At 70.9% G+C, this 114051-nt stretch carries 102 protein-coding genes, 2 tRNA genes and 1 other RNA gene (2 of these 105 running past the window's edge); 42 read left to right on the forward strand and 63 right to left on the reverse strand.

The window, feature by feature from the left end:
- The 4 genes from FBY22_RS36425 to FBY22_RS36440 form a co-directional block, all read left to right on the forward strand.
- A protein-coding gene (locus tag FBY22_RS36425; RefSeq protein ID WP_142152223.1) for a hypothetical protein crosses the window boundary here: on the forward strand, positions 1-925 show its 3' portion. It extends 107 nt beyond the left edge of the window; the window shows 925 of its 1032 coding nt (coding positions 108-1032); its start codon lies beyond the left edge, outside the window; it ends in the stop codon at positions 923-925.
- A 120-nt stretch (positions 926-1045) separates the two neighbouring features.
- Entirely contained in the window at positions 1046-1393 is a 348-nt protein-coding gene (locus FBY22_RS36430; protein WP_142152224.1) for a DUF1330 domain-containing protein, read from the forward strand.
- A gap of 108 nt (positions 1394-1501) precedes the next feature.
- Entirely contained in the window at positions 1502-2779 is a 1278-nt protein-coding gene (locus FBY22_RS36435; protein ID WP_260845285.1) for a DNA gyrase subunit B, read from the forward strand.
- A 28-nt stretch (positions 2780-2807) separates the two neighbouring features.
- Positions 2808-3311, forward strand: coding sequence for a GNAT family N-acetyltransferase (locus FBY22_RS36440; protein WP_142152225.1), 504 nt, complete (start codon positions 2808-2810; stop codon positions 3309-3311).
- A gap of 12 nt (positions 3312-3323) precedes the next feature.
- Here the strand turns inward: FBY22_RS36440 and FBY22_RS36445 are convergent, their stop codons facing one another.
- Positions 3324-3752, reverse strand: a complete 429-nt coding sequence (locus tag FBY22_RS36445; RefSeq protein ID WP_399212450.1) for a MarR family winged helix-turn-helix transcriptional regulator — start codon at positions 3750-3752, stop codon at positions 3324-3326.
- Positions 3753-3814: 62 nt separating this feature from the next.
- On the opposite strand from FBY22_RS36445, the gene FBY22_RS36450 reads away from it, so the two are divergent.
- Positions 3815-4555 carry an alpha/beta fold hydrolase gene (locus tag FBY22_RS36450; RefSeq protein ID WP_142152226.1) on the forward strand — a complete coding sequence of 247 codons (741 nt, stop codon included), beginning with the start codon at positions 3815-3817 and terminating at the stop codon, positions 4553-4555.
- Here the strand turns inward: FBY22_RS36450 and FBY22_RS36455 are convergent.
- Positions 4552-5031: a DUF2267 domain-containing protein gene (locus tag FBY22_RS36455; protein WP_142152227.1), complete on the reverse strand. Its 480-nt coding sequence runs from the start codon at positions 5029-5031 to the stop codon at positions 4552-4554. The genes FBY22_RS36450 and FBY22_RS36455 overlap by 4 nt on opposite strands.
- Positions 5032-5152: 121 nt before the next feature.
- Complete coding sequence (locus FBY22_RS36460) at positions 5153-5581, reverse strand: Hsp20/alpha crystallin family protein (protein WP_174267393.1); 429 nt, start codon at positions 5579-5581, stop codon at positions 5153-5155.
- Positions 5582-5744: 163 nt separating this feature from the next.
- Here FBY22_RS36460 and FBY22_RS36465 point away from each other — a divergent pair, with 163 nt between their 5' ends.
- Positions 5745-6047, forward strand: coding sequence for a hypothetical protein (locus FBY22_RS36465; RefSeq protein ID WP_142152229.1), 303 nt, complete (start codon positions 5745-5747; stop codon positions 6045-6047).
- Positions 6048-6229: 182 nt separating this feature from the next.
- Here the strand turns inward: FBY22_RS36465 and FBY22_RS36470 are convergent, their stop codons facing one another.
- Together FBY22_RS36470 and FBY22_RS36475 are read right to left on the reverse strand one after the other, a co-directional pair.
- Positions 6230-7729, reverse strand: coding sequence for an MFS transporter (locus FBY22_RS36470; protein WP_142152230.1), 1500 nt, complete (start codon positions 7727-7729; stop codon positions 6230-6232).
- A gap of 78 nt (positions 7730-7807) precedes the next feature.
- Positions 7808-9220, reverse strand: a complete 1413-nt coding sequence (locus FBY22_RS36475; RefSeq protein ID WP_142152231.1) for a DUF445 domain-containing protein — start codon at positions 9218-9220, stop codon at positions 7808-7810.
- 231 nt (positions 9221-9451) lie between these two features.
- Here FBY22_RS36475 and FBY22_RS36480 point away from each other — a divergent pair, with 231 nt between their 5' ends.
- Positions 9452-10783 (forward strand): SGNH/GDSL hydrolase family protein, encoded by a 1332-nt coding sequence (locus tag FBY22_RS36480; RefSeq protein WP_142152232.1) that lies wholly within the window; start codon positions 9452-9454, stop codon positions 10781-10783.
- Between the two features lie 20 nt (positions 10784-10803).
- Here FBY22_RS36480 and FBY22_RS36485 read toward each other — a convergent pair whose 3' ends face one another.
- The 4 genes from FBY22_RS36485 to FBY22_RS36500 are packed head-to-tail and all read right to left on the reverse strand — an operon-like array spanning position 10804 to position 14346.
- Positions 10804-11628, reverse strand: a complete 825-nt coding sequence (locus FBY22_RS36485; protein ID WP_142152233.1) for a DUF1707 domain-containing protein — start codon at positions 11626-11628, stop codon at positions 10804-10806.
- A gap of 33 nt (positions 11629-11661) precedes the next feature.
- On the reverse strand, positions 11662-12648 hold the full coding sequence (locus FBY22_RS36490) for an ATP-binding cassette domain-containing protein (protein ID WP_174267347.1): 987 nt from the start codon (positions 12646-12648) through the stop codon (positions 11662-11664).
- Positions 12649-12683: 35 nt separating this feature from the next.
- On the reverse strand, positions 12684-13553 hold the full coding sequence (locus FBY22_RS36495) for an ABC transporter permease (RefSeq protein WP_399212455.1): 870 nt from the start codon (positions 13551-13553) through the stop codon (positions 12684-12686).
- Positions 13546-14346 (reverse strand): ABC-2 family transporter protein, encoded by an 801-nt coding sequence (locus FBY22_RS36500; protein ID WP_142152234.1) that lies wholly within the window; start codon positions 14344-14346, stop codon positions 13546-13548. Before FBY22_RS36500 ends, FBY22_RS36495 begins: the two co-directional genes overlap by 8 nt.
- Positions 14347-14618: 272 nt before the next feature.
- Here FBY22_RS36500 and FBY22_RS36505 point away from each other — a divergent pair, with 272 nt between their 5' ends.
- Positions 14619-17054 carry a transglycosylase domain-containing protein gene (locus FBY22_RS36505; RefSeq protein ID WP_142152235.1) on the forward strand — a complete coding sequence of 812 codons (2436 nt, stop codon included), beginning with the start codon at positions 14619-14621 and terminating at the stop codon, positions 17052-17054.
- 70 nt (positions 17055-17124) lie between these two features.
- Here FBY22_RS36505 and FBY22_RS36510 read toward each other — a convergent pair whose 3' ends face one another.
- Together FBY22_RS36510 and FBY22_RS36515 are read right to left on the reverse strand one after the other, a co-directional pair.
- The gene (locus FBY22_RS36510) at positions 17125-17427 is read right to left on the reverse strand and encodes a co-chaperone GroES (RefSeq protein ID WP_234490819.1); all 303 of its coding nucleotides are present in this window, start codon (positions 17425-17427) and stop codon (positions 17125-17127) included.
- 77 nt (positions 17428-17504) lie between these two features.
- Complete coding sequence (locus FBY22_RS36515) at positions 17505-17834, reverse strand: DUF3618 domain-containing protein (RefSeq protein WP_142152237.1); 330 nt, start codon at positions 17832-17834, stop codon at positions 17505-17507.
- 100 nt (positions 17835-17934) lie between these two features.
- On the opposite strand from FBY22_RS36515, the gene bcp reads away from it, so the two are divergent.
- From bcp to FBY22_RS36535, 4 genes are all read left to right on the forward strand, one after another.
- The gene (gene bcp, locus FBY22_RS36520; RefSeq protein ID WP_142152238.1) at positions 17935-18402 is read left to right on the forward strand and encodes a thioredoxin-dependent thiol peroxidase; all 468 of its coding nucleotides are present in this window, start codon (positions 17935-17937) and stop codon (positions 18400-18402) included.
- A 138-nt stretch (positions 18403-18540) separates the two neighbouring features.
- A complete protein-coding gene (locus FBY22_RS36525; RefSeq protein ID WP_142152239.1) occupies positions 18541-19191 on the forward strand; it encodes an HNH endonuclease signature motif containing protein in 651 nt (216 codons plus the stop codon).
- Positions 19188-19865, forward strand: coding sequence for an HNH endonuclease (locus FBY22_RS36530; RefSeq protein WP_260845287.1), 678 nt, complete (start codon positions 19188-19190; stop codon positions 19863-19865). The genes FBY22_RS36525 and FBY22_RS36530 overlap by 4 nt, the downstream gene beginning before the upstream one ends.
- A 9-nt stretch (positions 19866-19874) precedes the next feature.
- Positions 19875-19949: transfer RNA gene (locus FBY22_RS36535), tRNA-Leu, on the forward strand.
- A 46-nt stretch (positions 19950-19995) separates the two neighbouring features.
- On the opposite strand, the gene rdgB is transcribed toward FBY22_RS36535, so the two are convergent.
- The 4 genes from rdgB to FBY22_RS36555 form a co-directional block, all read right to left on the reverse strand.
- Positions 19996-20598, reverse strand: a complete 603-nt coding sequence (gene rdgB / locus FBY22_RS36540; RefSeq protein WP_142152240.1) for an RdgB/HAM1 family non-canonical purine NTP pyrophosphatase — start codon at positions 20596-20598, stop codon at positions 19996-19998.
- A 34-nt stretch (positions 20599-20632) separates the two neighbouring features.
- Positions 20633-21067, reverse strand: coding sequence for a hypothetical protein (locus tag FBY22_RS36545; protein ID WP_142152241.1), 435 nt, complete (start codon positions 21065-21067; stop codon positions 20633-20635).
- 144 nt (positions 21068-21211) lie between these two features.
- Complete coding sequence (rph, locus tag FBY22_RS36550; protein WP_142152242.1) at positions 21212-21949, reverse strand: ribonuclease PH; 738 nt, start codon at positions 21947-21949, stop codon at positions 21212-21214.
- 120 nt (positions 21950-22069) lie between these two features.
- The gene (locus FBY22_RS36555) at positions 22070-22303 is read right to left on the reverse strand and encodes a glucose PTS transporter subunit EIIB (RefSeq protein ID WP_058925056.1); all 234 of its coding nucleotides are present in this window, start codon (positions 22301-22303) and stop codon (positions 22070-22072) included.
- A 127-nt stretch (positions 22304-22430) separates the two neighbouring features.
- Here FBY22_RS36555 and FBY22_RS36560 point away from each other — a divergent pair, with 127 nt between their 5' ends.
- Both FBY22_RS36560 and FBY22_RS36565 read left to right on the forward strand, forming a co-directional pair.
- The gene (locus tag FBY22_RS36560; RefSeq protein WP_142152243.1) at positions 22431-23723 is read left to right on the forward strand and encodes a PTS transporter subunit EIIC; all 1293 of its coding nucleotides are present in this window, start codon (positions 22431-22433) and stop codon (positions 23721-23723) included.
- Positions 23724-23884: 161 nt separating this feature from the next.
- Positions 23885-25135 (forward strand): PTS transporter subunit EIIC, encoded by a 1251-nt coding sequence (locus FBY22_RS36565; RefSeq protein ID WP_142152244.1) that lies wholly within the window; start codon positions 23885-23887, stop codon positions 25133-25135.
- A gap of 60 nt (positions 25136-25195) precedes the next feature.
- On the opposite strand, the gene FBY22_RS36570 is transcribed toward FBY22_RS36565, so the two are convergent.
- A complete protein-coding gene (locus FBY22_RS36570; RefSeq protein ID WP_142152245.1) occupies positions 25196-25948 on the reverse strand; it encodes an MBL fold metallo-hydrolase in 753 nt (250 codons plus the stop codon).
- A 231-nt stretch (positions 25949-26179) separates the two neighbouring features.
- Here FBY22_RS36570 and FBY22_RS36575 point away from each other — a divergent pair, with 231 nt between their 5' ends.
- On the forward strand, positions 26180-26632 hold the full coding sequence (locus FBY22_RS36575) for a type II toxin-antitoxin system PemK/MazF family toxin (protein ID WP_142152246.1): 453 nt from the start codon (positions 26180-26182) through the stop codon (positions 26630-26632).
- Between the two features lie 7 nt (positions 26633-26639).
- Here FBY22_RS36575 and FBY22_RS36580 read toward each other — a convergent pair whose 3' ends face one another.
- From FBY22_RS36580 to clpS, 7 genes are all read right to left on the reverse strand, one after another.
- Positions 26640-27590, reverse strand: a complete 951-nt coding sequence (locus FBY22_RS36580) for a PLP-dependent cysteine synthase family protein (protein ID WP_142152247.1) — start codon at positions 27588-27590, stop codon at positions 26640-26642.
- A gap of 5 nt (positions 27591-27595) precedes the next feature.
- Entirely contained in the window at positions 27596-27874 is a 279-nt protein-coding gene (locus tag FBY22_RS36585; protein ID WP_142152248.1) for a MoaD/ThiS family protein, read from the reverse strand.
- A 111-nt stretch (positions 27875-27985) separates the two neighbouring features.
- Entirely contained in the window at positions 27986-28087 is a 102-nt protein-coding gene (locus FBY22_RS45815; RefSeq protein WP_313905473.1) for a putative leader peptide, read from the reverse strand.
- Positions 28088-28229: 142 nt separating this feature from the next.
- On the reverse strand, positions 28230-28652 hold the full coding sequence (locus FBY22_RS36595; protein ID WP_142152250.1) for a Mov34/MPN/PAD-1 family protein: 423 nt from the start codon (positions 28650-28652) through the stop codon (positions 28230-28232).
- A gap of 75 nt (positions 28653-28727) precedes the next feature.
- On the reverse strand, positions 28728-30158 hold the full coding sequence (locus tag FBY22_RS36600; RefSeq protein ID WP_142152251.1) for an amino acid permease: 1431 nt from the start codon (positions 30156-30158) through the stop codon (positions 28728-28730).
- A gap of 344 nt (positions 30159-30502) precedes the next feature.
- A complete protein-coding gene (locus FBY22_RS36610) occupies positions 30503-31105 on the reverse strand; it encodes a DUF2017 domain-containing protein (protein ID WP_142152252.1) in 603 nt (200 codons plus the stop codon).
- Between the two features lie 41 nt (positions 31106-31146).
- The gene (gene clpS / locus FBY22_RS36615; RefSeq protein WP_142152253.1) at positions 31147-31464 is read right to left on the reverse strand and encodes an ATP-dependent Clp protease adapter ClpS; all 318 of its coding nucleotides are present in this window, start codon (positions 31462-31464) and stop codon (positions 31147-31149) included.
- Between the two features lie 138 nt (positions 31465-31602).
- Between clpS and FBY22_RS36620 the strand changes: the two genes are divergently transcribed.
- Together FBY22_RS36620 and FBY22_RS36625 are read left to right on the forward strand one after the other, a co-directional pair.
- Entirely contained in the window at positions 31603-32952 is a 1350-nt protein-coding gene (locus FBY22_RS36620) for a nicotinate phosphoribosyltransferase (RefSeq protein WP_142152254.1), read from the forward strand.
- A gap of 142 nt (positions 32953-33094) precedes the next feature.
- Positions 33095-33685 (forward strand): isochorismatase family protein, encoded by a 591-nt coding sequence (locus tag FBY22_RS36625; protein ID WP_142152255.1) that lies wholly within the window; start codon positions 33095-33097, stop codon positions 33683-33685.
- Between the two features lie 680 nt (positions 33686-34365).
- Here the strand turns inward: FBY22_RS36625 and FBY22_RS36630 are convergent.
- Together FBY22_RS36630 and FBY22_RS36635 are read right to left on the reverse strand one after the other, a co-directional pair.
- Positions 34366-34710, reverse strand: a complete 345-nt coding sequence (locus FBY22_RS36630; protein WP_058928382.1) for a hypothetical protein — start codon at positions 34708-34710, stop codon at positions 34366-34368.
- Positions 34711-34844: 134 nt separating this feature from the next.
- Positions 34845-37199, reverse strand: coding sequence for an immune inhibitor A domain-containing protein (locus tag FBY22_RS36635; RefSeq protein WP_142152256.1), 2355 nt, complete (start codon positions 37197-37199; stop codon positions 34845-34847).
- A 334-nt stretch (positions 37200-37533) separates the two neighbouring features.
- Between FBY22_RS36635 and FBY22_RS36640 the strand changes: the two genes are divergently transcribed.
- Positions 37534-37794, forward strand: coding sequence for a hypothetical protein (locus FBY22_RS36640; RefSeq protein WP_142152257.1), 261 nt, complete (start codon positions 37534-37536; stop codon positions 37792-37794).
- 20 nt (positions 37795-37814) lie between these two features.
- On the opposite strand, the gene FBY22_RS36645 is transcribed toward FBY22_RS36640, so the two are convergent.
- Positions 37815-38444, reverse strand: a complete 630-nt coding sequence (locus tag FBY22_RS36645; RefSeq protein WP_142152258.1) for an RDD family protein — start codon at positions 38442-38444, stop codon at positions 37815-37817.
- Between the two features lie 89 nt (positions 38445-38533).
- Complete coding sequence (locus FBY22_RS36650; protein ID WP_142152259.1) at positions 38534-40126, reverse strand: RDD family protein; 1593 nt, start codon at positions 40124-40126, stop codon at positions 38534-38536.
- A gap of 242 nt (positions 40127-40368) precedes the next feature.
- Between FBY22_RS36650 and FBY22_RS36655 the strand changes: the two genes are divergently transcribed.
- Complete coding sequence (locus FBY22_RS36655; RefSeq protein ID WP_142152260.1) at positions 40369-40782, forward strand: SsgA family sporulation/cell division regulator; 414 nt, start codon at positions 40369-40371, stop codon at positions 40780-40782.
- 17 nt (positions 40783-40799) lie between these two features.
- On the opposite strand, the gene FBY22_RS36660 is transcribed toward FBY22_RS36655, so the two are convergent.
- Positions 40800-42206, reverse strand: coding sequence for an FAD-binding oxidoreductase (locus FBY22_RS36660; RefSeq protein WP_142152261.1), 1407 nt, complete (start codon positions 42204-42206; stop codon positions 40800-40802).
- A 91-nt stretch (positions 42207-42297) separates the two neighbouring features.
- Here FBY22_RS36660 and FBY22_RS36665 point away from each other — a divergent pair, with 91 nt between their 5' ends.
- On the forward strand, positions 42298-43743 hold the full coding sequence (locus tag FBY22_RS36665; protein WP_142152262.1) for a tetratricopeptide repeat protein: 1446 nt from the start codon (positions 42298-42300) through the stop codon (positions 43741-43743).
- A 1-nt stretch (position 43744) separates the two neighbouring features.
- On the opposite strand, the gene nthA is transcribed toward FBY22_RS36665, so the two are convergent.
- The 5 genes from nthA to hppD all read right to left on the reverse strand — a co-directional run bounded on the left by nthA (position 43745) and on the right by hppD (position 47003).
- Positions 43745-44326: a nitrile hydratase subunit alpha gene (nthA, locus tag FBY22_RS36670; RefSeq protein WP_142152263.1), complete on the reverse strand. Its 582-nt coding sequence runs from the start codon at positions 44324-44326 to the stop codon at positions 43745-43747.
- Positions 44316-44606, reverse strand: a complete 291-nt coding sequence (locus FBY22_RS46115; protein ID WP_142152264.1) for an SH3-like domain-containing protein — start codon at positions 44604-44606, stop codon at positions 44316-44318. The genes nthA and FBY22_RS46115 overlap by 11 nt, the downstream gene beginning before the upstream one ends.
- Positions 44596-44880, reverse strand: a complete 285-nt coding sequence (locus tag FBY22_RS46120; RefSeq protein WP_142152265.1) for an SH3-like domain-containing protein — start codon at positions 44878-44880, stop codon at positions 44596-44598. The genes FBY22_RS46115 and FBY22_RS46120 overlap by 11 nt, the downstream gene beginning before the upstream one ends.
- Positions 44881-44901: 21 nt before the next feature.
- Positions 44902-45768: a Teichoic acid biosynthesis protein C (Precursor) gene (locus FBY22_RS36685; protein WP_142152266.1), complete on the reverse strand. Its 867-nt coding sequence runs from the start codon at positions 45766-45768 to the stop codon at positions 44902-44904.
- Between the two features lie 89 nt (positions 45769-45857).
- Entirely contained in the window at positions 45858-47003 is a 1146-nt protein-coding gene (hppD, locus tag FBY22_RS36690; RefSeq protein ID WP_142152267.1) for a 4-hydroxyphenylpyruvate dioxygenase, read from the reverse strand.
- Positions 47004-47130: 127 nt separating this feature from the next.
- Between hppD and FBY22_RS36695 the strand changes: the two genes are divergently transcribed.
- From FBY22_RS36695 to FBY22_RS36705, 3 genes are all read left to right on the forward strand, one after another.
- Positions 47131-47610: an Lrp/AsnC family transcriptional regulator gene (locus tag FBY22_RS36695; protein ID WP_142152268.1), complete on the forward strand. Its 480-nt coding sequence runs from the start codon at positions 47131-47133 to the stop codon at positions 47608-47610.
- 75 nt (positions 47611-47685) lie between these two features.
- Positions 47686-48264 carry a transcriptional regulator gene (locus FBY22_RS36700; RefSeq protein WP_260845289.1) on the forward strand — a complete coding sequence of 193 codons (579 nt, stop codon included), beginning with the start codon at positions 47686-47688 and terminating at the stop codon, positions 48262-48264.
- Positions 48265-48280: 16 nt separating this feature from the next.
- A complete protein-coding gene (locus FBY22_RS36705) occupies positions 48281-48466 on the forward strand; it encodes a hypothetical protein (protein WP_142152642.1) in 186 nt (61 codons plus the stop codon).
- Positions 48467-48484: 18 nt separating this feature from the next.
- On the opposite strand, the gene FBY22_RS36710 is transcribed toward FBY22_RS36705, so the two are convergent.
- The 4 genes from FBY22_RS36710 to FBY22_RS36725 form a co-directional block, all read right to left on the reverse strand.
- Entirely contained in the window at positions 48485-49276 is a 792-nt protein-coding gene (locus FBY22_RS36710; protein WP_142152270.1) for a S16 family serine protease, read from the reverse strand.
- A gap of 105 nt (positions 49277-49381) precedes the next feature.
- Positions 49382-50023: an IclR family transcriptional regulator gene (locus tag FBY22_RS36715; RefSeq protein ID WP_142152271.1), complete on the reverse strand. Its 642-nt coding sequence runs from the start codon at positions 50021-50023 to the stop codon at positions 49382-49384.
- Between the two features lie 308 nt (positions 50024-50331).
- A complete protein-coding gene (locus FBY22_RS36720) occupies positions 50332-52137 on the reverse strand; it encodes a DEAD/DEAH box helicase (RefSeq protein ID WP_142152272.1) in 1806 nt (601 codons plus the stop codon).
- A 230-nt stretch (positions 52138-52367) separates the two neighbouring features.
- Positions 52368-53813, reverse strand: a complete 1446-nt coding sequence (locus FBY22_RS36725; RefSeq protein ID WP_142152273.1) for an MFS transporter — start codon at positions 53811-53813, stop codon at positions 52368-52370.
- Positions 53814-54025: 212 nt separating this feature from the next.
- Between FBY22_RS36725 and FBY22_RS36730 the strand changes: the two genes are divergently transcribed.
- Positions 54026-54097: transfer RNA gene (locus FBY22_RS36730), tRNA-Cys, on the forward strand.
- Positions 54098-54218: 121 nt separating this feature from the next.
- Entirely contained in the window at positions 54219-55430 is a 1212-nt protein-coding gene (locus FBY22_RS45820) for a hypothetical protein (protein ID WP_142152274.1), read from the forward strand.
- Positions 55431-55486: 56 nt separating this feature from the next.
- Here FBY22_RS45820 and FBY22_RS36740 read toward each other — a convergent pair whose 3' ends face one another.
- The 7 genes from FBY22_RS36740 to FBY22_RS36770 all read right to left on the reverse strand — a co-directional run bounded on the left by FBY22_RS36740 (position 55487) and on the right by FBY22_RS36770 (position 64877).
- Positions 55487-56644 carry an SUKH-4 family immunity protein gene (locus tag FBY22_RS36740; RefSeq protein WP_142152275.1) on the reverse strand — a complete coding sequence of 386 codons (1158 nt, stop codon included), beginning with the start codon at positions 56642-56644 and terminating at the stop codon, positions 55487-55489.
- A 272-nt stretch (positions 56645-56916) separates the two neighbouring features.
- On the reverse strand, positions 56917-59226 hold the full coding sequence (locus FBY22_RS36745; RefSeq protein ID WP_142152276.1) for a xanthine dehydrogenase family protein molybdopterin-binding subunit: 2310 nt from the start codon (positions 59224-59226) through the stop codon (positions 56917-56919).
- Positions 59223-61100, reverse strand: a complete 1878-nt coding sequence (locus FBY22_RS36750; RefSeq protein ID WP_142152277.1) for a 2Fe-2S iron-sulfur cluster-binding protein — start codon at positions 61098-61100, stop codon at positions 59223-59225. The genes FBY22_RS36745 and FBY22_RS36750 overlap by 4 nt, the downstream gene beginning before the upstream one ends.
- A complete protein-coding gene (locus FBY22_RS36755) occupies positions 61097-61990 on the reverse strand; it encodes a xanthine dehydrogenase family protein subunit M (protein WP_142152278.1) in 894 nt (297 codons plus the stop codon). Before FBY22_RS36755 ends, FBY22_RS36750 begins: the two co-directional genes overlap by 4 nt.
- Positions 61991-62198: 208 nt before the next feature.
- A complete protein-coding gene (locus FBY22_RS36760; RefSeq protein WP_260845290.1) occupies positions 62199-63902 on the reverse strand; it encodes a beta-N-acetylhexosaminidase in 1704 nt (567 codons plus the stop codon).
- 88 nt (positions 63903-63990) lie between these two features.
- Positions 63991-64275, reverse strand: a complete 285-nt coding sequence (locus tag FBY22_RS36765; RefSeq protein ID WP_058925017.1) for a DUF3039 domain-containing protein — start codon at positions 64273-64275, stop codon at positions 63991-63993.
- Positions 64276-64304: 29 nt separating this feature from the next.
- Positions 64305-64877 carry a YqgE/AlgH family protein gene (locus FBY22_RS36770; RefSeq protein ID WP_174267348.1) on the reverse strand — a complete coding sequence of 191 codons (573 nt, stop codon included), beginning with the start codon at positions 64875-64877 and terminating at the stop codon, positions 64305-64307.
- 254 nt (positions 64878-65131) lie between these two features.
- Here FBY22_RS36770 and murA point away from each other — a divergent pair, with 254 nt between their 5' ends.
- Complete coding sequence (gene murA, locus FBY22_RS36775) at positions 65132-66472, forward strand: UDP-N-acetylglucosamine 1-carboxyvinyltransferase (protein WP_142152280.1); 1341 nt, start codon at positions 65132-65134, stop codon at positions 66470-66472.
- Positions 66473-66779: 307 nt separating this feature from the next.
- Here murA and FBY22_RS36780 read toward each other — a convergent pair whose 3' ends face one another.
- From FBY22_RS36780 to FBY22_RS36805, 6 genes are all read right to left on the reverse strand, one after another.
- On the reverse strand, positions 66780-67061 hold the full coding sequence (locus FBY22_RS36780; RefSeq protein WP_004000874.1) for an HU family DNA-binding protein: 282 nt from the start codon (positions 67059-67061) through the stop codon (positions 66780-66782).
- Positions 67062-67386: 325 nt separating this feature from the next.
- Entirely contained in the window at positions 67387-68802 is a 1416-nt protein-coding gene (locus tag FBY22_RS36785) for an NAD-dependent malic enzyme (RefSeq protein WP_142152281.1), read from the reverse strand.
- A 356-nt stretch (positions 68803-69158) separates the two neighbouring features.
- Entirely contained in the window at positions 69159-71528 is a 2370-nt protein-coding gene (locus FBY22_RS36790) for a UvrD-helicase domain-containing protein (RefSeq protein WP_142152282.1), read from the reverse strand.
- Positions 71529-71610: 82 nt separating this feature from the next.
- Positions 71611-72432 carry a zf-HC2 domain-containing protein gene (locus FBY22_RS36795; RefSeq protein ID WP_142152283.1) on the reverse strand — a complete coding sequence of 274 codons (822 nt, stop codon included), beginning with the start codon at positions 72430-72432 and terminating at the stop codon, positions 71611-71613.
- Positions 72432-72953 carry a sigma-70 family RNA polymerase sigma factor gene (locus tag FBY22_RS36800; protein ID WP_010039908.1) on the reverse strand — a complete coding sequence of 174 codons (522 nt, stop codon included), beginning with the start codon at positions 72951-72953 and terminating at the stop codon, positions 72432-72434. The genes FBY22_RS36795 and FBY22_RS36800 overlap by 1 nt, the downstream gene beginning before the upstream one ends.
- A gap of 329 nt (positions 72954-73282) precedes the next feature.
- The gene (locus tag FBY22_RS36805) at positions 73283-73888 is read right to left on the reverse strand and encodes an ABATE domain-containing protein (RefSeq protein ID WP_142152284.1); all 606 of its coding nucleotides are present in this window, start codon (positions 73886-73888) and stop codon (positions 73283-73285) included.
- Between the two features lie 161 nt (positions 73889-74049).
- Here FBY22_RS36805 and FBY22_RS36810 point away from each other — a divergent pair, with 161 nt between their 5' ends.
- The gene (locus tag FBY22_RS36810) at positions 74050-74553 is read left to right on the forward strand and encodes a DUF1772 domain-containing protein (protein ID WP_174267349.1); all 504 of its coding nucleotides are present in this window, start codon (positions 74050-74052) and stop codon (positions 74551-74553) included.
- A gap of 80 nt (positions 74554-74633) precedes the next feature.
- On the opposite strand, the gene FBY22_RS36815 is transcribed toward FBY22_RS36810, so the two are convergent.
- The 3 genes from FBY22_RS36815 to FBY22_RS36825 all read right to left on the reverse strand — a co-directional run bounded on the left by FBY22_RS36815 (position 74634) and on the right by FBY22_RS36825 (position 78650).
- On the reverse strand, positions 74634-75794 hold the full coding sequence (locus tag FBY22_RS36815) for a uroporphyrinogen-III synthase (RefSeq protein WP_142152285.1): 1161 nt from the start codon (positions 75792-75794) through the stop codon (positions 74634-74636).
- Between the two features lie 116 nt (positions 75795-75910).
- A complete protein-coding gene (locus FBY22_RS36820) occupies positions 75911-77290 on the reverse strand; it encodes a NarK/NasA family nitrate transporter (protein ID WP_142152286.1) in 1380 nt (459 codons plus the stop codon).
- Between the two features lie 409 nt (positions 77291-77699).
- Positions 77700-78650: a LysR family transcriptional regulator gene (locus tag FBY22_RS36825; protein WP_142152287.1), complete on the reverse strand. Its 951-nt coding sequence runs from the start codon at positions 78648-78650 to the stop codon at positions 77700-77702.
- A gap of 97 nt (positions 78651-78747) precedes the next feature.
- On the opposite strand from FBY22_RS36825, the gene FBY22_RS36830 reads away from it, so the two are divergent.
- The 7 genes from FBY22_RS36830 (at position 78748) to FBY22_RS36860 (ending at position 89487) form a co-directional block, all read left to right on the forward strand.
- A complete protein-coding gene (locus FBY22_RS36830; RefSeq protein WP_142152288.1) occupies positions 78748-80043 on the forward strand; it encodes an MFS transporter in 1296 nt (431 codons plus the stop codon).
- Positions 80044-80171: 128 nt separating this feature from the next.
- Entirely contained in the window at positions 80172-81470 is a 1299-nt protein-coding gene (locus FBY22_RS36835; RefSeq protein WP_142152289.1) for an ABC transporter substrate-binding protein, read from the forward strand.
- Positions 81467-82426 (forward strand): carbohydrate ABC transporter permease, encoded by a 960-nt coding sequence (locus tag FBY22_RS36840; RefSeq protein WP_142152290.1) that lies wholly within the window; start codon positions 81467-81469, stop codon positions 82424-82426. The genes FBY22_RS36835 and FBY22_RS36840 overlap by 4 nt, the downstream gene beginning before the upstream one ends.
- Complete coding sequence (locus FBY22_RS36845) at positions 82423-83247, forward strand: carbohydrate ABC transporter permease (RefSeq protein WP_142152291.1); 825 nt, start codon at positions 82423-82425, stop codon at positions 83245-83247. Before FBY22_RS36840 ends, FBY22_RS36845 begins: the two co-directional genes overlap by 4 nt.
- 12 nt (positions 83248-83259) lie before the next feature.
- Positions 83260-85512 (forward strand): alpha-xylosidase, encoded by a 2253-nt coding sequence (gene yicI, locus FBY22_RS36850; RefSeq protein ID WP_142152292.1) that lies wholly within the window; start codon positions 83260-83262, stop codon positions 85510-85512.
- Positions 85512-86519, forward strand: coding sequence for a LacI family DNA-binding transcriptional regulator (locus FBY22_RS36855; protein ID WP_142152293.1), 1008 nt, complete (start codon positions 85512-85514; stop codon positions 86517-86519). The genes yicI and FBY22_RS36855 overlap by 1 nt, the downstream gene beginning before the upstream one ends.
- Positions 86520-86577: 58 nt before the next feature.
- The gene (locus FBY22_RS36860) at positions 86578-89487 is read left to right on the forward strand and encodes a glycoside hydrolase family 3 protein (protein WP_142152294.1); all 2910 of its coding nucleotides are present in this window, start codon (positions 86578-86580) and stop codon (positions 89485-89487) included.
- Here FBY22_RS36860 and FBY22_RS36865 read toward each other — a convergent pair.
- The 6 genes from FBY22_RS36865 to ftsE all read right to left on the reverse strand — a co-directional run bounded on the left by FBY22_RS36865 (position 89474) and on the right by ftsE (position 94555).
- Positions 89474-90466 carry a PHB depolymerase family esterase gene (locus FBY22_RS36865; RefSeq protein ID WP_142152295.1) on the reverse strand — a complete coding sequence of 331 codons (993 nt, stop codon included), beginning with the start codon at positions 90464-90466 and terminating at the stop codon, positions 89474-89476. The two genes, FBY22_RS36860 and FBY22_RS36865, sit on opposite strands and share 14 nt — an antisense overlap.
- 102 nt (positions 90467-90568) lie before the next feature.
- Positions 90569-90963: a transfer-messenger RNA gene (ssrA, locus tag FBY22_RS36870) on the reverse strand.
- 93 nt (positions 90964-91056) lie between these two features.
- A complete protein-coding gene (smpB, locus tag FBY22_RS36875; RefSeq protein WP_142152296.1) occupies positions 91057-91611 on the reverse strand; it encodes an SsrA-binding protein SmpB in 555 nt (184 codons plus the stop codon).
- Positions 91612-91656: 45 nt separating this feature from the next.
- Positions 91657-92838, reverse strand: coding sequence for a S41 family peptidase (locus FBY22_RS36880; protein ID WP_174267350.1), 1182 nt, complete (start codon positions 92836-92838; stop codon positions 91657-91659).
- Between the two features lie 67 nt (positions 92839-92905).
- Complete coding sequence (ftsX, locus tag FBY22_RS36885) at positions 92906-93823, reverse strand: permease-like cell division protein FtsX (protein ID WP_142152297.1); 918 nt, start codon at positions 93821-93823, stop codon at positions 92906-92908.
- 42 nt (positions 93824-93865) lie between these two features.
- Positions 93866-94555: a cell division ATP-binding protein FtsE gene (gene ftsE / locus FBY22_RS36890; protein ID WP_030943440.1), complete on the reverse strand. Its 690-nt coding sequence runs from the start codon at positions 94553-94555 to the stop codon at positions 93866-93868.
- Between the two features lie 251 nt (positions 94556-94806).
- Here ftsE and FBY22_RS36895 point away from each other — a divergent pair, with 251 nt between their 5' ends.
- Positions 94807-94998, forward strand: coding sequence for a hypothetical protein (locus tag FBY22_RS36895; RefSeq protein WP_058928376.1), 192 nt, complete (start codon positions 94807-94809; stop codon positions 94996-94998).
- Positions 94999-95102: 104 nt separating this feature from the next.
- Here FBY22_RS36895 and FBY22_RS36900 read toward each other — a convergent pair whose 3' ends face one another.
- The 4 genes from FBY22_RS36900 to FBY22_RS36915 all read right to left on the reverse strand — a co-directional run bounded on the left by FBY22_RS36900 (position 95103) and on the right by FBY22_RS36915 (position 100714).
- Positions 95103-95960 (reverse strand): hypothetical protein, encoded by an 858-nt coding sequence (locus FBY22_RS36900; RefSeq protein WP_142152298.1) that lies wholly within the window; start codon positions 95958-95960, stop codon positions 95103-95105.
- A gap of 287 nt (positions 95961-96247) precedes the next feature.
- Complete coding sequence (gene prfB, locus FBY22_RS36905; RefSeq protein WP_142152299.1) at positions 96248-97354, reverse strand: peptide chain release factor 2; 1107 nt, start codon at positions 97352-97354, stop codon at positions 96248-96250.
- A gap of 348 nt (positions 97355-97702) precedes the next feature.
- The gene (locus tag FBY22_RS36910; RefSeq protein WP_142152300.1) at positions 97703-98941 is read right to left on the reverse strand and encodes a serine/threonine-protein kinase; all 1239 of its coding nucleotides are present in this window, start codon (positions 98939-98941) and stop codon (positions 97703-97705) included.
- Between the two features lie 120 nt (positions 98942-99061).
- Positions 99062-100714, reverse strand: coding sequence for a serine/threonine-protein kinase (locus FBY22_RS36915; protein WP_142152301.1), 1653 nt, complete (start codon positions 100712-100714; stop codon positions 99062-99064).
- Positions 100715-101139: 425 nt separating this feature from the next.
- Between FBY22_RS36915 and FBY22_RS36920 the strand changes: the two genes are divergently transcribed.
- From FBY22_RS36920 to FBY22_RS36950, 7 genes are all read left to right on the forward strand, one after another.
- Complete coding sequence (locus FBY22_RS36920) at positions 101140-105027, forward strand: FHA domain-containing protein (protein WP_142152302.1); 3888 nt, start codon at positions 101140-101142, stop codon at positions 105025-105027.
- Positions 105028-105283: 256 nt separating this feature from the next.
- On the forward strand, positions 105284-106657 hold the full coding sequence (locus FBY22_RS36925; protein WP_142152303.1) for an ABC transporter substrate-binding protein: 1374 nt from the start codon (positions 105284-105286) through the stop codon (positions 106655-106657).
- Between the two features lie 10 nt (positions 106658-106667).
- Positions 106668-108020: a carbohydrate ABC transporter permease gene (locus tag FBY22_RS36930; protein WP_142152304.1), complete on the forward strand. Its 1353-nt coding sequence runs from the start codon at positions 106668-106670 to the stop codon at positions 108018-108020.
- Positions 108017-108898 carry a carbohydrate ABC transporter permease gene (locus FBY22_RS36935; RefSeq protein WP_142152305.1) on the forward strand — a complete coding sequence of 294 codons (882 nt, stop codon included), beginning with the start codon at positions 108017-108019 and terminating at the stop codon, positions 108896-108898. The genes FBY22_RS36930 and FBY22_RS36935 overlap by 4 nt, the downstream gene beginning before the upstream one ends.
- 135 nt (positions 108899-109033) lie before the next feature.
- Positions 109034-111235 carry a bifunctional glycosyltransferase family 2 protein/CDP-glycerol:glycerophosphate glycerophosphotransferase gene (locus tag FBY22_RS36940; RefSeq protein ID WP_142152306.1) on the forward strand — a complete coding sequence of 734 codons (2202 nt, stop codon included), beginning with the start codon at positions 109034-109036 and terminating at the stop codon, positions 111233-111235.
- A gap of 151 nt (positions 111236-111386) precedes the next feature.
- Entirely contained in the window at positions 111387-113588 is a 2202-nt protein-coding gene (locus tag FBY22_RS36945; RefSeq protein ID WP_142152307.1) for a bifunctional glycosyltransferase family 2 protein/CDP-glycerol:glycerophosphate glycerophosphotransferase, read from the forward strand.
- Position 113589: 1 nt separating this feature from the next.
- On the forward strand, positions 113590-114051 hold the start of the coding sequence (locus FBY22_RS36950) for a bifunctional glycosyltransferase family 2 protein/CDP-glycerol:glycerophosphate glycerophosphotransferase (protein ID WP_142152308.1). It continues 1779 nt past the right edge of the window; the window shows 462 of its 2241 coding nt (coding positions 1-462); the start codon lies at positions 113590-113592; its stop codon lies beyond the right edge, outside the window.

The following is a 114051-nucleotide window of genomic DNA, read 5'->3' on the forward strand; positions in this document are numbered from 1 at the left end:
GAAGCGAAACGTACTCTTATTCTCGGACAGCAAGGTTGGCGAGCGGTACGGATATCGGGACGGATGGCTTGCAGAGGACGACGAACTGGGCCCCATCTTCACCTACACCGGAGCCGGTAAACGAGGCGACCAAACTCCTACCGGCGGAAACGCTGCAATACTAGGGCACGCCAGTAAGGGTCGGACGCTGCATCTCTTCATAGCCGTCGGCAAGGTGGCCGGCACCGACACGCGAACACATAAGTACATAGGCAGATTCAAGCTCGATGAGCAGAGGTCCTTTGAGATACGGGAAGCCAAAGACGAACTAGGCCAGAATCGCAACGTCATCGTCTTCAGGCTCCGCCCTATTGACCCATACATCAGGGAAGCAGCCGACACCCTCCCACCCGCGCCCCGTTCCAGACTGCGTCTCCAACAGACTGCCGGCCGACTGGCCCGTGCCTACCGGCGCCAAAGACGCCAACTGCAGCAGGCAACCCAGGCTGACCTCATAGACGCAGCCCGCGACGACCTGGCCGATGCCTTCGAGCAGCACGCGCTTTTATCTGGAGAGAGCATCACCCAAATGGAACTGTCGATGCGGAACTCAACAACTCAACTTGCGTTCGATCTCTACAACCAGACGAACAACACACTGTACGAGCCGACGGCCAGTACAGCGAGAGACTCAATCACGCAAGCTCTCGCTCAGCTTCTCGACGCACGTCGCTACTTACGAGAAGTGATCACCGACCAGCCCTTCCACCTTATGGTGCTCACCCCGTCACTTCCACGCGAAGATCTCCGCGACCTACTCGCCGAATACAGCATTGGCATCGTGTACCGAAACGAAGAGGGAGGCTTCTCCGAGTTCGAAACCAACGCCACGCCGATTAGCACCCCACGAGCCTTCCGCTGTGCGGATTGCCCAGTAGGAAGCTAGGTAGCCGCCCGCTACCTGCCAGGTAATGGCCTCCGCCCGGACCAGCCGCCAGGATCGTCAACGCAAGACGGACACAGCTTGTTGAACCCTTCAGGACCAGGACCGACCCGGGAGGACCCCATGCCCGCCTACGCCATAGCCCACCTCCAAGAAGCCGCCCCCCACCCCGAGATCGCCGAGTACATCGAGCGGATCAGCGGCACCTTCGAGCCGTTCGGTGGGCGGTTTCTGGTGCATGCGGCGCAGCATGAGGTGAAGGAGGGGAGTTGGCCCGGGCATGTGGTGGTGATCGGGTTTCCGGGGATGGAGGAGGCCCGGGCCTGGTGGGACTCGGCGGCGTATCAGGAGATCGCGCCGTTGCGGTCGCGGCACATCGTCGGAGACATCGTCCTGGTTCCGGGCGTGCCCGAGGAGTACGACCCTGCGACAACCGCGAAGGCGATGCGGGAGGGCATGGCCGAGCGGTAGCTCCTCAGAGGACCGGTCCTCGACGGGCCTGCGGATGAGAGAAATTGGGGCCCTCAGGGGTCCCCGGGATGGGGGCCTGTGGGGCTTCCGCAAGGCCCCCGGCGAGTGATGGCCCGTGTCTGCGGGCTCTCCGCCGACCGCCTCCTCCTGGACGCGCTGACGTCCGCCCACACCTTCGCCAAACCAACTCTGACCTGGCGTTTTACCGGATTCCCCATAGGCTGGGGACATCTGCTGGGCGCCCAGGGGAGGGCTTTCGTGAATGCGGACGGTGTGGAGTACAGCATTGCTGACATCGAGGTGTTGGAGGGGCCGGAGGCCATTCGTAAGCGGCCGGGGATGTGGGTCGGTTCGGTCGGGGAACGTGGGCTGCATCGGGCGGTGTTCGAGGTCGTCGGTCGGGCCGTGAACGCCGTTCTGGCCAGGGGCGCCGGCTCCGTCGATGTCACGCTCACGCCCGACGGCGGCGTGCGGGTCGTCGACGATGGCGCGGCGGTGCCGTTCGAGGCAGACAACTCCCCCGGCCTCGACGCCCAACTGACCTCGTTGCAGCCCGCGTCCGGGCCGTGCGGCCGGGGCCTCGCCCTCTTGGGTCCCTTCGCACTGGGCCCCTTCGTCACCAACGCCCTGTCGAGCCGACTGACGGCGGAGGTGCGGTACGGCGGCCGCCGGCATGTCCGGGAGTACGTGCGAGGGGTCCCTGTCGGCGCGCCGGTGACGGTGGGGCCTGCGGCCCACGACGGCACGACCATCGTCTTCCGGCCCGACGCCGGGATTTTCGAGACGACGGCGTGTTCGTTCGCGGTGCTCGCGGAGCGTTTCCGGCAGGTGGCCTTCCTCAACCGGGAGCTGGTCATCTCCCTGACCGACGAGCGCCCGGCCGACGGCCCCCGAGTCGTGCGGTTCCGTTTTCCGGACGGCGTGCGGGACTTCGTAGCGGCTCTGGAGGTGGAGGCGGGTGCGGGGCTCGGCCCGGACGTCATCGGCTTCGAACGTGAGGACCCGCGGATGGCGGGGGCGATGGAAGTCGCCCTGGCGTGGGGCGGCTTGAGCGGGGTTCGGGTGCGGGGCTTCGTCAACAGCCGGCGCACTCCGGAGGGCGGCACCCACGTGGACGGCTTCCGTGATGGCGTGACGGCCGCGATCATCTCGTACGCCCCCGGTCTCGCCCCCTCTCGGGTCGACGAGTCGCTGACGGCGGTCGTGTCCGTGAAGCTTGCACAACCCGAATTCCTTGGCGCCACGAGGGGGTTGCTCGGTAACACGGAGGTGCGCGTCTGTGTCGCGGAGGCCGTCCGCGAGCACCTCTGCGCCTGGTTCGAGGCGCACCCGGAGCGGGCCGCGGAGGTCATCCGTCGGATCGGCCGGGGCGGCGAACCCGACTGACGCGACGGGCCCTCCGTAACCTGGCCCCATGCCCGGACCCGACAGCCCGATCACCGTCCTGCGCCCCGCGGTCCCCGCTGACGTGCCGGCCGTGGCCGCCATCTGGCGCTCCGGCTGGTGCGACGGCCACCGGGGGCACGTACCGGATGAGCTGGTCGCCGTCCGGACGCCCGCGTCCTTCGCGGCCCGTGCCGCCGCGCGGGTCGGAGACACCGTCGTTGCGACAAGGGACGGTGCCGTGGCGGGCTTCGTCGTGGTCGTCGGTGACGAGGTCGAGCAGCTCTATGTGGCGGCCGAGCACCGGGGCGCCGGCGTGGCGGGCGCGCTTCTGGCGCGAGCCGAGGAGGTCGTACGGCGACGGGGGCACCGTCGGGCGTGGCTCGCCGTCGTCGCCGGGAACGCCCGCGCGCGGCGGTTCTACGAGCGTCAGGGCTGGGCCGACGAGGGGCCGTTCGAGTATGCGGCGGAGGGGCCGGGCGGGCCGGTGCCCGTGCCGTGCCACCGGTACGTGAAGCAGTTCCTCGTCCCCTGACCCCTCGCCCTCTCAGGCCGTCGGCTCGTTCAGGCGCTGGAGCAGCTTCAGCAGCGTCCCCCGCTCTCCCTCGTCCAGCCCGGCGAAGCACTCCTCCAGCACCGCGTCCGCCACCGTGTGGCCGGCCTCCAGCACACGCTCCCCCGCCTGCGTCAGGTGGTGCTCGATACGGCGACCCCGTCCCGGACGCCGGTCGACCAGCCCCTGTGCCGTCAGCCGGCCCGCCAGGGTGCCGAAGGCCTGTTCGGTCTGGAAGGTGGCGGCGGCCAGCTCGCGGGCCGACGCTCCCGGCGTACGGCCGATCGCGCGGAGTGCGTCCCACTGGGCGAGCGTGGTCCCGACCTCGGCCAACGCGCCGTCGAGCGCCCGATGTTGGCGGTACTGGGCCTGCTTCACCGACCGGCCGAGGAGTTGCAGCTGAACGTGCAGGTCATCGCGCATGAGCCAAGCCTACCCTGTTGACTAAGCTAGCTTATATAAAGATGTTTAGTTACAGTGGTGCCATGACTACCCACATCAAGACCTCAACCACCGCCCGCCCCGTCCTCGTCCTGCACGGCGGCGGGGGTCCTGCCACCGTCGCGGGACTGGCCCAGCACTTCTCCTCGACCGGCGCGCCGACCATCGCCCCCGTCCACCCCGGCTGGGACGGCACCCCGCGCCCCGACTGGTGCACCGGCATCGACGACCTGGCCCTCGGCTACCTGCACCTCCTCGAGGACAACGACCTGACCGACGTGGTGGTCGTCGGCTCCTCCCTCGGGGGATGGATCGCCGCCGAGATGGCCGTACGGGACAACGCCGGACGCGTCGGCGGGCTCGTGCTGATCGACGCCGTCGGGATACACGTCGAGTCCGAGCCGATCACCGACTTCTTCGCCCTCGACCCGCGCGCCGCCGCCGAGCACTCCTGGCACGAGCCGGGCCGCTTCTACGCCGACCCGGCCACCCTTCCCGCCGAGGAACTCGCGCGCCGCCAGGGGAACATGGCCACCATGCGGCTGCTCGCCGGCGACCCCTACATGCACGACCCCAAGCTGATGCGACGCCTGGGGCGGGTACGGCAGCCCGCGCTGCTCGTCTGGGGAGAGAGCGACCGGATCGTCACGCCGGAGTACGGGGCGGCGTACGCGAAGGCATTCGGGAACGGACGCCTGGAGGTCGTTCCCGAGGCCGGTCACCTTCCGCACATCGAGCAGCCGGACGCCACCTTCGCCCTCATCGACGCCTGGCTCCGCGCCTAGACCGACGACTCAGCCTCTCCGCGCGAGCTTCGTGCGAGCTCCGCGCGGCCGAACAACAGGGCGTATCCGGTCGGCAGTTGAGCCAGTACGCGGTCGATCAGCCCGGCGTCGGACTCCTCGATCAGCTCGCCCAGCACACTCAGGACCGAGCTGACGTCCCAGCGGGCGGTGGCCGGGGTGGCCCCTGGAATGCGGGCGACCACCGAGTCCACGAACTCCGCGGCGGTCAGCGGGCGGGTGGCCGGTATCTGCCCGGCGACCACGCGGGCCGCCTCCTCCGGCAGGGCACGGGCGAGGTCGACGCGCTCGTCTCCGACGACGTGTCCGCCGAGCGCCGACAGGACGACACGGGTGACGCGTTCCGCCTCGGCGCGGGTGGGGTACTGCCCCGACTCCCGGACTCCGTCGATCAGTTGACTCCACCGGGCCGCCGAGGTGGTCGTCGGGTTCGCGTCCAGGGTCGTCGCCGCACTCATCTGGTGGCTCCTCCTCCGGTGTGCTGGGGTGCGCCGCGTCCCGCCGACGGTGCGCGTCGGCGGGACGCCTCTGGCTGGATGGGGGATGTGTGGATGTGGGATGTGTGAACTGCTCGGCGGACTAGTGGCCGATCTCCTTGCGTCCGCCGCCGCCCCCGCTGATCTGGATGCGGCGCGGCTTGGCCTGTTCGGCCACGGGGATGCGCAGCGTCAGGACCCCGGCCTCGTACGAGGCGTCGATACGTTCCGTGTCGAGGGTGTCGCCGAGGAAGAGCTGGCGGGTGAAGGCGCCCGTGGGACGCTCGGCGACGATCATCTCCGCGCCCTCGGGGGCGGGGTTGCGGCGCTCGGCGCGGACGTTGAGGACGTTGCGCTCGACGTCGAGGTCGATCGTCTCGGGGTCGATGCCGGGGAGGTCGAAGTGGACGATGAAGTCGTCCCCGGACCGGTAGGCGTCCATCGCCATCGCGGCGGGACGGGCGGCGGTGGAGCCGAGGACCTGCTGCGCGAGACGGTCGAACTCGCGGAACGGGTCGGTACGCATGAGCATCACGGGTCACTCCTCTCATCAGGTGCTGAGGTGCGATGCCCTACGACTTCTTATATAGCTCCATGGAGGAAACTTGACAAGCCTGGACTCAGGTACGAGTCCTCGCGCGGCGCGGATTAGCCTCGGGGCGGATCGATCGCCTGCGCATCGCGAGGAGGCAGACATGGCCAGGGTTCCCAGTGCGGCGGTGGCCGCGACCGGGCTCGTCGGCGGGTACGGAGTGGCCCGCTGGACGAAGAAGCGGCAGCTGGGCGGGGCCGTGCTGGCCGTCGCCGGGGCCGCGGCCGCGCAGCAGTGGCGGCAGCGGGCGGGCGGGAAGGCGGCCGGGGCGCTGACGGCCGCGTACGTCGCCGCGTTCGCCGGCTCGCATCCGCTGGCCAAGAAGGTGGGCGCCTGGCCGGCCGTGTTCGCAGTGGCGGGAGCGGTGGCGCTGGCGTCCTGGGCTGTGGCCGACCGCAACGCCTGAAGCGGACCGCCCCTGCGGTGACTTGGGGGTGGGAAGCGCGGCCCGGCGCGACGGGGTGCCGCCGCGCCCACCCGTGCCGCCCCAGGCGGCACGACTGCCCGCGACGGCGGCGAGCCGAGCGCATCGCGGGCTCGCCGCACCCCCCGCGCCCCCGCACCCTCCAACGGGCCCTCGGCGTCCGCCTACGCCGTCGCCGGCCGCTCCTCTCCCCGCTTCCGCGTCACCGCGGACGCCGCCGCCGTCAGCGGCCGGGCCACGTCCTCCAGGGAGCGGCGTTCCGCTCGTACCGCGAGAGCCGCCGCCACCAGCCCCGCCGCGCACATCAGCCCCGCGCCGATCTGGAAGGCCAGGACCGTGTCGGCGACCTTGCCCGTCGCCGTCAGGTCGGCGAACAGCAGCGGACCGCTGATGCCGCCCGCGGCCGTACCGAGGGCGTAGAAGAAGGCGATCGACATCGCCCGGGTCTCCATCGGGAAGATCTCGGACACCGTCAGGTAGGCGCTGGACGCCCCGGCGGACGCGAAGAACAGCACTCCGCACCAGCAGGCCGTCAGCGTGCCGGCGCTCAGCGACCCCTGGCTGAACAGCCAGGCCGTGAGGAACAGCAGCAGCCCGGAGATGATGTACGTCGACGAGATCATCACCCGTCGCCCGACCGTGTCGAACAGCTTGCCGAGCAGCAGCGGCCCGCAGAAGTTGCCGATCGCGATGACGGCGAAGTAGTAGCCGGTGTCCCCGGTCGGCACGTCGAAGAACTTCGTCAGGATCGCCCCGAACCCGAACGTGATCGCGTTGTACAGGAACGCCTGGCCGATGAAGAGCGAGAACCCGAGCACCGACCGCCGGCGGTAGTCGGAGAACAGGGTGCGGGCGATCTCGGTGAACTTCACGTTGCGCCGCTGGTGGATGGTGATCTCACCTTCGGGCCGCTTCAGCGGCTGCCCCTTCTCCGCCTCCACCTGCTCCTCGATGGAGGAGACGATCTCCTCGGCCTCCCGGTCCCTGCCGTGGATCAGCAGCCATCGTGGACTCTCCGGAACGTGCCGTCGTACGAGAAGGATGACCAGCGCGAGCACGGCCCCCAGCGCGAACGTCAGCCGCCAGCCGACGTCCTTGGGCAGGTAGGCGGTGTTCAGGGCGACGATCGACAGCAGCGAACCGCCCACCGCGCCCAGCCAGAAGCTGCCGTTGATGATCAGGTCCACACGCCCCCGGTACAGCGCGGGGATCAGCTCGTCGATCGCGGAGTTGATGGCCGCGTACTCGCCGCCGATACCGAAACCGGTCAGGAACCGGAAGGCGAAGAACCACCAGTTGGAGAACGACACCGCGGTCAGCGCGGTCGCCGCCAGGTACACGCCCAGCGTGATCATGAACAGTTTCTTGCGACCCCAGATGTCCGTCAACCGCCCCCAGAACAGGGCTCCGGCACACGCACCCGCCACATACAGTGCGGCCGCCATGCCGGTGACCTCTCCGGAGGAGATCGGCAGTCCGCTGCCCGACTCGGACAGACGGCTCGCGATGTTGCCGACGACCGTGACCTCCAGGCCGTCGAGGATCCATACGGTGCCGAGTCCGATGACGATCGTCCAGTGCCAGCGCGACCAGGGCAACTGGTCGAGCCTTGCAGGGATGTTGGTCGTCACGGTGTGGCCGCTCGCGGTCTCCGCGGTGGTCATGGGCTCCCTCCTCAGCGTCCTCTCGCCCTCGAGAGACACTGAGCACGTGTGCCCGCACTCCGCCGCCCTAAGCTCGCCTCACGCCCCCAGCGCCCGCGACACGGTGTAGATCAGCAGCCCCACCAGGGAACCGACCACCGTGCCGTTGATCCGGATGAACTGCAGGTCACGCCCGATGTGGGCCTCGATCTTGCGAGTGGTGTGCTCGGCGTCCCAGCCCGCCACGGTGTCGGTGATCAGGGAGGTGATCTCCTTGCGGTACGTCGTGACGACGTACACGGCCGCCCCCTCCACCCACCCGTCGACCTTTCCTTGCAGCTTCTCGTCGACGGCCATCCGCGCGCCGAGGGACAGCAGCGAGGCCCGTACCCGCAGCCGCAGTTCGCTGCGTTCGTCCTCGGCGGCGGACACGATCATCGACCGTACGGCGGTCCAGGCGGAGGCGATGAGGTCCTGCACCTCGCCCCGCCCGAGCACCTCGCCCTTCAGCCGTTCGACACGCGCGCGCGTGTCCGTGTCGGACTGCAGGTCGGAGGCGAAATCGGTGAGGAACCGGTCCAGCGCTCCGCGCGCCGGGTGGGAGGGCATGTCCCGCATCTCGGTGACGAACCGCAGGAGTTCCTTGTAGACGCGTTCGCCGACCTTCTTGTCGACGAACCGCGGGGTCCAGCCGGGCGCCCCGCCCTGCACGGCGTCCATGATCTCGGTGTCGTGCCACACCAGCCAGTCGTGGGCACGGGTGACGATGAGGTCGACGACCCTCTTGTGCCCGCCGTCGGCGACGACCTTCTCCAGCATCTTCCCGATGCCGGGCGCGATCTCCTGCGCGTCGGCCCGCCGGGTGATGGCCTCCCCGACCACGGCCTGGACGTCGGAGTCCCGCAGGACGGTCATCGCGCCACGCAGGGCGGCCGACAGTTCGGCGGTCACCCGGTCCGCGTGCTCGGGCTCGGCCAGCCACGCGCCGAGCCGGCTTCCGATGCCGACGGCCCGCAGCCGCTGCCGTACGACGTCCTGGGAGAGGAAATTCTCCCCGACGAACTCCCCCAGCGAGACGCCCAGCTGGTCCTTCTTCGTCGGGATGATCGCGGTGTGCGGGATGGGCAGCCCGAGTGGCCGGCGGAACAGGGCGGTGACCGCGAACCAGTCGGCCATGGCGCCGACCATCCCGGCCTCGGACGCGGCGGCGACATAGCCCGCCCACGCGCCGGCGCCGGAGTTGTGGGCCCATGTGGCGAGGACGTAGACCAGGGCCACGAACAGCAGCAGCCCGAGGGCGGTGAGCTTCATACGGCGCACCCCGCGCTGCTTCTCCAGGTCGGCCGCGCTGAAGGTGGTCATCGCGCGGGCGGCGGAGGCGGGGACGCCCCGTGGACCAGCCGCCGCGGGTCGGGCATGCCCGGCCCCCGCGCCCAGGGCCGCCCTGTCCTCCCCGGCTTCCACCCCGCGCCTCGCCCCATCTCCCGCTTTGTCCGGGTCTGTACGTTCCATTCACTCCACCCGTTCGTGATCCCGTGCACATATTGTCCCTTCCTGACCGACTCCTGGAACGAATCGAGAGTTCCCGGCGTCTGTGAGGAGGGGGAGTTCGTCGTGAACTCCAGTGGCCCAATGGGGGGTCCTGCCGAGCACCCTCGTCCCAGGCCGCATCGTCCATGCCGCATCATTGGGATGATCACTACGGAGCCTCGGGGCTCCACTGCCCGAGGAGACACCCACCGCATGACCAAGCGTCACGGTTATGCCCTGCTTTCCGCGATCGTGGCCCTGATAGTGGGCCTGTCGACCGCGATATATGTCGGCGTCACCGCCGACGACGGCACCACCACCAACGCCCTCGCGGGCGGCGGCCTCCCGCACAACCCGGCCGCCCCCGCCTCGACCGGCACCTGGGTCGGCGCCTGGTCCGCCTCCCCGGGGGGAGCCGAGCCCGGCACCGAGGTCGAGGGCATGGCGGGCCGCTCGGTCCGCAACGTCGTCCACGCGAGCGTCGGCGGTACGAGTGCCCGCATCACGCTCTCCAACCTCTACGGCCAGTCGGCGCTGACCATCACGCACGCCTCCATAGCCGTGGCCGCCGCCTCCGACACCGCCGCGGCGAACGCGGAGACGATGCGCAGGCTGACCTTCAACGGCGGCACCGCGGTCGTCATACCGGCCGGCGGCCAGGTCCTGAGCGACGCCGTCCGCATCGTCGTCCCGCAGGGGGGCGACATCCTGGTCACCACGTACTCCCCGACCGCGTCCGGCCCGGTCACGTTCCACCAGCACGCGCGCCAGATCTCCTACGTCGGCCAGGGCGACCTCACCGAGGACGTGACCGGCACCGGATACACCGAGCAGACGCCGTACTGGCGTTACCTCACCGCCCTCGACGTGCTGAGCAACGACGCCGGCGGCACCGTGGTCGCCTTCGGCGACTCGCTCACCGACGGCATCACCTCCACGCAGGGCGCCGACCACCGCTGGCCCGACGTCCTCTCCGACCGGCTGCGCTCGGCGGTCGCCTCCGGCCAGGACGTGCCCCGCTACAGCGTCATCAACCAGGGCATCAGCGGCAACCAGGTCCTCGCCAACGGTCTGGGCCGGCCGGCCGACAACCAGAGCGGTCTGCTGCGCTACTCCCGTGACGTGCTCTCGCGTACGAACGTCAAGGTCGTCGTGATCGACCTGGGCGTCAACGACATCCTGCGCAACCCCCGGCTCGCCGACCCGGACAAGATCCTCACCGGCCTGCGCACCCTGGTCCGCCAGGCCCACGCCCGGGGCATCAAGGTCATCGGCGCGACCCTCATGCCCTTCCAGGGCCACCGGGGCTACACGCCGGCGCGGGAGGCGGTACGGGAACAGGTCAACGCCGAGATCCGCGCGGGCCGGGTCTACGACGCGGTCGTCGACTTCGACCAGGCCCTCAGGGACCCGTACAACCCGCGCAGGCTGCGCTCCGACTACGACTCGGGCGACCACCTTCACCCCAGCGACAAGGGCTATGCGCGCATGGCCCAGGCCGTCGACCTGGACGAGCTCAAGGGCGCAGCCCCGGCAGAGCTGTAGACGGCCGCCCGGCGGCGACTTCAGTACTCGTCGCGGCGGCGCCTCTCGCGACGCTCCTCGTGCCGCTCGCGCTGGCGTTCGCGGCGCTCGTCCCTGAGGTCGCGCCGCCACTCGCGGTGCTCCTCGAGCATCCGCGTGTGGTCGCCGAGGCCCTCGTCGAGTGCCCGGCCGGACCTGCGCTCCAGGCGTTCCTGGCGGCGCTCCTCCTTCAGCCGGCGCCGCTCCTCGCGGGTCAGCTTGCGCTCGACGCCGACGCCGCCCATCAGGGCGAAGCCGGTCACGACCACCCGGGGGGCGCCCGGCGCTGGGGGCACGCCCTCCTCGGTGTGGTCGAAGCCGCCCATGATCCCGATGCCGCGCACCACGACCTCGACGCCGGGCGGCACGATGACGTTCACCCCGCCCATGATCGTCACGCAGTTGATCTCCACCTGGTGGTCGGCGAAGTTCGCGTCCCGCAGGTCGAGTTCGCCGCCGCCCATCAGGGCGAAGCAGTTGAACCGCCTGGGCACGGTCCAGCGGCCCTTGCGCTCGAAGCCCGACATGACGGCGACGGCCCAGCTCGACGAGCCCTCGCCGCCGACGATCCGCCCGCCCCAATCCCCGCTTTCCTGTGGGTCCTTGACCAGGGACACGGCGGGATGGGTGACCTGCCCGACGGGCAGGTCACGGGTGATCGGCGCCAGCTCGCCGTACGTCCGCGCCTGGTACGTGGCCTCCAGCCGCTCCTCGAACTCCGCCATGTCCAGGCGCCCCTCCGCGAGGGCGTCCCGCAGGACCTCGGCGACTCGCTCACGGTCGGCGTCGGATGCGCGGAGTTCCGGGACTGCGGCGTCATCGGTCATGGACAGCAGCCTACGAGCTCCCCCGGCGGGAGGCTACGACACCGCTTTCTCCGCCTCGTCCGCCGTCCCGCCCGCGTACATCCGGGCGATCACCGCCTCGATGTCGGGCTCCCGCACCGAAAGGTCCACCAGCGGGTACCGCGCCGCCATCCGCGCCACCAAGTCCGCCGCCGACTGCGCCGCCGGGAACGCCAGCCACTGCCGCGGGCCCTCCACCCTGACGACCCGCGCGGGCGGGGCCTCGATCGGCGGCAGCTCCCGCTCCAGGTCGACCACCAGGGTCCGCTCGCTCTCGCCCACCTCGTGCAGTCCGGCGAGCGCACCGTCGTACATCAGCCGCCCGTGGTCGATGACCATCACCCGCGAGCACAGCTGCTCGATGTCCTGCAGGTCGTGCGTGGTCAGCAGCACCGTCGTGCCGCGCTCGGCGTTCAACTCCCGCAGGAAACCGCGCACCTTGGACTTGGAGATCACATCCAGCCCGATCGTCGGCTCGTCCAGGTAGAGCACCTCGGGTTCGTGCAGGAGCGCCGCCGCGATGTCGCCCCGCATCCGCTGCCCCAGCGACAGCTGCCGTACCGGGACGTCCAACAACTCGCCCAGCTCCAGCAGTTCGACGCAGCGCTCCAGATTCTCGCGGTAACGGGCGTCCGGGATGCGGTACATGCGGTGCGCCAGCCGGTAGGAGTCGATCAGGGGCAGGTCCCACCACAGCGTCGTACGCTGCCCGAACACCACCCCGATCCGGCGCGCGAGCCGCGTCCGCTCACGGGAAGGGTCGATGCCCGCGACCCGCAGCCGGCCGCCGGACGGGGTCAGGATGCCGGTGAGCATCTTGATCGTCGTCGACTTGCCCGCGCCGTTCGGCCCGATGTACCCGACCATCTCGCCGCGCGCGACGGTGAAGGACAGGGAGTCGACGGCGCGCACCGACCGCCGCTCCCGGCGCAGGAACCCGGTCTTCCTGCGCACGTCGAAGACCTTCTCGACCCGGTCGAGTTCGATGAAGCCGTCGTCCATCAGTCCTCCGCAGCCCTTTAGGTTCTCGCCGGCCCTCAACTGCCCGTGCTCCGGTACGACCTGAGCCCCGCCCGCCACGCCAGCCCAGCCAGCCCCACGCACACCGCGGCCACCAGCGGCGACAGGAACGCCGCCCACTCCGGCAGCCCCAACGGGTAGGGCAGCCCCAACACGTAGGTCGCCGGCAGCCAGTTGACGAACGCCAGCGGCAGCACGTACGTCACCCCGCGCAGCAGCTCCGTCGCGAACACCGTCGGCGGGTACTGCAGCAGCGTCGTACCGCCGTAGGTGAACGCGTTCTGCACCTCGGCGGCGTCCTGCGCCACGAACTGGAAGGCCGCGCCCGCGATGAACACCGCGCAGAAGATGGCGCAGCCGCTCACCAGCATCACCGGCATCAGCAGCACCTTCAGCGGCGTCCAGTCGATGTCGAGCCGCAGCAGCGCCCACCCCAGCACCAGCGCGCCCTGGCTGGTACGGCCCAGCCGCCGCAGCGCGAACTGGTCGGCGGCCATCTGCGCCAGCACCGGCGCCGGCCGCACCAGCAGGGTGTCCAGTGTGCCGTCGCGCACCCGCCGCCCCAGCCGCTCCATGGAGCCGATCACCATGTCGGCGAGCCCGAACGTGGTGCTGGAGACCCCGTAGAGGAAGGCGACCTGCTGCAGCGAGTAGCCGCCGAGCGCGTCGACGCGGGAGAACATCAGCAGGATCGCGACGAAGTCGAGCGCGGTCGTCGCGAAGTTCGTCAGCGTCATGAGGGCGAACGACGTGCGGTAGGCCATCGTGGAGCGGATCCACATGCACGCGATCAGGAAGTACGCCCGCACCCCCTCCCGGACGCGGCCGCCCGGAACCTCCTCGGCCCTCCGGTGCACCCCGGCGTCCAGCCGGCAGCTCTCAGCCACCCTGCACCACCACCCTGCGCGTCGCCGCCGACTGCACCATCCGCCCGGCCGCCAGCAGCACCACCGCCCACACCGCCTGGAAGGCGTACGTGCCCAGCGGATCGGCCTGCCCGAGGAACACGTCGGCGGGCGCCTGCAGCAGCGACGACCAGGGCAGCGCCCGTACGACCTCGCCCAGCGCGCCCGGGAAGACGTTGAGCGGCAGCAGCATGCCCGAGCAGAACCAGCCCAGCAGCCACGCCATCTGGATCACACCGGTGCCGTCCATCAGCCAGAACGCGCTCAGCGCCACCAGATACCGGATCGCGAAACTGACCAGCATCGCAAGCGCCACGGAGACCAGGAAGGCCAGCCAGGTGGTCACATCCGCGGGCAGCGCCATGTCGAAGAACAGCGCGCCGAACACGAAGGGCACCACCCCGCGCCCCAGGAACTCGAACCCGGCCCGCCCCAGGTCCGTGGCCAGCCACCACAACTGCAGGTCGGCCGGCCGGTACAGGTCCACGGCGACGTCCCCGGTGCGGATCCGCTCCATCAGCTCCGTCTCGACGCCCCCGCCGCCGTTGGCCAGCGTCTTGAACAGCGACTGCCCGATCCACACGTACGTGATCGCCTGCGGAAGGTCATAGCCCCCGAGGTGCGGCCGCTCGTCCCACAGCGCCATGTACGTGTAGACGAGGATCAGCCCGAACGCGGTGTTGGTGAACACCCCCGCAACCGTCGCCGCCCGATACGTCGCGTATCTTCTGAATCCCCCCGCCGCGACGGCGACGTACAACCGCCCAGCGCCCACACCACAGCCCTCCTCGGCCCGCCGACACCGAAGCGCAGGAGCCTAGCGGCGGGCCGACGGGCCGGGCCACCGATTTTCCGGGCGCCGCCGACCCGGCGGCTTTCGGCCACGGGGATGCGTGCCGCGGTTCGGGGAACTGATCGACGGATGGGACAGTCTTCATCAAAGGAGGCGTGAGTAGCCTCCTCTCACGAAGGCGCCCAAAGCGCGCCAGAGACGTACGGGCCCTTCGGATCGTACGAGGTACCGCAAAACAGGAGTCTCCGCACACCATGAGCGACGAGCCGCAGCCGCAGCAGCCGGCCCAGGGACCGGCCACCAAAGAGCCGCAGGCGGCCCAGGCGGTGGCCGAGGTCCCCGCCGGACCGGCGGACCCCGGGGGCAAGAAGCCCAAGCGGCCCAAGCGGACCGGCTGGCGCCGGCTGCTCCCCACCTGGCGCATGGTCCTGGGCGGCTTCGTCATCGGCGTCCTGCTGCTGGTCGGCCTGTTCTTCCTCGGCTACTCCATGGTGCAGATCCCCACCGCCAACGACCTCGCGACCAAGCAGGCCAACGTCTACCTGTACGCCGACGGCACCCAACTCGCCCGCGACGGCGAGGTCAACCGGGAGAACGTCACCCTCGCCCAGGTCTCCAAGGAGGCCCAGCACGCCGTCCTCGCCGCCGAGGACCGCGACTTCTACACCGAGTCCGCCGTCGACCCCAAGGCGATGCTGCGCGCCGCCTGGAACACCGCCACCGGCAAGGGCAAGCAGTCCGGCTCCACCATCACCCAGCAGTACGTGAAGAACTACTACCTGGAGCAGGAGCAGACCGTCACCCGCAAGGTGAAGGAGTTCTTCATCGCGATCAAGCTCGACCGCGAGAAGTCCAAGGACGAGATCCTCGAGGGCTACCTCAACACCAGCTACTTCGGCCGCAACGCCTACGGCATCCAGGCCGCCGCCCAGGCCTACTACGGCCAGGACGCCACCGACCTCGACGCCGCCCACGCCGCCTACCTCGCCGCCCTGGTCAACGCGCCCAGCGAGTACGACGTCGTCGCCCACCCCGAGAACAAGGCCGCGGCCGTCGCCCGCTGGAACTACGTCCTGGACGGCATGGTCAAGAAGGGCTGGCTGACCGAGTCGCAGCGGGCCGGCCTGAAGTTCCCCGCGCCCAAGCAGCAGACCGCCTCCACCGGCATGTCCGGGCAGCGCGGCTACATCGTCCGCGCCATCAAGGAGTACCTGGACAAGCACCACATCGTCGACGAGGACACCCTCGCCCGCGGCGGCTACCGCATCACCACCACCCTGCAGAAGAGCAAGCAGGACGCCTTCGTCAAGGCGGTGAACGACAAGCTGATGTCCAAGCTCGACAAGAAGGGCCGCAAGGTCGACAACTACGTCCGGGCCGGCGGCGCCTCCGTCGACCCGAAGACCGGCAAGATCGTCGCCATGTACGGCGGCATCGACTACGTCAAGCAGTACACCAACGGCGCGACCCGCGAGGACTTCCAGGTCGGCTCCACCTTCAAGCCCTTCGTGTTCGCCTCCGCCGTCCAGAACCACTCCCAGACGCAGGACGGCGACACCATCACCCCCAACACCTACTACGACGGCACCAACAAGCGCCCCGTCCAGGGCTGGAACGGCACCTACGCCCCCGCCAACGAGGACGACGTCTCCTACGGCGACATCACCGTGCGCACCGCCACCGACAAGTCCGTCAACGCCGTGTACGCCCAGATGGCGGTGGACGTCGGCCCCTCCAAGGTGAAGCAGACGGCCGTCGACCTCGGCCTCCCCTCCGACACCCCCGAGCTGTCCGCCTACCCGTCCATCGCGCTCGGCGTGGCCAGGGCCAGCGTCCTCGACATGGCTCAGGCCTACGCGACCCTCGCCAACCACGGCGAGCACGGCACGTACACGATGATCGAGTCGATGACCAAGGACGGCCGGCCCGTCACACTGCCGAAGGGCGCGACCACGCAGGCCGTCAACCGCGAGGCCGCCGACACCACGACCTCGGTGCTGCAGAGCGTCGTCGACAACGGCACCGCGACCGCCGCCCAGGCCGCCGGCCGCCCCGCCGCCGGCAAGACCGGCACCGCGGAGAAGGACACCGCCGCCTGGTTCGCCGGCTACACCCCCGACCTCGCCACGGTCGTCGCGGTGATGGGCCAGGACCCGGTGACCGCGGCCCACCAGCCGCTCTACGGCGCCCTCGGCCTGCAGCGCGTCAACGGCGGCGGCCCGCCCACCGAGATCTGGGCGCAGTACACCCGGGATGCCCTGAAGGGGAAGCCGGCCACCGACTTCGACCTCCAGCTGCAGCCGGGCGCCGACCAGATCCCGGCCCCGCCGACCGACGTGGTCACGCCCGGCACCGGCGGCCAGGACAACGGCGGCACCCCGGGCACCGGCGGCCAGGACAACCAGGGCCAGACCCAGGGCCAGACCACCGGCGGCACGCCCACGAACGGCACGACGGGCACCACCACCGGCGGTGACACCACCAACGGCGGCACCACCACGGGCGGCACCACGAACGGCGGCACCACGACGGGTGGCACCACGGGCGGCACGGACACCGGAGGGACGACCGGCGGCACCACGGGCGGCACGGACACCGGAGGGACGACCGGCGGAACGACGGGCGGCACGGACACCGGGGGCACGACCGGCACAACGGCGGGCCCACAGATCACGGGCCGCCGGCAGTAGCCCGGCAGGGAGTACGCGAAAAGGGCTGGTGACCGCGGTCACCAGCCCTTTTCGACGCCGCTGCCACGGCTTACAGATACAGCCCCGTCGTGTCCTCGGACCCCTCGAAGCGGTCGGCGGCCACGGCGTGCAGATCGCGCTCGCGCATCAGTACGTAGGCCACGCCCCGCACCTCGACCTCGGCCCGGTCCTCCGGGTCGAACAGGACACGGTCACCGGGCTCCACGGTGCGCACGTTCTGGCCGACGGCCACGACCTCGGCCCACGCCAGCCGACGCCCGACCGCCGCGGTGGCGGGAATCAGGATGCCCCCGCCGGAACGACGCTCGCCCTCACCGGTCTCCTGCTTGACCAGGACCCGGTCGTGCAGCATCCGGATGGGCAGCTTGTCGTGACTGGTGCTCTGGTCGTTTCTGTTGGCGCTCACGTCCTCGAACCTACAGCTCTCGCTCAGCCCCTGCGCCGCCGGGTACCGAGGGCCAGCAGGCCCACCAGGCCGACGGCGACGAGCGCGACGGGCACGATCCGCTCCAGACGGGGCGCGCCGTCCTGGTCCACGAAGCCGGCCCGTACGTCGCTGACGGCCTTGTTGACGCCGACGTAGGCCCGCCCGAGCGTGTGGTCGATATTGGACACGACCTTGGCCTTGGCGTCGCCGACGATCGTCTTGGGGTGTACCCGCACCCCGATCTCGTCGAGGGTCTCGGCCAGCACATCGCGCCGGCGCTTGATGTCCGCCTCGATCTGCGCCGGGGTTCTGGTGTCCGACGTGTCCGCCACGGTTGGGCCTCCGAAGTCAGCCGATGCCTGTTGCTGTTCTGGACAGTCTGTCAGTTCCGCCGTCCACCGCACTGTCAGGACCCCCGGTTACGCTGGTCCGATGAGCGAGCGACTCCAGCCGGGGGACGTGGCCCCCGACTTCACCCTCCCCGACGCCGACGGCAACGACGTGTCCCTGTCGTCCCACAAGGGCCGCAAGGTCATCGTCTACTTCTACCCGGCGGCCCTCACTCCAGGCTGCACCAAGCAGGCGTGCGACTTCACGGACAACCTCGACCTCCTGGCCGGCGCCGGCTACGACGTCATCGGCATCTCCCCCGACAAGCCGGAGAAGCTGGCGAAGTTCCGCGAGAAGGAGTCCCTGAAGGTCACCCTCCTCGCGGACCCGGAGAAGACGGTCACCGAGGCCTACGGCGCCTACGGCGAGAAGAAGAACTACGGCAAGACCTACATGGGCGTCATCCGCTCCACGATCGTCGTGGACGAGGAGGGCAAGGTCGACCGAGCCCTCTACAACGTCCGAGCGACAGGCCACGTAGCCAAGATCATCAAGGACCTGGACATCTGAGCCCCGTCCCCCCTGCATGAACGGCCCGCCCCGGGGCGACCCGGCGCGGGCCGCTTCACATGTGCGGCGTGACTGTCGGACGGCCTGTTCGTTGATCCGTTTGAGATGCGAACACGCGGCCGGGACGGAGGGGGCTCAATGGGGACCAGTGCATACACCAAGGAGCGGCTGGAGGCGGCGGCCCGAGGGGCGCGGACGCTGTCGGAGGCGTTGGAAAGACTAGGCGTGGATGCGCAGAGTCCGACGCGGCGCTATGTGCTGGAACGGATGCGGAGACTCGGAGTGGACACGTCTCACTTCGAGCGTGAGGTCAAGTGGACCAGGGAGATCCTTCAGGAGGCGGTGTCGGCCTCCATGACCATGTGCGAGGTGCTGCGTCGGCTGGGTCTGGAGGTCGTCGGCGGACACCACACGCACATCAGCCGCCGGATCAAGGCGTACGGCATCGATACCTCGCACTTCCAGGTCTCGCCCCGGCGCAGCGGGACCCGACACCGCCGGACGCCGGAACGTCTGCTCGTCGAGCAGCCCCTCGGCCGGGCCCGACGCGTTCCGAGCGACCGCCTCAGGTGGGCGATGACGGAGTCGGGGGTTCCGGAGCAGTGCGCACTGTGCGGTACGGAGGCGGTCTGGCGAGGTCGACCGCTCCCGCTGGAGGTCGACCACATCGACGGCAACTGGCGGGACAACCGGATCTCGAACCTGAGGCTGCTGTGCCCCAACTGTCATTCGACGACCGATAGTTACCGGGGGCGTGGCAAGGGGATGGGCAGGAGCCGAGCGTCTTGAAGAAGGGCGTGCACTACACCCGTGAACGCCTGGCCGAGGCGGCGGCGCTCTGCGCGGACATCGATGAGGTCATCGCCTTCTTCGGCACCCGGCCGTACGGCAATCTCCGCCGCCATCTCTTCCAGCGCTTTGACCACTTCGGGATCGATGTCTCCCACATGCCACGCCAGAGACGGCGCGGGACGCCAAGCAGGCCGCCCGCTGAGGAACTCCGGCGGGCGGTTGACAATGCGATCTCCGTGGCCGGTGCGCTGCGCGAACTGGGTCTGACCCCCTACAGCCGACGGCTGCGCGCCGAGTTCCGCACGTGGGTGGCCGAGGACGGTCTCGACACCTCCCACTTCCTGGGACAAGCGCATCAGCGCGGCCGGCCGGGCACCGTGCCGCTTCGCAGTGCTGAGGCAATCCTGGTACAGCACGACGGGGAACGCCGGACGAGAAGCCATCTGCTGCGGCGGGCGCTTGTGGAGGTGGGTGAACCAGAGCAGTGCGCCGAGTGCGGGATCGGTCCCGAGTGGCTCGGCAGGCCCATGACGCTGGAAGTCGACCACATCAACGGGGACTGGAGCGACGACCGGCGCGAGAACTTGCGGCTGCTGTGTCCCAACTGCCACGCGGTCACCAGTACGTGGTGCAGAGGAGGTATCCGGCGACCGCTCGCCCGGTACCAGTAAGGTGTACGCGGGGCCGTAGCCCAACTGGCAGGAGGCACCACTTTTAGGTAGTGGACAGTGCGAGTTCGAGTCTCGTCGGCCCCACTTTTCAGAGCGCGGCTCCCTACAGGGCGCCGCGCTCTTCCCTTCCTCAGCCCAGCAGCTCCCGCACCACCGGCACCAGTGCCCGGAACGCCTTCCCGCGGTGGCTGATCGCGTTCTTTTCCTCCGGGGTGAGTTCCGCGCAGGTCCGGGACTCGCCGGTCGGCTGGAGGATGGGGTCGTAGCCGAAGCCGTTGGTGCCGGTCGGGGTGTGGCGCAGGGTTCCCGGGAGGCGGCCCTCGACCACGCGCTCGGTGCCGTCGGGCAGGGCGAGCGCGGCCGCGCAGGCGAAGTGGGCGCCCCGGTGGGCCTCGTCGATGTCCGAGAGCTGGGCGAGGAGGAGGTCCAGGTTGGCCTTGTCGTCGCCGTGCTTGCCGGCCCAGCGGGCGGAGAAGATGCCGGGCGCGCCGCCCAGGACGTCCACGCACAGGCCCGAGTCGTCGGCGACGGCGGGCAGGCCGGTGGCCCGGGCGAGGGCGTGGGCCTTGAGGAGGGCGTTCTCGGCGAACGTGACGCCGGTCTCCTTGACGTCTGGGATGTCGGGGTAGGCGTCCGCGCCGACGAGGTCGTGGGGGAGGCCGGCGTCGGCGAGGATCGCCCGGAGTTCGGTGATCTTCCCGGCGTTGCGGGTGGCGAGGATCAGGCGGGTCATGGCGACCAGTATCGCGGGCCGCCCGCCGGCTCCGTCAGGAGGTGCAGACCTTGGTCAGTTCGCCCGCGGCGTCGGTGACCGGGCTGACGTCGGGGGTGTTGTCGCCGTTCCTGATGGCGGTGCGGACGTTGTCGACGGCCTTGCCGAGGTCGTCGACCGCCTTGTTGACGTCGGCGTTGTCGGTCTTGTCGCCGATCTTGTCGAGGTTCTTGTCGATGGAGGCGAGGGAGTCGTCGAGCTGGGTGGGGTCGTTGGAGGCGTTCTCCACGGCCTGCTGGAGGTCGGTGACGCTGTCGGCGATGGTGTCGGCGGTCTGGACGCAGTCCAGGGCCTTGTCGACGGCGTCGCAGCCGGTGGTGAGGCCGGTCGTGAGGGCGACGGCCGCCACGGCCGCGAGGGCGGTGGCGATGCCGCGGCTGCGGGCACTCCGGTCACGTCGAAGACTGCGGCGGCCTCGGCTGACGGCCATGGCTGTGGTCCCTCCCTCTGCGTCGGGCCCCGGTGGCCCCGCACTGGTCGGGCGCACGGCGGTGTGCCGTGCGCCCGCATACACAGGGACGCCGGGGTGGGCGCCGGAGGTTGCTTCAGCGGCCGTCTTGCCTTGGGCTTCCCTTTACTTTTCGAGGACCGTATCAAGTGCCTTGCGCTGCAGGGCGGCGAGTTCGGTGCAGCCGGTGACGGCCAGGTCGAGGAGGGCGTTGAGTTCGTCGCGGGCGAAGGGCTCGGCCTCGGCGGTGCCCTGGACCTCGACGAAGCGGCCGTCGCCGGTGCAGACGACGTTCATGTCGGTGTCGGCCCGTACGTCCTCCTCGTAGCGGAGGTCGAGGAGGGGGACGCCGCCGACGATGCCGACGGAGACGGCGGAGACCGTGCCGGTCAGCGGCTGGCGGCCGGCCTTGATCAGCTTCTTGCGCTGGGCCCAGGCGACGGCGTCGGCGAGGGCGACGTAGGCGCCGGTGATGGCGGCGGTGCGGGTGCCGCCGTCGGCCTGGAGGACGTCGCAGTCGAGGACGATGGTGTTCTCGCCGAGCGCCTTGTAGTCGATGACGGCGCGCAGGGAGCGGCCGATGAGCCGGGAGATCTCGTGGGTGCGGCCGCCGATCTTGCCGCGGACGGACTCGCGGTCGCCGCGGGTGTTGGTGGCGCGGGGCAGCATGGCGTACTCCGCGGTGACCCAGCCCTCGCCGCTGCCCTTGCGCCAGCGGGGGACGCCTTCGGTGACGGAGGCGGTGCAGAAGACCTTGGTGTCGCCGAAGGAGACGAGGACGGAGCCCTCGGCGTGCTTGCTCCAGCCGCGTTCGATGGTGATGGGGCGGAGCTGTTCGGGGGTGCGGCCGTCGATTCGTGACATGCCGCTGAGCCTAGCCGCAGGAGCGGAAGCGGAAAGGGGCCCTCCCGTAGGGACAAGGGTTCCGGGTATGGCGAAGGCCCCCGCCGGGGCAGGGGCCTTCGGGGGTGAACCGGCCGGGGTTCACATCATGTCTTCGATCTCCGCGGCGATCGGGTCGGCGTCGGTGCCGATGACGACCTGGATGGCGGTGCCCATCTTGACGACCCCGTGCGCGCCGGCGGCCTTGAGGGCGGCGTCGTCGACCTTGGCCGCGTCGACGACCTCGGTGCGCAGGCGGGTGATGCAGCCCTCGACCTCTTCGATGTTGTCGATGCCGCCGAGCCCGGCGACGATCTTCTCTGCCTTGCTGGCCATTTCGGTCTCCTCACGCACAGGTGGCCCAACTTCGCGAGCGATTGTGCCGTGTGTACCGAAGGATGACGTCACAGCAACCCACTCGTCCACGACTGGTCTACACCACACGACAGGCGGTCGCCAACCGATGACCACGGAAGCCGAGGTGAGCCCGGGCCGCGCCCGCTGGAACAGAGCGTTTCAGGGGCTGCAGAAGATGGGTCGCAGTCTGCAGCTGCCGATCGCCGTGCTGCCGGCCGCCGGCATCCTCAACCGCCTTGGCCAGCCGGACGTGTTCGGGGCGGACGGGCTGGGTTGGGACAACGTCTCGAAGGTGATGGCGGGTGCGGGCGGGGCGCTGCTCGACGGCTCGCTGGGTCTTCCGCTGTTGTTCTGTGTGGGTGTCGCGATCGGCATGGCGAAGAAGGCGGACGGTTCGACGGCGCTCGCGGCGGTCGCCGGGTTCCTCGTCTACCACAACGTGCTGCTGCAGTTCCCGAAGGACTGCCCGCCCGGTTCGAAGGCCCTGCCCGGTATCGGCTGCCAGGCGACGGTCGACAACTCCGTGGCGGGGTTCACGTACCAGAACCCGGGGGTCTTCGGCGGCATCGTGATGGGGCTGGTGACGGCGTTCTTCTGGCAGCGCTATCACCGCACGAAGCTGGTGGACTGGCTGGGCTTCTTCAACGGCCGGCGGCTGGTGCCGATCATCATGGCGTTCGTGGCGATCGCGTTCGCGGCGCTGAGTCTGTGGGTGTGGCCACCGATCGGCGACGGTCTGGAGAGTTTCTCCAACTGGCTGAAGGACCTGGGCTCCTGGGGTGCGGGCGTGTTCGGGGTGGCCAACCGGGCGCTGCTGGTGGTGGGGCTGCACCAGTTCCTGAACGTGCCCATCTGGTTCCAGTTCGGCAGTTACACCAAGCCGGACGGCACGGTGGTGCACGGTGACATCAACATGTTCCTGGCGGGCGATCCGAACGCGGGCCAGTTCACGTCCGGGTTCTTCCCGATCATGATGTTCGCGCTGCCGGCCGCCGCGTTGGCGATCACGCACTGCGCCCGTCCGGAACGGCGCAAGGAGGTCGGCGGCCTGATGCTGTCGGTCGCCCTGACGTCGTTCGTCACCGGGATCACCGAGCCGATCGAGTACTCGTTCCTGTTCATCGCGCCCGTGCTGTACGCGATCCACGCGCTGTTGACGGGTGTGTCGATGGCGGTGACGTGGGGGCTCGGGGTGCACGACGGGTTCAGCTTCTCGGCCGGGCTGATCGACTACATCATCAACTGGAACCTGGCGACGAGACCTTGGGCGATCGTCCCGATCGGGCTCGGGTTCGCCGTCGTCTACTACGCGATCTTCCGTTTCGCGATCACGAAGTTCGACCTCAGGACTCCGGGCAGGGAGCCGGAGGAGGAGCGCGAGGACGTCACCAAGGCGTAGGAGCGGGACGCCGTCGAGGCGTGCTCCTCAGGGGTCCTCGGGACGTAGCCGAACGTAGTACCACAGTCACGGGAATCGCGGGTTCCTTATGCCACCTTCATCGTGCTACAACAGGTCTACACCACTGAGTGGTGTAGACCACCACCCGATGGAGGAAGTCTATGAGCACCGCCACCGCGCCCACGGCGGCCCCCACGAAGAAGTGGGGATCAGGCCTGTTCCAGGGCCTGCAGAAGATTGGTCGCAGTCTGCAGCTCCCGATCGCCGTACTGCCGGCGGCCGGCATCCTGCTGCGCTTCGGCCAGCAGGACATCCACGACAAGCTGCACCTGCCCGACAAGGTCACGGCGGTCTTCGCAACGGCGGGTGGCGCGATCTTCGACAACCTGCCGCTGCTGTTCTGCATCGGTGTGGCGATCGGCTTCGCGAAGAAGTCCGACGGCTCGACGGCCCTCGCGGCGCTCGTCGGCTTCCTGGTCTACAGCAACGTCCTCAAGGCGTTCCCGGTCACCGAGGCGAAGGTCCTCAAGGGCGCGGACATAGCCGCGACCTACAACAACCCCGGTGTGCTCGGCGGCATCATCATGGGCCTGCTGTCCGCCGTGCTCTGGCAGCGCTTCCACCGCACCAAGCTGGTGGACTGGCTCGGCTTCTTCAACGGCCGCCGGCTGGTGCCGATCATCATGGCCTTCGTCGGTCTGGTCATGGGTGTCTTCTTCGGCCTGGTCTGGAAGCCGATCGGTGAGGGCATCTCCAACCTGGGCGAGCAGATCACGGGCCTGGGGGCCTTCGGTGCCGGTCTGTTCGGTCTGATCAACCGCGGTCTGATCCCGATCGGCATGCACCAGTTCGTCAACTCCGTGGCCTGGTTCCAGATCGGTGACTTCAAGAACGCCGCCGGCACCGTCGTGCACGGCGACCTGACCCGCTTCTTCGCCGGTGACCCGACCGCCGGTCAGTTCATGTCCGGCTTCTTCCCGATCATGATGTTCGGTCTGCCGGCCGCCGCGATCGCCATCGCGCACTCCGCCCGCCCCGAGCGCCGCAAGGCCGTGATGGGCATGATGATCTCGCTGGCGCTGACCTCCTTCATGACCGGTGTGACCGAGCCGATCGAGTTCTCGTTCATGTTCATCGCCCCGGTGCTCTACGGCATCCACGCGGTGCTCACCGCCCTGTCCATGGCCATCACCTGGGCCCTGGGCGTGCACGCGGGCTTCACCTTCTCCGCGGGCGCCATCGACTACGGCCTCAACTGGAACCTCGCCACCAAGCCCTGGCTGATCATCCCGATCGGTCTCGTCTTCGGCGCGATCTACTACGTCGTCTTCCGCTTCGCCATCACGAAGTTCAACCTCCCCACCCCGGGCCGCGAGCCCGAGGAGGAGGTCGAGGACCTCACCAAGGCGTGAGCCCACGACAGCACGAAGGGCCCGGAGCCGCACGGCTCCGGGCCCTTCGTCGTCGTGGCGTCAGATCTCGTACGTCACCCTCGGCGTCGCCAGCTCCACCGGGCCCGCGTACGCGGCACGCGCGTCGGCCAGGTTGATCTGCGGGTCGGTCCACGGCGGGATGTGGGTGAGGACCAGGCGCCGGGCGCCCGCCCGGGCCGCCGACTCCCCCGCCTCGCGGCCGTTGAGGTGCAGGTCGGGGATGTTCTCCTTGCCGTGCGTGAAGGCCGCCTCGCAGAGGAACAGGTCGGTGTCGCGGGCGAGTTCGTCCAGCACGGAGGTCACGCCCGTGTCACCGGAGTACGTCAGGGACCTGCCGCCGTGCTCGATCCGGATGCCGTACGCCTCCACCGGATGGGCCACGCGTTCCGTGTGCACCGTGAACGGGCCGATCTCGAACGTGGACGGCTTGACGGTGTGGAAGTCGAAGACCTCGCTCATCGAGGAGGCGGTGGGGGTGTCCGCGTAGGCGGTGGTCAGGCGGTGTTCGGTGCCTTCGGGGCCGTAGACGGGGATCGGGTCGCAGCGGCCGCCGTCGTGGCGGTAGTAGCGCGCGACGAAGTACGCGCACATGTCGATGCAGTGGTCGGCGTGCAGATGGCTGAGGAAGATCGCGTCGAGGTCGTAGAGACCGCAGTGGCGCTGCAGCTCGCCGAGGGCGCCGTTGCCCATGTCGAGGAGCAGCCGGAAGCCGTCGGCCTCGACGAGGTAGCTCGAGCAGGCCGATTCCGCGGACGGGAACGACCCCGAGCAGCCGACGACGGTGAGCTTCATGAAACAGAAACCTCCGCTGGCTGGAAATCCAGAGAATCCAGAAGATCGGGGATGGGGCGTCGGGGGTCGTGCGGTCCGTCGAGCGTAAGGCGCAAAACTCCTCGTCGCTCCTCCGCCAAGGGCTGTTGTGGGCGAACTCACCTGTGGTGTCACCGGTTCGGCTGGAAGTGGGGCGCGTGAGGCGTGAGAGAGGGCGCGCGCTGGGCGGTGCGCCCCGGTAACGTCGTCCCCATGGACACGTCCTGGTGGCTTGCGCTCGCGGCCGTGGTACTGCTGGCGCTGGTCGCCACGCTCGTCGACGGGTGGGGGCGCGGGAGGCGGCCCGGGGGGCGGCGGACGCGGCCGCCGGGGCGGCCGGGCGAGCGGGGACGGCAACGGCCCAGGCCCGCCGAGATCTGGTGGGCCGACGTCCCCATCGAGGACGGGCCCGGCGGAAAGGACCGGCCCTGCCTGGTGCTCGTGGTGCACGGGGAGCGGGCGACGGTCGCGAAGATCACCAGCAAGTACCACGGCGAGCGGCCCGGGGTGATCCCGCTGCCGCCGGGAGCGGTGGGCGACCGTCAGGGCCGGGCGAGCTTTTTGGAGACGGACGAGTTGCGCGAGGTGCCGGTGTGGCATTTCCGGCGGCGGGCCGGTGTGGTGGACCCGGTCCTGTGGGACCAGGTCCGTCACCTGGCGACGTGAGGCGCGCCTACGCCCAGAGTTGCCCCTGGAGGGCCTCGATGGCTTCCTCTGTCGTGGCCGCCGTGTAGACGCCCGTCGACAGGTACTTCCAGCCGCCGTCGGCCACGACGAACACGATGTCGGCGGACTCCCCCGCCTTCAGCGCCTTGTTGCCGACGCCGATGGCGGCGTGCAGGGCCGCGCCCGTGGAGACGCCCGCGAAGATGCCCTCCTGCTGGAGGAGTTCACGGGTGCGGGTGACGGCGTCCGCGGAGCCGACCGAGAAGCGGGTGGTGAGAACGGAGGCGTCGTACAGCTCGGGTACGAAGCCCTCGTCGAGGTTGCGCAGGCCGTACACCAGGTCGTCGTAGCGCGGTTCGGCGGCGACGACCTTGACGTCCGGCTTGTTCTCGCGGAGGTAGCGGCCGACGCCCATCAGGGTGCCGGTCGTGCCGAGGCCGGCCACGAAGTGGGTGATGGAGGGCAGGTCGGCGAGGATCTCCGGGCCGGTCGTGGCGTAGTGCGCGCCGGCGTTGTCGGGGTTGCCGTACTGGTAGAGCATCACCCAGTCCGGGTGCTCGGCGGAGAGCTCCTTGGCGACCCGTACGGCGGTGTTGGAGCCGCCCGCGGCCGGGGAGGGGATGATCTCGGCGCCCCACATGCCGAGCAGGTCCCGGCGCTCCTGCGAGGTGTTCTCGGGCATCACGCACACCATGCGGTAGCCCTTGAGCTTGGCGGCCATGGCGAGGGAGATGCCGGTGTTGCCGGAGGTCGGCTCCAGGATCGTGCAGCCCGGAGTCAGCCGGCCCTCCTTCTCCGCCTGCTCGATCATGTGCAGGGCGGGGCGGTCCTTGATCGAGCCGGTGGGGTTGCGGTCCTCCAGCTTGGCCCAGATCCGGACGTCCTCGGACGGCGACAGCCGCGGCAGGCACACCAGGGGGGTGTTGCCGACCGCGGCGATCGGGGAGTCGTAGCGCATGGGGATCAGGCCATACCGCCGGCCACGGCCGGCAGGATCGTGACGTTGTCGCCGTCGCCGAGCTTGGTGTTGATGCCGTCGAGGAAGCGGACGTCCTCGTCGTTCAGGTAGACGTTCACGAACCGGCGCAGCTCGCCGCCATCCACGATGCGGGCCTGGATGCCCGCATGCCGGGTCTCGAGGTCGGCGAAGAGCTCGGCGAGAGTGTCCCCGGTGCCCTCCACCGCCTTCTGACCGTCGGTGTAGGTGCGGAGGATGGTGGGGATGCGGACCTCGATGGCCATGGCTCAGGGCTCCTGTCGGAAGTTTTCGGCTGGTCGGTGCGCGCGCGGCAGCGCAGTCGTGCGGGGGTGGTGCGTGAGGCGCCGCGGCTCACGGCCGTACGGCGGCAGGGGTCAGCTCGGACAGAGGGCGCTGTTCAGCCTGCACAGGTCGACGTGCAGCCGCGCCACGAGCAGGGTGCCCGGCGTCTTTTCGCTCACGTCGTTGGAAACCATGCGGTCATCGTATCGATTCCCGGTCCCCGACCCGGAGTGTGATCTCACACTACGGACGCATTCCGACCGGCTGCTGAGACCGCACAGCTCAGGCGGACGCCCGGGTCACCGGCCGGGCCGGGCGCAGGGGCTCGGTACGGGCTCAGTATGCCTCGACGACGGCGACCTCCTCCTCGGTCACCTCGCCGTCCACGATCCGGAACGAGCGGAACTGGAACTCGCCGAGGCCGTCGGTGTCGGCGGTGGAGACCAGGACGTAGTGGGCGCCGGGCTCGTTCGCGTAGGAGATGTCGGTGCGGGAGGGGCGGGCCTCGGTGGCCGTGTGGGAGTGGTAGATGACCACCGGCTCCTCGTCGCGGTCGTCCATCTCGCGGTAGAGCTTGAGCAGGTCGCCGGAGTCGAACTCGTAGAAGGTCGGCGACATGGCCGCGTTGAGCATGGGGATGAAGCGCTCGGGGCGGTCCGAACCGGCCGGCCCGGCGATGACGCCGCACGCCTCGTCGGGGTGGTCCTTGCGCGCGTGGGCGACGATCTGGTCGACGAGGGCCTGGGTGATGGTCAGCATGCCGGCAAGGATAAGCAGAGGGGCCGCCCCGTACCGAAGGGTGGTACGGGGCGGCCCACATGCTGAACCGGGAGGTCAGCCGACCTTCTCGAGCTCCGGCTCGCGCCGCTCCGCGACCTGCGGGTGGCGGGCCTTCAGCACGGCCCAGCCGACGCCCAGTGCGGCGGCCCAGCCCGCCATCACGTAGAGGCAGATCCGCGAGTCGGCGTCGTAGGCGATGAGCCCCGTGACGAAGAGCAGGAAGACGATGGCGATCCAGCTGCACACCGCGCCGCCCGGCGCCGGGAAGGCGGAGGCGGGCAGCCGTCCGGCGACGACGGCACGTCGGTAGAGCACGTGGCTGACGAGGATCATCAGCCAGGTCCAGATGCCGGCCGCGGTGGCCACCGAGGTGACGTAGCCGAAGGCCTTCTCCGGGACGACGTAGTTCAGGACGACGCCGATGCCCATGAAGAGGACCGAGACGGTGATGCCGAAGGCCGGCGTCTTGGTCGAGGACAGCTTGCGGAAGACCGCCGGGGCCTCGCCGTTGTCGGCGAGGGTGCGCAGCATGCGGCCCGTGGAGTACATGCCGGAGTTGCAGGAGGACAGGGCCGCGGTCAGCACGACGAAGTTGACGATGCCCGCGCCGGCCGGGATGCCGATCACCGCGAACGCCTTCACGAAGGGGCTGACACCGGCCGCGAAGTCGGTCCACTTCACCACGCACAGGATGACGGTGAGGGCGCCGACGTAGAAGAGCGCGATGCGCCAGGGCAGGGTGTTGATCGCCTTGGGCAGCGTCTTCTCGGGGTTCTCGGACTCGCCCGCGGTGACGCCGACCAGCTCGACCGCGAGGTAGGCGAACATGACGCCCTGCAGGGTCATCAGGGAGGAGCCGATGCCCTTGGGGAAGAAGCCGTCGAACTGCCAGAGGTTGGCGACCGCGGCGGTGTCACCGGCGTTGCTGAAGCCGAGGGTGAGCACGCCGAGGCCGATCACGATCATGCCGATCAGGGCGGTGACCTTGACCATGGAGAACCAGAACTCGAGCTCGCCGAAGAGCTTCACCGAGATCAGGTTGACCCCGAAGAGGATCACCAGGAAGACCAGCGCGGTCACCCACTGCGGGACGTGCGGGAACCAGTAGTGGACGTAGATCGCGGCGGCCGTGAGCTCGGCCATGCCGGTGACGACCCACATCAGCCAGTACGTCCAGCCGGTGAAGTAGCCGAAGAACGGGCCGAGGAACTCGCGGGAGTACTCCGCGAAGGAGCCCGAGACCGGGCGGTACAGGAGCAGTTCGCCGAGCGCCCGCATGATGAAGAAGACGATGGCGCCGGCGAGGGCGTACATCAGGATGAGGCTGGGACCGGCCTTGGCGATGTTCGCCCCGGCCCCGAGGAAGAGGCCGACGCCGATGGCGCCGCCGATCGCGATCATCTGGACCTGGCGGCTGCCGAGTCCGCGCTCGTACCCCTCTTCGGAGGTCTGCTCCGAGCCTGTGTCGACCTGAGCGGAGGTCATGTGTGTGGTGCGCCTTTCTCCATGCCGACCCGGGCCTCTCGTCGGCCTCGGATCGGGTCTCGATCCCCCCGGATTGAATGGAGCTGAGCGGGCTGCGGGCCCGCTCGTGCCAGGCCGACGGTCGTCGGCGCTGTGGCGCACCCGGCCGAACATTCGGGTGGTGTTCGCCGGGCGGTCGTGAAGATTTATCACGGCCGCAACGCTGATCACGGGGCGCGGATGTGGCGCATCACACAAGGAGAAGGGACCAAACAGCGCAGAAAACGGACACACCCGGCCGGACCGGTGACTCGATCGTTATCCGGATTTGAGCGTCCTCTGAGCGAACACGGAACCTGCACATTTCAGGGCAGGAGGGTGTTCACCAGCGTCTCCTGGAGCCCGCCCAGCCAGAGATAGGCCATCACCATGGGCTTACGGGGGTCGTCGTCGGGGAGCCGGTAGAGGACGTCGGTGTCGTCCTCGTCGGTGATCTCCAGCCGGGAGCCGATCGCCAGACGCAGGTCGTTGAGGGAGCCCAGCCACTGCCGGGACTGCTCCGGGGACAGTTCGAGGACCGCTCCGCCGTCGGGGGCCGGGGTGAGCGCGTCGAGGGTGCGGACGACCGTGAGCGCGTTCTCCCGCTTGCCGGCGCGCAGGTCGTTCTCGGTGTAGCGGCGGAACTCGGCGGAGTGGGCCTGCTGTTCCTGCGCCTGCCGGGGGCCGGGGGTGCCCTCCGGGTCGCAGTAGGCGTCTGGGAAAAGCCGCTTGAGCACGGGGTCCCCGGGGGGCTCGCTCGGGCCCTCGGCGAAGAGCTCCGCGAGCGGGTCGTCGGAGGCGTCCGCGCCGGGTCCGGGGCCGATGAGTTCCAGCAACTGGACGGCGAGCGACCGGATGATGGAGATCTCGACGTCGTCGAGGGCGACGGCCGCACCGCCGCCGGGGAGCGGTTCGAAGTGTCCTGGCATGGAGGAGGTTCGCTACTTCCGGTCCTGCGCGCGGGAGGGGGTCATTTCCGGTCCTGCTGGAGGGTGGCCCACAGGCCGTAGCCGTGCATCGCCTGCACGTCGCGTTCCATCTCCTCGCGGCTACCGCTGGAGACGACCGCCCGGCCCTTGTGGTGGACATCGAGCATGAGTTTGGTGGCCTTGTCCTTCGAGTACCCGAAGTACGTCTGGAAGACGTAGGTCACGTAGCTCATGAGGTTGACCGGGTCGTTGTGAACGATCGTGACCCAGGGGACGTCCGGCTCGGGTACGGCGAAGACCTCCTCCGCCGACTCGGTGCGTTCGATCTCTACGGGAGCGGGTGACGTCACATGGCCCATGCTGCCACGGCCCCGATAAATCGTCACACTGACGCAAAGGGGTGTAGCATCATTGCCATGCTGCTCACGCCGGGGGACAACCCCCGGACCCCCGGCCGACCCTGGGGCACCCGGAGAAATGTGGCAAGGAGAGTTTTCGTGGATGTAGCGGACCTTGGGCTGCCGGTGGACGTTCCCTCTACGGCGCTCTTCACGGACCAGTACGAGCTCACGATGCTTCAGGCCGCCTTGAAGGCCGGTACCGCCGAACGGAGGTCGGTCTTCGAGGTCTTCACCCGGCGGCTGCCCGAGGGGCGCCGCTACGGCGTCGTGGCCGGCACCGGGCGGGTCCTGGACGCCGTGGAGAACTTCCGCTTCGACGCCGGCGTCCTGGGCTTCCTGCGCGAGAAGGGCATCGTCGACGAGCCGACCCTGGAATGGCTCGCCGGCTACCGGTTCAGCGGCGACGTATGGGGCTACCCCGAGGGCGAGGTGTACTTCCCGGGCTCGCCGATCATGCGGGTCGAGGGGTCGTTCGCCGAGTGCGTGCTGCTGGAGACCGTGATCCTCTCCATCCTCAACCACGACTCCGCCATCGCCGCGGCCGCCTCCCGCATGTCCTCGGCCGCCGGTGTGCGCCCGCTGATCGAGATGGGCGCCCGCCGCACCCACGAGCTCGCGGCCGTCGCCGCCTCCCGCGCGGCCTACGTCGGCGGTTTCTCCTCCACCTCCGACCTCGCGGCCGGCTTCCGCTACAACATCCCGACCGTCGGCACCTCGGCCCACGCCTTCACCCTGCTCCACGACCACGAAAGGGACGCCTTCCGCGCCCAGGTGGACTCCCTCGGCCGGGGCACGACCCTGCTCGTGGACACCTACGACGTCACCGAGGCCGTCCGGATGGCCGTCGAGGTCGCCGGGACCGAGCTGGGTGCCGTGCGCATCGACTCCGGCGACCTGCTGCTGGTCGCGCATCGGGTGCGCCAGCAGCTGGACGAGCTGGGCGCGACCGGCACGAAGATCATCGTGACCTCGGACCTGGACGAGTACGCCATCGCCTCGCTGGCGGCGGCGCCCGTGGACGCGTACGGCGTCGGCACCCAGCTGGTCACCGGGTCCGGGCACCCGACGGCGTCCATGGTCTACAAGCTGGTCGCCCGCGCGGAGTCCGACGACCCCAAGGCGCCCCTGGTGCCGGTGGCGAAGAAGTCCAGCGGCGGCAAGACGTCCGTCGGCGGCCGTAAGTGGGCGGCGCGGCGCCTCGACGCCGACGGGGTCGCGGAGGCCGAGGTCGTCGGCACGGGCCCCGTCCCGGCCGAGCTCGCCGACCGGCAGTTGCTGGTGGAGCTGATCAAGGGCGGCGACGTGATCGCCCGCGAGCCGCTGGACGCCGTACGCGACCGGCACACGGCCGCGCGGGCCGGCCTGCCGCTGTCGGCCACCCAGCTGTCGCGCGGGGAACCCGTCATTCCGACGGAGTACGTACAGGCTCGCTCGGGTAGCCAGTAGCGGGTGCTCACCGCACGCCCCCGCGGATACGCCCTCTCGTGCCCCCTCCCCTGCGCCCCCCGAACTCAATAGGCTCGGAAGTTCACCGGCCGGGCCCGCACCCCCCTTCTCCCCCCGACCCCATAGTCGAAGGACACCGACCATGCGCCGCGCCTTGATCGTCGTAGACGTGCAGAACGACTTCTGCGAGGGGGGCAGCCTCGCCGTGGCCGGGGGTGCCGACGTGGCCGCCGCCGTCACCGAACTGATCGGGCAGGCGGCCGGCTCCGGCTACCAGCACGTGGTGGCCACCCGCGACCACCACATCGCGCCCGGCGGTCACTTCGCCGACAACCCCGACTTCGTCCACTCCTGGCCCGCGCACTGCGTCGCCGGCACCGAGGGCGTCGGCTTCCACCCGAACTTCGCCCCCGCCGTCGCCTCCGGCGCCATCGACGCCGTCTTCGACAAGGGGGCGTATGCGGCGGCCTACAGCGGCTTCGAGGGCGCCGACGAGAACGGCGTCCCGCTGGCCGAGTGGCTGCGCGCCCGGGACGTCGTCGAGGTCGACGTGGTCGGTATTGCCACGGACCACTGCGTGCGGGCCACCGCGCTGGACGCGGCACGCGAGGGCTTCCGCACCCAGGTGCTGCTCGACCTGACCGCCGGCGTCGCCCAGGAGACCACCGACCGCGCGCTCGAGGAGATGCGCGGGGCAGGAGTGGAACTGACCGGCAAGCCGGTGGTCGCGTAGCCCGACCCGGCACCACCGCCTCCCACCCGAAACGGCACCGCCGGACGGCGACGCCGTGGCCGGTCGCCGTCCGGCGGACAAACGACGCGTACCGGCGTATGCGGCGTGGGCCGCAGTGCGATGCCGCCAGCGCGGCCCGACCGCCCCCGGAACGGCACCGCCGGACGGCGACGTCGTGGTTGATCGCCGTCGCGGCGGAGAGAAGGGCACCGGCCTGAGGCACCCGACCGGCTGCCTCGGCCCCCGAAGCGGCCGGCCGACCGCCCCCGCGCCCCGCCGGTCACCACAACGACACGACCGACCCCGAGACGGCACCGCCGGACGGCGACGTCGTGGTTGATCGCCGTCGCGGCGGAGAGAAGTGCGCCTGCGGGGAGAACCGGCCTGAGACGCCCGGTCAGGCGCCCCTGCCCCGAGACGGCCGGCCGACCGGCCCCGCGCCGCCGGTCACCACAATGACGCGACCGACCCGGACCGGCAGCGCCGGACGGCGACGTTGTGGCTGGTCGCCGTCGCGGCGGACAAACAACGCGTACCGGCGTGGTCGGACCGGAGCGGACTGACGCCGCCGGCCGGTACTTCCCCGCGTAAGCGGCGCGGCCGGGCCGCCCCGGACGGCACCGCCGGATCGCGGCGTCGTGGTTGATCGCCGTCGCGGCGGGGAGAGGTGCCCGGGGCCGTTATGCCGGAGCCGCCGGGCGGCGGAGTAGGGCCTTGATCGGGTGCCACAGTTCCTGGACCAGGTCCGGGGCGGGCAGGACACCGTTGTCAGGGGCCGTGCGCCATATCAGGCCGTCGGGATGGTGCAGGACGGCCGTGATCTCGTCCGGGGTCGGCGGGGCCGCGTTGCCCCGCAGGTAGACGGCCCGCATGCCCAGGTTGCGCAGCCTGGTCAGGGCGCGCGCCCGGTTGCGGGCGTGGACGAGGACACGGACGCAGTCCGTGCCGTCGGCGGTGGGGCTGGGCAGGTTCAGCGCCACCACCACGCTGCCGCTCGGCAGCTTGCAGAAACCTCCTGCGGCCATGCAGGTCACACCCCCGTGCGAGTCGGTGTCGAAGGGACTGTCAATAAGAACGGCACAGCACGCACCTAAACACGATCGGCGGCGACCCGCCAAGGGGTCACCGCCGATACGTCTCTGACCTGCGAAAACTCGGACTACTTCAGTGCGGGTCCCACCTCGAGCGAGATCCTCGACCCGTCGAGGGCCTCCCGGACGATCTTGATCTTGGTGTTGGTGTCAGTGACCTTGACACCCGCGGCCGGGTTCGAGGTGTCGTAGTAGGTGCTCGCGTGGTCGTTGAAGACCGGCACCCCCCACGACCACTTGATCTTGGTCGCGACGTCCGCCTTGTGCAGCGTGATGCCGTCCGTCGGGTAGAGGCTGAACGGCGAGTCGTAGGCCTGGATGCGGCCCCGCATCAGCGTGCCGTCGGACCACTTCATCGGCACCGGGTGCGAGTCGATCGGCAGGATCTGACCCGTGCCCGGGTGGTCACCGGTGTTGTTGTCCGGCTGAGAGGTGTCCCACTTCCAGATCAACAGGCCGTTCTGGTACGGGTAGTGCTCCACCCAGTCCGGACGGGTCGTCGAGAAGCCGAAGTTGTACGGGCCGACCTTCAGGGTCTTGTCGTACGACACGTACTGGCGGTTCTCGGCGATGTAGTACTGCTTGTAGTCCTTGGTGAAGGACGCGCCGATGCGGGAGAAGCCGCTCGCGGTCCAACCGGCGTCCGCGGACTCGGCGTTGTCGGAGAAGACCGCCGCACCGTCGGCCGTCACGGTGATCTCGTCGGCCGCGAAGCCCTTGAGCGCCACACCGCCGTCCGTCTGGTAGCGGAAGCGCAGGTCGATCTTCTTGCCCGCGTAGGCGTCGAGCGAGTACGACAGCTTCTTGTAGCCGTCGATCGTGCCCGTCAGCGCCGGCTTGTCGCTGCCGTCGCGCGGGATGGCCTGGCCGTCCACCGTGCCGTCCAGGGCGGTCCAGTTGGCGCCGCCGTCGGTCGAGACCTCGGCGTAGAGGAAGTCGTAGTTCGCCTCGATGTCGTAGTAGCCGTCGAGGGCCAGCGTCGCCGCGGACTTGCCGGTGAGGTCCACCGACCGGGTCAGCGTGTTCTTCAGGTCGTTGCCGCTGCCGCTCCACCACTGGGTCGAGCCCTGCGCCGGGGTGACCACCTCGGTGGTGACCGCCTTGTCGGGCAGCGTGACCACGAGGGCCTGCTTGTTCTTGGTGTTGTACTCGGCGACGCCCAGCTTGTGCTTCGACTTCGTCGCGGCCTTCGCCGTGTCGTAGTTCAGCCAGCCCAGCTGGAGCTTGTCCCAGGCGTTCATGTCGCCCGGCAGGTCGCCGATGGCGTTCTTGCCGGTGCCGAGCCAGGAACCGGAGGACATCAGGGTCCAGAACCCGGTGGAGTTCTCGCCGCCGTTGGTGTCGTACTCGTCCGGCAGGCCGAGGTCGTGGCCGTACTCGTGGGCGTAGACGCCGAGTCCGCCGTTCTCCGGCTGCATCGTGTAGTCGCCGACCCAGACGCCGGTGTCGCCGACCTGGGTGCCGCCGAGCTTGTTGTTCGCGGGGCCGGTGGCGCCGGCGTCGGAGCCGAACGCGTACCAGCGGTGCGCCCAGATCGCGTCGGTGCCCTGCGCGCCGCCGCCGGCGGACTCGTCCTCGCCGGCGTGCACGATCTGGAAGTGGTCGACGTAGCCGTCGGGCTCGTTGAAGTCGCCGTCGCCGTCGAAGTCGTAGCGGTCCCACTGGTCGTACTGGGCGAGGTCCGCCTTGATGTCGGCGTCCGACTCGCCCGCCGCCTTCTGGCCGGCGACCCAGGAGGTCAGGCCGTCGCGCACCAGGTTCCAGACGCTGGAGCAGGTGGTGGAGCCGCAGGCGTTGTTGCCGTAACGGGCCTCGTTGTAGGGCACCTTGACCCAGTCGGTGACCTCGCCGTCGACCGAGTAGCGGCCCGAGGACTGCTTCTCGTAGTACTTCTTCAGCGACTCGGTGTTCTTGCCGGTGCCGAAGTACAGGTCCTGGAAGTGCTGCTGGTCGTAGTCCGCCTGCCAGGCCGTGGAGTTGTCCTTGGCCCGGTCCGGCTCGGCTATCCGGTTGTGCAGCGGGCCGGCGGTGCCGCCGTAGCGGCTGTCGGCCTGGTCGCCGAACTCGACCAGGATCGTGAAGATCTTGTCCGTCTTCTCGCGACCCAGTTCTACGTACTTGGAGTCGCCCTTCTTGCTCTTGAGCTGGACGACCCGCGAACCGTCGCGGTCCTTCACCGAGGTCTTTCCGGAGATGACCTGCTTCAGGGCCTCCTGGCGCTGCGCCTCCTGGGTCTTGGAGAGCGGACCGTCGAGGTCGTGCTCCTTGGTGCTCTGGGCCGCGGCCGGGTCACGGCGGTCCACGGTGGCGGACTTGGCGCTGTCGGCGGCCTGCGCCACGCCGAACGTCGAGAACGTGGCTGTCGCCGCCGCGAGTGCGACACCGACCGCGCCGGTTCTGAACGTCCAATGTTTAAGAGTCACTTGAGTTCCTCGTGGTCACGTTGGTAAGTCAAGTGACGCAATTTGACTAGAGGTCGGTAAGAAAAGACAGACCTTGACTTGAGCAGGACAAGTGCACTATGCGGAGCCGGGGTTCGCTTTGCGGACACCCCGACCGGCGCGTTCGAACGTCCACTTGATGGACGCCATGACTCCGTGCGCCCCCTGTGCACCGGCACTGTTGGTTAGGTCACGCTTACTGTTCGTTCCAGTCGGGCACACACGCGATTAGAGTCGGATGGCGGCACGCCCCGAAACAGGCGGAAAGCCAGGCCGACGCCCCCCGTGGACCCCCACTTCCGAGGACACGATTGCCATGCCTCGTCCGACTGCCGCACAGCTGACCTACGGCTCCTGCACCGTCATCTTCTCGACGCTCGCCATGCTGCTGCTGTCCCAGACGAGTTCGGGCGTGGGGATCGCGGTCATCGCCGTCTCGGCGCTCGCCCTGGGCCTCCTGGTCGCCATGACGGTGCCGCTGCCGAGGACGAAGGTCGTCGCGGTGTCCCGGCCCGCGCCGGAGCAGGCCGAGGAGCCCGTGCCCGCCGTGGCCTCGGGTTCGTCGAAGGCCGCCTGAGACGGTCCCGCCGGTGCCGGTCAGTCGGTGCTGACCACCACCGTCTTCGCCGCCTTGTCGTGCAGGCCCTGCTTGTAGGGCCGGTCGAAGTAGCTCCAGCCGCCCGAGATCGCGGTCCAGATGCAGGCGCAGCAGAACGCGAACGGGATCCACAGCACCGCCGCCCGCGCCAGCGAGGTCTGCACCGAGGGCGTGGAGCCGTTGTCGAGGTTCGCCACCCGCATCCTCAGCCACTTCTTGCCGAGCGTCTGCCCGGAGTTGCTGATCATGAAGGTGTCGTAGGCGACGTAGAGCACGGCGGCGATGACGGACTGCGCGAAGGACTTGCCGACCGCCACGTTGTTGCCGTTGACGGTGTACTCGTGCACGCCGATCGGCCAGGTGACCAGCCAGACGACGATGCCGACGAGGATCAGGTCGATGATCCGGGCCAGTGTGCGCCTGCCGCTGTCGGCGAGCGGGGGCATCCCGGCGAGCGGATCGCCGGGGTGGGGCCCGCCGCCGTAGGGGCCACCGCCGTAGGGCGGCGGCTGCTGACCGTATGGCGGCTGCTGACCGCCTGAGGGCGGTTGCTGGCCGGGTGGAGGCTGTTTCCTGAACGGGTCGTCTTCCGGCGGCTGCTGTCCCGAGCCGGGCGGTTCGGTCGTCATGGCCCGAGTGGACCGCGAACGCCCCGGCTCCGCATCCGGCGGACGGCCGTCCGGAGTACCGATTCGAGTACGCCGTACGGCCGACCCGCTCAGCCCGCGACGAACGTACGCGCCGCCTTGTCGTGCCAGCACTGGCGCCACGGCCGGTCGAACAGGCACCACGCCACGCCGACGACACCGATGCCGAGCAGGCCGGGCACGCAGTAGACGAGCCAGCGGCGCAGGGCCCCGCCGAAGGACGGCGGCTCGTGCGCCTCGATGTCCCGCACCTCCAGGCCGAGCAGCTTCTTGCCGAGCGTGCGGCCCCACCTGGCGGTGGGCATCGCCTCGTAGAGCACACCGACCACGAGCAGGACGGCCAGGATGATGCCGAAGTACACCGAGGTGGTGCCGTCCAGCAGCCAGACGGTGACGGTCCGTCCGCTGAGCCTGGCCTCGTCGATCTTGCCGTTGATGTGGTCGACCGCCTTGGTGCCGAGCGGGACGGCGGCCACGGCGGTGACGCCCGCGACGACGATCGTGTCCAGCAGCCGGGCGGCGAACCGCTTGCCCAGGCTTGCCGGGCGGGCGGCGGCCGCGTTCATGGCGGCCTGCTGGAAGATGTCCGCCACCGGGGGCTTCCAGGGCGCGACGGGCTGCTCCTCCTCGGCGCCCGCGAGCCGGTGCACCTGCTGGGCCCAGGAGGCCTGGCCGCCACCGGGCCCGGCGGCCATCGGGGTGGCGGCGGGCTGGGGACCGCCGGGCTGCGGCGGCACCGATACGGAGGGCTGCTGGGAGAGCGCGGCCGGGGCGGCGCCCTGGGCACCGGCGGCCTGTGCCTGCGCCGCGCGTTCGGCGGCGGCCAGGCCGGCGTTGAAGCCGGGGGCATCGGGCCCGGCGGCGGAGGCCTGCGGTCCGAACGCCGGGCCGCCGGAGGCACCGGCGGACGCGGCGGCCCCGGACGACGGCGGCTGGACGCCGGAACCGGACGCACCGGCCCCCGGGGCCGGCCGTGCTCCTCCCCCGGCGCCCGCGGGCGCCCCCGTGCCGCCGCCCTGCGCCCCGCCCTGCTGCCCCGTGCGCTGGGACACGGCGCGGAAGGTCATGGTGCCCTCGTCGGCGGCGGGGCCACCGGGGGCGGGCGTGGCGGAGGAGCCGTCGGACGCACCGCCCTGGGGGCCGGCGTCGGCGGTCACCCTGCGGAAGACGAACGTCCCGCCGGAGTCGGCCTCGGATGGGTCAGTCCGGGCGGGCGGGATCGTCGCGGAACCGTCCGTGCTGGTCGTGCGGTCCGGGCCGTCGGCCCCGGCAACACGGGGGTCGGCGCCCCAGGAGACGCGGCGGTCCTGTTCGCCGCCGAAGCCGGACTGCCGGGAGCGGTCGGCGCCCCAGGCGGACGCCGGCTCGGGACGGCCGCCCTCAGGGGGTTCCGCCGAGGCCGCCTGCCCCGGCTCGGGGTCCTCGTCGAAGAAGTGCGGGCCGGTCTCCTCGACCAAGGGGACCGAGGGGGCCTGGGCCTGCGCCGGAACCGGGCCCGACCCGGGCGGCGGGTCGAGCGACTCGCCGTCCGACGGCGCCGGACGGCTGGTGCCCGGTACCCAGGCGGCACCGTTCCAGTACCGGACATATCCAGGAATGGACGGGTCCGGGTAGTACCCTTCGCGGGGCCTGTCGTCGCCGGGGGCCGGGGATGGGGCGCTCATGTCCGTCGTCCCGTATCTGCTCGCGGGTGAATATGGGGGCCACCACATCTATCAGACCGGCGCGGGCCGCACCCCCGGTCCCGCCGGACCCACCCTTTTCCGGGCAACCTCATGCACCGGATTCACACGCTCGGAGAAAACTTCTCCGAACCCGCGTAATGGTTGCGGCCCCACCTCTCTCTCCCCTGTACGGGGCTGCCCACAGGGGCCCGTACACCTGCCCGAGAGAGGAACCGGACGTCATGCACTACACCGTCGTGGAACGCGAGTTGGACCTCAGGCTGATCCTGTCTCCGGACCGCGGTATCCCGGTACCGGCCCGGCTCAGCTACCGCACGGACGATCCGTACGCCGTGCATGTCGCCTTCCACATCAACTCCGAGCACCCCGTGGGATGGACGTTCTCGCGCGAGCTGCTGGTGGAGGGGGTGTTCCGGCCGTGCGGGCAGGGTGACGTGCGGGTGTGGCCGACCAAGACCGAGGGGCGCGCTGTCGTGCTGATGGCGCTCAGTTCGCCGGACGGGGAAGCCCTGCTGGAGGCGCCCGCCGGGCAGGTGTCCGCCTGGCTGGAGCGGACGCTGCGGGTGGTGCCCCCGGGGACCGAGGGCGAACAGCTGGGGATCGACGACGCGCTCGACCAGTTGCTCGCCCGGTGACCGCTCGGTCGGCCCGGTCAGAAGAGCTTGCCGGGGTTGAGGATGCCCAGCGGATCGAAGACGTGCTTGATCTGCCGTTGCATCTCCACCCCGACCGGCCCGATCTCGCGCGCCAGCCACTCCTTCTTCAGCACGCCCACGCCGTGTTCGCCGGTGATCGTGCCGCCGAGCTGGAGGCCGAGGGCCATGATCTCGTCGAAGGACTCTCGGGCGCGCCGGGACTCGTCGGGGTCGGCGGCGTCGAAGCAGACGGTGGGGTGGGTGTTGCCGTCGCCGGCGTGCGCGCAGACGCCGATGGTGAGGCCGTACTTCTCGGCGATGCGCTCCACACCCTCCAACATCTCGCCGAGCCTGGAGCGGGGCACGCACACGTCGTCGATCATCGTCGTGCCCTTGACCGCCTCCAGCGCGGTCAGCGAGAGCCGCCGGGCCTGGAGGAGGAGTTCGGACTCGGCGACGTCGTCGGCGGGGACCACCTGGGTGGCGCCGGCGGCCTCGCACAGGGCGCCGAGGGCGGCGAGGTCGGCGGCGGGGTCCGGGGTGTCGAAGGCGGCCAGTAGCAGGGCCTCGGTGCTCTCCGGCAGGCCCATGTGGGCCAGGGCGTTGACGGCCTTCACCGTCGTGCGGTCCATGAGTTCGAGCAGCGAGGGGACGTGGCCGCCCGCCATGATCCGGCACACCGCGTCGCAGGCGGCGGTCGCGGAGGCGAACTCGGCGGCCAGCACGAGCTGCTCGGGCGGCTGCGGCTTGAGCGCCAGGACCGCCCGGACGACGATGCCGAGGGAGCCCTCGGAGCCGACGAAGAGGCGGGTGAGGTCGTAGCCGGCGACGCCCTTCGCGGTGCGGCGGCCGGTGGACATGAGGCGGCCGTCGGCGAGGACGACGTCGAGTCCGAGGACGTACTCGGCCGTCACGCCGTACTTGACGCAGCACAGGCCGCCCGAGGCGGTGCCGATGTTGCCGCCGATCGTGCACATCTCCCAGCTGGAGGGGTCGGGCGGGTAGTACAGGCCGTGTTCGTTGACCGCGCGGGAGAGCGTGGCGTTGACGACGCCCGGTTCGACCACGGCGATGCGGTCGACCGGGTTGATCTCCAGGATGCGGTCCATCTTGGTCAGGGACAGCGCGATGCAGCCCTCGCAGGTGTTGGCGCCGCCGGACAGGCCGGTGCGGGCGCCCTGCGGGACGACCGGGACGCGCAGTTCGGTGGCGATGCGCATGACGTGCTGGACCTGCTCGACGGTGCGGGGCAGCACGACCACGGCCGGGGGGCCGGCGGGACAGAAACTGGCCATGTCGTTGGCGTAGGACGCCGTGACGTCGGGGTCGATCAGGACGGCCTCGGCGGGCAGACCGGTCAGGAGCCGGTCGACGAGGTTTCCGGTGGCTGCGTCGGAGGGCGCTTCGATACGGCTCATGATCACAGCGTCGCACCCGGGGCCATCGGTGTGAACCCCGTCTACGGCAGTGGACGTATGCCGGGTGTGGTCGTCGTACTGGCGCAGAGTGAGCGGCATGGAGAAGGAGCAGGAGGAACGGCGTCCGCGGACCGGCGGGCGGGGGCTGCTCGCCGCTCTCGCCGGGTCCCTGGTGCTCGGCGCGGTGGTGGCGCTGTGGCCCTGGGAACGGCCCGTGACCAGGCCCGTCGTTGCTCCGGCGGCGGGCGCGCAGGCGCTGTCGGCCGTCGTCGCGGGGGCGCCGGCCGGATTGCCGGAACTGGGGACGCTGATCGGGGAGCGGGAGGCGTGGGTGCGGGGGCATCCGGGGGACGCGCGGGCCTGGGCGGTGCTGGGGGCGGCGTACGTGGAGCAGGGGCGGCGTACCGCGGACCCGGCGAACTATCCGCGGGCCGAGCGGGCGCTGCGGACCTCGCTGCGGGTCGCGGGGACACGGAAGGACGTGCGGGTCGCGGCGCTGGACGGGATGGCGGCGCTGGCGAACGCGCGCCGCGACTTCCCGGCCGCGCGGTCCTGGGGCGAGACGGCGCTGAAAGTGGAGCCGAAGCGGTGGACGACGTATCCGCCGCTGCTCGACGCCTACACCGGGCTCGGTGACCACAAGGCGGTCGAGCGGACCCTGGACCGACTGCTGGAGCTGCACAGCGGGCCCGCCGTGCGGGCGCGGGCGGCGGCCGTCTACCGCGACCGGGGCTGGCGCGAGGACGCGGCGGCCCAGCTGTCCGACGCGGCGGCGGGGGCGTCGTCGCCCGCCGAGCGGGCGGCGTGGCTGGAGCGGGCCGGGCAGCTGTCCTGGGAGCGCGGGGACCTTGAGGACGCGCTGCGGCGTTTCCAGGAGGCGGTGCGCATCGATCCCGACCAGCGGGCGGCGCAGGCGGGGCAGGGGCGGGCACTGGCCGCGCTGGGGCGGACGACGGAGGCGCTGAACGCCTACCGGGTGGCCCTCGCCAAGCAGCCGTGTCCCCAGTACGCCCTGGAACTGGGCGAGTTGTACGAGTCGATCGGGCTGGGTCAGGCGGCCCGGGTGGAGTACGACGCCGTGCGGGCGCGGGTGCGCGAGGTGGCCGAGGCGGGGGTCGACGAGACGCTGGTGCTCGGGCGGCTGGAGGCCGACCACGGGGACGCGCGGGCCGCCGTGGACCTGTTGCGCGCCGAGTGGCGCAAGCAGCCCGGCATCGAGGTGGCCGACGCGCTGGGCTGGGCGCTGCACCGGGCCGGGCAGGACAAGGAGGCGCTGCGGTTCGCGACGGCGGCGACGGACCCGGTGCACGGGGGCGGGGTGCGCAGCGCCCTGTACGCGTACCACCGGGGTGTGATCGAGCGGGACTTGGAGCAGTACGGGCCGGCGCGGCGGCATCTGCGGGAGGCGCTGCGCGTCAACCCGTACTTCTCCGTACTGCAAGTCCCCTCGGCGAGGCAGGCGTTGGCGGCGCTGGGCGAGCCGCCGGACGTGCCGGTGCCGGGCGCCGGGGAGAGCAAGGAGCCTCAGGACGAGGAGGATTGAGTCACACGGCGGCGGTGCCGATGAGGGCGTTGCGGGTCACCAGCGCGGCCAGCTGCTCCTCGCCCAGGTCCTGCGTGCCCTCGGGCCGGCGCGGCAGCACCATGTAGCGGGTCTCGGCGCTGGAGTCCCACACGGTGATCTCCGTGGCGGCCGGCAGTTCCAGGCCGAACTCCGCCAGGACCGCCCGTGGTTCACGGACCACCCGGGAGCGGTAGGCCTCCGACTTGTACCAGCTGGGGGACGGGCCGAGCAGGCGCAGCGGATAGCAGGAGCAGAGGGTGCAGACGATGACGTTGTGGGTCGTCGCGGTGTTCTCGACGACCCTCAGGCGCTGGTACGAGCCCTCCATGAAGCCGAGTTCACGGACCGCGGACGTGCCGTCCGCCAGCAGGCGGGACCTGAACTCCTCGTCCAGCCAGGCCCGCGCGACGACGCGTGCCCCGTTCGCCGGTGTCGCCCCGGACAGGGTCGCGTCGATGATCTCGTCGAGCCGGGCGCCGGAGAGGACACCCTTCTCCTCCAGCAGGGTCTCCAGGCGTCGTACCCGACGGGCGATCGTCGCGTCGGAGTGGTCACCGCTCATGCCCGTGATCCTCTTCCAGATAGCTTTCCCACAGATCCAGTACGACGTGGTGGTCGCCCTCGCCCCACAGGTCGCGGGCCGCGAACCGGACCGCGTAGACCTGCTCCACGGGCGCGTCCCCGCGGCCCTGCGCGCTGACGTCGGCCAGTTCCGCCGGTCCCTCCGGTTCGATCACGACGCCCCGCTTGCCGCGGGCGTAGCGCGGCAGGCGGGTGTGATGGGGCGGGTCGTGGTGGAAGGTGCGGACGCGGGTGCCGGGCGGGAAGCGGTCAGCGGGCATCGAGCTCACCCGGCTTCAGCACGCCCTTGCGTTCGAGCAGGATGCGGATCGCCTCGAACCAGCGCGCGTAGTACGACGTCGACAGATACTCCGTCGGCGGCATGGACTCGATCGCGTTCCGGAACTCGTTGGTGTTGAACAGCCCTTGCTCGCGCAGGGCGTTGAGCAGCCCGACGACCCGGGCCTCCCAGTCCGCGTGGAAGGGTTCGGCGTCGTCGGTGATGTCGACCGCACCGAAGCCCTGCGTCCCGCCCACGTCGTTGATCCTGGCCATGCGGACAGGCTACGACGCTGTTCAGTCGCTGTCCTCCTTGACGAAGATCGAGAAGCGGCGCGCTCCGATCTCCCCCGAGGCGAAGCCGAGGTACACCTTCGGGTCGGAGCCCGCGCGCACCGCGACGCCCTCCGGCTCGCGGTAGGTGAGGTTGTAGCCGGCCTGGGTGCGCTGTTGCTGGAGCAGCTTGCCGGTGGTGACGGAGATGCTGGAGACGTAGGAGTTGCCTCGGCCCGCGGCCGGGTTGGTGGTGGCGTTGTAGGCGGTGCCCGCGAGCTGGTAGACGGCGTCGCGGAACAGGGCGTAACCCTGGAACGGGATCTTGGGGTCGGGGTGGGCGCCGACCTGGGCGAAGTCGGCGACCGGGTTGTCGTAGTCGCGGGCCGTGAAGGCGTCGAGGTCCCAGACGCGGTAGCGGGGCCTGTTCGCGTGGTCGCGGTAGCGGACGGCGATGCGGCCCGAGTCCTGGCAGACCGACGGCTGGTTGTTCGTGGAGCCCGCGATCGGCTTGCGGATCTTGACGTTCGCGGCGGTGCGGGTGGCGCCGTCGGCGAAGTGGAAGCGGGTGACGCCCTGCCCGTAGCCGTGGACGGCGGCGGCCTCGGTCCAGATCCAGGTGGAGCCGTCCTCGGCGTCGCGCTGGATGCCCATGCTGACGCCGTGACCGAAGCCCTTGAGGTACATGTGGCCGAGCCGCTTGCCCTTGTAGTCCAGCTTGTTGAGGCACAGGTCGCCGGCCGCGTGGCCGGTGGCGGTGACCTGGAGCACGTACAGGTGCTTGTTCGGCTCGTCGAAGGCGAACGACTGCAGCACCGTCGGCTCCCTGAGCGTGGCCTTCTGCCACAGCCAACGAACCGACGGCACCGCGAGGTTGATCGCAGAGGTCACGGAGAGTTCCCCAGTCCTGTGGGCGCCCCCTCGGCACCCGCAGGACTTGAGGGTGTCAACCGGCGTTCACCGGTCGCAAGGCTTTCGGCTCACAGGTTTCCGCGCTTGGCCTGCTCCCGCTCGATCGCCTCGAAGAGGGCCTTGAAGTTGCCCTTGCCGAAGCCCATCGAGCCGTGCCGCTCGATGAGTTCGAAGAAGACGGTCGGCTTGTCCTGGACCGGCTTGGTGAAGATCTGCAGCAGGTAGCCGTCCTCGTCGCGGTCGGCGAGGATCTTCAGCTCGCGCAGGGTCTCGATCGGCACCCGGGTGTCGCCGACCCACTCGCCGAGGGTGTCGTAGTAGGAGTCCGGGGTGTTGAGGAACTCCACGCCGGCCGCCCGCATCGTGCGCACCGTCTGGACGATGTCGTTGGTGTTCAGCGCGATGTGCTGGACGCCCGCGCCGCCGTAGAACTCCAGGTACTCGTCGATCTGGGACTTCTTCTTGGCGATGGCGGGCTCGTTGATCGGGAACTTGACCTTGAGCGTGCCGTCGGCCACCACCTTCGACATCAGCGCGCTGTACTCGGTGGCGATGTCGTCGCCCACGAACTCCTTCATGTTCGTGAAGCCCATGACCTTGTTGTAGAACTCCACCCACTCGTTCATGCGGCCGAGTTCGACGTTGCCGACGCAGTGGTCGATGGCCTGGAAGGTGCGCTGGGCCGGCGGCTCGACCATCGGGTTGGCGGCGACGAATCCCGGGAGGTAGGGGCCGTCGTAGCCGGTGCGCTCGACCAGGGTGTGGCGGGTCTCGCCGTAGGTGGCGATCGCGGCGAGGACGACCGTGCCGTTGTCGTCCTTCAGCTCGTACGGCTCGGCGACGCTCTTCGCGCCGTGCTCCAGCGCGTAGGCGTACGCGGCGCGGGCGTCCGGGACCTCGATGGCGAGGTCGATCACGCCGTCGCCGTGCTCGGCCACGTGCCGGCCGAGGAAGTGGCCCCAGGTGGTGGCGGGCTTGATGACCGAGGTGAACACGAAGCGGGCGGAGCCGTTCTCGAGCACGTAGCTCGCGGTCTCGCGGCTGCCGTTCTCGGGTCCCGAGTAGGCGACCAGCCGCATGCCGAAGGCGGTGGAGTAGTAGTGCGCCGCCTGCTTCGCGTTGCCCACGGCGAAGACGACCGCGTCCATTCCCTTGACCGGGAAGGGGTCGGCCTGCCGGGCGGTGTCGGGAGTGTGGTGTGTGGTCTGGGTCATAGCGGCAGCCTGATGCGGAGCGGCAAGGTGCGCAATAGTTTGCGTATCCACTGGACAATCTGTTCAGCGCAACGGCCGCGGACGCGGCATTTCTGTACAGGATGACCATCGCACTCGGGAGGCTGCTGTGGCGATCGATCAGCTCGACGGCCGGATCCTCGTCCTGCTGGCGCTGGAGCCGCGGATCGGGGTGCTGGAGATGTCCCGGCGGCTGGGGGTGGCGCGCGGGACGGCGCAGGCGCGGCTGGACCGGCTCCAGTCGAACGGCGTCATCCGGGGCTTCGGGCCCCAGGTCGATCCGGCGGCCCTCGGATATCCGGTCACGGCGTTCGCCACCCTCCAGATCCGCCAGGGCCAGGGCGCCGACGTGCGGGCACACCTGGCGTCCGTACCGGAGGTGCTGGAGCTGCACACCACCACCGGCAGCGGGGACATGCTGTGCCGGCTGGTGGCGAGGTCCAACGCGGATCTGCAGCGGGTCATCGACCGGGTCGTCGCCATCGACGGCATCGTCCGGGCGGCCACCGCGATCGTGATGGAGAACCCCGTTCCGCTGCGGATCATCCCGCTGGTGGAGCAGGCGGCGCGGGATGCCGAGGGCACGTAGCCCCTTGGGAATGGCGATGCCGACCATACAAAGAAGACGTTGCAAAGGTCTCTTTGCAACGCTACCTTTGTATGCGTGACAGAGCCGCCCCGGACCCCGGAGGTCCGCCATCTCGACGCCCGCTCCCTGCGCGGGCTCGCGCACCCCCTGCGCATGCAGCTGCTGGACGCCCTGCGCTTCGGCGGCCCCGCCACCGCGTCCCAACTCGCCGAGAAACTGGGCGAGTCCAGCGGTGCCACCAGCTACCACCTGCGCCAGCTCGCCGCCCACGGCTTCGTCGAGGACGCCCCCGAGCGCGGCAAGGGACGCGAACGCTGGTGGAAGGCGGTCCACAAGGGCTTCAGCTTCGACGACTCCCTGCTCACGGACACCGACCCGGCCGTCCGCGGGGCCGCCGACCTCTACCTCCACGAGATCGCGATGAGCCAGGTCAGGAACCTGTCCACCTGGCTGGGCGACCGAGGTTCATGGCCCGAGGAGTGGAACCGCGTCTGGGACATGAGCAGCGCGACGCTACGGCTGACGCCGGAGCTCACCCGTGAGCTGATCGAGAAGATGCACGCGCTCGTCGACTCCTACCGCGACCTGGCCGTCGAGGACGACACCGCGGCCCAGGTACGCATCCACACGCACGCCTTCCCGATGACCGACTGAGAGGCCGGCCCCGATGCTGCCCCCCGAATCCCACCTCGCCGCGCACCACACCCGCGCCGCCGAACTCCACGCCGAGGCCGCCGCCCACCGCCTCGCCGCCGAGGCCGTACGCCCCCGCGATCTCCGTGCCCGCCTGGGCTGGACGCTCGTGGAGGTGGGCCTGCGCCTCGCCACACCGAGGCCGGCGCTGATGAACGCCTAGAACTCGGCCGACCAGGGCTCAGCAGGCGGCGACGGAGCCCTTCCCGCTCTCCAGCGCCACCAGCGACTCCACGGCGCTCTTCAGCGTCGTCACCGGGATCAGCCGCAGCCCCTCCGGCAGTTCGGACCGGGCGTCGGAGCACTCGGCCCTGGGGACCAGGAACACCGTCGCCCCGTCCCGCCGGGCGGCCTGCGTCTTCAGCGCGACGCCGCCCACGGCTCCGACCTTGCCGTCGGCGTCGATGGTCCCCGTACCGGCGACGGTGCGGCCGCCCGTGAGGTCGCCGCCGCCGCCGTTGCCGTCGAGCTTGTCGATGATGCCCAGCGTGAACAGCAGCCCGGCACTGGGCCCGCCCACGTCGGCGAGCTTCAGCGTGACCTTGACGTCCTTGCCGGTCAGATGGAGGTAGTCCAGCGCGGCCTCGGTCGCGGCGTCCTGGGACTCCTTCATCTGCGCGCTGTTGTGCTGCTCGATCTCCTTGGTGGACTGTCCGCTGGGGTAGACGGCGTCGCGCGGCATGACGGCCCGGTCCGTGGCGAACCACGCGGAGAGCACGTCGCCGAGCGAGACCCGCGTGTCCGGATTGGTCGCCTCGATCGTCGTCATCCGCAACTGCCCGCTGGTCGTACGGCTCTTCGCGCCCGAGATGGTGATCACCGGGGTGCCCTTGTTCTCCCCGAGCACGTTCGCGGTCATACCGGGCTGCGCCAGCGAGAACGGCAGCGGCGCGAAAACCGCCGTGGCGATCAACGCCACGGCGGGCAGCGCGCAGACGGCGAGGGCCTGGGGGCGTGTGAGGCGAGAGAGCACGGGATCAATCTAACGCGAAGAACCCTTTCAGCCTGCTCCGGGCCACTGGTGCTCAAGGGTCCGCGGGCAGGCGTCACCCCACCCTCGGCGGCCCCGCGCACGCGCTCACTGCAGGGCTTCGGCGACCTCCCGTGCCGCGTCCACCACCCGCGGCCCCACCCGCTCGGGCACCGCGTCGGCCAGCATCACCACCCCGACGCTCCCCTCGACCCCGGTGACCCCGAGCAACGGCGCCGCGGCGCCGCTGGCGCCCGCCTCCAGCTCGCCGTGCGTGAGGGTGTATCCGCACTCCGCCGTCGGCTTGGCCCGCGCGGCCAGGATCGCCTTGCCGGCGGCCCCCCGGTCCAGCGGATGCCGGAAGCCCGCTCGGTACGCCACGTGATAGTCGGTCCAGGAGGGCTCGACGACGGCGACCGCCAGCGCGTCCGCCCCGTCCACCAGCGTCAGATGGGCGGTCGCCCCTATGTCCTCGGCGAGCGAGCGCAGGGCCGGCAGGGCGGCCTCCCGGACCAGCGGATGCACCTGCCGTCCCAGCCTCAGCACACCCAGCCCGACGCGGGCACGTCCGCCCAGGTCACGGCGTACGAGGGCGTGTTGCTCAAGGGTGGCGAGCAACCGGTACACCACGGTCCGGTTCACGCCCAGTTTGGTGGATAGCTCGGTGACGGTCAGCCCATGGTCCGTGTCGGCCAGCAGCTTGAGGACCCGTAGTCCCCGGTCGAGCGTCTGAGAGGTCTCCGCGGTCACGACGCCCACTCCTCCAAGTGGTGAGGTCGGCGACCTCCGAGCGGCAGTGCGTCACCGAGTCCCGTCGGCGACGCGCAACAGAGGCCGCCGATCGGCCGGCGACCCGGCCTGTACCGGGCCGCGTCGCTTCACGGCTGCGCTCCGCGGCGGCGCTGCCACGGGGCGTGTGCGTAGCGGGACAGTAGCGAAGGGGGTTCGCTGAGCGGAAGCCTCCGTCCAGAATCCGGGCACGGGGCGAGAGGGAGTACCTCTGTTTGTCCCGATACGCGCACTGGCCTCACGGGCACCGGTGGTCGGGGGCGGTGTCGTCACCGCATCCGCGTGGCCCACTCCTGCACCTTGGCGATCCGCTGCCTGAGCTGTCCCGCCGTCGCCTCCGCGCTCGGCGGCCCGCCGCACACCCGGCGCAGCTCGGTGTGGATGACGCCGTGCGGTTTGCCGCTCTGGTGGACGTAGGCGCTGACCATGGTGTTCAGCTGCTTGCGCAGCTCCATCATCTCCTTGTGCGAGACGACGGGCCGCCGCTCGGCCGGCAGCTCCAGCAGGTCGGCCTCCGAGTCCGGCTTCTTGCGGCTGTGCGCGATCTGCCGGGCCTGCCGCTTCTGCAGCAGCAACTGCACCTGGTCGGGCTCCAGCAGCCCCGGGATGCCGAGGTAGTCCTGCTCCTCCTCGCTGCCGGGGTGGGCCTGCATGCCGAACTCGGCACCGTCGTAGAGCACCCGGTCGAAGACCGCCTCGGACTCCAGCGCCTCGAAGGCGAACTGCTCCTGCTCGCCGGTGTCCTCGTCCTGCTCCTTGTTCGCCTCCTCCATCTCCTTCTCGGACTCGGCGTACGGGTCCTCCTCGCCCTCCTTCTTCGGCTTGTCGAGGGCGTGGTCCCGCTCGACCTCCATCTCGTTGGCGAAGGTGAGCAGGTCGGGGACGGTCGGCAGGAACACGGAGGCCGTCTCGCCGCGGCGCCTGGACCGTACGAAGCGGCCGACGGCCTGGGCGAAGAAGAGCGGGGTGGAGATCGTGGTGGCGTACACGCCGACCGCCAGCCGGGGCACGTCGACGCCCTCGGAGACCATGCGTACGGCGACCATCCAGCGGTCGTCGCTGTTGCTGAAGTCGTCGATGCGCTTGGACGCGCCGGCGTCGTCGGACAGGACGAGGGTGGCCTTGTTGCCGGTGATCTCGCGGATCAGCTTGGCGTAGGCGCGCGCTGAGTCCTGGTCGGAGGCGATGACCAGGGCGCCCGCGTCCGGGATGCCCTTGCGGACCTCGGTCAGCCGCTGGTCGGCGGCGCGCAGCACGCTCGGCATCCACTCGCCGCGCGGATCCAGGGCCGTACGCCAGGCCTGGCTGATCGCGTCCTTCGTCATGGGCTCGCCGAGCCGGGCGGCGATCTCGTCGCCCGCCTTCGTCCGCCAGCGCATGTTGCCGCTGTAGGAAAGGAAGATGACCGGCCGGACGACGTGGTCGGCGAGGGCGTTGCCGTAGCCGTAGGTGTAGTCGGCGGCGGACCGCCGGATGCCGTCGTTGCCCTCCTCGTACGTGACGAAGGGGATCGGGTTGGTGTCGGACCGGAACGGCGTACCGGTGAGCGCGAGGCGACGGGTGGCCGGCTCGAAGGCCTCCAGACAGGCCTCGCCCCACGACTTGGAGTCACCGGCGTGGTGGATCTCGTCGAGGATGACAAGGGTCTTGCGCTGCTCCACCCGGTTGCGGTGCAGCATCGGCCGCACGCCGACACCCGCGTAGGTGACGGCGACGCCGTGGTAGTCCTTGCCGAGCGGCCCCGCGCTGTACTCGGGATCGAGCTTGATCCCTATCCGCGCGGCCGCCTCCGCCCACTGCTTCTTCAGGTGCTCGGTCGGCGCGACCACGGTCACCTGCTGCACGACGTGGTGGTGCAGCAGCCAGGAGGCGAGCGTCAGCGCGAAGGTCGTCTTGCCCGCGCCGGGTGTGGCGACGGCGAGGAAGTCGCGCGGCTGCTCCTGGACGTACTTCTCCATCGCCCCCTGCTGCCAGGCACGCAGTTTGCTGGCGGTGCCCCAGGGAGCGCGGCCTGGGAAGGCGGGAGAGAGGTGGTGGGAGTGCGAGGCGGAGCTGGTGGCGGCGGTGGTAGTCACGATCTCCGGGGGTGGGTCGGGCGGCTCGGTCTACGACGGTCGGGGTCCGGCTCGGTGTGCGAGGTCGGGGTGCGGCTCGGTGTGCGAGGTCGGGTGCGGCTCGGCTACGTATGACAACCGGGCCACCCTACCGGCGAGCCACCGGTGTCAACGCGCGGACAAGGCCGGGTCGCCCGTGGGTGGGACCCACGTCACAGCCGGCTCGACCGCCCCGGCCATGACCGCCCCTGCTACGGCCGTCCTCGCAGCCGGGTGGCCACCCAGGCCCCCACCAGGGCCACCCCGGCCATCGGCAGGAACACCGCCGCGAAGGCCGCCGGATGCGAACCGGACGCCTGGGTCGCCGCATGGCTCACCGCTCCCCCGCCCAGCGCCGCGAAGGCCGCGCCACCCGCCGCCAGCAGGACGGTGTTGGACAGGCCGTCGGAGATCTGGAGGGCTGCGGAGTTCGCGCCGGCCTCCTCGGGGGCGGACAGCTGGAGCAGAAGGACGCTCGTGGACGAGATCACCAGGCCCATGCCGAAGCAGCCGACGGCCCAGGCGACGGCGACGGTCCACACCGGAACCGAGTGGATGAGCACACTGGGCGCGGTGGCGATCGCGGCGGTCACGAGCAGCATGCCCACGGTCATCAGCCGTTCCCGGTACGGCTCCACCCGCGCCCGGGACTGCAGCCACGACCCCAGCGCCCAGGTCCCGCCGCCGGCTGCGAGCGAGAACCCGGCCAGCGTCGGGCTGAGGCCCCGTTCGGTGACCAGCATCAGCGGCACGAAGGACTCGGCGGCGACGAAGGACCCGGCGGAAACACCGCGCAGCAGCACGACGGACGGCAGCCCCCGCGCCGCCCGGTAGGTGCCGCGCGGGAGCAGCCCGAGCACGGCGGGCACGAGCAGCGCGGCGCCGGCGAGGCCGGGGAGGAGGGAGAGCGGGCGCAGGTCCTGGGCGGCGTACTGGAGCAGTCCGGCACCGAGCGAGACGCCGAACGCGAGCCGGATGCGGCGCCGGTCGGCGGAGGGGGTGGCGGCGTCGCCGGGGGCGGCCACCGGACCTCCCGCGCGCCGCCGTATCTGGGGCAGCGCGAGCGCGAGGGGGAAGACGACGAGGACGGGGATGCCGATGAACACCCAGCGCCAGCCGAGGTGTTCGGTGACCGCGCCGGAGGCCAGCGGCCCCACGATCGACGGTACGACCCAGCCGGCCGCGAACCCCGCCATGATCGCCGGCCGCAACCGCTCGGGGTAGGCCCGCCCGACGACGACGTACAGGGCGACGATCACGAGCCCGCCGCCCAGCCCCTGCACGGCGCGGCCCAGGATGAACAGCCACATCGCGGACGCCGTCCCGGCCAGCAGCAGGCCCGCAGCGAAGCACCCGATCCCCGTGGTCAGCGCCCAGAGCGGGCCCCGCCGGTCCGACCACTGCCCGGCGAACACCATCCCGAACAGGCTGGTGGTGAAGTACCCCGAGAACGCGAACGCGTACAGCCCCACGCCGTTCAGCTCCCGCGCCGCCACCGGCATCGCCGTCCCCACGGCCGTCGCCTCGAACGCGATCAACAGCACGACGGAGACGATCCCGACGCTGAGTGCCCGGTACTCCCGCCCCAGCACGCCCTCCTCGGCACTGCCCTTGGTCTGGTCTGCGACGGCGGTGTCACGCGGTTCGAGGACGGTCATGCCCGCCAGCGTAAGGTGCGCAGCCGCCCATCACCCCTGTCGGAGGTCCCCCCGGCCCTCGGACCTTGGTCGTACGCCCGCCCCCTCGCCCGCTTCATGAACGGCGTATGGCAGTCCCGTTGCACCACCCCCGATCCCCTTGAGCCCCGCCACGACCCGCCCCTACGGTCGACTCACCGAGTTCGGGCGAGCCCCACCGCCCACCCGACCCCGGCCGTGTGCCCGAGTGGTTCAGGGACTCGCCTGCAAAGCGAGTTACGCGGGTTCGATTCCCGCCACGGCCTCTGATGCGTTCGTCTCTTCCGCAACAGCGGCACAACCCCGGGTGCCCCTCGGGTGTCCATCACATGACCGGGGGTCGAACCGCCGGTCGTCGTGCTGTCTGTTTTCGACGAGGAGATCCACGTGCGCCAGCACCTGCGCTCGTACATCCGGTCCTCGGCCGCCTTCGTGGCCGCCTTCGCGATCGCCGGGGGCGTCGCGCCCGCGGCGCACGCCGAGGACGCGGGGGCCGATCTGGTGGTCTCGGCGCTGCCGAAGGCTTCGCCCAAGCCCGGTGAGGTGTACGACCAGGACGTCGTCATCACCAACAAGGGCACCGCCGCCGTGGACGGCGTCAGCTTCCGGGTGCGGCTGACCCGCGGGCTGGACTTCCCGGAGCCGGTCGCGGGCTGCAGCTATTCGACCGTCGAGGACCAGGTCCGGCAGGCCGTGTGCGAGATCGACGAGGTCGTGCAGCCCGGCGCCTCCATCAAGACCGCCGTACGGTTCAAGGCGCTGCCCAAGGCCCTGATGGAGGCCGTCGAGTACGGCACCGGCACGACAGGTGAGACGCCGGGCGAGGGCTTCACCGACAGCTACCGGCGGCTGGCCCTCACCGCCGACAGCACCGCCGACCTCGTCGCCGTCGGCGACGACACCGAGGCCCTCGCGGGGGACGCGCAGTCGGTCACGGCGACGCTGCGCAACGACGGCCCCGGCTGGATACGCAACCAGGAGAGCGACGACCAGCCCGCGCTCATGGTGCACATCCCGGCGGGCACCACCGCCACCGAAGTACCCAAGGACTGTTCGCCGTTCGGGATCGACGGCCCGTCCGCTCCGGGCGGGACGCCGGGCGCGGACGTGTACGTCTGCACGCCCGCCGACCACACCATCGAGGTCGGTCAGTCGCTGCTCTACACCTTCATGCTGAAGATCGACGCCGATGCGAAGACCACCACCAGCGAGGTGAAGGCGACCTCGGTCTACGACATCCACCCGGCCTTCGACAAGAACCCGGCCAACGACAAGGCCCAGATCCACATCGCCATCCCCACCGACAACGAGGAGGACCCCACCACCTCGGGCGGCTCCACCGGCGGTTCCACGGACGGCGGTTCCACGACCGGCGGTGCGGCGGACGGCGGTTCCGGCAGCGGTGGCCACGGCAACGACCCGCAGGGCCAGGCGGCCGGCGGTACCGGGTCCGGTGGCGGCTCGGTGACCGGCTCTCTGGCGAGCACCGGCTCCGACGGCGTCCCGGCGGTCGCCGGTGTCGCGGGCGCCGCGGCCGGACTGGGTGGCCTCCTCGTCCTCGCCGCACGCCGGCGCCGCGCGGGCACCGGGGCCTCCTGAGGCCTCGGCCCTCGGCGGACCGCGTTCGGGCACCGGTCGTCCGGCGCCCGGACGCGTCAGAGCACTCCGCCCGCCTCGTCCTGGAAGGCCTGGGTCCAGTAGTGCCAGTCGGCCGACGTGGTCGTGGTCGTCGGGTCGACCGAGGCGAGCACTTGGAGCATGGTCGCGGCGAGTTGGTCGTAGGCCTGGGTCGTGAGCTCGTGGGAGAGGTACTTGTCGATGCCCCGCTCGCGCTGGTGCAGCCAGAGGGTGAAGGCGAGCGTGGAGACGTCCGTGTTGAGCGGGTAGAGCCTCGCCTCCGGCTCGCTCCAGTTCAGGACCTCGCCCGTCGCGCCGTCCACCACCAGGCTGTTGTCCTCGACGAGGTGACCGAGGCGTATCAAGTGGTCGGCGCGCGCGGGGAGTTCGAACGGTGAGGCGGTGCCTGGGCGGTCGTCCGCCGCGTACTCGGCGAGGGTCTGCAGCGGCACCTCGGTGTCGAGTTGGAACAGGACCGTGTCCTCCGGCAGGCCCGTCTCGCGCAGGAAGCGGCGGGTCGGCTCGTGCGTGAGCGTGGCCGGGAAGTCGACGTCCTCGAAGCGGACCACACGCGCGTGGCCGAACTCCTCGTCCAGGAGGCGGGCGGGGACGTCCAGGGTGAGGCCGGTGCGGGTGCCGGGGCCGGCGGCGAGGGCGAGGGGGCGGATCAGCGCCGCGGCCTTCCAGTACGGCGGGACCCGGCCGTCCGTGCCCTCCTCGAACAGGGCCAGCAGCTGCCGGGAGGCCTCGGCCGCCGCCTTGGTGCCGTGGCGTCCGGCGAAGGACGCGAACTGCCCGCGCAGGTCCGCCAGTTCCTCGGTGACCACGGCGAACCGCACGAGCGCCTCCAGCGAGGGCGCCAGGGGGCGGTCGTCCATCGCCTCGAAGAGGTACGCCGTGCTGATCTCGCCCGTGCCGCCGTCGAGGAGGATCGACTCCGCATCCATGCCGGCGGGCGCGAGGAGTTCGCCTATCACCAGCCGGTCCCGCAGTTCCCGATCCGGTCCGAAGGCCCCGTCGGTGCTCTCCGCCAGCGTGCGCACGCCGTCCGTGCGCAGCACGGCGAACGTCAACAGGGCGCCGGAGCCCGGCAGTCCGGGACCCGTCAGCCGCCGCCGCGTCGGGGCGTGCGTGACGTACGGGTCGAGTTGGTCCTCGGTGAACGTGATCGCCGCGACGGCGGTGTCGGTCGTCATGCCCTTTGCTCCCCCGGATTTCCCGCTGCGGCCGGCCCGCTGTGTCCGCCCGCAGTCCCGCACGGGGACAGCCGACCGGACGTGGACGCGGCCTTGCCGTCCGCCTCGTGGCGGGCAGCCGTCCCACTGCTCGGAACAGTACGCCCCACCACTGACAACGGCCCCTCATCACAAGACGCTCGGCGCCCCCTCGCGCGTTCCCTTTCCGCGAGAACCGCGGGAATCGCCGCCACCCCCTGCCCCACGAACACCCGCGAGGTGTCCGGCGACGGCTACTGCGAGGTGACGACCGCGGCCTGCGGGCGGATCGGCAGCCGGTTCACCGGGCGGCCCGTCGCGGCCCGGACGGCGGAGGCGATCGCGGCGGGGGACGTGACCACCGGGACCGCGCTCACCGCCTTCGCGCCGAACGGCGCCACCACGTCCCGCTCCTCCACGAGCTTGACGATGCGGATGTCCGGGGCGTCCAGGGCCGTCGGCAGCGCGTAGCCGGTGAGGTCGGGGTGGCGGATCAGCCCGCGCGCGGTGCGCAGGTTCTCCGTCAGCGCGATGCCCACGCCCTGGATGACGCCCGCCTCGATCCGGGCGGCCAGCTGGGCCGGGTTCAGGACGCGGCCGACGTCCTGGGCGAGCGCCAGCTCCACGACCCGTACCGAACCGAGCTCGATGTCGACGTCGACCACCGCGCGGATCGCGCAGAAGGCCATCCCGACGAACGCGTCGCCCTGGCCGGCGCCGTCGAGGGGCTCCGTGGGGTGCGGCCGGCACTGGGCCGTCGCCCACAGCTCCTTGCCGTCCATCGCCTCGGTGACGGTGGTCGACAGGACCCCGTCGTACGAGGTGATCTTGCCGTCGGTGATCTGGAGCAGTTCGGTGGACATGCCGAACTTGTGGGCCAGCGGCTGCAGGAGCTGGGTGCGGACCATCTTGGCCGCGCGTTCCACCGCGCCGCCGGAGACCCAGGTGTGGCGGCCGCGGCAGCCCGCGCCGGCCGGGGGCTGGTCGGTGTCGACGGGGGCCACGTGGACCTCGTCGATGCCGAGGGTCTCCTGGACGATCTGGCGGGCCAGCGTGGTGAAGCCCTGGCCGGTCTCGACGGCCGCGCACAGCACGGTCGCGACGCCGTCCTGGACCTTCACGGTCGCCGTGGAGACCTCGTCGGCGCCCTCCGCGCCGAGCATGTGGACCATGCCGAGGCCGTAGCCCACGCCCCGGCGCACCGCGCCCGGTTCGCCCGCGCCCTCGGGGCCGCCGGGCAGCAGCCACTCGTCCTCGGGGGTGTCCTTGGGCAGCGCGGGCAGCGGGAAGTCCCGTACGGCCTGCAGCAGTTCCGCGACCGGCGCCGGGCAGGTCACCGTCTGCCCGGTGGGCAGGACGTCACCGGTGGCCAGGACGTTGCGCAGGCGCAGCTCCGCCGGGTCGACGCCGAGCTTCTTGGCCAGCTTGTCCATCTGCGCCTCGTAGGCGGCGCACACCTGCATGGCGCCCTCGCCGCGGACGTGGCCGGAGGGCGGGTTGTTGGTGCGTACGGCCCAGCCCTCGATGAAGGCGTTGGGCACGACGTAGGGGCCGCAGGCGAAGCCCACGGCGGCGGCCAGGGCCTCGGAGGAGGTGTCGGCGTAGGCGCCCGCGTCGAGCAGGATCTGCGCCTCGACCTTGACGAGCCTGCCCTCGGCGTCGGCGTGGTGGCGGTATCTGAGGAGCGTGGGGTGGCGGTGGACGTGGCCGAGGAAGGACTCCTCGCGCGTGGCGGTGAGTTTGACCGGGCAGCCGGTGCGCAGGGCCAGCAGGCCGAGGGGGAGCTGGAAGCCCTGGTCCTCGCGGTCGGCGGTGGCGCCGGGGACACCGGTGACGACGATCTTGACGCGCTCGGGTTCCAGGCCGTAGCAGGCGGCGGCCGTGTCGCGGTCGGCGTGCGGGTCGGTGGAGGCCAGGTAGAGCTCGACGCCGCCGTCCGGGCGCGGGACGGCGAGGCCGGCCTCGGCGCCGATGGGGGCCGGGTCCTGGCGGCCGATGCGGTACAGGCCCTCGACGACGATCTCGCCGGCCGCGTCCGGGTCGCCGTGGCGCAGCGGGATGTGCCGGATCAGGTTGCCGTCGGGGTGCAGCGGCTCGGCCTCGAAGGCCTGCTCGGGGTCGGTGACGGGGTCGAGGACCTCGTACTCGACCATGATGGCCGCGGCGGCCATGCGGGCGGTGTCGGGGTGGTCGGCGGCGACGGCGGCGATGGGTTCGCCGTGGTGGCGTACGACCTCCGAGGCGAAGACCGGGCGGTCGGCCTTCCCGCGTCCGTGCACCGGGGTGCCGGGGACGTCCTCGTGCGTGACGACGGCCCGGACGCCGGGCATCTCGCGCGCGTGGGAGGTGTCGATCGACAGGATGCGCGCGTGCGGGTGCGGGGAGCGCAGTACGGCCGCCCACAGCAGGCCCTCGGCCCACAGGTCGGCCGCGTACGGGAACGTGCCCTCGGTCTTGGCCCGGGCGTCGGCGGCCGGCAGGGAGGCGCCGAGGCCGTGCGGGATCGGCTCGGGAGCGGGTGCTGCCTCCGCGGTGGTGGTCGCGGTGGCGGCTTCGTTGCTCACGCCTGGCCTCCGTCCTGTCCGTACGCCTGGTCGTGCGGGGCGGGGTCGAACGCCGACGGGTTGACACCGCCGGCCCCCGGACCCGCCTGGTGGGGAATACGTGCCTCGTCGCCGTCGTGTTCGGCGTCCGCGGCGTTGTGCGCCTGTCGTTCGGCGACAACCTCCTGGACGGCGTCGACGACGCCCCGGTAGCCGGAGCAGCGGCAGAGGTTGCCGCACAGGGCCTGGCGGGTCTCCAGCTCGGTCGGCGCCGGGTTGCCCTCCAGCAGGTCGTGCACGGTCATCGCCATGCCGGGCACGCAGAAGCCGCACTGGACGGCGCCGCAGCGGGCGAGCGCGCGCTGCACGTCCGACGGCTGCCCGTCCTCCGCGAGGCCCTCGACGGTACGGACCTCGCTGCCGGCGGCGGTCACGGCGGGCACCAGGCAGGAGGCGACCAGGCGCCCGTCGACCTGGACGTTGCACGCGCCGCACTCGCCCTGGGAGCAGCCGTCCTTGGCGCCGGCGAGCCCGAGGCGCTCGCGCAGCACGTAGAGCAGTGACTCGCCGATCCAGGCGTCGGAGACGGGGCGTTCCACGCCGTTGACGCGCAGGACGTAGGAGGCGAGGGGGTGTTCCTCACCGGGAAGCGAGGGCGCGGGTTCCTCGGAGGCGTCGGTGGTGCCGGCGGCTCCGGTGGGGTCCGGGGCGTCGGAGACCGGTGCGGCGTCGTCGGTGTCCGGAGCGTCCGCCGGGGCGGTGGCGGCCCCGGCCGCCGTCGGCTCGGCCGCCTCCGCCCGGTCGTGCGTCTGCGAGCCGTCACCGGGCCCTGTGAACGCCTCTGCGGGCCTCTCGGGGCCCTCAGTGGGCTCCTGGGCCTCCTCGGCCACCCCGGCGGCCTCACGGGCCCCTTGGACGGCCTGTGAGGCGGCCGCTGCGGCGTCGGACGCGGAGGCGTAGCCCTCGGCGGCCCCGGCCGCGTAGTCACCGGCCCGGGCCGGGGCCGCGCCCGCGGCCTCGTGGCCGGCGGGCTCGCTCTCCGGCGGCCGGAGGTCCCGCGGATGTTCGCCGGTGTGCGGGGCCGCGTAGCCGGTGCCGTCGGCGGGCCCGTGGCCGGTGGGCTCCGGGCGTCCCGGCGTCGGCGGTGCGCCGGGGTGCCCGTGGGCCGGGCCGGCGTCCGTGGGCCGGCCGGGCGCCTGCCCGATGGCGTGGTGGCCGGTGTCGTGGTGGCCGGTGTCGGTCCGTCCGTCGTCCGTCCGTCCCGGGGCGGTGTCCGTGCCCGCCGCCGACGCGAGGGGCCGTCCGGCGCCGTCGGTTCCCGTCGGTTCCGCGGTCTCCTGCCCCCACGGCCGGCCCGCGCCCTCCGTCGCCCAGGGGGCGGCCGCGCCGCCGGGGAGGGTCGCCGGGGGTGTTCCGCCCCACTGCTGGACCAGGGACGACGTAGTGAACTCGCCCGATTCGTCCGGAAGATCGCCGTTGGCGACGGGGATCGACCACTGGCCGGTGACGTCCTGGCCGGCCCCGGGGCCGCCCTCGGTGCGCGCCGGATCCTCGTAGGCCCACTGCTGCGTGGTGGCGGGGTTGTACGTGAACTGGTCGTTCCCGGCGCCGTGCGGCACGGCGTTGGGGTCGGGCCACTGGGCGCCGTCGGCCGGTGCGGCCCAGCCGCCCGGGGCCTCCGGGTCGCCGCCCGGCGTGGTCTGTATCTGCGGCGGCACATAGCCGTGGCCGCGCGCGGCGAGCGGGCTGTCCGCGGCGGCGAGGAGCGCGTCGATGCCGCCCTCGGGAAGTTTCACGAAGGCGGTAGCGCCGTCGTCGTAGTCGCCCTGGGGCAGCGGGTCCCAGCGGCCGCCACTCTGGGGCGGGGTGCCCTCTCCGTGCTGGTCGTCGGTCACGACAGCGCCCTCCCCAGTGCTCGTCGGGCCAGCGCGGCGACGGTGCGCCGCAGGTGCAGAACGGCGGGCGGAAGCTGCGGTACGGATCCGTCGGCCTCGGGGGCCGGGTCGGGGATGCAGGCCGCGGCGACGTACTCCCCGAAGGCCTGCAGTGCCTCGGGGACGATCGCGCGGCCGTTGTCCCAGTCGATCAGCCGGGCAACCCACTGCTCGGCGTCCAGCGGACGCAGCGGCATCGGCGCTATGGCGCCGACGGCGCACCGCACTCCGCGCCGCGCGGGGTCGAGGACCAGTGCGACGGAGGCCATCGCGCGGCCCGGTCCGGTCCGGCCGGTCGCCTTCAGGAAGACCTGCGGCGCGTGCAGCAGGGGCACGCGCACGTAGCCGATGAGTTCGCCGCCGCGCAGCATGTCGACGCCGGCCAGGAGGTGCGACACCGGGATCTCCCGGCGGGCTCCGCCCGGGCCCGCGATGATCAGTGTGGCCTCCAGGGCGGCCAGGACGGGCAGCGCGTCCCCGGTGGGCGCGGCCGTGGCGATGTTGCCGCCCAGGGTGCCCGCGTTTCGGATCTGCGGTGGGCCCGCGGCGCGGGCGGCGGCGGCGAGCGCCGGGATCAGGGCGGCGAAGTCGGGGCGGCCCATACGCGCGTGCGTGAGGCCGGCGCCGAGGAGCGCGTGACCGTCCTGGTACTGCCAGCCGCGGATCTCGCTGATCCGGCCGAGGCCGACCAGCGCGGCGGGCCTGAGCTGCCCGGAGTTGACGGCGGCCATGAGGTCCGTGCCGCCCGCCACGGGCACGGCGGCGGGCATGGCGACGAGGGCCGCCACGGCCTCGTCCAGTGTCGTGGGCAGCGTGACGGACTGCGCCGCCTGCGGTGCGTGCGTGGTCAAACCGGCTGCCCCTTCCCGCTGCCCCACCTGGTCCCACCTGTGTTGCCGTACGGTACGTGCTGACAGGGCGGACGTGGCAACTCTGGCACATCTTCGAGGCACCCGAAGACGGGGGTCCACTACGAGGCATTCGCCCCCGCCACCAGGGAGATGGTCTGTTTTGGCGGGCCATAGCCGGTGCGCGCGATTTGCCACTCTTCGGTGATGCTTACGACGGTTTTCCACCGCGCGTTCGGGAGGGCCGGTTGCCCGTTCGGGGACTACCTGTTCGGAGGTGCCCCTCGATCGGGCGGCCGGGCACCCCGGGGCGCCGCTGCCACGGCCGGGGCCCGGACGGTGGCCGATAGCCGACCCCCAGGGCGTCCAGCCGCCGGTAGTGCTCGGCCATCCGCTCCTCGAATCCGGCGAAGTCCCGCTCATCGGGGGCGGGCAGGCGGCTCCAGGCGACCTCGGCGAAGGCGGCGAGCCTGGGGAAGGCCTGGTAGTCCACGCGCGCGTGGTCCTCCATCACCTCGGTCCACACATTGGCCTGCGCGCCGAGGACGTGCGCGGCCTCCTCGGGCGCCAACTGTGGTGGTACGGGCTCGAAACGGTAGACGTCCTCCAGAGTGCGGACGTAGCCGATGGGCACCGGCTCGTCGGCGCCCGCCTCCTGACGGTGGTCCAGGTACACGTACTGCTCGGGGCACATGACGACGTCGTGGCCGGCCCGGGCGGCGGCGACCCCGCCGCCGTAGCCCCGCCAGGAGGAGACCGCGGCCCCCTTCGCCAGCCCGCCCTCAAGGATCTCGTCCCAGCCGATCAGACGGCGTCCGCGCGCGGTCAGCCAGGTGTCGAAGTGGCCGACGAACCACGCCTGGAGGCCGTCCTCGCCGGCGAGTCCGAGCTCCCGGATGCGGGCCTGTGCGGTAGGGGAGCTCCGCCACTGGTCCTTGAGGCACTCGTCGCCGCCGATGTGGACGAACCGCGAGAACTCGGCGGCGTCCGCGGGGAAGAGACCGAGCAGCTCCTCGAAGACGTCCTCGTAGAAGCGCAGGGTGTTGTCGGTGGGGGCGAGTACGTTGGGAGAGATCCCCCAGTCGTCCCAGACGGAGAGGGTGGTGGTGTCGATGACGTCGGTGTTGCCGAGTTCCGGGTACGCGGCGATGGCGGCCTGCGAGTGCCCGGGTACGTCGATCTCGGGGACGACGGTGATATGCCGCTCGGCGGCGTAGGCGACGATCTCCCGGATGTCGTCCTGGGTGTAGTAGCCGCCGTGCGGCTTCTCTTCCCACAGCGGCGAGGCCCGATGGCCGAATCTCGTACGTGCCCGCCATGAGCCGATCTCGGTCAGCCCGGGGTACTTGAGGATCTCGACGCGCCAGCCCTGGTCGTCCGTCAAGTGCAGGTGCAGGACGTTGAGTTTGTGCGCGGCCATCAGGTCCAGGTAGCGCAGGACGCCGTCCTTGGGCATGAAGTGCCGGGCCACGTCGAGCATGAGGCCGCGCCAGCGGAAGCGGGGGGCGTCGCGGACGGTGACCGCGGGCACCTCCCACCGTCGCCGCGAGGTGACGGGGGCGCGGCGGAAGGCGTCGGGGCCGAGGAGTTGGCGCAGGGTCTGGGCGGCGTGGAACAGTCCGGGCTCGGCGGCCGCCCGCAGCGTGATCGCGTGCCGGTCGACGGTCAGACCGTAGGCCTCGGGGTCGTCGGACTCCTCCGGGGCGATGCGCAGCACGATGCCGTCGCCGGTGTGCGGCGGCAGCGGCAGTCCCGTCGCCGCGCCGACGGTGCCGCGCAGCCACTGCGCCACCCGCTCGGTGCCCGGCCCGGCGTCGATGCCGGAATGGGCGACGAGCAGATGGCCAGGGCCCTCGCCGGGCGGTGGCGCCGAGAGTTCGTCGGGCGCCGGGATCAGTCCCGTCCGTACCGTCACATCAGCCCCTCAGCGTCGCGCAAAGGTCCCCGGGGCACGCCGGACGCGCCCCGGGGACCTGACAGATCCCGGCCGGAAACCGGCAGGGCTACTTGTCGCCGCCCTTGCCCTTGTCGCCGCCGCCGGCGCCCATGGAGTCGTAGATCTCCTTGCACATGGGACACACGGGGTACTTCTTCGGGTCGCGGCCCGGCACCCAGACCTTGCCGCAGAGCGCCACGACGGGGGTCCCGTCGAGGGCGCTCGCCATGATCTTGTCCTTCTGGACGTAGTGGGCGAAGCGCTCGTGGTCGCCGTCGCCGTGGGACACCTGTGGCGTCGGCTCTACGAGGGTCCCCGTACCAGTCCCGCGCTCGGGCTCGAGAGTGCTCATATCGCCAAGGGTACTGAAGCTCACACGCATCAGTTGAGCGAAGGGTCGTCCGGGTACGTGGCCACCATCGCGAGCTCGTTGCGCTGCCGGCGCAGTACCTCTCGCCAGAGTCTCTCGGGGGCCGGCGAGGAGACGTCACCCGGCTCCGACTCCACGACGTACCAGGCGCCGTCGACCAGCTCGTCCTCCAGCTGGCCCGGGCCCCAGCCCGCGTACCCGGCGAAGATCCGCAGCGAGCCGACGGCCGAGGCGAGCAGCTCCGGCGGTGCCTCCAGGTCGACCAGGCCGATCGCGCCGTGCACCCGGCGCCAGCCGAGCGGGGCCCCGTCGACCGAGGAGCCGCCGGGGATGACGGCGACGCCCAGCGCCGAGTCGAGGGAGACCGGGCCGCCCTGGAAGACCACGCCCGGCTCGCCGGCCAGGTCGGCCCAGCCCTCCAGGATGTCGCCGACGTCCACGGGCGTCGGGCGGTTGAGGACGACACCGAGGGAGCCCTCCTCGTCGTGGTCGAGAAGGAGCACCACCGCACGGTCGAAGTTCGGGTCCGCCAGGGCGGGTGTTGCCACGAGCAACCGCCCTGTGAGCGAGGACACCTCGGTCATGCCAGACATGATCCCGCATCTTCCGGTGACTCGGGGAGGCAATGGGGGTAAGAAGGGTGATTGCAGCTCAGGGTGTAAGGAAGCGCGCCGGGCGCACATGGCCCTTCGGTGACCCCATGTGCCCGACACGGAACGGCCCGTGTTGTGACACAGCTATGACGTAGCTGGGCGGTACTTGGGCTTACTCAAGGGGGGTGGGCGGCGATTACCCTTTCCCTCCTGGCCCCTGCCCCACTCATCGGAACGCGAGATACATGACCGTCAACGACGATGTCCTGCTTGTCCACGGCGGAACCCCGCTGGAGGGCGAGATCCGTGTCCGCGGTGCGAAGAACCTCGTACCGAAGGCCATGGTCGCCGCCCTGCTGGGCAGCTCGCCGAGTCGACTGCGCAACGTTCCGGACATCCGTGACGTGCGTGTCGTACGCGGTCTGCTGCAACTGCACGGGGTGACGGTCCGTCCGGGTGAGGAGCCGGGCGAACTGGTGATGGACCCATCGCACGTCGAGAGCGCGAACGTCGCCGACATCGATGCCCACGCCGGTTCCAGCCGTATCCCGATCCTCTTCTGCGGCCCGCTGCTGCACCGCCTCGGGCACGCCTTCATCCCCGGTCTCGGCGGCTGCGACATCGGCGGCCGGCCCATCGACTTCCACTTCGAGGTGCTCAGGCAGTTCGGCGCGCGGATCGAGAAGCGCGCGGACGGGCAGTACCTGGAGGCTCCGCAGCGGCTGCGCGGCACGAAGATCCGGCTGCCGTACCCGTCCGTCGGCGCCACCGAGCAGGTGCTGCTGACGGCCGTCCTCGCGGAGGGCGTGACCGAGCTCTCGAACGCTGCCGTGGAGCCCGAGATCGAGGACCTGATCTGCGTCCTGCAGAAAATGGGCGCGATCATCGCGATGGACACCGACCGCACGATCCGCATCACCGGTGTGGACAGCCTCGGCGGCTACAACCACCGCGCGCTGCCGGACCGTCTGGAGGCGGCCTCCTGGGCGTCCGCGGCGCTGGCGACCGAGGGCGACATCTACGTCCACGGCGCCCAGCAGCGCTCGATGATGACGTTCCTGAACACCTACCGCAAGGTCGGCGGAGCCTTCGAGATCGACGACCAGGGCATACGCTTCTGGCACCCCGGCGGGCAGCTGAAGTCCATCGCGCTGGAGACCGACGTGCACCCCGGCTTCCAGACCGACTGGCAGCAGCCGCTGGTGGTCGCCCTGACGCAGGCCACGGGCCTGTCCATCATCCACGAGACGGTGTACGAGTCCCGTCTGGGCTTCACCTCCGCGCTGAACCAGATGGGCGCCCACATCCAGCTCTACCGCGAGTGCCTGGGCGGCTCCGACTGCCGCTTCGGCCAGCGCAACTTCCTGCACTCGGCCGTCGTCTCCGGCCCGACCAAGCTCCAGGGCGCCGACCTTGTCATCCCCGACCTCCGCGGCGGCTTCTCCTACCTGATCGCCGCCCTCGCGGCCCAGGGCACCTCCCGAGTCCACGGCATCGACCTCATCAACCGCGGCTACGAGAACTTCATGGAGAAGCTCGTAGAGCTGGGCGCCAAGGTCGAACTCCCCGGCAAGGCGCTCGGCTGACCCCAGACGCGACTCCCCGGCCCCGGACACGCCGCCTCGGCCGGGAGTCCGGGGGTCATCCCCCGGGCAGACACAGCATGGAGAAGCTCGTAGAGCTCGGCGCCAAGGTCGAACTCCCGGGCAAGGCGCTCGGCCAGCGGTTCATGGCGATGGGGCGGTCACCCGGTTTCCGGGTGACCGCCCCATCGGCGTTCAGGGTGTCGCCCCTGAAGGGGCGCGGGGAACTGCGCGACCAGCCACGACCGGTCCGCAGTCGCCCACGACGCTCATGGCCACGGCGCTCCGAACGGCGCTCGAAGCGGAGCGCTTACTTGCCCTTGGCGGCTTCCTTGAGCTTCGAGCCCGCGGAGACCTTCACGCTGTAGCCGGCCGGGATCTGGATCGGGTCGCCGGTCTGCGGGTTGCGGGCGGTGCGAGCGGCACGGTGGGTGCGCTCGAAGGTCAGGAAGCCGGGGATGGTGACCTTCTCGTCGCCCTTGGAGACGATGTCGCCCACGACCTCGGCGAACGCGGCCAGGACGGCGTCGGCGTCCTTGCGGGTCACCTCGGCGCGGTCGGCCAGCGCGGCCACCAGCTCACTGCGGTTCATGTTGTTACTCCCGTGTTCTTCTTGCCGTTGGGGTGTGCCACCCGGCGAAGCCGCATGGTGGCACAGCGAAGCCGATGCGCTCGCGCCCAGGGACGCATCCTGCCCCTACCTGCGACGGGAAAGCCAATCCGGCACCCGTCGGAGGCGTGAGACCACCCGAGGGAGTCACACGAAGGAGGGCCCCGGGAGGCCTGAGCGCGGCGCCGCCACCCTAGAGGGTGGCGCCGGACGCCTGGTTCCACGACTCGCCGGTACTGACGGTCGTGGTGATGCTCACAAGCCCGCGCACGCCATGGCCGGGCCTACTAGGCACCGTACGCCACGTCTACGGTGCGACGCCCGCCGCCTTGGCCGCCTCGCGCACCGCTCCGGCCACCGCGCCCGCGACCTTGTCGTTGAAGACGCTCGGGACGATGTAGTTCGGGTTGAGCTCGTCCTCGGTCACGACGTCCGCGAGGGCGGTCGCCGCGGCCAGCATCATCTCGGTGTTGACGGTGCGGGACTGGGCGTCCAGCAGGCCGCGGAAGACACCCGGGAAGACCAGCACGTTGTTGATCTGGTTCGGGAAGTCGGAGCGGCCGGTGGCCACGACGGCCGCCGTCTGACGGGCGATCGCCGGGTCCACCTCGGGGTCGGGGTTCGCGAGCGCGAACACGATCGCGCCCTCGGCCATGGCGGCCACGTCGTCGCCGTCGAGGACGTTCGGGGCGGAGACGCCGATGAAGACGTCCGCTCCGCGAACGGCCTCCTTCAGCGTGCCGGTCAGGCCCTCGGGGTTGGTGTTGTCGGCGATCCAGCGCAGCGGCGAGTCGGCGGCGGCCTCGCGCAGATCGTCGCGGCCGGCGTGCACGACGCCGCGGATGTCGGCGACGACGGCGTTCTTCACGCCGGCGGCGAGCAGCAGCTTGAGAATGGCCGTACCGGCCGCGCCGGCGCCGGACATCACGACCCGGATGTTCTCGATCGGCTTTCCGGTGCAGCGCAGCGCGTTCTTCAGGGCGGCCAGGACGACGATCGCGGTGCCGTGCTGGTCGTCGTGGAAGACGGGGATGTCCAGGGCCTCGCGCAGCCGCGCCTCGATCTCGAAGCAGCGGGGGGCGGAGATGTCCTCGAGGTTGATGCCGGCGAACCCGGGGGCGATGGCCTTGACGATCTCGACGATCGCGTCGGTGTCCTGGGTGTCGAGGCAGATCGGCCAGGCGTCGATGCCGGCGAACCGCTTGAACAGCGCCGCCTTGCCCTCCATGACCGGCAGGGCGGCCTTGGGGCCGATGTTGCCCAGGCCCAGCACGGCCGAACCGTCCGTCACGACCGCAACGGAGTTGCGCTTGATGGTCAGGCGGCGGGCGTCCTCGGGGTTCTCGGCGATCGCCATGCACACGCGGGCCACGCCCGGCGTGTAGACCATGGACAGGTCGTCACGGTTGCGAATGGGGTGCTTCGACGCCATCTCGATCTTGCCGCCGAGGTGCATCAGGAACGTACGGTCGGAGACCTTGCCGAGGGTGACGCCCTCGATGTGGCGCAGCTGCTCGACGATCTCCTCGGCGTGCGCGGTGGAGGTGGCCGCGATGGTGACGTCGATGCGGAGCTTCTCGTGCCCGGAGGCGGTGACGTCGAGGCCGGTCACCGAGCCTCCGTGGGACTCGACGGCCGTGGTGAGCTGGGAGACCGCGGTTCCGCTCGCGGGCACCTCCAGCCGGACCGTCATCGAGTAGGAGACGCTGGGCGCCGTTGCCATGGCCGACTTCCTCTGCTTTCACCTGTGTGCTGGTATGCCGTCCGATCGTCGCACCTACCCCTGAGTACGCGGTAGCCGCCTCGGATTGCGGACGTTTTGTTCACAGGGTGGCGCCGGTTTCGGAAAAAGGATTCCACCATACGAGAAGTGATCGGGCAACGAAAGAGGCCCACGTCACGTGGTGACGTGGGCCTCTCGAAACGTTCAGTGGCACCGACCCGCCATGCTCGCCTCGCGGCAAGTGGTCCCTCTGAGGGACGAAGGTTGGGCCCGGGGGCTTGGATCGGGCCGGTGCCACACCCAGGCTAACAAACAGATCCCGTAAGGCCATTCCCGTACCGAGAGTTCATGCGCTTCTAATCCCTCAGCAGGTCCGGCACCCCGTCCCCGTCCGGCTGGTCCTTGTCCGTCGAGACGATCGTGAGCTGCTGCGTGGCCCTGGTGAGGGCGACGTACAGCACCCGCAGACCGGCCGGGGACTCGTCGGCGATCTCCGCGGGCGAGACGACGACCGTGGCGTCGTACTCCAGGCCCTTCGCCTCCAGGCTGCCGAGGGCGACCACCCGGTCGCCGAGCCCGGCCAGCCACCGTGCGGCCTCCTCGCGCCGCCGCATGGCGACGACGACGCCGACGGTGCCGTCGACGAGGTCGAGCAGGCGGGCGGCCTCCGCGCGCACGGACTGCCCCAGGGACTCCCGCGCGACCACGAAGCGCGGCTGCACGCCGGTGGAGCGGACGGCCGAGGGGGCCTCGGAGCCCGGCATGGCGAGCGCGAGGACTTTCGCCGCCAGCTCGGCGATCTCCGCCGGGTTGCGGTAGTTGACGGTGAGCCGGAAGCGGCGGCGCGGGCGGGTGCCCAGGGCCTCGTCGCGGGCCTCGGCCGCCTCGTCGACGTCCGACCAGGAGGACTGGGCGGGGTCGCCGACGACCGTCCAGGTGGCGTGCCGGCCGCGGCGGCCGACCATGCGCCACTGCATCGGCGTGAGGTCCTGGGCCTCGTCGACGATGACGTGGGCGTACTCGGTGCGCTCCTGCGCCAGCCGCTCGGCGCGCTCGCGCTGCGACTCCTCGCGCACCGGCATCAGCTCGTCGAGGCCGGTCAGCTGGTCCAGCGGATCCAGCTCGCGCTTCTTCCTCGGACGGGCCGGGATGCCGAGGATCGCCTGGAGCTCGTCGAGCATGGCGATGTCGTGCACGGAGTGGCCCTCGCGTCTGAGCGAGCGGGCGACCCTGCGGACCTCGCCGGGGTTGAGGATCCGGCGGGCCCAGCGGCCCAGACGCCGTTCGTCGGCCATGGCGGCGAGGACGGCCTTCGGGGTCAGCTCGGGCCACCAGGCGTCGAGGAACTCGATGAAGGAGTCCTCGGAGGTGATGTCCTCGTCGAAGGAGGAGCGCAGTTCGGCCGCGAGCTCCGGGTCGGTGTGCCGGCCGGCGGCGCCCGACTGCTCCCACAGGGCGTCCAGGAGCAGCTTGCGGGCGCGGGGGCGCAGCAGGTTGACGGGTGCCGTGCCGCCGAGGGCGGTGCGGCGGACACGTTCCAGCGCGGGCGCCTCCAGCTCCAGACGGCGCCCGAAGGCGACGACGCGGAGGCGGGTGGGGGTCTCGGCGGGGGCCGCCGGGTCACCCTCGCCGTCGTCGCCGAAGGCGAGCTGCCCGGCGGGCGCGGCACCGGGCCGCCCCAGCTCCAGCGCCCCCCGCGCCGCCTTCCGCAGCACCTTCAGCATCCGGTACGAGCCCTTGGCGCGGGCCACCGCCGGGGAGTCGTACAGCGTGGCCTCGGCGCCGTCGACGAGCGATCCGATCGCGCGGATGGCGACCTGGCCCTCCTCGCCCAGCGAGGGCAGCACGCCCTCGGTGTACGCGACGAGCAGCGGGGTCGGCGAGACGATGAGGATGCCGCCCGCGTACCGGCGCCGGTCCTGGTAGAGGAGGTAGGCGGCGCGGTGCAGGGCGACGGCCGTCTTGCCGGTGCCCGGTCCGCCCTCGACGTACGTCACCGAGGCGGCGGGGGCGCGGATGACCAGGTCCTGCTCGGCCTGGATGGAGGCGACGATGTCGCGCATGGTGTGGCTGCGGGCCTGGCCGAGGGCGGCCATGAGGGCGCCGTCGCCGATGACGGCCAGTTCGCGGCCGTCCAGGAAGGCCTTCAGCTCGGGACGCATGAGGTCGTCCTCGACGCCGAGGACGCGCCGCCCCTTGGAGCGGATGACCCGGCGCCGTACGACCCGGCCCGGGTCGACCGGGGTGGAGCGGTAGAAGGGGGCGGCGGCGGGGGCCCGCCAGTCGATGACGAGGGGCGCGTAGTCGGCGTCGAGGACACCGATGCGCCCGATGTGCAGGGTCTCGGCGATGTCGGCGGTGCCGTCGTCCCGGATGGCGCCTTCGGCGGGTTCTACGGCGGTGTAGGCGCCGTCCGGACCCTTCTTGCCGTCCTTGCCGACAAGGAGATCGATCCGCCCGAACAGGAAGTCCTCGAACTCGTTGTTCAGGCGGTTGAGGTGGACGCCGGCCCGGAAGACCTGGGCGTCCCGCTCGGCGAGGGCGCCGGGCGTGCCGACCTGGCCGCGCTTGGCCGCGTCGTTCATCAGGAACTCGGCCTCGTGGATCTTCTCCTCGAGCCGCCGGTACACCTGGTCGAGGTGTTCCTGTTCGACGCTGATCTCCCGTTCACGACTGGAGTCGTGATCCGAGCCGACCACGGTTTCCTGCTGAGCCTGAGCGGCCACCGGGCCCCCTTCTGACGTGCTGGGCAGCCGTCAACCGTACGCGAAGGGGACCCGGCAAAGCTACGTGGACGCAGGAGCAGTCCTACGCGTCGACCTGCACGAGCTTCTTGCCGTCGAAGGTCATGACCTCGAAATGGTCGATCTCGTTGGGCTTGAAGGCGGCGCCGCCCTGCGCGTACAGGGGCTGCTTCGACTCCGGGGTCTTGCCGTTGGGGATGCCGTACCCCCACTTGGGGACCGCCCACGTCGACATCGTCTCGCGCTCGCCGTTCTTGCCCACCGCGATGAGCGAGCACTTCAGCGGGCCCTTGACGTTGCTGAGCTCGACGACGCCCCAGGTCCCCCAGTCCTTCTGTTCCATGGCCACGGTCGCCTTGACCTTGGAGGAGGCGTCCGTCGCCGAGACCTTGTCGTTGATCGAGGTGAAGGCGGACTTGGCGCCGGCCGCCAGCGGGGTGCCGGTCTTGGCGCCCGAGTCGCCGCCGGTCGCCGCCATGACGGTCAGCGGACCGCCGATGATCAGCGCGGCAGCGGCCGCCACCAGGTAGAACCCCTTGCGCCGCTTGAGCGCACGGCGCTCCGCGACCTCGTCGACCAGCTTCTCGGCGAGCCTCGGGCTGGGCCTGGCGGAGAGGGACTCCCCTATGGCCGGCGTGCCCGTGCCCGGCAGGTCCGCGAGGGCCGCCAGCATCGGCTCCATTCCGGCGAGCTCGTCGAGCTGCCGGGCGCACCATTCACAGGTGGCCAGATGTGCCTCGAAAGCGGTTGCCTCGGCGTCGTCGAGAATGCCGAGGGCGTAGGCACCGACCGTCTCGTGCTCGCTCGGGCCCGGAGATCCCATCATGGGTCCAGACATACCCGACCCACCTGTGCCGAATCCCTGGTTTCCCCCGTAAACACTCATCACGCCGTCACCCCCCGCTCCTCCAGTGCGAGCTTCATCGACCGCAGGGCATAGAACACCCGGGACCGCACGGTGCCACTGGGAATGCCCAGCGTCTCGGCAGCCTCATTGACGGTACGCCCCTTGAAATACGTCTCGACGAGCACCTCCCGGTGGGCCGGGGTCAGGTCGTCCAGCGCATCCGACAGCGTCATCAACCACAGCGCCTTGTCGATCTCGTCCTCCGCGGGGATGACCTCCAGCGGCGACGGATCGACCTCCTGCGGCCGGGCCTGCCGGCTGCGGTGGCCGTCGATGACGATGCGCCGAGCGACCGTCACCAGCCAGGGGCGTACCGATCCGGTCGCTCGATTGAGCTGGCCGGCGTTCTTCCAGGCACGGATGAGTGTTTCCTGCACCACGTCCTCGGCTCTCTGGCGGTCACCCGCGACCAGACGAAGGACGTACGCAAGGAGAGGTCCGGCGTGCTCCCGGTACAGGGCACGCATCAGCTCCTCATCAGGTTCCGAGGGCTGGGACATGCGATGTCGGGCCCTCGATCCACGTTCATTGGCCACGACGGAATCCTTGCGCACGCCCACCTCCGATGTCCGGGGGTTCCCCCAGTCGGTCGCTCGTGCACAGGTACGGATGTGGCATGCGTCATGTTCAAACTACGCCGACACTTTTCTTCGGGGTGTCGTGATGAGAGGGACATGAGAGCACATTCCCACCGCGCGATCTTTACATTTCCACCACACCGGCAAGATCAGGCCGACTGCCCGCGGCGGTTCAAGGCCAAACGGAGTGTTGTCGAAATCACTTCGACACCACACAACCCTGTTCCGCCCAGAACGCGCATTCCGGACAGCTAGGCGCGCGCGACAGCGGCCCGGCGGCGGTGCCGGGCGACCCTTTCCCGGTTCCCGCAGACCTCACTGGAGCACCAGCGCCTCCTGCGCCCCCGGGACGAATCGACATAAACGATCGGGCAGTTGTCCCCCTCGCACTGCCGCAGCCCCGCTCTCGCGACGGGATCGGTGAGCAGTTCCACGGCGTCCCTGGCGACGGCGCCGAGCAGCGCCGCGCACTCGGGCGGACGGTCCAACTCCCTTACGAGCGCCCCGTCCGCACCACGGACGGCGCGCGGGGCCGGGGGCGCGACGAGGGCGATCTCGTTCACCCGGCAGAGCGCGATGTCGTACGACGGCCGGGTCAGGGCGGTGACGCCCACGGCCGTGGCGCGCACCAACTGCCCCACCTGTCCCCTCAGTTCCCGGAACCCCACGAGCCACGACGCGTCGGCGTGCGCCAGCGAGGTGCCCGGTGGCACCAGGCCCGCCCCCACGATCCAGGCGCACAGCACCTCGACCGAGTCGAACCGTTCCTCGGGATGCGTGGTCGCGAGGAGATCGAGGCAGATCCGCCCCGAGTCGAACCGCAGTTCGTACACGGGCGTGGCCGTACCCAGTGCCATGTGCCTGTCACCGCCTAGGGGTTACCAGGGGCCGGGGAAGCGTTCCTTCTTACAGTGCCCTCCCCCGGCCACGGCTGGAACCCCTTCCGCTGGACGGGCGCTTATGCGGTCGCGCGTCTCGGCGATGTCCCGGGCGGAACAGGGTCCGTTGACTGGAGGACATGACACGAAACAGGACCGCCGCGGGACTCGTACTGGGCGCGGCCACGGTCGCCATGGGCCTGATCGCCGGGGTGTACTACATCTTCGCCTGCTGCGTGATGCCCGCGCTGGCCCGCAGCGACGACCGGACCTACGTCCAGGTCATGAACGACGTCAACGACGTCATCCAGAACCCGCTGTTCTTCCTCGCCTTCCTCGGCGCCCCGCTGCTGACGGCCGTCTCGGCGTGGCAACTGCGGGACCAGCCCTGCCGGTCGTGGATCTGGACGGCCCTGGCCGCTTACGCGCTCGGCTTCCTGACGACGATGGCCTTCAACATCCCGCTCAACGACGGCCTGTCCCGCGCGACCGACCCGACGGCGGCCCGGGAGCACTTCGAGCACGCGTGGGTGGCGTGGAACGCGGTGCGGGCGGGAGTGACGGTGGTGGCGCTGGGCTGCCTGGCCCGGGGGTTGGTGCTGTACGGGCGGCGGACCACGCATCCCAGCCCGTCCGGCGTTTGAGGACGCGGCCGTTCAGGCCGAAGCACCCGTCCCGCGGAAGGCAGCCCCAAGGACGGCACCCGAACGCAGGGCACCCTCCCTCACACGTCCGCGTACTTCGCGTCCGCCGCCGGATCCAGCGCCAGCCGGTACCCCCGCTTCACCACCGTCTGGATCAGCTTCGGCGCCCCAAGTGCCGTCCGCAGTCGGGCCATCGCGGTCTCCACCGCGTGCTCGTCCCGTCCCGCCCCCGGCAGGGCCCGCAGCAGCTCCGCCCGGGCCACCACCCATCCCGGCCGCCGGGACAGGGCCCGCAGCAGGGACATCCCGGCCGGCGGCACCGGCTTCAACTCCCCGTCCACCAGCACCGCATGGCCCCGGATCTCCACCCGGTGCCCGGCGATGGGCAGCGCGCGGGCCCGCCCCGGCAGCTCCTGGCACAGCAGTTGCACGAGCGGCCCGAGCCGGAACCGCTCCGGCTGCACCGTGTCGACGCCCCGCGCCTGCAGCGGCAGCGCGGTGACCGGCCCGACGCACGCGGGGAGCACGTCGTGGTGGAGCGCGGCGATCAGCTCGGGCAGCAGTCCCCGCTCCTCGGCGCGGTTGAGCAGCGACACCGCGGCCGGCGCGCTGGTGAAGGTGAGCGCGTCCAGGCCCCGGGAGACGGTGGCGTCCAGCAGCCGGTCCACCGGCCCGAGGTCCTCCGGCGGCATCCACCGGTACACCGGCACGCCGACCACCTCGGCCCCGGCCTCCCGCAGCGCCTCCACGAACCCCGGCAGCGGCTCGCCGTGCAGCTGTATGACGATCCGGCGCCCCTCGACGCCCTCCTCCAGCAGCCGGTCCAGCACCTCGGCCATGGACTCGCTCGACGGCGACCAGTCCTCGGTGAGGCCGGCGGCCCGTATCGCGCCCTTGACCTTGGGGCCGCGCGCGAGCAGTTCGACGGCCCGCAGCCGTTCCAGCAGGGGCTCGCCGAGCCCCCACCCGTCGGCGGCCTCGACCCAGCCGCGGAACCCGATGGCGGTCGTCGCCACCACCACGTCCGGCGCCTCGTCGATCAGGTCCTTCGTCGCCGCCAGCAGTTCGCTGTCGTCGGCGAGCGGCACGATGCGCAGGGCGGGTGCGTGCAGGACGGCGGCTCCCCGTCGCTGCAGCAGTGCGCCCAGTTCGTCGGCGCGGCGGGCGGCGGTCACGCCCACCGTGAAGCCGGCCAGGGGCCCGTGCTGCCCCGACTGCGTTCGCTGCTGTTCGTCGTACATGGCTCTCGTCCCGAACTCGAGTCGTCGTACATGAGGTACGGCGGTACCCACATGCCGATCGAGCCTGTCAACGGTGCGTGACAGGCTCGGTTCGGCTTCGTGTCGCCGGTGTTACGTCACACCTCGGCGTAGCTGAGCTGCGGCTTCGCCTCTGCGGAAGCCGTGGTGGGGGTGGCGGGGGCCGTACGGCGAAGGTATACGGCCCAGGTGATGGCGAAGCAGACGGCGTAGTAGGCGAGGAAGGCGACGAAGGCGCCGGTGCCGGAGCCGTAGGAGAGGAAGGACTGGCGGAAGGCCATGTTGATGCCGACGCCGCCGAGCGCGCCGACCGCGCCGATGAGGCCCATGGAGGCTCCGGAGAGGCGGCGCCCGTACTTGACGGCCTCCTCGCCTTCCAGTCCCTTGGCGAGGGCCTTGGCCTGGAAGATGCCGGGGATCATCTTGAAGGTGGAGCCGTTGCCGATGCCGGTCAGCGAGAAGAGCACCACGAAGGCGGTCACGAACAGGGGCAGTGACTTCTGCATGCTGGCGGCGACCAGGACGGCGGTGGCGGCGGCCATGGCGACGTAGTTGTAGAGGGTGATCTTCGCGCCGCCGTACTTGTCGGCGAGCCAGCCGCCGACGGGCCGGATCAGGGAGCCGAGCAGGGGGCCGATGAAGGTGAGGTACGTGGCCTGCAGCGGCGTACGGCCGAACTGGTTGGTGAGCACCTGGCCGAAGGCGAAGCTGTAGCCGATGAACGAGCCGAACGTCCCGATGTAGAGGACGGACATGATCCAGGTGTGGCCGTCGCGGGCGGCGTCCTTGGCGGCGCCGGTGTCGTTCCTGACGTTCTCGATGTTGTCCATGAACAGCGCGGCGAGGACGGCGGCGACGACGATCAGCGGAATGTAGATGCCGAGCAGCACCCGCGGGCCGCCGCCGGCGCCGATCACGGCGAGGGCGACGAGCTGGATGGCCGCGACGCCGATGTTGCCGCCGCCGGCGTTGAGTCCGAGCGCCCAGCCCTTCTTCCGCAGCGGGAAGAAGGCGTTGATGTTGGTCATGGAGGACGCGAAGTTGCCGCCGCCGATGCCGGCGAGGAGCCCGATCAACAGGAACGTGTCGAACGAGGTGCCCGGCTTCATCACGGAGAACGCGGCGATGCTCGGTACGAGCAGCAGACCGGCCGAGATGATCGTCCAGTTCCGGCCACCGAAGACGGCGACGGCGAAGGTGTACGGCACGCGGACGACGGCGCCGACCAGCGTCACCATGGACGTCAGCAGGAACTTGTCGGCCGGGGTGAGCCCGTACTCCGGGCCCATGAAGAGCACCAGCACCGACCACAGGGTCCAGATCGAGAATCCGATGTGCTCGGAGAGGACGGAGAAGGCGAGATTGCGGCGCGCGATCTTCTCTCCGGTCTGCTTCCAGAAGGTCTCGTCCTCGGGGTCCCACTGCTGGATCCAGCGGCCTCCCCTACTGGATGCGGGGGCTGTGCTCGGGGCTGTCATGACGCCTCCACGGTGCTCCGGACTCGGTGGTGCTCGGGGTGCTGAGCGGTATGAGTCCCGAAGGTAGGGAGGGCGCGTTTCCTTGCTGTGGCACTGGGTGACCGGAAGGGAACGTTGCTCTCACCCCGGACGGGGGCGGGATGAGAGGTACTGCGTCGCTACGTTACGAAGTGCTCCACCGAGCCGACCGACGCACCGTGAGTCAACGTCCTCGGCGGTCGACGGCCGTGAGGTCGATCTCGATGTCGAAGGGGACGGAGACCTTGAGCCGTTCGTGGAAGATGCCGGTGAGGCCGTAGGCCGTGGTGGCCGGATCGAGCTCGTAGACGTGCAGTCGCTTCAGCGTACCCAGGGGGAACGGCGGCGGACTCGGCCGAAGCAGTGATCGGAACGTCAGGGCCCGAGGCCCTCAGGCGCACACGTCCGGAACCCAGCCCCCCTCCGGCACCCTCAGCCACCCCTCCCCCGCCGACAGTTCCGCCGCCGCGTGGCGGAGCGCGTCGAGGGCCGGGTGGGTCAGGCCCCTTCGCCAGACCAGGGACACGGGGGACAGTGGGACCGGGTCGGTCAGGGGGCGCAGAACCGTGCGCGGCAGGGCCGGGAAGTCGGTCACCGCGAGGATCGGGTGCCGCATCTTGGCCATGATCCGTTCGAACTCCTCGTCGCCGACGGCCAGCGGTGCGGGTGGCGCGATCTCGATGTCGCGGCCGTCGAACAGGCGGCGCGCGAGGTCCGTCCACTCGGGGGTGCGGGGGTTTCCGGCGCCCGCGTACACCGTCTCGCCCGCCAGCGCGGCCAGCGGCACCGCGTCCAGGGAGGCCAGGCGGTGGTCGTCGGGCAGGACGACCGCCATCGGCTCGTGGCGGACGAGGAGGTGGTCCAGTCGGCCGCGCAGTGCCGGGTCCAGCCCCCCGTACCGTCCGAACGAGGCGTCCAGCCGTCCGGCCAGCAGTTCCGTCGCCGCGCCGGTCAGCCCGCTCTCGTACCGTGCCATCAGCTCGTGCTCGGGGGCGAGTTCGCGGGCCCGGTGCAGGACGCGGCGTGCGGTGATCGCTTCCCGGTAGTTGAGGTCGACCAGCAGGGGGCGGGCCTGTCCGAAGGCGCCCAGCAACTCGTCCTGCGCCGCCAGCACGCGGCGGGCGTACGGCAGCAGTCGCTCGCCGTCGGATGTGAGCGTCACCTGCCGGGTGGAGCGCACGAACAGGTCCGCCCCCAACTCCCGCTCCAGTCTCCGTACATCCCGGCTGAGCGCCTGCTGGGCGACGTAGAGCCGGGCGGCGGCCCGGGTGAAGTGCAGTTCGTCGGCGACCGTGACGAACGCGCGGAGGAGTCGGGGGTCGAGGTGGCGGGGGGCGGACACGCGGTGAACCTACAGCACCCACTCACAACACAGGTGCGTGAATCGGTGCGAAGCAGGTGTTGGACCCCTTGATCGTCCGCGGGCGACCGTAGTGTCCATGCCGCAGTCCGAGCCCCGCAGGCCACCGATGTTCACCGTCACCGCCGACACCCTCGTCGCCGTCGACTTCAGCTCCCGTACGACAACGCCCGGCCCCTACCGCCGGCTGCTGTCCACCCCCGGCGCCCGCGCCTTCACCCTCCCCAACCTCCTCGCCCGCCTGCCGATGGGCATGTTCAGCGTGAGCGCGGTGGTGATGATCGCCGGCTCGCGCGGCTCGTATGCCCTCGCCGGCGCCGTCACCGCGACCGGCCTCGCGGCGACCGCCCTGGTCGCCCCGTGGATCGCGCGGCTCGTCGACCGGCACGGGCAGGCACGGGTCGCCGTACCGGCGACCGCCATCGCCGTCCTCGGCTCCCTCGCGCTGCTGTTGTGCGTCCGCTTCGACGCCCCCGCCTGGACCCTGTTCGCCTCCTACGCGGCCACCGCCACCACCCCCAACACCGGCGGCATGTCCCGCGCCCGCTGGGCCCATCTCCTCAAGGGCGACGAGCGGGCGCTGCACACGGCGAACTCCTTCGAGCAGTCCGCCGACGAGGCGTGTTTCATGCTGGGCCCGGTACTCGCGGCCTTCCTGTGCGGAACGTTCTTCCCGGAGGCGGGCACGCTGGTGGGGGCCGTGCTGCTGCTCACCGGTGTGCTGTTGTTCGCCGCGCAGCGTTCGACCGAGCCGCCCGCGCGCCGGCTCCCGCACAACGGGCCCCCGTTCCGGGCTCCGGGCATGCCCGCGCTGCTCACCGTCTGCCTCGCCATGGGCGCGGTGTTCGGTTCCATGGAGGTCGTCACCATCGCGTTCGCGGACGCGCGGGGGCACCGCTCGGCGGCGGGGGCCGTACTGGCGCTGCAGGCGGCCGGCTCGTGCGCGGCGGGTCTGCTGTTCGGGACGCTCAGGACCAGGGGGCCGGCCTCCGAGCGGCTTCCCCGGTGCATCGCCGCGATGACGGGTTTGCTCACCCTGCCCCTGCTCACCGCGACCCTCGCCGGTTCACTGCCTCTCCTCGCGCTCGCCCTCCTCGTCGCCGGCATGGCGACCGCCCCGACGATGGTCACGACGATGACGCTGGTCCAGCGGCTCACCCCCGAGGGCCGCCTCAACGAGGGCATGACCCTCGCCGTCACCGGCCTGCTCGGCGGCATCGCCTGCGGCTCGGCGACCGGCGGCTGGACGGTGGACCACATGTCGCCCACGGCCGGGTTCGGGGTGCCGGTGACCGCCGCGGCCGTGGCGCTGATGATCTCCCTCGTCGCGCAGTCGGCACCATCTGCGGACAGCGATTCCCGTCAAAGGCATTGACGCGCCCACAGCGCCCACATACGGTCCCCCGTCGAAGCGCTTCGACGTCACGCATCGAATCGATTCGACGATGGCCCGTTCGCGCGTGACGTCCCGATACCCATCCGACTCTCCTGCGGAGGCACGGGATGTTGACGACACGAAGGCGTGTGATGACGGTCGCGGCGGCGGTCCTGGGAGGGTCGCTGCTCGTGACCGCCTGCGGCGGCTCGGACGGCGGCGGGTCCGCGGACGGCAAGACGCTCAAGCTCTGGCACTACGAGGGTGCCGACAGCGCGATGGGCGCCGCCTGGAACGAGGCGATCAAGGAGTTCGAGGCCAAGCACCCGGGCGTGAAGGTGAAGTTCGAGGAGAAGGGCTTCGAACAGATCCAGAAGACGGCGCCCATGATCCTCAACTCCTCGGACGCGCCCGACCTCATGGAGTACAACAAGGGCAACGCGACCGCGGGCCAGCTGTCGAAACAGGGCCTGCTGACCGATCTGTCGGCGGAGGTCACCAAGCGCGGCTGGGACAAGACGCTCAGCGCGGGCGTGGCCACGACCAGCAAGTACGACACCAACGGCGTCATGGGCTCCGGCAAGTGGTACGGCGTGCCCAACTACGCCGAGTACACGATGGTCTACTACAACAAGGACCTCTTCAAGAAGTACGGGGTCGCCGAGCCGAAGACGTTCGACGAGCTCACGGCCGCCATGGACAAGTTCGTCGCCAAGGGCGTCACCCCGCTCGCCAACGCCGGCGCCGAGTACATGGCCCAGCAGTACCTGTACCAGCTCGCCCTGTCCAAGGCCGACCGCTCCTGGGTCGACAAGTACGAGCTGTACAAGGGCAAGAACGACTTCCACGACCCGGCGTGGACGTACGCGGCCACCACCTTCGCCGACTGGGTGAAGAAGGGCTACATCAGCAAGAAGTCGACCAGCACCAAGGCCGAGGACGCGGGCGTGTCCTGGATCCAGGGCAAGACGCCGATCCTGTTCTCCGGCAGCTGGTGGTACGGCCGCTTCCAGTCGGAGGCCAAGTTCGACTGGGACAGCGGGCTGTGGCCGGGGTCGGACCTGACCCTGGGCTCGGGCGGCAACCTCTGGGTGGTCCCCAAGAACGCCAAGAACAAGGAGCTGGCCTACGACTTCATCGACATCACCATGTCGAAGAAGATCCAGAACATCCTCGGCAACAAGGGCGGCGTCCCGGTCGCGGCCGACACCTCGGCCATCACCGACCCCAAGTCCAAGGAACTGATCTCCGACTTCAACACCGTCGGCAAGCGGGACGGCCTCGCCTTCTACCCGGACTGGCCGGTCAACGGCTTCTACGACGTCCTCGTCTCCGAGACGCAGAAGCTGATCACGGGCAGCGAGAAGCCGGACGCCTATCTGTCGAATCTCCAGCAGGCCTACGACAAGGGCGTGCCGCAGCAATGACGGTCACCGTCGAACGGGGTGCGCGGACCGGCGGCGGGCAGCCGCACGCCGGCCCGCGCCGCCCCCGTACCCGCGACTCCTACGCCCTGTTCCTGCTGCCCGGCTTCCTCGCCTTCACGGCGATCATCATCGTCCCGTTCCTGATGAACACGGGCGTGAGCTTCACCGAGTGGCAGGGCATCGGCACCCCGAAGTGGACCGGCCTCGCCAACTACCGTGATCTGCTGGACGACTCGGAGTTCTGGGCGTCCTTCCGGCACAGCCTGTTCATGGTCGTCGCCATGGCCGCCGTGCCGACGGTGGTCGGACTCGTCCTGGCCGCCGCCCTGTTCGACTACATCGGCAAGCACTTCGGCAGCAAGGTCGCCGCCGTGCTGCGCGCCTGCTTCTACCTTCCGCAGGTGCTGCCGATCGCGGTCGCCGGCATCGTGTGGAGCTGGATCCTCGCGCCCGACAACGGCTCCCTCAACGAGCTGCTGAAGGCGGTCGGGCTCGGCAGCTGGCAACAGGACTGGCTCGGCGACCCCGACATCGCGCTCTACAGCGTCATGGGGGTCATGGTCTGGGTCCAGATCGGCTTCCCGCTGGTCGTCTTCATGGCCGGACTCCAGCGCGTGGACCCTCAGTTGCACGAGGCCGCCGAACTGGACGGGGCCGGCTGGTGGCGGCGCTTCTGGCACATCACGCTGCCGCAGATCCGGCCGGAGATCTACGTCGTGCTGACCTGGTGCACGATCGCCGCGCTGAAGGTGTTCGGCGCGGTGTACGTGCTGACCAAGGGCGGCCCGGGCGGCGCGACCGACGTGCCGTCGTACTTCTCCTTCACCACCTTCTTCGAGAAGACGCAGGTCGGCTACGGCGCCGCGATCTCCACGATCCTCACGGTGATCATCCTGGCGCTCTCCCTGATCCTGCTGAAGCTCCAGACCCGCAGCGAGGAAGGGGACCGCGCATGACGACCGCCCTGCGCCGCTACCCGGTGCTGATCGCCCTGTGCATCGCCGCCCTCTTCATGGTCGTGCCGTTCCTGATCGTCGCGGTCAACGCGGTCAAGTCACCGACCGAGTACTCGCAGAACGGTCCGCTCAGCCTGCCGAAGGGCCTGTACACCACCGGCCTGAAGGACTTCTGGGAGCGGGTCGACTACGGCCAGAAACTGTTCAACTCCGTGCTGATCAGCGGCTCGGTGGCGGTGCTGGCGGCGGCCCTGTCGGTGCTCAACGCGTACGCGATCGGCATCGGCCGGATCAAGGGCCGCACCTGGGTGCTGGCGTTCTTCGTGCTCGCCAACATGCTCCCGCAGGAAGCGCTGGTCTACCCCGTCTACTACCTGAGCAAGCAGGTCGGGCTGTACGACACCAGGCTGAGCGTGATCATCGTGTTCACGGTGATCCAGGCGGCCTTCGGCACGTATCTGCTCTCCTCCGTCCTCGGCCAGTTCCCGCGCGAGATCATCGAGGCGGCCCGGATCGACGGCGCGAACAAGTGGCAGGTGCTGTGGCGGATCGTCGTCCCGGTCAGCCGGCCCACCATCGGCGTGCTCCTGGTCTTCTTCTTCATCTGGACCTGGAACGAGTTCCTGCTCCCCCTGGTCATGCTGATCTCCAACGACAACCAGACGGTGTCGGTGGCCCTCGGCGTGCTGCAGGGCCAGCGCCTGATGGACGCCACCATGACCAACGCGGCGGCCCTGCTCGGCGTGCTGCCCGCCATCGTCTTCTTCCTCGTCTTCCAGCGGACGCTCACCCGCGGCATCGCCGTGGGAGCCGTGAAGTAAGGACCCCCCCACATGAAGTTCACCGACGGCTACTGGCTGCTGCGCGAGGGCGTCACCGCGGCCCACCCGGTCGAGGTCCTCGACGTCACCGCCGCCGAGGGCGCGCTGGACATCCACGCGCCGACCCAGCCCATCCGCCACCGCGGCGACCTGCTGAAGGGACCGGTCGTGACGATCAGCGCGCACGCCCCGATGCCCGACGTCATCGGCGTCACCTTCACGCACTTCGAGGGCGAGCAGCCCCGCGGCCCGCAGTTCGAGCTGGGCAGGCAGGACTTCGCGGTCCACACGGAGTACGACGAGGAGCACGCCACGCTGACCTCCGGCGCGCTCTCGGTCCGGGTGGCCCGCACCGGCCCCTGGCACGTGGACTTCCTCGCCGACGGCCGGACGCTCACCACCAGCGGCCCCAAGAACATGGGCATCATGCGGGACACCGCCACCGGCGCCCACTACCTGCGCGAACAGCTCAACCTGACCGTCGGCACGTCCGTCTACGGCCTCGGCGAGCGCTTCGGACCGCTGGTCAAGAACGGCCAGGTCGTCGACATCTGGAACGCCGACGGCGGCACGGCCACCGAACAGGCCTACAAGAACGTGCCGTTCTACCTCACCGACGCGGGCTACGGCGTCTTCGTCGACCACCCGGGCAGGGTGTCCTTCGAGGTGGGCTCGGAGGCGGTGTCCCGGGTGCAGTTCAGCGCGGAGACCCAGCAGCTGACGTACTACGTCATCTACGGCCCCACCCCCAAGGACGTGCTGCGCAAGTACACCGCCCTCACCGGCCGCCCCGCCCTGCCGCCCGCCTGGTCGTTCGGCCTGTGGCTGTCGACGTCCTTCACGACGTCGTACGACGAGCAGACGGTGACCTCGTTCATCGAGGGCATGCGGGAGCGCGAACTGCCGTTGTCCGTCTTCCACTTCGACTGCTTCTGGATGCGCGAGTTCAACTGGTGCGACTTCCAGTGGGACCCGCGGGTCTTCCCCGACCCCGAGGGCATGCTCGCCCGGCTCAAGGCCAAGGGCCTGCACATCTGCGTCTGGATCAACCCCTACATCGCGCAGCGCTCGCCGCTGTTCGCGGAGGGCAAGGCGCTCGGCCATCTGCTGAAGCGGCCGGACGGCAGTGTCTGGCAGTGGGACCTGTGGCAGCCCGGCATGGCGCTGGTCGACTTCACCAGCCCGGCGGCCCGCGACTGGTACGCCTCGAAGCTGGAGGCGCTGCTCGCGCAGGGCGTCGACTGCTTCAAGACCGACTTCGGCGAGCGGGTCCCGGTCGACGTCGCCTACGCCGACGGCTCGGACCCCGAGCGGATGCACAACTACTACGCCTACCTGTACAACCGCACGGTCTTCGACGTGCTGCGCAAGCACCGCGGCCAGGGCGAGGCCGTCGTGTTCGCCCGGTCGGCGACGGCCGGCAGCCAGAAGTTCCCGGTGCACTGGGGCGGCGACTGCGAGGCGACCTACGAGTCGATGGCGGAGTCGCTGCGCGGCGGGCTGTCGCTCGGCCTGTCCGGCTTCGGCTACTGGAGCCACGACATCGGCGGCTTCGAGGGCACCCCCACACCCGCCCTGTTCAAGCGCTGGCTGGCCTTCGGCCTGCTGTCCTCCCACAGCCGGCTGCACGGCAGCTCCTCCTACCGCGTCCCGTGGCTCTTCGACGAGGAGTCCGTGGACGTGCTCCGGCTGTTCACCCGGCTGAAGCTGAGCCTGATGCCGTACCTGTACGAGGCGGCGCGCACCGCCCAGGCCGAGGGCGTGCCGATGATGCGGGCGATGGTGCTGGAGTTCCCGGACGACCCCGGGTGCGCGCACCTGGAGCGGCAGTACATGCTGGGGCCGGACCTGCTGGTGGCGCCGGTGTTCAGCGACGACGGCGACGTCTCGTACTACGTCCCCGAGGGGACCTGGACCCACTTCCTGAGCGGGCGGACGGTGACCGGCCCGCGCTGGGTACGCGAGCGGCACGGCTTCTCCAGTGTGCCGCTGCTGGTCAGGCCCGGTGCGGTCATCCCGGTCGGCGCGGTCGACGACCGGCCCGACTACGACTTCGCCGACGGAGTCACCCTGCGGGCGTTCGGGCTGCGCCGGGGCGCACGGGTGACGGTGCCGGTCGGGGAGGTCGTCTTCACCGTCGTACGCGAGGGGGACACGCTGCGGGCCTCGTGCAGTGATCCGGCGGCACCGTGGGTGCTGACGGCCGGGGAGCGCACGGCGCGGGCGCAGGCGGGCACCGGCTTTCTCTCCCTGGAGCTGGACTGATGGTGAAGATCACCGATGTGGCGCGGCACGCCGGGGTCTCCCCCAGCACCGTCTCCTACGCGCTCAGCGGCAAGCGGCCCATCTCGGAGGAGACCCGGCAGCGGGTCGAGGAGGCCATCCGCGAGCTGGGCTACCGCCCGCACGCCGGTGCCCGCGCCCTGGCCAGCAGCCGGTCCAACGTCCTGGCGCTCGTCGTGCCCTTACGGGCCGGCATCCATGTGCCGGTGGTGATGCAGTTCGCGGTGTCGGTGGTGACGACCGCACGGCGCCACGACCACGACGTGCTGCTGCTGACCCAGGAGGAGGGCGAGGACGGTCTGCGCCGGGTCGCCGACACGGCGCTGGTGGACGCGCTGATCGTGATGGACGTCCAGCTCCACGACCCCCGGCTGGGGCTGCTGCGCTCACTGGACCGGCCCTCCGTGCTGATCGGCTTCCCCGCCGAGCCGGACGGGCTGACCTGCGTCGACCTCGACTTCAAGGCGGCCGGTGAGGCGTGCGTGGAACATCTGGCTCGCCTGGGCCACCGGGTGGTGGCGCTCGTCGGGTCGCCGCCGGAGGTGTACGTGCGCGGGACCGCGTTCGCACAACGGGTCGTCCAGGGGTTCACGGCCGCCGCCGACCGCGGCGGACTGTCGTCCTCCGTGCACCCCTGCGAGGCCACACCGGCGGCCGCCCGGCTGGTCGCCGAGCAACTCCTGCGCGAGCAGACCGCGTTGACCGGGATCGTCGTCCACAACGAGGCGATCCTCGAACCGCTGACGGAAGCCTTCGAACAGCTCGGCCTGCGCGTCCCCGGCGACCTGTCCGTCACCGCCATCTGCCCCGACGAGATCGCCGAGTCCGTCCGCGTGCCCGTCACCTCCGTCGCCCTGCCCTCCGCCGAGTTGGGCGAGCGGGCGGTGCAACTGCTGATGAAGAAGCTGGACGGCAGTGCCGTACCGGACGCGACGCTGCTCGCGCCGCGGATCACGGAGCGGGCGAGCACCGCACCGAGGAACACCTGAAACACACCTGACGTACCTCAACACCCGTCTGCAAGGCCCTACCTGAGGGAGCCGCGTCATGACAGGCAAGAGAAGACACAGATTCGCGTACGCCCTGGCCCTCACCCTCGTCGCCGCGCTCGGCGCCACCGTGCCCGCGCACGCCGACAGCCCCTATCCCTTCCGCGATCCGAGTCTGTCCGTGGACGCCCGGGTCTCCGACCTCCTCGGCCGCCTCACCCTGGACGAGAAGATCTCCCTGCTCCACCAGTACGAGCCGGCGATCCCCCGCCTCGGCATCCAGTCGTTCCGCACCGGCACCGAGGCCCTGCACGGCGTGGCCTGGCTGGGCAAGGCCACCGTCTTCCCGCAGGCCGTCGGGCTGGCCTCCACCTGGGACCCGGCGCTGATGCGGGACGTCGGCTCGGCGGTCGGTGACGAGGCCCGCGGCTTCCAGCAGACCCGCCCGGACGGGTGGGGCCTGAACCTGTGGGCGCCGGTGGTCAACCCGCTGCGCGACCCCCGCTGGGGCCGCAACGAGGAGGGCTACTCCGAGGACCCGTACCTCACGGGCGCGATCTCGACGGCCTACGGCACGGGCCTGACGGGCGGCGACCCCGACCACCTCAAGACCGCCCCCACGCTCAAGCACTTCCTCGCCAACAACAACGAGGTCCACCGCGACACGACCACCTCCGAACTGCGGCCGCGCGTGGCGAAGGAGTACGACGAGCAGGCCTTCAAGCCGGCGATCGAGGCGGACGCGGCGACCGGTGTGATGTCCTCGTACAACCTCGTCAACGGCCGCCCGAACACGGTGAACCCGGCCCTGGACGACACCGTCCGCACCTGGACCTCCCAGCGGCTGCTCAACGTCACGGACGCCTACGCGCCCGGCAACCTGGTCGGCAGCCAGAAGTACTACGGCACCCAGGCGGAGGCGGACGCGGCGGCCCTGAAGGCGGGCATCGACAGCTTCACGGACAACGACAGGGACTCCGGGCCGACCACCGCGGCGATCAAGTCGGCGCTGTCCTCAGGCCTGTTGAAGGAGTCGGACGTCGACAGGGCCGCCGCGGACGTGCTGAGCGTGCGCGTCCGGCTCGGCGAGTTCGACCCGGGCGGCGGAAAGTACGGCTCCATCGACGCGTCGGTCATCGACAGCCCGGCGCACCGGAAGCTGGCGAGGAAGGCGGCGACCGAGGCCGCGGTGCTGCTGAAGAACCAGGGCGGTGCCCTGCCGCTGAAGAAGTCCGCGAAGGACGTGGCCGTGGTCGGGCCGCTCGCCGACACCCTCCACACCGACTGGTACTCGGGCACCCTGCCCTACGCCGTCACGCCCAAGGACGGCATCGAGGCGAAGCTCGGCACCTCCGTCGCCGACAGCGAGGGCGTCGACCGGATCGCGCTGAAGGACACGGCGACCGGGAAGTACGTGACGGCCGGGGCCGGCGAGGCGGGTGCGGCGCTGAAGGAGAGCGCCACGACCGCGGGCCAGGACGCCCAGTTCGACGTGTTCGACTGGGGCTCGGGCATCGTCACCCTGCGCTCGACCGCCAACGGCAGGTACGTCGGCTACAACTGGTCCGGATTCGTCAACGACCAGAAGCAGCCGAACGGCTGGTATGTCCAGCAGCAGTTCAGGCTGGAGGCCCAGGACGACGGCACATACCTGCTGCGCTACGCCGGCTACGAGACCCAGGAGTCCTGGTGGTCCAACCCGGTCTACCTCGGCCCGACGGGCACGGACGGCACGCTGGGGCTGGTGGCGAAGGACCAGGCCGCGCACTACGCCAAGGACGTCGTCCGCAGCGGGGTCGCCGAAGCGGTGGCCGCCGTGAAGGGCCGGGACGCGGCGGTGGTCGTGGTCGGCTCCGACCCGTCGATCAACGGCCGCGAGGCCCACGACCGCACCGACATGGGCCTGGCGCCCGCGCAGGAGTCCCTGGTCGAGGCAGTCCGCGCGGCCAATCCCCGCACGGTGGTGATCGTCGAGAACAGCTACCCGACGACGCTCGGCTCCCTGCAGAAGCAGGTGCCCGCCCTGCTGTGGACCACCCACGCGGGCCAGGAGACCGGCAACGCCCTGGCCGACCTCCTGTACGGCGACGCGAACCCCTCGGGCCGGCTCACCCAGACCTGGTACCGGTCCGAGTCCGACCTGCCCTCGATCCTGGACTACGACATCATCAAGTCCGGCCGCACCTACCAGTACTTCACGGGCCGGCCGCTCTACCCCTTCGGCTACGGGCTGTCGTACACCTCTTTCCGCTACGGCGGGTTGAGGCAGGTGAAGGGCGGCTGGGAGGTCTCGGTCACCAACACGGGCAGCCGGGCCGGTGACGAGGTCGTCCAGCTCTACGTCCACCAGCGCGCCTCCCGCGACGAGCAGCCGCTGAAGCAGCTGAAAGCCTTCCAACGGGTATCGCTGAAGCCGGGCGAGACCCGGACGGTACGGCTGAAGGTGCGGCGGCCGGACCTGGCGCACTGGGACGTCACCCGCTCCAAGTGGGTAGTGGAGAAGGGCACTTACGACGTCCTGGTGGGCTCCTCGTCCGCAGACCTGCCCGCCCGTTCGGCCTGGCCGGTCGCCGGCGAGACGATCCCGCCCCGCGACCTGTCGAAGGTCACGCGCGCGGAGAACTTCGACGACTACTCCCCGGCCATCCACCTCGTCGACGAGTCCAAGGCCGGCGGTACGGCGGTGTCGGCGGCCTCCGACGGGGCGTGGCTGAAGTTCGCCGCCCCCCGACCGGGCAAGGGCGCGGGCCTGTTCAGCGCACGCGTCGCCGGCTCCGCCGGGTCGGTCGAGGTACGGCTGGGCTCGCCCACCGGGCCCCTCGCCGCGACCGCGCACTTCGCGGGCACCTCGTCGCCGTACACGTACACGACGGTGACCGCGAGGCTGTCGGCGGCGGCGAAGAGCCATGAGGACGTCTACCTGGTCCTCGGCAAGGACGTACGCCTGTCGACGTTCAGCCTGCGCTGAGACCCCAGGCCTGCCCGAGCCGGTAGGCGGCGCACAGGTTCACGTCGAGGAGGTAGGCCCCGGCGGCCCCGCACTGTTCGGTGCCGCTGCCGGGGTCCACCGGCTGGCCGTGTCCCATGCCCGTGATGCTGTACGTCTCGACGGCCGTGTTCCCCGCCGGGTCCCTGAAGACCTGATGGGGGTAGCCGGCGACGGTGTCGCTGACGTCGGCGCTCTGGTCGGCGCCGTGCACGTTCGTCCACTGCTTCATCAGGTCGGTCATGTTGACCGGCTTGACGGTGTAGTCGGCGGTGCCCTGGAAAACGGTCAGCGTCGGCCAGGGTCCGGCGTACCCGGGCCGGGCGGCGCGCACCCGGTCGCCCCACTGCGCCGGGGTCTGCGTGGCGCCGACGTACATGCACACGTACGGCGATCCGGCCGCCTGCGCGCACCCGTAGGGCAGCCCGGCGACGACCCCGCCGGCGGCGAACTTCTCCGGGTAGGCCGCCATCATCACGGCGGTCATGGCGCCGCCGGCGGACAGCCCGGTGACGTACACGCGCGAGGCGTCGCCGTCGGCATCGGCGAGTTGCCGGTCCACCATCTGCGCGACGCTCGCGGCCTCGCCCTGCCCGCGCTGGATGTCACCGGTCTGGAACCAGTCGAAGCAGGAGGAGGCGTTGTTGGCGGATGTCTGCTGCGGCAGCACCACGGAGAAGCCCCACCGGTCGGCCAGCTGGATCCAGCCGCTGCCGGTGCCGTACCCGGCGGCGTCCTGGGTGCAGCCGTGCAGGGCGACGACCACCGGGCGGCCGGCGGGCAGACCCGCGGGAACGTACCGGAACATGCGCAGGGCCCCGGGGTTCGACCCGAAACCGGTGACCTCCTGAAGGGAAGCGGCGCGAGCCTGACCCGACGGGACCAGGGCGAACAGAGCGGTCAGGGCGATCAGCAGGGTCGCCAGGCGGGCGAGGCGGCTTGCGGCTCTGGTGTGTGTCATGGGGAGGGACCGTAGAAGCGTGAACCAGACGCCGATATGGAGCCGGACCCCATAAACACACCGAGGGCCCGGTGGTCTGAGACCACCGGGCCCTCACATGAGGAGTGGAGATGGCGGGAATCGAACCCGCGTCCAACGGTGCGGAACCAGGGCTTCTCCGTGTGCAGTTCGCTGCGATTTTCTCGGCCCCGGCGATCACGCGAACAAGTCGCCGACGGGCCCAGTCACTGTTTGATTTCCCTCTTCACCCCGTGACCGGGATCAAGGTTTAGTCCCCTAGCTGATGCCAGGATCCGGGTCGGGAACACCCCCGGGCTGACACTCCCATCAAGGAGCTATTCGATCACTACCTGATCAGGCAGCGAGAGCGAAAAGCTCGGGAGAATCGCTCTTGGAATTGGCGATTATTTGTTTCGGCCTGTGGTTTACGAGATCATGGCCGCTTCCTCGACACGCTTCCCCTGCTTCGACAGCCGCTGTCGAAACCGATCATCCCCATGTTGTGTTTTCAATGCTCACACCGGGTTCAGCCGGTGTTGGTGCCATCCTACAGAACCAACGCGGCACGATGCCACCGTATTCCCGCGAGGTCAGGCGCCCCGCTGCTTGCGCTTCGCCGCCGCGATGGCGCGGTCCGACTCCCGCCGGTCCTGCTTCTCCCTCAGCGTCTGGCGCTTGTCGTACTCCTTCTTGCCTCGCGCCAGCGCGATCTCGGCCTTCGCCCGGCCGTCCTTGAAGTACAGGGCCAGCGGCACGACGGTGTGACCGGTCTCCTCCGCCTTGACGGCCAGCTTGTCGATCTCCTCGCGGTGCAGCAGCAGCTTGCGCTTGCGGCGCGCGGAGTGGTTGGTCCAGGTGCCCTGGGCGTACTCGGGGATGTGGGCGTTGTGCAGCCACGCCTCACCCCCGTCGATCTGGACGAAGCCGTCGACCAGCGAGGCGCGGCCCTGGCGCAGCGACTTGACCTCGGTGCCGGTCAGGACGAGCCCGGCCTCGTAGACGTCGATGATCGCGTAGTCGTGCCGGGCCTTCTTGTTCTGCGCGACCAGCTTGCGCTTGCCGCCCTTCTCGCCGTCCTTGGCCTTGCCGGCGCCCCCGCCCTGCTTGGGCTGGGCCTCCTTGGGTACGTACATTCCCTTGCTCATAGTGCCGTCCATTTTCGCACTACGCAGGGGGGCCGGGGCCAGTCCTTAATCGGCGTCGCCGAGGCCGCTGAGCACGGTCTGCGCCCGCTCGACGGCGAGCGGCCCATCCGCCCGGTCCACTTCCAGGTCGGGGGTGATGCCGTGGCCGTCGACGCTGCGCCCGGAGGGGGTGCGGTAGTGGCCCACGGTCAGTTCGGCGACGGAACCGCCGGGGAGCTTGCTCGGCATCTGGACCGAGCCCTTGCCGAAGGTGCGGGAGCCCACGACGACCGCGCGGCCGCGGTCCTGCAGGGCCCCGGTGAGCATCTCGGCCGCGCTCATCGTGCCGCCGTCGACGAGCGCGACCAGCGGTCTGGCGGTGTCCCCGCCGGCCTCGGCGTGCAGGACGCGCTGCTCGCCGTCGACGTCGTACGTGGCGACGAGGCCGCCGTCGAGGAAGGCGGAGGCGGTGGTGACGGCCTCGGTGACCAGGCCCCCGGAGTTGCCGCGCAGGTCGAGGATGACGCCGGTGTCGGCGGCGGCCCGGCGCACGGCGGTGCGCACGAGGTCGCCGGAGCCCTTGGTGAACGCGGCGATCTTGATGACGGTGACGCCGCCGGGGAGCTTTTGGACGGTGACCGAGTCGGTGGACAGGCGGGCCCGCCGCAGCGTCTGCGTCCACGCGCGCGTGCCCCGCTCCAGGCCGAGCCGGACCGCCGTGCCGGCGGGGGCGTCGGTGGGGTCGCCGCGCAGTAAGGAGACGACCTCGGTGACGGGCTGCCCGTCGACGTCCCGGCCGTCGATGCTGCGCAGCCGGTCGCCCTTGTGGATCCCGGCGTCGGCCGCGGGGGATCCGGAGGCGACCTTGGTGACCGCGATCCGGCCGTCGCGCTCGCGCCGCGCCCACAGGCCGACGCCGGTGTACTGGCCGTCGAGCGCCTCCTGGAACTCCTCGTACTCGCCCTGGGAGTAGACGGCGCCCCAGCGGTCCCCGCTGCGGCTGACGGCGCGCTCGGCGGCCTCCATGGGGGACTTGCCGTCGGCCAGGGCCTCCTCGGCCGCCCTGGTGACGTCCTCGTGGTGCCCGGCCGGAACGGCCGAACGGGCCTGTCCCGCAGCGGCTTTCGGGTCGAGGTCCGGGAAGGAGCCGGTCGCCGCGCCGGCGACGAGGACACCGGTGAACAGCAATGTCAGGGCGGCCCCGCGGCGGCCGCGGCGGGGCTGGCAGAACAGGTCACGACCTGACATGCCGGTGAGTCTAGGACAACGAGAAGGGCCGTACGGCGTCTTGCCCGTACGGCCCTCTTGGCATGCGTCACACCTTCAGGTACTTGCGCAGCGCGAAGAACGCCGCCATCGCGGGCATCAGCAGACTCGTGGCGAGGATGAGCGGCAGCTTGGTCAGCACGGCGTCCCAGCCGATGAAGTTGATCAGGTTCAGCTTGTGGGACAGGTCGAGGCCGTGGTCGATGATGAAGTACCGGGCGATCACCAGGAAGCCGCACGCGACCGTCCCGCCGATGAGCCCGGCGACCGCGGCCTCCATGATGAACGGCGCCTGGATGTAGAAGCCCGAGGCACCGACCAGGCGCATGATCCCGGTCTCGCGCCGCCGGCTGAACGCGGACACCCGCACGGTGTTGACGATCAGCATCAGCGCCACGACGAGCATGAGCGCCATGATCGCGCGCGCGGCCCAGTTCATGCCGTTGAGCAGCCCGAAGAGGTTGTCGAGGATGCCCTTCTGGTCCTGCACGGACTGCACGCCGTCCCGCCCGTCGAAGGCGGTGGCGATGACCTGGTACTTCTGCGGGTCCTTCAGCTTGATCCGGTACGACTCCTGCATCTGGTCCGGCGTGAGGGAGCTGGCCAGCGGGGAGTCGCCGAACTGCTGCTTGTAGTGCTTGTAGGCGTCGTCCTGCGACTCGTAGGTCACCTTCTGGACGACGCCCATCTTGTCCAGGTCGGCGAGGATCGACTTCTTCTGGTCCTCGGTGACCGCGCCCTTGGCGCAGTTGGGGTCCGACTCCGCGTCGCTCTTGTTGCAGAGGAAGATCGAGACGTTGACCTTGTCGTACCAGTAGCCCTTCATGGTGTTGACCTGGTCACTCATCAGGAGCGACCCACCGAAGAGCGCCAGGGACAGGGCGACGGAGACGACGACGGCGAACGTCATCGTCAGGTTGCGGCGGAGACCGACACCGATCTCGGACAGTACGAACTGGGCGCGCATGGCGTGTTGTTCAGGCCTTTCCGTGGACAGTCGTCAGATGCGTCAGTGCTGGTAGCCGTAGACGCCGCGGGCCTGGTCGCGGACGAGGCGGCCCTTCTCCAGCTCGATGACGCGCTTGCGCATCTGGTCCACGATGTTCTGGTCGTGCGTGGCCATGACCACCGTCGTACCGGTGCGGTTGATCCGGTCGAGCAGCTTCATGATGCCGACGGAGGTCTGCGGGTCGAGGTTGCCGGTGGGCTCGTCGGCGATGAGCAGCTTGGGCCGGTTGACGAAGGCGCGCGCGATGGCCACACGCTGCTGCTCACCACCGGACAGCTCGCCGGGCATCCGGTCCTCCTTGCCGCCCAGCCCGACGAGGTCGAGCACCTGCGGCACGGACTTGCGGATCTCGCCCTTCGACTTGCCGATGACCTCCTGCGCGAAGGCGACGTTCTCCGCCACCGTCTTGTTCGGCAGGAGCCGGAAGTCCTGGAACACCGTCCCCAACTGGCGCCGCATCTGCGGCACCTTCCAGTTGGAGAGGCGCGCGAGGTCCTTGCCCAGGACGTGCACCTGACCGTGGCTGCACCGCTCCTCGCGGAGGATCAGTCGCAGGAAGGTGGACTTACCGGAGCCCGAGGACCCCACGAGGAACACGAACTCGCCCTTCTCCACTTCCAGGGACACATCCCTGAGTGCGGGGCGGGTCTGCTTGGGGTAGACCTTGGAGACGTTGTCGAATCGGATCACGGATGCACCACGGGTAGCCGGGGGTAGATGAGCGTGACCATACGCGAGTCCGGTGTGCGACCGCAGGCCCAGACGTGGGTTGGGTACCGGATGCGTCTTTTGTGCCTCGAAGGCGACGAGACGAACAGCACGCACCCTATGAGAGCGACCCCCGCGCACCCTCCCGAGGAACCTGGCACAGTAGAGAAGGGAACGTTCGTCGACCTCCGAGCGTTCTCCCAGTGAAACCGTTGGTCTAGGAGGGCGAGCGCATGACGTACGACCGACTGGTGTGCGCTAACTGCGCGGCGCCCGTGAGCGAGGGCCGGTGCCCCGTGTGCCGCGCGAACCGCGAGCGGCTGCAGCAGGAGAACTTCTTCGCGGGTCTGAACCCCATGGCGCTGATCGCGCTGCTGGCGGTGCTCATCGCCACCGTCGCGCTGCTGGCCCACCAGACCGCGTAACGGCCGTACAGGGGCGCCAGGACGCCCGAAGGGCCCGGAGCGAGGCACGCTCCGGGCCCTTCGTCGTACGTCGTCGCACACGGTGTGCGTGCGGACGGCTACCGTCAGGCAGCCGCACCGCCACGGCCGCCCACGAGACGCGGCAGCAGGCGGAAGCCGATGCCACCGGCGATCATCGTGGCCGCGCCGACCAGCAGGAACGCGGTCTGGCCGGCACCGGTCTCGGCGAGCTGACCACCGCTGCCCTGGGCCGAGGCGTTGGTCGAGCTGCCGGTGTCGGTGAGGGCCGAGGAGCCCTCCTCCTGGGTGGAGTCGTTGGAGCCGCCGTTGGGGTCGGTGTCGTTGCCGCCCGTGGAGCTGCTGCCGCCACCGGTGGAGCCGGAGCCGCCCGAGTCGCCGGAGCCACCCGAGTTGCCGCTGCCGCCGGAGTTGCCCGAGCCGCCCGAGTTGCCCGAGCCGCCGTTGTCGCCGGAGCCGCCGGAGTTGCCGCTGCCGCCGTTGTCGCCGGAGCCGCCGTTGTCACCGCTGCCGCCGTTGTCGCCGCCGCCGGAGCTGTCGCCGCCGGTCGAGTCGCCGCCGCCGATGACACCGCCGATGGAGACATCGCCGCCGACCGTGGCGCCGCCGTCGGTGGTGGAGCCGCCGTCGGTGGTGGAACCCCCGTCAGTGGTGGAACCGCCGTCGGTGGTGGAGCCACCATCGGTGGTGCCGCCGTCGGTGGTGGTACCACCGTCGCTGGAGCCGCCGTCGGTGGAACCACCATCGGTGGAGCCACCGATCACGCCGACGGTGGCACCGCCGTCGCTGGTACCACCGTCGGTGGAGCCGCCGTCGGTGCCGACGTTCACGCCGACACCGATGTCCAGGGCCGAAGCGGCGCCTGCGGCGGTCAGCGATGCACCCGCGGCGATCACGGCGCCCGCGGCTATCCGCGCGACGCGGATCCGCGTCTTCTTCGTCATATGTGTGCTACCCCCAGTAGCTGATCGTCAGTAGGGCGGCGCTCGGGGCCGTGATCGACGGAGACAGCTACGAAGCCCCCCGGTTCACATGCGCCCCAGAGATACGCATGCCACGCTTTACCCTTCCGATTTTTCAAAGCAACGTCAAGGCCATTGCGTGCGCAATGTCCACTTGCGTCTCGTTTACAGGGAGTTGGAACCTGTGAGTGTGATGTAAAACCCAGACAAACGACCAACTGCCGCCCCAGGGGCGGCAGTTACCAAGTCGACAAATGCACTCGGGCAGGCTACTTCTCCTGCTGCTTGCGCCAGCGAATTCCGGCCTCCAGGAACCCGTCGATCTCGCCGTTGAACACGGCCTCCGGGTTGCCGACTTCGAACTCGGTGCGCAGGTCCTTGACCATCTGGTAGGGGTGCAGGACGTACGAACGCATCTGGTTGCCCCAGGAGTTGCCGCCGTCGCCCTTGAGGGCGTCCATCTTGGCCTGCTCCTCCTGCCGGCGCCGCTCGAGCAGCTTGGCCTGGAGGACGTTCATCGCGGTGGCCTTGTTCTGGATCTGCGACCGCTCGTTCTGGCAGGAGACCACGATGCCGGTGGGGAGGTGGGTGAGGCGCACCGCGGAGTCGGTGGTGTTCACGCCCTGGCCGCCGGGACCGGAGGAGCGGTAGACGTCCACGCGCAGCTCGGACTCGTCGATCTCGATGTGATCGGTCTGCTCGACCACCGGGAGGACCTCGACGCCCGCGAAGGAGGTCTGGCGGCGGCCCTGGTTGTCGAAGGGGGAGATGCGGACGAGCCGGTGGGTGCCCTGCTCGACGGAGAGCGTGCCGTAGGCGTACGGCACGTGCACGGCGAAGGTGGTCGACTTGATGCCGGCCTCTTCGGCGTACGACGTCTCGATGAGCTCGGTCTTGTAGCCCTTCTGCTCCGCCCACCGCAGGTACATCCGCTGGAGCTTCTCGGCGAAGTCGGCGGCGTCGACGCCACCGGCCTCGGCGCGGATGTTGACCAGGGCCTCCCGGGAGTCGTACTCCCCGCTGAGCAGCGTCCGGACCTCCATCTCGTCGAGCGCCTTCTTGACGGACGCGAGCTCCGCCTCGGCCTCGGTGCGGGTGTCCGGGTCGTCCTCCTCCTCGGCCATCTCGAAGAGAACGGCGAGGTCGTCGATCCGGCCGCGCAGCGCCTCGGCCTTCCTGACCTCGGCCTGGAGGTGGCTCAGCTTGCTGGTGATCTTCTGCGCCTCGTCCGGGTTGTCCCACAGGGACGGCGCGGCCGCCTGCTCCTCGAGCACGGCGATGTCTGCCCTCAGCTTGTCGAGGTCCAGAACGGCCTCGATCGACTCCATGGTCGAGGAGAGGGACTTGAGCTCTTCGGATACATCGACGACTGCCACGCCCTCCAGCCTAACGGCTCCGCCAAGCGACCAGTGTCCGAGTACGACCCGCCCGCCCGGCGACCAGCACCCAGCTGCACACCCCAGCCGACGTTCACACACGCCCCAGCGTCCGGTCGCACGCCCCAGCCGCGGGCAGTCGTGCCGCTGGGGCGGCACGGGTGGGCGCGGCGGCACCCCGCCCGCGCGGGTGAGCGAACCCACCCCCGGCCTGCCCCCGCACCGGGCACCCCGCATCGGTGCCGGCCTCGCTGGGGCGGCTGCCCCGGACCTCCGCTTCGGCCCTGAACGGGCCTCGTCCTCAAACGCCGGACGGGCTGGTCATGCCGGCCGGAGCCAGGAGCGCCCTCAGGGAGACTCCGGTGCCGAGTGCTTCGTGTCCTGCGGTGTCGCCCCCGCCCCGTCCCCCGAGGTGGCCCACCACGTCCCGACACCGACCGCAGCGACCAGCGCCACCGCACCGGCCCCCAGCGCGATCCGCCGGCGTCGCGTCACCGCGCGGTGCCGTGCCGATCCCGGCCTCGGCGCCCCGGCCGCCCGCGGCACCCGGGCCGTACCCCGGGCCCCGCCCGCCAGCTCGTCCGGCCCCGGCACCCGCATCGACGTGTGGGTGTCCCGGTTGGAGTCGGCCGGCTTCGCGCCCGGCACCAGGGGCACCGCCCCACGCCGCCGCGCCGGCTCCCCGGCCCGCACCGCCGCCGGCGCCTCCTCGGCCTCCTCCGCGGGCTCCACGTCCGGCTCGTCGACGTCCAGCGGCGGCATCCCGGCGATCAGCGGCAGCAGCTCCCGCAGCCGCGCCCCCAGCTCGGAGGCCCGCAGCCGGGAGGCCGGTGCCTTGGCCAGGCACTGGACGATCAGCTGCCACAGCTCGTCGGGGATGCCCGGCAGCGGGGCCACCGTCTCCGTGACATGGCGGCGCAGCACCGCGCCGGGGTGTCCGCCGCCGAACGGGGTGAAGCCCGCGAGCAGCTCGTAGAGGACGGTCGCGAGGGCGTAGATGTCGACCGCGGCCCGTGGCGGCAGGCCCTCCACGATCTCCGGGGCCAGGTAGTCCGGCGTGCCGATGATCTTCGTGGCGCGGGTCCGGCGGGGGGTGTCGATCAGCTTGGCGACGCCGAAGTCGGTCAGGAGGGCCGGGTGCGCGCCGCCCGGGCCCAGCGGGCCCTGCATGTCGAGGAGGACGTTCTCCGGCTTGACGTCGCGGTGCACGACGCCGGCGGCGTGGGCGGCCGCGAGCCCGTCCGCGACGTCGGCGACCATGGCGACCGCCGCCTCGGGGGCGAGGCGCCGCTCGCGGTCCAGGCGGGTGCGCAGATCGGTGCCGCGCACCAGGTCCATGACCAGCGCGAGGTCGTTGCCGTCCACCACGAGGTCGCGGACGGAGACGATGTTCGGGTGCTCCAGTCCGAGCAGTGCCGTGCGCTCCTGCACGAAGCGTCCGACGAGCTCCTGGTCGGAGGCGAGATCCTCGCGCAGCAACTTGATGGCGACGGGCCCTTCCGGTCCCTCGCCCAGCCACACCGTGCCGGCGCTGCCCCGCCCCAGGATCTGGTTCGCGGTGTACCGGCTGCCGATCTTCCGTCCCAAGACTGCTCCTACCGACGCGTGTTAGTCGCTAAAACTACGCGTCCGAGGAGCCAACCTTCACCGCGGAGACGGAAATCACCCGCCTGTTGTCGACAAAGCACCAAACTCGCGGGCGGCGGATCAGTTGCTGCCGCCCGACTTGCTGCTCAGGTCGCCGATCCAGCCGCTGACGTTGTCGTACCAGTGCTTGAGCTCGGAGAAGTAGCCCCGGCCCGTACCGATCCAGTGCTGCAGCGGGGTGAGCTCCCAGACCAGCCAGCCGGCGACGAACAGGATGACGATCATGAACAGACAGCCCTTGAGGCAGCCGAGCCCGGGGATCTTCATCCGGTTGGGGCTGGGCTGGCGGGGCTGCCGGGGCTCACGGACGAGCCGCTGCGGCTCCGGCGCGGGCGCGTACCGCTGGGGCTGCTGGTGCTGCGGGGCGTACTGCTGGGGCTGCTGCTGCGGATAGCCGTAGCCCTGCTGCCCGCGCTGCGGCGGCCGCTGCTGCTGGGGGCGTGGCTGCTGCTGCGGCCGGGCCACCTGGCGTTGCGGGCGCCGGCGCAGCGGGTCCTCGTTCGGGTCGAGGTACTGCACCTGCGTCTGTTCGTTGCGGTCGCGGGCCGCGCGCAGCTGACTCTGCCAGGGGTGCGGCTGCTCGGGCTGCTGCTGCCCCGGCTGCCCCTGGCCCACCGGCGGCATGACCGCGGTCGGGTCGGCGGCCCCCGTGTTCGGGAGTACGGCGGTGGGGTCGGCGGCGCCGACGGGACCCGGGCGTCCGGTCGTCGGCAGGACGTTCGTCGCGGCGTTCGGGTCGAATCCGCCCCCGGTGTGCGGGAGGACCTGCGTGGGGTCGGCGGAGCCGGGGACCGCGGCCGGGGCCGGGTCGGGGGCCAGGAGGACGGCGACGTTGTCGGCGGCGGCGATCTGCGCGGAGTTGGCGTGCACGCCGATGCCCTCGGCGACCACACGCAGGGCGCGGGCGAGGTTCTCGGCGCTGGGCCGTTCGTCCGGGTTCTTGCGCAGGCAGCGCTCTATGACCGTCCACAGGGGGTCGGGAACCGTGGAGGGGCGGCGCGGCTCGGCGCTGAGGTGCTGGTGGAGGACCTCGAGGGCGGAGCCGCCGTTGAACGGCGGACGCCCGGTGACCAGCTCGTACAGCAGGATTCCGGCGCCGTAGATGTCGACCGCGGAGGTCTGCGGGCGGCCCTCGGCGGATTCCGGCGCCACGTAAGCGGGCGTGCCGACGAACTCGTGGGTTCGGGTCAGCCCCGGGGAGTCCGCCAGACGGGCGATGCCGAAGTCCGTGAGCATCGGGTGCATCCGGTCGCCGTACTGGGCGAGCAGGACGTTGGCCGGCTTCAGGTCGCGGTGGACGACGCCGTCGGCGTGGCTGACGGCGAGCGCGTCGGCGATCTGGGCGGTGAGCAGGGCGGCGCCCACGGGGCTGAAGGGGCCGTTCTCCCGCAGGTAGCGGTGCAGGTCGGGGCCCTCTACGAGGTCCATGACGAGCGCCAGCAGATCACCCTCCACGACCAGGTCGCGGACCCGGACGATGTTCGGGTGGGTCAGGCGCAGCAGGACGGAACGCTCTCTGAGGAACCGCATGACGATGTCGGCGTCGTTCGCGAGCTCCTCCTTGAGGACCTTGATCGCGACCGTCTCGCCGGGCTGACCGGGCACGGCCGCCTCGGCCCCCGCGGTCTCTCGCTGGCGGGCTCGCCAGACGGTGCCCGTGGCGCCGCGTCCGAGCGGCTCCTCGAGCAGGTACTTGCTGCCTACCGGCCGCACGTCATGCGCTCCCTGCTTGCTTGCCTGTGTTCCGGTCCACTCTAGTGCCGCCGCGCCCGGCGGCATCCTGTCCGCTTTCTGCGGCTTGCGCCGCGCCTTGTCGCGTGCGCGGTCCTGTGCGCCGTCTGTGCCTCTTACGTTCCGGTTCCCGTCCTTGTTCGAAGGAAAGACACCCGGTTCGAAGGAAAGACGCTCGCTCCGGTCGGCCGGTTGCCCGTGATGGGACGTGACCGATCTCAACTGATCGCCGACGCGCCGCCGGTCAGGCACTTTTAGGGGCAGAGCTGACCAATCAAGATCACTTGGGACCGGGGCATGGGCGTGTTGTCAGTGGCAGGTGCGAGGATGCCTCCAGTACTGGCCGACGTGCTCGTGTGGGGTGGGGGGATTCCGCGCCGCCCGCGCAGAAGGGACCGCTGACGGCGATGCAGATCCGGCTGACCGTCGTAGACCCGCTGGGCCCGCCCGAGAAGGCGCGGGGCCGGGCAGCGAGCCGCGACGTGCTGGTCACGGCACCCGCCGGCACGGCCCTGGCCGCGGTGGCGTCGGCACTGGCCTCGGCGGTCTCCGGTGAGGTCGGCGCCGCTTCCGGAAGCGGCGCGGTCGTGCTGTACGCGGACGCGCAGCGGCTCGACGACCAGCGGTGCACGCTGGGCGAGCCCCCGCTGATCGACGGCGCCGTGCTGTCCCTGGGCGCCCCCGCCGAGCCGGAGGCGCATCCCGAACTCGACGACGCCCCGACCCAGTTGCACGTCGTCTCGGGTCCGGACGCGGGCGGCGTCCACCTGCTGCACGGCGGCGAGATCCGCATCGGCCGCTCCGCCGACGCCGACGTCCCGCTCGACGACCCGGACGTCTCCCGCCTGCACTGCGCGGTGACGGTCGCCGCCGACGGCCGCGTCTCGGTCGCCGACCTCGGCTCCACGAACGGCACCACCCTGGACGGCACCCGCCTCAACACCCGCCCGGTCCGCTTCACCCCCGGCGCACTGCTGCGCATCGGCGAGTCGGCCCTGCGTCTGTCACCGGCCGGGGGGCCGGGCGCTCGGGTGGCGACGGTCGCCGACGGAGAGGGGTACGTGCGGGTCCCTGCCGGGGGTGAGGCGGGGGAAGCCCGGCCCGACGCCGGTACGGACGGACAGGTGTCGGTTCCGTCCGCGAGCGTGGACGGGACGGCAGCCGTTCCGCACGCTCGGGTGGCCGACGGCGAGGACACCGTCCCCGGTTCCCGGAGGACGCCGCACACCCCGCCGCGCGCCTCCGGCGAACCGCCGGTCGTGCCGGGGCAGGGCGGAGCACCCCGGATCGAGAGCCGGGGTGACGGAGCGGGCGACACGCACGCGGGACGGTCCGGCGCGCTGGCGTGGAACACGTCCGGCACCGAGCCGGTCGCGCACGCCCCGGCGCCCGACGAGGAACCACCCGGTGCGCGCACCCGAGGGGCCGCCGACGAGGAGACCTCGGCCCCCGGCCCCGGAACCGGCCGCCGCAAGGGCACGCCCCTCCACGGCACCGACGTTCCCCCGGGTGTGCGCAGGCGCGGTGGGCTGTCCTCGTGGGCGCGGAAGCTGACCGGCGGACGCGCGGAGCAGAGCGCGTCCGCGCCCGAGGCGTACGGCGACTCCCCCGCCCCGGCCGCCGCACCCGCCCCGTACGCCGGTACCCAGATGCCGGAGACCTGGCCGGACCCCGCCGCCCTGCTGCTGACCGCGCTCGGACCGGGCCCGCGGCTCTGGGAGCGCGGTCCCGGGCACCCGGAGGCGCTCACGGTACGGCTCGGCACGGCGGACCGGCCGGCGCCCGACGGCTCCGGTCTGCTGCCCGCGGTGCCGGTGACGGCGAACCTGCGCGAGGCCGGGGCGCTGGGCCTGGCAGGTCCGCGCGCACGGCTGGCCGGACTCGCGCGCGCGGTCCTCGCCCAGCTCGCCGCACTGCACTCGCCCGAGATCCTGGAAATCGTTCTGATCAGCGCGGATCGCTCCCGCCCCGTGGAGGAGCGCACGGCGGAGTGGTCATGGCTCGGCTGGCTCCCCCACCTGCGCCCCGCCCACGCCCAGGACTGCCGCCTCCTGCTGGCCTACGACCGCGAACAGGCGACGGCCCGCACGGAGGAACTGCTGCGCCGACTGGAGGACCAGCAGTCGGACGCGGCAGGCGGAACACGGCCGGCGACCCGCGCACCCCGCTCCGCGCCCGCTCCCACGTCAGCCGAGCACGGCACGTCTCCGGGAGCGGACGGCTCGGCCACGCTGTACCGGGGCGACGGTGCTCTCACGGCTCGTCCCGCGACCACCGCGCGCGCCACCGCTTCCGGCCCCGCGGCCGACGGCTTCGCGGGAGCGGACGGCTCGGCAGCGCCGTACCCGAGCGTCCCGAACGGCCCCTGCGGCCCCCGGCGGTCGGCCGGTGCTTCCGGTGCTTCCGGTGCTTCCGGTGCTTCCGGTGCTTCCGGTGCTTCCGGTGCTTCCGGTGACGATCGTCGCTCTCCGGCTCGCGGGGCTCTTCACCGGCCCTCCTGGGCCCGGGACGACGACGGTGCCGACGGGCCGGAGGGCTTTGCGGGGCCGTACACGGTGGTCGTCGTGGACGGCGATCCCGGCGGCGCCGACGTGCGGGAGGCGGTGGCGCGGCTGGCCGTGGAGGGGCCGGACGCCGGCATTCACGTCGTGTGCCTCGCGGAGACGGCCCCCGCGTCGCCCGCCTCGCCGCTGGCGGAGACGTACGAGGCGGCGTGCGAGGCGGCGCCGACCTTCCGGGAGTGCGGCGCGGTCGCGCTGCTGAGCGGCGACGTGGCGACGGCGCTGCGGCTGATGCGGGTGGCACGGGCCGGCACGGCGCCCGGCAACCCCACCGGCACCACCGGAGCCCAACGCCCCGGCGCCGACGTCCCGCACCCGGCCACCAACGGCACCCGGGGAACCCGCGCCGCCCCCGCCGCCCCCTCCCCCGCGCACGCGTCCACCGCGTCCAACTCCTCCCCGCAGACCGCCCCGTCCGCCGTCAACCCCCCGCACACCGGCCTCATAGCCCCCGGCACGGTCGCCGCCGTCGACGCCGTCTCGGCGGCCTGGGCCGAGCGGTTCGCGCGGGCCTTGGCGCCGCTGCGGCCCGACGGCTCCGGTGCCGACCGGCAGCCGCGGGTGTCCGTGCCGCTGCCCCAAACGGCGCGGCTGCTGGACGAGTTGGGTCTGGCCAGAGCCACCCCGGCGTCGCTGATGGCGCGCTGGGCGGCCGCGGCGGACGACCCCGACTCGCTCGGCGGCCGGGCCTGGGCCGTGCTCGGCGCGGGGCCCCGCGGCCCGGTCAGCGTGGATCTCGCCGCCGACGGACCGCACCTGCTGATCGAGGGCCCGGCGGGCAGCGGCCGTACGGAGTTGCTGCGGGCCGTGGTCGCCTCGCTCGCCGCGGCCGAGCGCCCCGACCGGCTCGGCATCGTCCTGGTGGACGGCCGGGACGGCGTCGGTGCCGCAGCGGGGAGTCACGGCGAGGGCCTGCGGGTGTGCACGGACGTCCCGCACGTCACGACCCACCTGACCGCCAACGACCCGGTGCGCATGCGGGAGTTCGCCCAGTCGCTGAGCGCCGAACTCAAGCGCAGGGCGGAGCTGCTGGGCCGCTCCGACTTCGCCGAGTGGCACACGGGCCGTGAGCTGTCGGGCCGGATGGTGTCCCAGCGGTCCACGGCTGTACGCGGCGCCCAGGCCTCCGGCACGAGCGGCGCCGGCGACCTGGACAGCCCGCCCAGTTCGACGATGCGACTGCGTCCGGCGGCGTCCCGCAGGCAGACGGAGGCGGCGCCCCCACTGCCCCGCCTCGTGGTGGTCGTCGACGACCTGGACGCCCTGGTCTCCCCGGCGCTCGGCTCCCCGGGCCGCCCGGCGGCGGGCTCGGTCGTTCGGGCCCTGGAGGCGGTGGCCCGCGAGGGCGAACGCCTCGGCGTCCATCTGGTCGCCGCGACGGGCCCGGGCGGCCGTACGGCGGAGACGGAACCTGCGCGGCTGGCGACCATCCGAGTGAATTTGGAACCCCCGGGTACCGGCCCGGAGGAGCCCTCCCCGGGCCGCGGACGCCTGACCGCGGCGGACGGCCGGACGACTCCGTTCCAGGGCGGGCGCGTCACCGGCCGCATCCCGAGAACGGCCACCCTGCGCCCCACGGTCGTCCCGCTGGACTGGCAGCGCATGGGCGATCCGCCGGCCCGCCGGCCCGTACGCGAACTGGGCAACGGCCCGACGGACCTGGCCCTCCTGGCCAGCGCGCTGGAGCGAGCGGCACGCGAGGTCTCGGCATCGGAGGTGCCGTCACTGCTGTAGCAGGCGGCCTGCGCCCGCCCGCCGCGCCGCACCCAGGGTCTGCCGTTTGGATCAGGTCGCCTGCAGGGGACGGTGCGTTGCGGCCGAGCCGACCCCGCGACGCCGAGCTGATCCGAACGACAGCCCCTAGTCACGACGTGGTCACGATCCCCGGGTTGACACGGGACGCACACTTGCCGACCCCAGGCCTCAGGCGTAGACCAGATCACACGGGACAGCGCTCGACGTTCGACGAGAACCGAAGAACGGGGCAGTGATGCGCAGCACGAGCAGCAAGAACCGGAAACTCAGGGCCGCCAAACCGGCGGCCGCTCTCCTCGCGACCGCTCTCACGCTCGCGTTGGCGGGTTGCGGCGGCAGTGACAACAAGAGCAGCGGCGGAGGCAGCTCGGAGAGCAGCAGTGGCCTCAAGCTCCCCAAGCTCAACGGCCAGACCCTGGAGGTCGCCGCCGTCTGGACGGGCGCGGAGCAGGCCAACTTCATGAAGGTCATGGACGAGTTCAAGAAGCGCACCGGCGCGAAGATCAACTTCGTCCCGACCGGCAACAACACCTCCACCTTCCTCGGTACCAAGATCCAGGGCGGCAAGCCGCCGGACGTCGCGTTCCTGCCCCAGGTGGGCGTGCTGCACCAGTTCGCGGACAAGGGCTGGCTCAAGCCGCTCGGAGCGGACGCCAAGGCCCAGTTGACGAAGAACTTCTCCAAGGGCTGGGTGGACCTGGGCGCCTGGAAGGGCACCCAGTACGGCGTCTACGCCAAGGCCGCCAACAAGTCCCTGGTCTGGTACAACACCGCGGCCTTCGACTCGGCCGGTATCAAGGACACCCCGAAGACCTGGAAGGACTTCCTGACCACCGCGCAGACGCTGTCCGACGCCGGGTCACCGGCCGTCTCGATCGGCGGCGCGGACGGCTGGACGCTCACCGACTGGTTCGAGAACGTCTATCTCTCGCAGGCCGGCCCGGAAAAGTACGACCAGCTGGCCGCGCACAAGATCAAATGGACGGACCCGTCCGTCAAACAGGCCCTGACCACGCTCGCCCAGCTCTGGGGCAAGAACGACCTGATCGCGGGCGGCAACAAGGGCGCGCTGAACACGGAGTTCCCGAAGTCGGTCACCCAGACCTTCTCCGGCTCCACCCCGGCGGGCATGGTCTTCGAGGGCGACTTCGTGGCCGCCAACATCAACGGCGACACGAAGGCGAAGCTGGGCACGGACGCCAAGGTCTTCCCGTTCCCGGCGGTCGGCAGCCAGGCCCCCGTGGTCAGCGGCGGCGACGTCGCCGTGGCGCTGAAGAGCGGCGCGGGCGCCCAGGCGCTGCTGACGTTCCTGGCCTCGACGGACGCGGCGGAGGTCTGGGCGGCGCAGGGCGGCATCCTGTCGCCGAACAAGGAGATGGACATGTCCAAGTACAAGGACGCCATCACCAAGCAGATCGCCCAGCAACTGCTCGCGGCCGGCGACAACTTCCGCTTCGACATGTCCGACCAGGCCCCGGCGGCCTTCGGCGGCACGGCGGGCACCGGCGAGTGGAAGGACCTGCAGGACTTCCTGCGCAACCCGAAGGACGTCGCCGGCGCCCAGCAGAAGCTGGAGGCCGACGCGGCCAAGGCGTACGGCTCAAGCTGACGGTCCGGCGATGACGTCAGTGGCGAACACGACGGAGGGCGCCGGCGCACTGCCGACGCCCTCCGCCGAACCGCGCAAGAGCGTCACGGGCACACGGCTGTTGGTGGCGGCGCTGTTCCTGCTGCCCGCGTTCGTGCTGCTCGGGGCGCTCGTGGTCTACCCGATCGGGTACTCGGTCTGGCGCAGCCTCTACGACGCCGACGGATCGGGCTTCGTCGGACTGAAGAACTACGGCGACATCTTCTCCAACGACGCCACGCTGACGGCCGTGCGCAACACGGCGATCTGGGTGGCGGTCGCGCCCGCGATCGTCACCGCGCTCGGCCTGATCTTCGCGGTGCTGACCGAACGGGTGCGCTTCGGCACGGCGTTCAAGCTGATCGTCTTCATGCCGATGGCGATCTCGATGCTGGCGGCCGGGATCATCTTCCGTCTGGTCTACGAGCAGGACCCGAACCTCGGCGCCGCCAACGCGGTCGCCAAATCCATCCACGACACCTTCGTGTCGTCGTCCGTCTATCCCAACGCCCGCCCGAACGCGACCGTCAGCGACCTCAAGCCGTCCGGCGGCGGTTCGTTCACCAGCACGGGCACCGTCCACGCGGGCACCCCCGCCCTGCTCCCCCTGGTCGGCATCGCCCCCGCCAAGCTGCCCGGCAACCCCGAGAACGCGAAGACGCCGTCCGGGTCCGGCATCACCGGCACCGTCTGGCTGGACTTCAAGCTCGGCGGCGGCGGGACCAAGGGCAAGGTCGACCCCGGTGAGAAGGCGCTGAAGGGCGTGAAGGTGGAGGCCGTCAAGGGCGGCAAGGTGGTCGCCTCCGCCAAGAGCGGCGCGGACGGCACCTTCACCCTCCCGGCGAAGGCCGAGGGGGCGCAGCTACGGCTGCCGGCGTCGAACTTCTCGGCGCCCTACAACGGCATCGACTGGCTGGGCCCGACCCTCGTCACCCCGGCCATCATCGGCAGTTACGTGTGGATGTGGGCGGGCTTCGCGATGGTGCTGATCGCGGCGGGCCTGGCGGGCGTGGACCGCAATCTGCTCGAGGCGGCGCGGGTCGACGGCGCCAACGAGTGGCAGGTGTTCCGGCGGGTCACCGTGCCTCTCCTCGCGCCGGTACTGGTCGTCGTCCTCATCACGTTGATGATCAACGTGATGAAGATCTTCGACCTGGTCTACATCATCGCCCCGCAGCCCAGCCAGGACGACGCCAACGTCCTCGCCCTGCAGTTGTTCCTGTCGTCGTTCGGCGGTGGCGGCAACGAGGGCGTCGGCAGTGCGATCGGCGTGATCCTGCTGCTGCTCGTGCTGCCCGTGATGATCGTGAACATCCGGCGACTGCGAAGGGAGCGGCAGCGGTGACGACCCTCGACACGACCGTGCGCGCCAAGCGCTCCTTCGCCGCCAGGGTGGCGAGTGGCGCGGGAGGCGGCATCCTGCGCGTCTTCCTCGTCGTGGTGGCGGTGTTCTGGCTGGTGCCGACCTTCGGCCTGCTGGTCTCCTCCTTCCGTGACCCGACCGACATCGCCACCTCGGGCTGGTGGAAGGTGTTCAGCGCGCCCGGCCAGCTGACCGCCAAGAGCTACAAGTCGCTCCTGGAGAACGACGCGATCACCCACTCGCTGTTCAACACCATCTGGATCACGGTCCCGGCGACCCTGCTGGTGGTGTTCTTCGGCGCGATGGCCGGATACGCCTTCGCCTGGATGGACTTCAGGGGCCGCGACTGGTGGTTCCTGGTCGTGGTGGCGCTGCTCGTCGTCCCCGTCCAGGTGGCGCTGATTCCGCTCGCCGACCTCTTCGGCAAGATCGGGATCTTCGGCGAGATCATCGGCGTGGTCCTCTTCCACGTCGGATTCGGCCTGCCGTTCGCCATCTTCCTGCTGCGGAACTTCTTCGCGGAGATCCCCCGCGAACTGCTGGAGGCGGCACGGCTGGACGGCGCCGGCGAGACCCGGCTGTTCCTGACGGTCGTCCTTCCGCTGGGCGCGCCGGCGATCGCCTCGCTGGGCATCTTCCAGTTCCTGTGGGTGTGGAACGACATGCTGGTCGCGCTGGTCTTCTCCGACTCGCAGTCGCAGCCGCTGACGGTCGCTCTGCAGCAGCAGGTACGGCAGTTCGGCAACAACATCGACGTGCTGGCGCCCGGCGCGTTCATCTCGATGGTGATCCCGCTGGTCGTGTTCTTCGCGTTCCAGCGGCAGTTCGTGTCCGGCGTGATGGCGGGCGCGGTCAAGTAGCCGACGCGCAGGGCCTCGAGGGGGACACCCGTTCGCCCGGTGTCCCCCTTATGCCGTACGAAACCGTAACCAAGTCACTCCATCGGCCGTTCCCGGGCAAGGCCCCGTCGTCCGCGCCGACCCCATGGATGTGCCTTGCCCAGGTTCAGTGTCATCGTCCCCGCGTACAAGGTCCAGGCGTACCTGAGCGAATGCCTGGATTCGGTGCTGACGCAGTCGTGTCCCGATCTGGAGCTGATCGCGGTCGACGACTGCTCACCCGACGGATCGGGCGCGATCATCGACGAGTTCGCGTCCCGCGACCCGCGCGTGCGTCCCCTGCACCTGCCCGAGAACCGGGGCCTGGGCGGCGCCCGCAACGCCGGCATGGAGCAGGCGAAGGGCGACTACCTGGTCTTCCTGGACGGCGACGACACCCTCACCCCGCACGCCCTGCGCGCGATCGCCGACCGCCTGAAGGAGACGGGCGAGCCGGACGTCCTGGTCTACGACTACGCGCGCACCTACTGGTCGGGCCAGACCGTCCGCAACGTCGTCTCCGTCCAGCTGACCGAGCAGGGCCCGGCGCCCTTCCGTCTGGAGGACCGCCCCGGGCTGCTGCACCTGCTGATGGTGGCCTGGAACAAGGCCTACCGGCGGGAGTTCGTGGAGCGCGAGGGCTTCGCCTTCCCGCCCGGCTACTACGAGGACACCCCGTGGACGTTCCCCGTCCTGATGGCCGCCGGGTCGATCGCCACCCTGGACCGGGTCTGCGTCCACTACCGCCAGCGCCGCCAGGGCAACATCCTCTCCACCACCAGCCGTAAGCACTTCGACGTCTTCGAGCAGTACGACCGGGTCTTCGCGTACGTCGACCAGCGGCCCGAACTGGCCCGCTGGCGCTCAGTGTTGTTCCGCCGCATGGTCGACCACCTGACGAAGATCCTCGCCCGCCGCGACCGCCTCCCGCGCGGCTCGCGTGCCGAGTTCCTGCGCAGGGCCCGCCTCCACTACCGCCGTTACCGGGTCCCCGGCTCCCCCGTCCCGTTCAGTGCCAGGCTGCGCCACGCCCTGATCCGCTGGGGCCTGCACCGCACGTACCGGGTCCTGCAGTCGGCGGCGGCCGCCCGCCGCCGCATGCTCAAGCCGGCCGTCAAGCTCGTCCGTACCCTCCGGACCGGCGCGCTGCGCCTGCACTACCGCGCCCAGCTCCGGCTCCCCCTGCGCGCCGACCGCGCTGTCTTCGCCTCCTGCGAGGGCGGGGGGAACAGCGGCAACCCGGGCGCCCTGGCGGAGGCGTTCCGCGCGTTCGCCCCGCACATCCGCACGGGCCGGCTGGGCCGGCCCGACACGGCCGCCTACTGGACGGCCCTGGCCCGCTCCAAGTACCTCGTCAGCGACACCGACTTCGAACCCGGCCTGCTCAAGCGCCCCGGACAAGTGCTGATCCAGACCCAACAGGGCACCCCCCTCGGCCACATGGGACTGGACCTGCAGGAACGCCCGGCCGCCGCACGGGACATGGACTTCGAGAGGCTGCTCAGGGGCGTGGACCAGTGGGACTACGTCCTGTCCGCCAACCGCCACTCCACCCTGGTCTGGGAACGCGTCCACCCGGGCACGTACACCACCCTCGAATACGGTCTGCCGCGCAACGACCGTTTCCAGAAGGCCACGTCCGCCGATGTCGCCCGGATCCGCGAGTCGCTCGGCATCACCGACGACACCGTCGCGCTCCTGTACACGCCCGCCCACCGCGACTACCGCCGCACCCAGCACTCGCCCCTCGACCTGGAGCGCGTCCTGCACCGCCTGGGCCCCCGCTACGTCATCCTGGCCCGCCCGCAGGGCCCCGTGCCGAAGGGCGCCGGGATCATCGACGTCACCGGCCGTCCGAGCGTCGAGGAACTCGCCCTCGCCTCGGACGCGTTGATCACCGACTACGCGTCCCTGATGTTCGACTACGCCAACCTCGACCGCCCGATCGTCATCCACGCCCACGACTGGGAGGCGTACGAGGCGGCCCGCGGCACCTACTTCGACCTGCGCGCCTTCCCACCGGGCGCGGTCGCCCGCAGCGAGGACGAGCTGGTCGACATCTTCGCCACCGGCCACTGGCGCGGCTCCCGCTCCACCCGGCTGCGCACCGCGTTCCGCGAGCGCTTCTGCCCGTACGACGACGGGCGCGCCGGCGAACGGGTGGTGCGGCACGTGGTGCTGGGCGAGCGGGGGCTGCCGCCGGTCGTCCCGCCGGCCGACCGCCACCCCGTACCGTCGGCCGCCGGGACCCTCACGCGCTCCCCGCAGGCCACCGTGCCGCAACCGACCGGCCCGCTGACCGTCACCGACAGCCTCTGAACACCGTTCTCATTCCGGGGAGTTCGCATGCCCTCCAGCCCGTCGCGGCCCACGCCGAGCCGGCCGTCCACCTGGCGTCCCGCGGGGCGGCCCGGCCGCCTCGGCTGAGGCCCGCCCGCGGCTCCCGCCGACTCTCGAGAGAAAGAGCAGAATGCCCCGCTTCAGCATCATCGTCCCGTCCCATGGGGTGGCGGGCCGGCTGTCCCAGGCGCTGGACTCCGTCCTCGCACAGTCCTACGGCGACTTCGAGCTGATCCCGGTCTGCGACGGCCCCGACGCGCCCGCCTCGGACGTCACCGCCGGGTACGCCGAGCGGGACACCCGCGTGGCCCCCGTGCACTCGCCCCCGTCGGCAGGCCTCGCCGGGGCGCGCAACACCGGCATGCGGGCGGCGACGGGCACGTACCTGCTGTTCCTCGACGGCGACGACGTCCTGGCGCCGGGCGCGCTGGCGGCGCTGGACGCCCGCCTCACGCAGACGGGCGACGTCGACGTGCTGTACGCCGAGCACGAGCGCGTCCCCTGGTGGGAGGGCGAGCCGACCAACCCGGGCGCACTGCTGCTGCCGAGGACCCCCGAGGGCGCCTTCACCCCCGACCAGGTTCCCCGGCTGACCGGCGTCCAGCTCCCGGCGTGGAGTGCGGCCTACCGTCGCGCCTTCCTCACCGACCGGCGACTGCGCTTCCCCGACGGTCACTTCACCGACGTCGGCTTCGGCGGCCTGGTCGCGCTGCGGGCGGAGAAGGCGGCGGTGCTGCGCGAGGCCGTCGTACGGCATCTGGTGCGGCGGCAGGGCAGCCGGCTGAGCCTGCCGGGTGAGCACCAGCTCCAGCTGCTCGACCAGGTCGAGCTGGTCCTCACCCACGCCGCCGAAATCGGCCTTGACGACGAGCGATCGGTGCCGCTCTTCGACCACCTCTTCGGTGCCGTCCTGAAGACGGCCGCCCACCCCAGGCGTCTGACGACCGGGCGCCGTGCCTTCTTCCGGCGGGCGAGCAGGCTGTACCGGCGGCACCGCCCGGCCGGTTTCCGCATCCCGGCCGGCAGCCTGGGCGTCCAGCACCGGCTCCTCGCGAGCGGCGCCTACGCGGCCTTCCACGCCCTGCGCGGCGCCAACCAGTCGGCCGTACGCGTCCTGGAGGCCGTGCCGCGCCCGCAGGGCCTGCGCACCCGGCTGCGCTACCGCCGTGCCCTGCACCGTCCCATCGACCCCAACCTGGCCGTGTACTGCGCCTATTGGGGCCGCGGCTACACCTGCAACCCGGCCGCGATCCACGCCAAGGCCCGCGAACTCGCCCCGCACATCCGCTCGGTGTTCCTGGTCGAGCCGGACCAGGCGCACACCGTGCCGAAGGACATCGACTACGCGGTGATCGGCAGCGCAAAGTACTGGGACGTGCTGGCCCGTGCCAAGTACCTGGTCAACAACGCCAACTTCGCCGACGCCGTCGTCAAGCGCGAGGGCAGCGTGCACCTGTCCACCCAGCACGGCACCCCGCTGAAGAAGATGGGTGTCGACCAGGCCACGTACCCCGTGGTGGCCGCGGCGACCGGCAGCTTCGCCAAACTGCTGGCACGTGTCGACCGCTGGGACTACAACCTCACCTCCAACCGCCACTCGACCGAGATGTGGGAGCGGGCCTTCCCGGCCGCGCACGAGACGCTCGAGTACGGCTATCCGCGCAACGACGTCTACTACACGGCGACGGCCGACGACGTCGCCCGAGTCCGGCGGGAGCTGGGCGTCCCGGAGGGGAAGACGGCCGTCCTCTACGCGCCCACCCACCGCGACTACCACACCGGTTTCGAGACCGGGCTGGACCTGGAGGCGTTCTGCGAGGAGGCCGGCGAGGACGTCGTCGTCCTGCTGCGCGCCCACTACTTCTACGACCGGGGCAGGACTCGGAACACCGGCCGGATCATCGACGTCACCGCGCACCGCTCCGCCGAGGACGTGTGCCTGGCCGCGGACGCCCTGGTCACCGACTACTCGTCGATCATGTTCGACTACGCCAACCTGGACCGGCCCATGGTCGTGTACGTCGACGACTGGGACGTCTACCGCGAGACCCGCGGCGTCTACTTCGACCTGATGGAGCTGCCGCCGGGTCCGGTGGCCCGCACCCCCGAGGAGCTGGCGCGCGTCTTCCGCGACGGCTCCTGGGCGGGACCGGAGTCCACGGCGGCGCGGGCCGCGTTCCGCGAGCGGTTCTGCCAGTTCGACGACGGGCGCGCGAGCGAACGGGTCGTACGCCGGGTGCTGCTGGGCGAACCACCGGAAGCGATCCCGCCGGTGATCCCGCTCGCCGAGCGCCTGCCCGCCCCCGCCGCGACGACCCTCGCAAGGAGCTGACGTGCCCCGCTTCAGCATCATCGTCCCCGTCTTCAAGGTGCAGGGCTACCTGCGCGAGTGCCTCGACTCCGTGCTGACGCAGTCGTACCCGGACTTCGAGGTCGTCGCCGTCGACGACCGCTCGCCCGACGGCTGCGGCGCGATCCTCGACGAGTACGCGGAGCGCGATCAGCGGGTGCGCGTGCTGCACCTGGCCGAGAACATCGGCCTCGGCCGCGCCCGCAACGCGGGGCTGGAGCAGGCGCGCGGCGACTACGTCCTCTTCCTCGACAGCGACGACTTCTACACGCCGGGCCTGCTGGCCGCCGTCGCCGACCGGCTGAAGTCGGCCGAGGACCCGGACATCCTGGTCTTCGACCACGTGCGCACCCACTGGTGGGGCCGGGGCGGGCCGAGCGACGCCTCCGCGCTGCTGGCCGCGGCCGGGCAGGACGTCTTCAGCCTCCGCGAGAGCCCGCAGTAC

It is taken from the genome of Streptomyces sp. SLBN-31, assembly GCF_006715395.1.
In the GTDB taxonomy this organism is placed as follows: Bacteria; Actinomycetota; Actinomycetes; order Streptomycetales; family Streptomycetaceae; genus Streptomyces.

Excerpts from the sequence above, each read along its gene's own strand:
- FBY22_RS36430 (WP_142152224.1), top strand. The coding sequence starts at position 1,046 with ATGCCCGCCTACGCCATAGCCCACCTCCAAGAAGCCGCCCCCCACCCC.
- FBY22_RS36435 (WP_260845285.1), top strand. The coding sequence starts at position 1,502 with ATGGCCCGTGTCTGCGGGCTCTCCGCCGACCGCCTCCTCCTGGACGCG.
- FBY22_RS36440 (WP_142152225.1), top strand. The coding sequence starts at position 2,808 with ATGCCCGGACCCGACAGCCCGATCACCGTCCTGCGCCCCGCGGTCCCC.
- FBY22_RS36445 (WP_399212450.1), bottom strand. The coding sequence starts at position 3,752 with ATGCGCGATGACCTGCACGTTCAGCTGCAACTCCTCGGCCGGTCGGTG.
- FBY22_RS36450 (WP_142152226.1), top strand. The coding sequence starts at position 3,815 with ATGACTACCCACATCAAGACCTCAACCACCGCCCGCCCCGTCCTCGTC.
- FBY22_RS36455 (WP_142152227.1), bottom strand. The coding sequence starts at position 5,031 with ATGAGTGCGGCGACGACCCTGGACGCGAACCCGACGACCACCTCGGCG.
- FBY22_RS36460 (WP_174267393.1), bottom strand. The coding sequence starts at position 5,581 with ATGCTCATGCGTACCGACCCGTTCCGCGAGTTCGACCGTCTCGCGCAG.
- FBY22_RS36465 (WP_142152229.1), top strand. The coding sequence starts at position 5,745 with ATGGCCAGGGTTCCCAGTGCGGCGGTGGCCGCGACCGGGCTCGTCGGC.
- FBY22_RS36470 (WP_142152230.1), bottom strand. The coding sequence starts at position 7,729 with ATGACCACCGCGGAGACCGCGAGCGGCCACACCGTGACGACCAACATC.
- FBY22_RS36475 (WP_142152231.1), bottom strand. The coding sequence starts at position 9,220 with ATGGAACGTACAGACCCGGACAAAGCGGGAGATGGGGCGAGGCGCGGG.
- FBY22_RS36480 (WP_142152232.1), top strand. The coding sequence starts at position 9,452 with ATGACCAAGCGTCACGGTTATGCCCTGCTTTCCGCGATCGTGGCCCTG.
- FBY22_RS36485 (WP_142152233.1), bottom strand. The coding sequence starts at position 11,628 with ATGACCGATGACGCCGCAGTCCCGGAACTCCGCGCATCCGACGCCGAC.
- FBY22_RS36490 (WP_174267347.1), bottom strand. The coding sequence starts at position 12,648 with ATGGACGACGGCTTCATCGAACTCGACCGGGTCGAGAAGGTCTTCGAC.
- FBY22_RS36505 (WP_142152235.1), top strand. The coding sequence starts at position 14,619 with ATGAGCGACGAGCCGCAGCCGCAGCAGCCGGCCCAGGGACCGGCCACC.
- FBY22_RS36510 (WP_234490819.1), bottom strand. The coding sequence starts at position 17,427 with ATGCTGCACGACCGGGTCCTGGTCAAGCAGGAGACCGGTGAGGGCGAG.
- bcp (WP_142152238.1), top strand. The coding sequence starts at position 17,935 with ATGAGCGAGCGACTCCAGCCGGGGGACGTGGCCCCCGACTTCACCCTC.
- FBY22_RS36525 (WP_142152239.1), top strand. The coding sequence starts at position 18,541 with ATGGGGACCAGTGCATACACCAAGGAGCGGCTGGAGGCGGCGGCCCGA.
- rdgB (WP_142152240.1), bottom strand. The coding sequence starts at position 20,598 with ATGACCCGCCTGATCCTCGCCACCCGCAACGCCGGGAAGATCACCGAA.
- FBY22_RS36545 (WP_142152241.1), bottom strand. The coding sequence starts at position 21,067 with ATGGCCGTCAGCCGAGGCCGCCGCAGTCTTCGACGTGACCGGAGTGCC.
- rph (WP_142152242.1), bottom strand. The coding sequence starts at position 21,949 with ATGTCACGAATCGACGGCCGCACCCCCGAACAGCTCCGCCCCATCACC.
- FBY22_RS36555 (WP_058925056.1), bottom strand. The coding sequence starts at position 22,303 with ATGGCCAGCAAGGCAGAGAAGATCGTCGCCGGGCTCGGCGGCATCGAC.
- FBY22_RS36560 (WP_142152243.1), top strand. The coding sequence starts at position 22,431 with ATGACCACGGAAGCCGAGGTGAGCCCGGGCCGCGCCCGCTGGAACAGA.
- FBY22_RS36565 (WP_142152244.1), top strand. The coding sequence starts at position 23,885 with ATGAGCACCGCCACCGCGCCCACGGCGGCCCCCACGAAGAAGTGGGGA.
- FBY22_RS36570 (WP_142152245.1), bottom strand. The coding sequence starts at position 25,948 with ATGAAGCTCACCGTCGTCGGCTGCTCGGGGTCGTTCCCGTCCGCGGAA.
- FBY22_RS36575 (WP_142152246.1), top strand. The coding sequence starts at position 26,180 with ATGGACACGTCCTGGTGGCTTGCGCTCGCGGCCGTGGTACTGCTGGCG.
- FBY22_RS36580 (WP_142152247.1), bottom strand. The coding sequence starts at position 27,590 with ATGCGCTACGACTCCCCGATCGCCGCGGTCGGCAACACCCCCCTGGTG.
- FBY22_RS36585 (WP_142152248.1), bottom strand. The coding sequence starts at position 27,874 with ATGGCCATCGAGGTCCGCATCCCCACCATCCTCCGCACCTACACCGAC.
- FBY22_RS45815 (WP_313905473.1), bottom strand. The coding sequence starts at position 28,087 with ATGGTTTCCAACGACGTGAGCGAAAAGACGCCGGGCACCCTGCTCGTG.
- FBY22_RS36595 (WP_142152250.1), bottom strand. The coding sequence starts at position 28,652 with ATGCTGACCATCACCCAGGCCCTCGTCGACCAGATCGTCGCCCACGCG.
- FBY22_RS36600 (WP_142152251.1), bottom strand. The coding sequence starts at position 30,158 with ATGACCTCCGCTCAGGTCGACACAGGCTCGGAGCAGACCTCCGAAGAG.
- FBY22_RS36610 (WP_142152252.1), bottom strand. The coding sequence starts at position 31,105 with ATGCCAGGACACTTCGAACCGCTCCCCGGCGGCGGTGCGGCCGTCGCC.
- clpS (WP_142152253.1), bottom strand. The coding sequence starts at position 31,464 with ATGGGCCATGTGACGTCACCCGCTCCCGTAGAGATCGAACGCACCGAG.
- FBY22_RS36625 (WP_142152255.1), top strand. The coding sequence starts at position 33,095 with ATGCGCCGCGCCTTGATCGTCGTAGACGTGCAGAACGACTTCTGCGAG.
- FBY22_RS36630 (WP_058928382.1), bottom strand. The coding sequence starts at position 34,710 with ATGGCCGCAGGAGGTTTCTGCAAGCTGCCGAGCGGCAGCGTGGTGGTG.
- FBY22_RS36640 (WP_142152257.1), top strand. The coding sequence starts at position 37,534 with ATGCCTCGTCCGACTGCCGCACAGCTGACCTACGGCTCCTGCACCGTC.
- FBY22_RS36645 (WP_142152258.1), bottom strand. The coding sequence starts at position 38,444 with ATGACGACCGAACCGCCCGGCTCGGGACAGCAGCCGCCGGAAGACGAC.
- FBY22_RS36650 (WP_142152259.1), bottom strand. The coding sequence starts at position 40,126 with ATGAGCGCCCCATCCCCGGCCCCCGGCGACGACAGGCCCCGCGAAGGG.
- FBY22_RS36655 (WP_142152260.1), top strand. The coding sequence starts at position 40,369 with ATGCACTACACCGTCGTGGAACGCGAGTTGGACCTCAGGCTGATCCTG.
- FBY22_RS36665 (WP_142152262.1), top strand. The coding sequence starts at position 42,298 with ATGGAGAAGGAGCAGGAGGAACGGCGTCCGCGGACCGGCGGGCGGGGG.
- nthA (WP_142152263.1), bottom strand. The coding sequence starts at position 44,326 with ATGAGCGGTGACCACTCCGACGCGACGATCGCCCGTCGGGTACGACGC.
- FBY22_RS46115 (WP_142152264.1), bottom strand. The coding sequence starts at position 44,606 with ATGCCCGCTGACCGCTTCCCGCCCGGCACCCGCGTCCGCACCTTCCAC.
- FBY22_RS46120 (WP_142152265.1), bottom strand. The coding sequence starts at position 44,880 with ATGGCCAGGATCAACGACGTGGGCGGGACGCAGGGCTTCGGTGCGGTC.
- hppD (WP_142152267.1), bottom strand. The coding sequence starts at position 47,003 with ATGACCCAGACCACACACCACACTCCCGACACCGCCCGGCAGGCCGAC.
- FBY22_RS36725 (WP_142152273.1), bottom strand. The coding sequence starts at position 53,813 with ATGACCGTCCTCGAACCGCGTGACACCGCCGTCGCAGACCAGACCAAG.
- FBY22_RS36740 (WP_142152275.1), bottom strand. The coding sequence starts at position 56,644 with ATGACGACCGACACCGCCGTCGCGGCGATCACGTTCACCGAGGACCAA.
- FBY22_RS36765 (WP_058925017.1), bottom strand. The coding sequence starts at position 64,275 with ATGAGCACTCTCGAGCCCGAGCGCGGGACTGGTACGGGGACCCTCGTA.
- FBY22_RS36770 (WP_174267348.1), bottom strand. The coding sequence starts at position 64,877 with ATGACCGAGGTGTCCTCGCTCACAGGGCGGTTGCTCGTGGCAACACCC.
- murA (WP_142152280.1), top strand. The coding sequence starts at position 65,132 with ATGACCGTCAACGACGATGTCCTGCTTGTCCACGGCGGAACCCCGCTG.
- FBY22_RS36780 (WP_004000874.1), bottom strand. The coding sequence starts at position 67,061 with ATGAACCGCAGTGAGCTGGTGGCCGCGCTGGCCGACCGCGCCGAGGTG.
- FBY22_RS36785 (WP_142152281.1), bottom strand. The coding sequence starts at position 68,802 with ATGGCAACGGCGCCCAGCGTCTCCTACTCGATGACGGTCCGGCTGGAG.
- FBY22_RS36795 (WP_142152283.1), bottom strand. The coding sequence starts at position 72,432 with ATGAGTGTTTACGGGGGAAACCAGGGATTCGGCACAGGTGGGTCGGGT.
- FBY22_RS36800 (WP_010039908.1), bottom strand. The coding sequence starts at position 72,953 with ATGTCCCAGCCCTCGGAACCTGATGAGGAGCTGATGCGTGCCCTGTAC.
- FBY22_RS36805 (WP_142152284.1), bottom strand. The coding sequence starts at position 73,888 with ATGGCACTGGGTACGGCCACGCCCGTGTACGAACTGCGGTTCGACTCG.
- FBY22_RS36810 (WP_174267349.1), top strand. The coding sequence starts at position 74,050 with ATGACACGAAACAGGACCGCCGCGGGACTCGTACTGGGCGCGGCCACG.
- FBY22_RS36815 (WP_142152285.1), bottom strand. The coding sequence starts at position 75,794 with ATGTACGACGAACAGCAGCGAACGCAGTCGGGGCAGCACGGGCCCCTG.
- FBY22_RS36820 (WP_142152286.1), bottom strand. The coding sequence starts at position 77,290 with ATGACAGCCCCGAGCACAGCCCCCGCATCCAGTAGGGGAGGCCGCTGG.
- FBY22_RS36830 (WP_142152288.1), top strand. The coding sequence starts at position 78,748 with ATGCCGCAGTCCGAGCCCCGCAGGCCACCGATGTTCACCGTCACCGCC.
- FBY22_RS36835 (WP_142152289.1), top strand. The coding sequence starts at position 80,172 with ATGTTGACGACACGAAGGCGTGTGATGACGGTCGCGGCGGCGGTCCTG.
- FBY22_RS36840 (WP_142152290.1), top strand. The coding sequence starts at position 81,467 with ATGACGGTCACCGTCGAACGGGGTGCGCGGACCGGCGGCGGGCAGCCG.
- FBY22_RS36845 (WP_142152291.1), top strand. The coding sequence starts at position 82,423 with ATGACGACCGCCCTGCGCCGCTACCCGGTGCTGATCGCCCTGTGCATC.
- yicI (WP_142152292.1), top strand. The coding sequence starts at position 83,260 with ATGAAGTTCACCGACGGCTACTGGCTGCTGCGCGAGGGCGTCACCGCG.
- FBY22_RS36855 (WP_142152293.1), top strand. The coding sequence starts at position 85,512 with ATGGTGAAGATCACCGATGTGGCGCGGCACGCCGGGGTCTCCCCCAGC.
- FBY22_RS36860 (WP_142152294.1), top strand. The coding sequence starts at position 86,578 with ATGACAGGCAAGAGAAGACACAGATTCGCGTACGCCCTGGCCCTCACC.
- FBY22_RS36865 (WP_142152295.1), bottom strand. The coding sequence starts at position 90,466 with ATGACACACACCAGAGCCGCAAGCCGCCTCGCCCGCCTGGCGACCCTG.
- smpB (WP_142152296.1), bottom strand. The coding sequence starts at position 91,611 with ATGAGCAAGGGAATGTACGTACCCAAGGAGGCCCAGCCCAAGCAGGGC.
- FBY22_RS36880 (WP_174267350.1), bottom strand. The coding sequence starts at position 92,838 with ATGTCAGGTCGTGACCTGTTCTGCCAGCCCCGCCGCGGCCGCCGCGGG.
- ftsX (WP_142152297.1), bottom strand. The coding sequence starts at position 93,823 with ATGCGCGCCCAGTTCGTACTGTCCGAGATCGGTGTCGGTCTCCGCCGC.
- FBY22_RS36895 (WP_058928376.1), top strand. The coding sequence starts at position 94,807 with ATGACGTACGACCGACTGGTGTGCGCTAACTGCGCGGCGCCCGTGAGC.
- FBY22_RS36900 (WP_142152298.1), bottom strand. The coding sequence starts at position 95,960 with ATGACGAAGAAGACGCGGATCCGCGTCGCGCGGATAGCCGCGGGCGCC.
- FBY22_RS36920 (WP_142152302.1), top strand. The coding sequence starts at position 101,140 with ATGCAGATCCGGCTGACCGTCGTAGACCCGCTGGGCCCGCCCGAGAAG.
- FBY22_RS36925 (WP_142152303.1), top strand. The coding sequence starts at position 105,284 with ATGCGCAGCACGAGCAGCAAGAACCGGAAACTCAGGGCCGCCAAACCG.
- FBY22_RS36930 (WP_142152304.1), top strand. The coding sequence starts at position 106,668 with ATGACGTCAGTGGCGAACACGACGGAGGGCGCCGGCGCACTGCCGACG.
- FBY22_RS36945 (WP_142152307.1), top strand. The coding sequence starts at position 111,387 with ATGCCCCGCTTCAGCATCATCGTCCCGTCCCATGGGGTGGCGGGCCGG.